This is a genomic window from Pedobacter sp. PACM 27299 (assembly GCF_001412655.1).
In the GTDB taxonomy this organism is placed as follows: Bacteria; Bacteroidota; Bacteroidia; order Sphingobacteriales; family Sphingobacteriaceae; genus Pedobacter.
In genome coordinates, this window is the sequence record NZ_CP012996.1 from 3863990 (window position 1) to 3979332 (window position 115343).

At 40.4% G+C, this 115343-nt stretch carries 102 protein-coding genes (2 of these 102 running past the window's edge); 53 read left to right on the top strand and 49 right to left on the bottom strand.

Translation table 11 applies throughout. The features are described from left to right. Positions 1-335 carry the 5' portion of an RNA polymerase sigma factor gene (locus AQ505_RS16135; RefSeq protein WP_082461582.1) on the bottom strand. The gene continues 259 nt to the left of window position 1, outside the view, so the window shows 335 of its 594 coding nt (coding positions 1-335); the start codon lies at positions 333-335; its stop codon lies off the left edge, out of view. A gap of 229 nt (positions 336-564) precedes the next feature. On the opposite strand from AQ505_RS16135, the gene AQ505_RS16140 reads away from it, so the two are divergent. The 3 genes from AQ505_RS16140 (at position 565) to brnQ (ending at position 4928) form a co-directional block, all read left to right on the top strand. After that, entirely contained in the window at positions 565-1962 is a 1398-nt protein-coding gene (locus AQ505_RS16140; protein WP_062549123.1) for a PAS domain-containing sensor histidine kinase, read from the top strand. 364 nt (positions 1963-2326) lie between these two features. Then, positions 2327-3532: an FAD-dependent monooxygenase gene (locus tag AQ505_RS16145; RefSeq protein WP_062549124.1), complete on the top strand. Its 1206-nt coding sequence runs from the start codon at positions 2327-2329 to the stop codon at positions 3530-3532. Positions 3533-3626: 94 nt separating this feature from the next. Then, complete coding sequence (gene brnQ, locus AQ505_RS16150) at positions 3627-4928, top strand: branched-chain amino acid transport system II carrier protein (RefSeq protein WP_082461584.1); 1302 nt, start codon at positions 3627-3629, stop codon at positions 4926-4928. A gap of 88 nt (positions 4929-5016) precedes the next feature. Here brnQ and AQ505_RS16155 read toward each other — a convergent pair whose 3' ends face one another. Beyond that, positions 5017-5952 (bottom strand): transporter, encoded by a 936-nt coding sequence (locus AQ505_RS16155; RefSeq protein WP_231634901.1) that lies wholly within the window; start codon positions 5950-5952, stop codon positions 5017-5019. A gap of 268 nt (positions 5953-6220) precedes the next feature. Here AQ505_RS16155 and AQ505_RS16160 point away from each other — a divergent pair, with 268 nt between their 5' ends. Together AQ505_RS16160 and AQ505_RS16165 are read left to right on the top strand one after the other, a co-directional pair. Further along, positions 6221-6808 (top strand): YciE/YciF ferroxidase family protein, encoded by a 588-nt coding sequence (locus AQ505_RS16160; RefSeq protein WP_062549126.1) that lies wholly within the window; start codon positions 6221-6223, stop codon positions 6806-6808. 88 nt (positions 6809-6896) lie between these two features. Beyond that, positions 6897-7289 carry a response regulator transcription factor gene (locus AQ505_RS16165; protein ID WP_062549127.1) on the top strand — a complete coding sequence of 131 codons (393 nt, stop codon included), beginning with the start codon at positions 6897-6899 and terminating at the stop codon, positions 7287-7289. A gap of 5 nt (positions 7290-7294) precedes the next feature. Here the strand turns inward: AQ505_RS16165 and AQ505_RS16170 are convergent, their stop codons facing one another. The 7 genes from AQ505_RS16170 to AQ505_RS16200 all read right to left on the bottom strand — a co-directional run bounded on the left by AQ505_RS16170 (position 7295) and on the right by AQ505_RS16200 (position 21301). Then, the gene (locus tag AQ505_RS16170) at positions 7295-9259 is read right to left on the bottom strand and encodes an ATP-binding protein (RefSeq protein ID WP_062549128.1); all 1965 of its coding nucleotides are present in this window, start codon (positions 9257-9259) and stop codon (positions 7295-7297) included. A gap of 360 nt (positions 9260-9619) precedes the next feature. Beyond that, complete coding sequence (gene galB / locus AQ505_RS16175) at positions 9620-12106, bottom strand: beta-galactosidase GalB (protein ID WP_062549129.1); 2487 nt, start codon at positions 12104-12106, stop codon at positions 9620-9622. A 17-nt stretch (positions 12107-12123) separates the two neighbouring features. After that, positions 12124-14343: a membrane or secreted protein gene (locus tag AQ505_RS16180; protein ID WP_157262421.1), complete on the bottom strand. Its 2220-nt coding sequence runs from the start codon at positions 14341-14343 to the stop codon at positions 12124-12126. Positions 14344-14463: 120 nt separating this feature from the next. Next, entirely contained in the window at positions 14464-15504 is a 1041-nt protein-coding gene (locus AQ505_RS16185; RefSeq protein ID WP_062549131.1) for a glycoside hydrolase family 53 protein, read from the bottom strand. A 23-nt stretch (positions 15505-15527) separates the two neighbouring features. Further along, the gene (locus tag AQ505_RS16190; RefSeq protein WP_062549132.1) at positions 15528-16646 is read right to left on the bottom strand and encodes a SusE domain-containing protein; all 1119 of its coding nucleotides are present in this window, start codon (positions 16644-16646) and stop codon (positions 15528-15530) included. 43 nt (positions 16647-16689) lie between these two features. Then, a complete protein-coding gene (locus AQ505_RS16195; protein WP_062549133.1) occupies positions 16690-18318 on the bottom strand; it encodes a RagB/SusD family nutrient uptake outer membrane protein in 1629 nt (542 codons plus the stop codon). 4 nt (positions 18319-18322) lie between these two features. Next, positions 18323-21301, bottom strand: coding sequence for a SusC/RagA family TonB-linked outer membrane protein (locus AQ505_RS16200; protein WP_062549134.1), 2979 nt, complete (start codon positions 21299-21301; stop codon positions 18323-18325). Positions 21302-21537: 236 nt separating this feature from the next. On the opposite strand from AQ505_RS16200, the gene AQ505_RS16205 reads away from it, so the two are divergent. Further along, complete coding sequence (locus AQ505_RS16205; RefSeq protein ID WP_231634902.1) at positions 21538-25560, top strand: hybrid sensor histidine kinase/response regulator transcription factor; 4023 nt, start codon at positions 21538-21540, stop codon at positions 25558-25560. Position 25561: 1 nt separating this feature from the next. On the opposite strand, the gene AQ505_RS16210 is transcribed toward AQ505_RS16205, so the two are convergent. Further along, positions 25562-26086: a cupin domain-containing protein gene (locus AQ505_RS16210; RefSeq protein ID WP_062549136.1), complete on the bottom strand. Its 525-nt coding sequence runs from the start codon at positions 26084-26086 to the stop codon at positions 25562-25564. A gap of 143 nt (positions 26087-26229) precedes the next feature. On the opposite strand from AQ505_RS16210, the gene AQ505_RS16215 reads away from it, so the two are divergent. Next, positions 26230-26409: a hypothetical protein gene (locus AQ505_RS16215; protein ID WP_062549137.1), complete on the top strand. Its 180-nt coding sequence runs from the start codon at positions 26230-26232 to the stop codon at positions 26407-26409. Between the two features lie 34 nt (positions 26410-26443). On the opposite strand, the gene AQ505_RS16220 is transcribed toward AQ505_RS16215, so the two are convergent. After that, entirely contained in the window at positions 26444-26755 is a 312-nt protein-coding gene (locus AQ505_RS16220) for a hypothetical protein (RefSeq protein ID WP_062549138.1), read from the bottom strand. Between the two features lie 210 nt (positions 26756-26965). On the opposite strand from AQ505_RS16220, the gene AQ505_RS16225 reads away from it, so the two are divergent. Next, positions 26966-27556 carry a TetR/AcrR family transcriptional regulator gene (locus AQ505_RS16225; RefSeq protein WP_062549139.1) on the top strand — a complete coding sequence of 197 codons (591 nt, stop codon included), beginning with the start codon at positions 26966-26968 and terminating at the stop codon, positions 27554-27556. 147 nt (positions 27557-27703) lie between these two features. Next, on the top strand, positions 27704-28342 hold the full coding sequence (locus tag AQ505_RS16230; RefSeq protein WP_231635105.1) for an SDR family NAD(P)-dependent oxidoreductase: 639 nt from the start codon (positions 27704-27706) through the stop codon (positions 28340-28342). 153 nt (positions 28343-28495) lie between these two features. On the opposite strand, the gene AQ505_RS16235 is transcribed toward AQ505_RS16230, so the two are convergent. Beyond that, positions 28496-28897: a hypothetical protein gene (locus AQ505_RS16235; protein ID WP_062549141.1), complete on the bottom strand. Its 402-nt coding sequence runs from the start codon at positions 28895-28897 to the stop codon at positions 28496-28498. 332 nt (positions 28898-29229) lie between these two features. Here AQ505_RS16235 and AQ505_RS16240 point away from each other — a divergent pair, with 332 nt between their 5' ends. The 4 genes from AQ505_RS16240 (at position 29230) to AQ505_RS16250 (ending at position 31513) form a co-directional block, all read left to right on the top strand. Next, positions 29230-29577, top strand: coding sequence for a DUF3883 domain-containing protein (locus AQ505_RS16240; RefSeq protein WP_062549142.1), 348 nt, complete (start codon positions 29230-29232; stop codon positions 29575-29577). Between the two features lie 105 nt (positions 29578-29682). Continuing rightward, on the top strand, positions 29683-30354 hold the full coding sequence (locus AQ505_RS16245; protein WP_157262423.1) for a hypothetical protein: 672 nt from the start codon (positions 29683-29685) through the stop codon (positions 30352-30354). A 486-nt stretch (positions 30355-30840) separates the two neighbouring features. Further along, complete coding sequence (locus AQ505_RS27150; RefSeq protein WP_257720568.1) at positions 30841-30969, top strand: hypothetical protein; 129 nt, start codon at positions 30841-30843, stop codon at positions 30967-30969. A 22-nt stretch (positions 30970-30991) separates the two neighbouring features. After that, on the top strand, positions 30992-31513 hold the full coding sequence (locus AQ505_RS16250) for a PRC-barrel domain-containing protein (RefSeq protein ID WP_062549144.1): 522 nt from the start codon (positions 30992-30994) through the stop codon (positions 31511-31513). Positions 31514-31555: 42 nt separating this feature from the next. Here AQ505_RS16250 and AQ505_RS16255 read toward each other — a convergent pair whose 3' ends face one another. Next, positions 31556-32215 (bottom strand): PAS domain-containing protein, encoded by a 660-nt coding sequence (locus AQ505_RS16255; protein ID WP_197286199.1) that lies wholly within the window; start codon positions 32213-32215, stop codon positions 31556-31558. A 206-nt stretch (positions 32216-32421) separates the two neighbouring features. Between AQ505_RS16255 and AQ505_RS16260 the strand changes: the two genes are divergently transcribed. Together AQ505_RS16260 and AQ505_RS16265 are read left to right on the top strand one after the other, a co-directional pair. Further along, positions 32422-32670, top strand: coding sequence for a hypothetical protein (locus AQ505_RS16260; protein ID WP_062549146.1), 249 nt, complete (start codon positions 32422-32424; stop codon positions 32668-32670). 112 nt (positions 32671-32782) lie between these two features. Next, the gene (locus AQ505_RS16265; RefSeq protein ID WP_062549147.1) at positions 32783-34669 is read left to right on the top strand and encodes a PAS domain-containing sensor histidine kinase; all 1887 of its coding nucleotides are present in this window, start codon (positions 32783-32785) and stop codon (positions 34667-34669) included. 5 nt (positions 34670-34674) lie between these two features. Here the strand turns inward: AQ505_RS16265 and AQ505_RS16270 are convergent, their stop codons facing one another. Beyond that, positions 34675-35778, bottom strand: coding sequence for a sensor histidine kinase (locus AQ505_RS16270; RefSeq protein WP_062549148.1), 1104 nt, complete (start codon positions 35776-35778; stop codon positions 34675-34677). 215 nt (positions 35779-35993) lie between these two features. Next, entirely contained in the window at positions 35994-38312 is a 2319-nt protein-coding gene (locus tag AQ505_RS16275; RefSeq protein ID WP_062549149.1) for a PAS domain-containing protein, read from the bottom strand. A gap of 135 nt (positions 38313-38447) precedes the next feature. Between AQ505_RS16275 and AQ505_RS16280 the strand changes: the two genes are divergently transcribed. From AQ505_RS16280 to AQ505_RS16300, 5 genes are all read left to right on the top strand, one after another. Further along, a complete protein-coding gene (locus AQ505_RS16280) occupies positions 38448-38909 on the top strand; it encodes a ferritin-like domain-containing protein (protein ID WP_062549150.1) in 462 nt (153 codons plus the stop codon). Between the two features lie 187 nt (positions 38910-39096). After that, on the top strand, positions 39097-39732 hold the full coding sequence (locus tag AQ505_RS16285) for an MgtC/SapB family protein (RefSeq protein WP_062549151.1): 636 nt from the start codon (positions 39097-39099) through the stop codon (positions 39730-39732). 101 nt (positions 39733-39833) lie between these two features. Continuing rightward, the gene (locus AQ505_RS16290; protein WP_062549152.1) at positions 39834-41075 is read left to right on the top strand and encodes a BamA/TamA family outer membrane protein; all 1242 of its coding nucleotides are present in this window, start codon (positions 39834-39836) and stop codon (positions 41073-41075) included. A 115-nt stretch (positions 41076-41190) separates the two neighbouring features. Beyond that, on the top strand, positions 41191-42162 hold the full coding sequence (locus tag AQ505_RS16295) for an aldo/keto reductase (protein ID WP_062549153.1): 972 nt from the start codon (positions 41191-41193) through the stop codon (positions 42160-42162). Positions 42163-42210: 48 nt separating this feature from the next. Further along, the gene (locus AQ505_RS16300; RefSeq protein WP_062549154.1) at positions 42211-43020 is read left to right on the top strand and encodes a helix-turn-helix domain-containing protein; all 810 of its coding nucleotides are present in this window, start codon (positions 42211-42213) and stop codon (positions 43018-43020) included. Between the two features lie 49 nt (positions 43021-43069). Here AQ505_RS16300 and AQ505_RS26425 read toward each other — a convergent pair whose 3' ends face one another. From AQ505_RS26425 to AQ505_RS16315, 4 genes are read right to left on the bottom strand one after another with little or no spacing between them, the layout of a single operon-like run. Continuing rightward, positions 43070-43234 (bottom strand): hypothetical protein, encoded by a 165-nt coding sequence (locus AQ505_RS26425; protein ID WP_157262425.1) that lies wholly within the window; start codon positions 43232-43234, stop codon positions 43070-43072. 15 nt (positions 43235-43249) lie between these two features. Continuing rightward, complete coding sequence (locus AQ505_RS16305) at positions 43250-43510, bottom strand: hypothetical protein (RefSeq protein ID WP_062549155.1); 261 nt, start codon at positions 43508-43510, stop codon at positions 43250-43252. Between the two features lie 22 nt (positions 43511-43532). After that, a complete protein-coding gene (locus AQ505_RS16310) occupies positions 43533-46892 on the bottom strand; it encodes a tetratricopeptide repeat protein (RefSeq protein WP_062549156.1) in 3360 nt (1119 codons plus the stop codon). A gap of 51 nt (positions 46893-46943) precedes the next feature. Continuing rightward, on the bottom strand, positions 46944-48272 hold the full coding sequence (locus AQ505_RS16315; RefSeq protein ID WP_062549157.1) for a sugar porter family MFS transporter: 1329 nt from the start codon (positions 48270-48272) through the stop codon (positions 46944-46946). 123 nt (positions 48273-48395) lie between these two features. Between AQ505_RS16315 and AQ505_RS16320 the strand changes: the two genes are divergently transcribed. The 5 genes from AQ505_RS16320 (at position 48396) to AQ505_RS16340 (ending at position 53924) form a co-directional block, all read left to right on the top strand. Continuing rightward, on the top strand, positions 48396-49319 hold the full coding sequence (locus AQ505_RS16320; RefSeq protein WP_082461585.1) for an AraC family transcriptional regulator: 924 nt from the start codon (positions 48396-48398) through the stop codon (positions 49317-49319). A gap of 67 nt (positions 49320-49386) precedes the next feature. After that, a complete protein-coding gene (locus AQ505_RS16325) occupies positions 49387-49803 on the top strand; it encodes a MauE/DoxX family redox-associated membrane protein (protein ID WP_062549158.1) in 417 nt (138 codons plus the stop codon). An 89-nt stretch (positions 49804-49892) separates the two neighbouring features. Beyond that, complete coding sequence (locus tag AQ505_RS16330; protein ID WP_157262427.1) at positions 49893-50276, top strand: hypothetical protein; 384 nt, start codon at positions 49893-49895, stop codon at positions 50274-50276. A 175-nt stretch (positions 50277-50451) separates the two neighbouring features. Beyond that, positions 50452-52824 carry a TonB-dependent receptor gene (locus AQ505_RS16335; protein WP_062549160.1) on the top strand — a complete coding sequence of 791 codons (2373 nt, stop codon included), beginning with the start codon at positions 50452-50454 and terminating at the stop codon, positions 52822-52824. Further along, positions 52821-53924: a PepSY-associated TM helix domain-containing protein gene (locus AQ505_RS16340; RefSeq protein WP_062549161.1), complete on the top strand. Its 1104-nt coding sequence runs from the start codon at positions 52821-52823 to the stop codon at positions 53922-53924. The genes AQ505_RS16335 and AQ505_RS16340 overlap by 4 nt, the downstream gene beginning before the upstream one ends. A gap of 759 nt (positions 53925-54683) precedes the next feature. Here the strand turns inward: AQ505_RS16340 and AQ505_RS16345 are convergent. Next, entirely contained in the window at positions 54684-54971 is a 288-nt protein-coding gene (locus tag AQ505_RS16345; RefSeq protein ID WP_062549162.1) for a hypothetical protein, read from the bottom strand. Between the two features lie 80 nt (positions 54972-55051). Here AQ505_RS16345 and AQ505_RS16350 point away from each other — a divergent pair, with 80 nt between their 5' ends. From AQ505_RS16350 to AQ505_RS16360, 3 genes are all read left to right on the top strand, one after another. Further along, positions 55052-55621 (top strand): Crp/Fnr family transcriptional regulator, encoded by a 570-nt coding sequence (locus tag AQ505_RS16350; protein WP_062549163.1) that lies wholly within the window; start codon positions 55052-55054, stop codon positions 55619-55621. A 177-nt stretch (positions 55622-55798) separates the two neighbouring features. Beyond that, positions 55799-56212 carry a hydroxyisourate hydrolase gene (gene uraH / locus AQ505_RS16355; RefSeq protein WP_062549164.1) on the top strand — a complete coding sequence of 138 codons (414 nt, stop codon included), beginning with the start codon at positions 55799-55801 and terminating at the stop codon, positions 56210-56212. A 214-nt stretch (positions 56213-56426) separates the two neighbouring features. Further along, a complete protein-coding gene (locus tag AQ505_RS16360) occupies positions 56427-58367 on the top strand; it encodes an oleate hydratase (protein WP_062549165.1) in 1941 nt (646 codons plus the stop codon). A 64-nt stretch (positions 58368-58431) separates the two neighbouring features. On the opposite strand, the gene AQ505_RS26430 is transcribed toward AQ505_RS16360, so the two are convergent. From AQ505_RS26430 to AQ505_RS16370, 3 genes are read right to left on the bottom strand one after another with little or no spacing between them, the layout of a single operon-like run. Further along, positions 58432-58572: a hypothetical protein gene (locus AQ505_RS26430; RefSeq protein WP_157262429.1), complete on the bottom strand. Its 141-nt coding sequence runs from the start codon at positions 58570-58572 to the stop codon at positions 58432-58434. Beyond that, complete coding sequence (locus AQ505_RS16365) at positions 58573-58854, bottom strand: SDR family NAD(P)-dependent oxidoreductase (RefSeq protein ID WP_082461587.1); 282 nt, start codon at positions 58852-58854, stop codon at positions 58573-58575. It abuts the gene before it with no gap. 11 nt (positions 58855-58865) lie between these two features. Next, positions 58866-59372 carry a pyridoxamine 5'-phosphate oxidase family protein gene (locus AQ505_RS16370; protein ID WP_062549167.1) on the bottom strand — a complete coding sequence of 169 codons (507 nt, stop codon included), beginning with the start codon at positions 59370-59372 and terminating at the stop codon, positions 58866-58868. 233 nt (positions 59373-59605) lie between these two features. Between AQ505_RS16370 and AQ505_RS16375 the strand changes: the two genes are divergently transcribed. Both AQ505_RS16375 and AQ505_RS16380 read left to right on the top strand, forming a co-directional pair. Beyond that, complete coding sequence (locus AQ505_RS16375; protein ID WP_062549168.1) at positions 59606-60865, top strand: ATP-binding protein; 1260 nt, start codon at positions 59606-59608, stop codon at positions 60863-60865. A gap of 289 nt (positions 60866-61154) precedes the next feature. After that, complete coding sequence (locus AQ505_RS16380) at positions 61155-62042, top strand: heparin lyase I family protein (RefSeq protein WP_062549169.1); 888 nt, start codon at positions 61155-61157, stop codon at positions 62040-62042. A gap of 87 nt (positions 62043-62129) precedes the next feature. Here the strand turns inward: AQ505_RS16380 and AQ505_RS16385 are convergent, their stop codons facing one another. From AQ505_RS16385 to AQ505_RS16405, 5 genes are read right to left on the bottom strand one after another with little or no spacing between them, the layout of a single operon-like run. Continuing rightward, positions 62130-63872, bottom strand: a complete 1743-nt coding sequence (locus AQ505_RS16385; protein ID WP_062549170.1) for an NRDE family protein — start codon at positions 63870-63872, stop codon at positions 62130-62132. Beyond that, positions 63860-64360 (bottom strand): hypothetical protein, encoded by a 501-nt coding sequence (locus tag AQ505_RS16390; RefSeq protein WP_062549171.1) that lies wholly within the window; start codon positions 64358-64360, stop codon positions 63860-63862. Before AQ505_RS16390 ends, AQ505_RS16385 begins: the two co-directional genes overlap by 13 nt. Positions 64361-64365: 5 nt before the next feature. Then, the gene (locus AQ505_RS16395; protein ID WP_062549172.1) at positions 64366-64758 is read right to left on the bottom strand and encodes a DoxX family protein; all 393 of its coding nucleotides are present in this window, start codon (positions 64756-64758) and stop codon (positions 64366-64368) included. An 11-nt stretch (positions 64759-64769) separates the two neighbouring features. Then, the gene (locus tag AQ505_RS16400) at positions 64770-65213 is read right to left on the bottom strand and encodes a YHS domain-containing (seleno)protein (RefSeq protein ID WP_062549173.1); all 444 of its coding nucleotides are present in this window, start codon (positions 65211-65213) and stop codon (positions 64770-64772) included. A 15-nt stretch (positions 65214-65228) separates the two neighbouring features. After that, positions 65229-65690 carry a YHS domain-containing (seleno)protein gene (locus tag AQ505_RS16405; protein ID WP_062549174.1) on the bottom strand — a complete coding sequence of 154 codons (462 nt, stop codon included), beginning with the start codon at positions 65688-65690 and terminating at the stop codon, positions 65229-65231. Between the two features lie 207 nt (positions 65691-65897). Here AQ505_RS16405 and AQ505_RS16410 point away from each other — a divergent pair, with 207 nt between their 5' ends. The 12 genes from AQ505_RS16410 to AQ505_RS16465 all read left to right on the top strand — a co-directional run bounded on the left by AQ505_RS16410 (position 65898) and on the right by AQ505_RS16465 (position 74627). Beyond that, the gene (locus AQ505_RS16410) at positions 65898-66497 is read left to right on the top strand and encodes a sigma-70 family RNA polymerase sigma factor (RefSeq protein WP_062549175.1); all 600 of its coding nucleotides are present in this window, start codon (positions 65898-65900) and stop codon (positions 66495-66497) included. A 12-nt stretch (positions 66498-66509) separates the two neighbouring features. Next, positions 66510-66785: a hypothetical protein gene (locus AQ505_RS16415; RefSeq protein WP_062549176.1), complete on the top strand. Its 276-nt coding sequence runs from the start codon at positions 66510-66512 to the stop codon at positions 66783-66785. An 88-nt stretch (positions 66786-66873) separates the two neighbouring features. Then, positions 66874-67854: a GTP 3',8-cyclase MoaA gene (gene moaA / locus AQ505_RS16420; protein WP_062549177.1), complete on the top strand. Its 981-nt coding sequence runs from the start codon at positions 66874-66876 to the stop codon at positions 67852-67854. Between the two features lie 13 nt (positions 67855-67867). Continuing rightward, on the top strand, positions 67868-69049 hold the full coding sequence (locus AQ505_RS16425) for a molybdopterin molybdotransferase MoeA (protein WP_062549178.1): 1182 nt from the start codon (positions 67868-67870) through the stop codon (positions 69047-69049). 2 nt (positions 69050-69051) lie between these two features. Beyond that, entirely contained in the window at positions 69052-69792 is a 741-nt protein-coding gene (locus tag AQ505_RS16430; protein ID WP_062549179.1) for a sulfite exporter TauE/SafE family protein, read from the top strand. Between the two features lies 1 nt (position 69793). Then, positions 69794-70294: a hypothetical protein gene (locus tag AQ505_RS16435; protein WP_062551070.1), complete on the top strand. Its 501-nt coding sequence runs from the start codon at positions 69794-69796 to the stop codon at positions 70292-70294. Further along, entirely contained in the window at positions 70287-70529 is a 243-nt protein-coding gene (locus AQ505_RS16440) for a MoaD/ThiS family protein (protein WP_231634903.1), read from the top strand. The genes AQ505_RS16435 and AQ505_RS16440 overlap by 8 nt, the downstream gene beginning before the upstream one ends. Before the next feature lies 1 nt (position 70530). Continuing rightward, positions 70531-71646, top strand: coding sequence for a ThiF family adenylyltransferase (locus tag AQ505_RS16445; RefSeq protein ID WP_231634904.1), 1116 nt, complete (start codon positions 70531-70533; stop codon positions 71644-71646). Further along, positions 71643-72086: a molybdenum cofactor biosynthesis protein MoaE gene (locus AQ505_RS16450; RefSeq protein WP_082461588.1), complete on the top strand. Its 444-nt coding sequence runs from the start codon at positions 71643-71645 to the stop codon at positions 72084-72086. Before AQ505_RS16445 ends, AQ505_RS16450 begins: the two co-directional genes overlap by 4 nt. Positions 72087-72176: 90 nt before the next feature. Next, on the top strand, positions 72177-72995 hold the full coding sequence (gene moaCB / locus AQ505_RS16455) for a bifunctional molybdenum cofactor biosynthesis protein MoaC/MoaB (RefSeq protein ID WP_231634905.1): 819 nt from the start codon (positions 72177-72179) through the stop codon (positions 72993-72995). Positions 72996-73135: 140 nt separating this feature from the next. Next, on the top strand, positions 73136-73852 hold the full coding sequence (locus AQ505_RS16460) for a cytochrome b/b6 domain-containing protein (protein ID WP_062549181.1): 717 nt from the start codon (positions 73136-73138) through the stop codon (positions 73850-73852). Beyond that, on the top strand, positions 73836-74627 hold the full coding sequence (locus tag AQ505_RS16465; protein WP_062549182.1) for a molybdopterin-dependent oxidoreductase: 792 nt from the start codon (positions 73836-73838) through the stop codon (positions 74625-74627). Before AQ505_RS16460 ends, AQ505_RS16465 begins: the two co-directional genes overlap by 17 nt. Positions 74628-74629: 2 nt before the next feature. Here the strand turns inward: AQ505_RS16465 and msrA are convergent, their stop codons facing one another. Together msrA and msrB are read right to left on the bottom strand one after the other, a co-directional pair. Continuing rightward, a complete protein-coding gene (msrA, locus tag AQ505_RS16470) occupies positions 74630-75289 on the bottom strand; it encodes a peptide-methionine (S)-S-oxide reductase MsrA (RefSeq protein ID WP_062549183.1) in 660 nt (219 codons plus the stop codon). A gap of 9 nt (positions 75290-75298) precedes the next feature. After that, positions 75299-75811, bottom strand: a complete 513-nt coding sequence (msrB, locus tag AQ505_RS16475) for a peptide-methionine (R)-S-oxide reductase MsrB (protein ID WP_082461589.1) — start codon at positions 75809-75811, stop codon at positions 75299-75301. A 259-nt stretch (positions 75812-76070) separates the two neighbouring features. Here msrB and AQ505_RS16480 point away from each other — a divergent pair, with 259 nt between their 5' ends. Continuing rightward, the gene (locus AQ505_RS16480) at positions 76071-76649 is read left to right on the top strand and encodes a fasciclin domain-containing protein (RefSeq protein ID WP_062549184.1); all 579 of its coding nucleotides are present in this window, start codon (positions 76071-76073) and stop codon (positions 76647-76649) included. A 132-nt stretch (positions 76650-76781) separates the two neighbouring features. Here AQ505_RS16480 and AQ505_RS16485 read toward each other — a convergent pair whose 3' ends face one another. The 13 genes from AQ505_RS16485 to AQ505_RS16545 all read right to left on the bottom strand — a co-directional run bounded on the left by AQ505_RS16485 (position 76782) and on the right by AQ505_RS16545 (position 98553). Beyond that, entirely contained in the window at positions 76782-77378 is a 597-nt protein-coding gene (locus AQ505_RS16485; RefSeq protein WP_062549185.1) for an RNA polymerase sigma factor, read from the bottom strand. Between the two features lie 210 nt (positions 77379-77588). Beyond that, entirely contained in the window at positions 77589-78371 is a 783-nt protein-coding gene (locus AQ505_RS16490) for a ThuA domain-containing protein (RefSeq protein WP_082461590.1), read from the bottom strand. A gap of 46 nt (positions 78372-78417) precedes the next feature. Continuing rightward, a complete protein-coding gene (locus AQ505_RS16495; RefSeq protein ID WP_197286200.1) occupies positions 78418-80451 on the bottom strand; it encodes a hypothetical protein in 2034 nt (677 codons plus the stop codon). 52 nt (positions 80452-80503) lie between these two features. After that, positions 80504-81523 (bottom strand): glycoside hydrolase family 18 protein, encoded by a 1020-nt coding sequence (locus tag AQ505_RS16500; protein ID WP_062549187.1) that lies wholly within the window; start codon positions 81521-81523, stop codon positions 80504-80506. 61 nt (positions 81524-81584) lie between these two features. Then, positions 81585-83468 (bottom strand): glycoside hydrolase family 9 protein, encoded by a 1884-nt coding sequence (locus AQ505_RS16505; RefSeq protein WP_082461858.1) that lies wholly within the window; start codon positions 83466-83468, stop codon positions 81585-81587. A 57-nt stretch (positions 83469-83525) separates the two neighbouring features. Then, a complete protein-coding gene (locus tag AQ505_RS16510; RefSeq protein ID WP_062549188.1) occupies positions 83526-84500 on the bottom strand; it encodes a hypothetical protein in 975 nt (324 codons plus the stop codon). A gap of 37 nt (positions 84501-84537) precedes the next feature. Further along, a complete protein-coding gene (locus AQ505_RS16515) occupies positions 84538-86232 on the bottom strand; it encodes a RagB/SusD family nutrient uptake outer membrane protein (protein WP_062549189.1) in 1695 nt (564 codons plus the stop codon). A gap of 18 nt (positions 86233-86250) precedes the next feature. Next, the gene (locus tag AQ505_RS16520; RefSeq protein ID WP_062549190.1) at positions 86251-89091 is read right to left on the bottom strand and encodes a SusC/RagA family TonB-linked outer membrane protein; all 2841 of its coding nucleotides are present in this window, start codon (positions 89089-89091) and stop codon (positions 86251-86253) included. A gap of 26 nt (positions 89092-89117) precedes the next feature. After that, entirely contained in the window at positions 89118-90890 is a 1773-nt protein-coding gene (locus tag AQ505_RS16525) for a RagB/SusD family nutrient uptake outer membrane protein (RefSeq protein WP_231634906.1), read from the bottom strand. Between the two features lie 67 nt (positions 90891-90957). Next, positions 90958-94452 (bottom strand): TonB-dependent receptor, encoded by a 3495-nt coding sequence (locus AQ505_RS16530; RefSeq protein WP_231634907.1) that lies wholly within the window; start codon positions 94450-94452, stop codon positions 90958-90960. Between the two features lie 195 nt (positions 94453-94647). Next, positions 94648-95880: a FecR family protein gene (locus AQ505_RS16535; RefSeq protein WP_197286201.1), complete on the bottom strand. Its 1233-nt coding sequence runs from the start codon at positions 95878-95880 to the stop codon at positions 94648-94650. Positions 95881-95984: 104 nt separating this feature from the next. Further along, on the bottom strand, positions 95985-96587 hold the full coding sequence (locus AQ505_RS16540) for an RNA polymerase sigma factor (RefSeq protein WP_062549194.1): 603 nt from the start codon (positions 96585-96587) through the stop codon (positions 95985-95987). 508 nt (positions 96588-97095) lie between these two features. Further along, positions 97096-98553 carry a glycoside hydrolase family 30 protein gene (locus AQ505_RS16545; protein WP_062549195.1) on the bottom strand — a complete coding sequence of 486 codons (1458 nt, stop codon included), beginning with the start codon at positions 98551-98553 and terminating at the stop codon, positions 97096-97098. Positions 98554-98950: 397 nt separating this feature from the next. On the opposite strand from AQ505_RS16545, the gene AQ505_RS16550 reads away from it, so the two are divergent. The 3 genes from AQ505_RS16550 (at position 98951) to AQ505_RS16560 (ending at position 103685) form a co-directional block, all read left to right on the top strand. Then, the gene (locus AQ505_RS16550) at positions 98951-99721 is read left to right on the top strand and encodes a ThuA domain-containing protein (protein WP_231634908.1); all 771 of its coding nucleotides are present in this window, start codon (positions 98951-98953) and stop codon (positions 99719-99721) included. Positions 99722-100045: 324 nt separating this feature from the next. Then, on the top strand, positions 100046-101752 hold the full coding sequence (locus AQ505_RS16555; protein WP_062549197.1) for an FAD/NAD(P)-binding protein: 1707 nt from the start codon (positions 100046-100048) through the stop codon (positions 101750-101752). A 730-nt stretch (positions 101753-102482) separates the two neighbouring features. Further along, positions 102483-103685: a dicarboxylate/amino acid:cation symporter gene (locus AQ505_RS16560; protein ID WP_197286202.1), complete on the top strand. Its 1203-nt coding sequence runs from the start codon at positions 102483-102485 to the stop codon at positions 103683-103685. 1112 nt (positions 103686-104797) lie between these two features. On the opposite strand, the gene AQ505_RS16565 is transcribed toward AQ505_RS16560, so the two are convergent. Both AQ505_RS16565 and AQ505_RS16570 read right to left on the bottom strand, forming a co-directional pair. Then, complete coding sequence (locus AQ505_RS16565; protein ID WP_062549198.1) at positions 104798-105205, bottom strand: hypothetical protein; 408 nt, start codon at positions 105203-105205, stop codon at positions 104798-104800. Positions 105206-105232: 27 nt separating this feature from the next. Continuing rightward, on the bottom strand, positions 105233-105511 hold the full coding sequence (locus tag AQ505_RS16570) for a hypothetical protein (protein WP_157262431.1): 279 nt from the start codon (positions 105509-105511) through the stop codon (positions 105233-105235). A gap of 219 nt (positions 105512-105730) precedes the next feature. Between AQ505_RS16570 and AQ505_RS16575 the strand changes: the two genes are divergently transcribed. After that, positions 105731-106297: a hypothetical protein gene (locus tag AQ505_RS16575; protein WP_062549200.1), complete on the top strand. Its 567-nt coding sequence runs from the start codon at positions 105731-105733 to the stop codon at positions 106295-106297. 21 nt (positions 106298-106318) lie between these two features. Further along, on the top strand, positions 106319-107293 hold the full coding sequence (locus AQ505_RS16580) for a nucleotidyl transferase AbiEii/AbiGii toxin family protein (protein ID WP_062549201.1): 975 nt from the start codon (positions 106319-106321) through the stop codon (positions 107291-107293). Between the two features lie 132 nt (positions 107294-107425). Here AQ505_RS16580 and AQ505_RS16585 read toward each other — a convergent pair whose 3' ends face one another. Further along, positions 107426-107764: a hypothetical protein gene (locus AQ505_RS16585; RefSeq protein WP_062549202.1), complete on the bottom strand. Its 339-nt coding sequence runs from the start codon at positions 107762-107764 to the stop codon at positions 107426-107428. 368 nt (positions 107765-108132) lie between these two features. On the opposite strand from AQ505_RS16585, the gene AQ505_RS16590 reads away from it, so the two are divergent. From AQ505_RS16590 to AQ505_RS16610, 5 genes are all read left to right on the top strand, one after another. Next, positions 108133-108675 (top strand): cysteine hydrolase family protein, encoded by a 543-nt coding sequence (locus tag AQ505_RS16590; RefSeq protein ID WP_062549203.1) that lies wholly within the window; start codon positions 108133-108135, stop codon positions 108673-108675. A 121-nt stretch (positions 108676-108796) separates the two neighbouring features. Continuing rightward, positions 108797-109669, top strand: a complete 873-nt coding sequence (locus tag AQ505_RS16595; protein ID WP_062549204.1) for an AraC family transcriptional regulator — start codon at positions 108797-108799, stop codon at positions 109667-109669. Between the two features lie 98 nt (positions 109670-109767). Further along, positions 109768-110622, top strand: coding sequence for an MBL fold metallo-hydrolase (locus AQ505_RS16600; RefSeq protein WP_197286203.1), 855 nt, complete (start codon positions 109768-109770; stop codon positions 110620-110622). A gap of 21 nt (positions 110623-110643) precedes the next feature. Next, complete coding sequence (locus AQ505_RS16605) at positions 110644-111051, top strand: ester cyclase (protein ID WP_062549205.1); 408 nt, start codon at positions 110644-110646, stop codon at positions 111049-111051. Positions 111052-111433: 382 nt separating this feature from the next. After that, positions 111434-112063: a carbonic anhydrase family protein gene (locus tag AQ505_RS16610; protein ID WP_062549206.1), complete on the top strand. Its 630-nt coding sequence runs from the start codon at positions 111434-111436 to the stop codon at positions 112061-112063. 158 nt (positions 112064-112221) lie between these two features. Here the strand turns inward: AQ505_RS16610 and AQ505_RS16615 are convergent, their stop codons facing one another. The 3 genes from AQ505_RS16615 to AQ505_RS16620 all read right to left on the bottom strand — a co-directional run. Further along, positions 112222-114561, bottom strand: a complete 2340-nt coding sequence (locus tag AQ505_RS16615; RefSeq protein ID WP_157262433.1) for a TonB-dependent receptor — start codon at positions 114559-114561, stop codon at positions 112222-112224. A 151-nt stretch (positions 114562-114712) separates the two neighbouring features. After that, the gene (locus AQ505_RS27380; RefSeq protein WP_082461593.1) at positions 114713-114862 is read right to left on the bottom strand and encodes a DUF2256 domain-containing protein; all 150 of its coding nucleotides are present in this window, start codon (positions 114860-114862) and stop codon (positions 114713-114715) included. Beyond that, a protein-coding gene (locus AQ505_RS16620) for a cryptochrome/photolyase family protein (RefSeq protein ID WP_062549207.1) crosses the window boundary here: on the bottom strand, positions 114862-115343 show its final stretch. Its footprint extends 1012 nt past the window's final position; 482 of the gene's 1494 nt are visible here — the last part of the coding sequence; the start codon falls outside the window, past its right edge — the gene reads right to left on this strand; it ends in the stop codon at positions 114862-114864. Before AQ505_RS16620 ends, AQ505_RS27380 begins: the two co-directional genes overlap by 1 nt.

Here is a 115343-nt window from a genome sequence, read left to right on the forward strand (position 1 = left end):
TCCTGTTCCAGATCAGGCAATAACGTATGGTATGCTGTTGCTTTTTTTTGCTCCCGCTGGATCTTTCTAATGCAGTTTAAGGTGTAATTTTTACTCAAAACAAAGAGGTAGGCATCAAATTTCTGTATTTCCAACAGCTCTCCCCTTTTTTGCCAGACCTTAATAAAAATATCCTGTACGATCTCCTGAGTGAGTTCCTTAGCGCCTATTATAGAAAATACAAATCCCGAAACCTGCTGCTGGTAATCATCAAATAACTTCGAGAAAGCATCTTCATCTCCAGCAGCCACTCTACGGAGTAAAAAGATTTCATTAGGAATAGAATTTAGTGACAATGCTTTTTTTTAAGCCCTAAACTTATGAAATTCTTTTGGATGGCGCATAAAACATTCCAATTTAAGAAGGCTTATAAAATCTGAAGTAGAACAGATATAGGATGCCGCTTGTTATGCTAAGAACCTTGGCATACGGAGCATAGGTCTCATTTTTTTTACCATCTTTTTAAGTCAGGAACAATTAGGCTACAAAAAAATACGTCATATTTATAAAAAAAGTTCCCAGTACATGACATTATCATCAAAAATTTTAGACCTTATTCCTGTTGCCTGTTTCCATCTTGATGAAAAGGGTCTGATTGATTATGTCAACGTTCCTACAGAAACGCTTTGTGCAAAAAAAAGGACTGAATTATTGGGATTCAATTTCTGGGAAGTGTTTCCTGAATGGAAGTCCGGGCCAATGTTTCAGAAATTCGAAAAGACTATAACCGAACAACAGGCAACCACTTATGAGTTCTTTTCATACCTAACGCAGGGCTGGATCAGACTAACGGCAAGCCCGGAAGAAGATGGCGTTATCCTCGTATTTAATCCTTTCCTTTTAACAGAGGAATTGGATTCCATGAGTATGGAATTAAAGAAATCGGAAGAACGATTTAGGATGTTTGTTAATGCCAGTTCAGACATGGTCTATGAGATGAGCGCAGACTGGTCTCAGATGTATCAGCTAAAAGGCAAAGAATTTCTGGCCGATACTGAAGAAGTAACCGAAGACTGGATTCAGCTGTATATACCTAAAAACGAACAGCCCAGGGTGTTGAAGGCGATAAAAGAAGCCATCAACAATAAGGCTACTTTTGAGCTTGAACATGAAGTTTTAGCGGCAGATGGCAGTATTGGATGGACATGTTCGCGCGCCATACCTTTTTTGAACGATCAAGGTGAAATCATAGAATGGTTCGGAACGGCAAAGGACATGACTAAAATCAGGGAAGCAGAACGTAAAATCCGTTACCTGGAAGTCCGTCAGCAGCAGGAGATCCTTCGGGTCACTTTAAATACCCAGGAAGAAGAACGACGCCGGGTTTCAGAAAGCCTTCACAATGGACTGGGACAATTGCTATATGCGGTTAAAATGTCTATAAATTATCTAAGCCTTACCATGGCTACAGATACTCCTGAAGAATTTAACACTGCCCAAAACTATACCTATACTTTGCTAAACGACGCTATAAAGGCCTGTAGAACGCTTTCACACGAGTTGATGCCGACTGAACTGGCAGAATTTGGCCTCGATGTAGCTTTATCCGATTTATGCAGTCAGATGAACGAGGATATTACCTATGATTGCCATATTGAATTGAATGGGATCACTTTGGATAAGTTTATGGAAATCGCTGTCTTCCGAATAATTCAGGAATTGGTATTTAATGTAATTAAACATGCGCATGCAACAATATTATCTGTAGAAGTTGTGATTGAAAACGATCATATTGTCATGAGAGTAAAGGATAATGGCCAAGGTTTTCCAATTGAAAAAGTACAGCATTCAGGCATCGGCTTGTCGTCAATACGTGTAAAGACCGCACTTTTAAACGGAAACTTTCAACTCTCCTCCTTGCCCGGAGAAGGATCAAGCATAGAAGTTAAGATTCCCTTAAACCTGACCAATGATCTGGATTAATTAGGAGCCAGATTTTCCGTCGTGTTCCTGCTAGCCCGCTGTTATCCATTTGCTATGTTGCTGTTATTCTTTTGAGATTTTGTTGGCTATGTGAACGCAAACCAACCACTTCTTTGTCGTTTCTATTGCGGAAGCTGGATCAGTACCACAATGAGATTTTTTTAAACCATCGAAATTTAAGTCTGGAAGAGCTCAGCAACAGGCTGGATTCCAAATAAGAAGCATATTTCTGCTGCAGACTGCTTTCGATAAACCAGGATTCAGAAACACATTACAGCCCAATTGGTTAATTACATCGGTTATTGTATGTGTTAATCGTATTGATCAATTGCATTGGTTAAATAATAAATAATTATATATATATATGAAAATCGCTAATCAAAACATCTTGATTTCCGGAGCCAGCATTGCCGGTCCAACGCTGGCTTTCTGGCTGGCAAAATACGGGTTCAATGTGACCGTAGTGGAACGTTCAAAAGCATTGAGGCTGGGTGGACAAAACCTGGATGTTAGAGATGCTGGCAGGGCGATTGCTCAGATGATGGGCATCGAAAAAGAAATTCTGGCAGCGAATACGGGAGAAATCGGACTTCAATTTGTCAATAAGGACAATGAGGTGGAAGCTGCCTTTCCCAGAGAGGGAACAAACAGCTTTACCAGTGAGGCAGAGATCCTTAGAGGCGATTTGGTTAATATACTTTACAAACACACAAAAGATAACGTAAAATATGTGTTTGGAAAATACATCACTGGCATAAATCAGCAAGAAGACAGCGTAAATGTCACTTTTAGCGATGGCGAAACTCAGGTTTTTGACCTGCTGATTGCTGCCGATGGTGTACGATCAACCACCAGGCAAATCCTTTTTGGTGATGAGCCAAAAGTAAAGTTTACCGGCTTGTACAATGCCTGGTACACCATTCCAAAGGCAACAACCGACACGAAATGGGCGCGCTGGTATACTGCAGTCGGCTCCAGAGTGATGTTGATCCGACCAGATAATCATGGGACTACCAGAGCATCATTCAGCTTTCTTTCCGAAGATAAAGGTTATCAAAACTTATCCAGCAGCGAACAGAAGGCTATTCTCAAGGGAAAACTATTAGGAGCGGGATGGGAAGTAGACCGTTTAATGGAAGAAATTGATAAAAATGAGGATGTATATTTCGACGGCATCAGCCAGATCCATGCGCCAAAATGGTTCAATGGCAGAGCTGGTATAATCGGAGATGCAGCCTACTGTCCTACTCCGCTTACTGGCATGGGCACCACGCTGGCGATAGTTGGTGCTTACCTGCTTGCAGGCGAACTCTCCAGACACGACAAACATGAAGATGCGTTTAAAGCTTATGAAGAACGCATGCGTCCATTTGTAGAAAAGGTTCAGCAGCTTCCTCCAGGAGTACCTTGGCTAGCGCATCCGAAAACAAAGCTTGGGGTATCCCTGGTGAATACGGTAGCAGGAATTGTAGCCAGCAATTTTGTCAAGAAAATCAGCAAGCTTTTCAGTGGTAAAGAAAAGGAATCCACAGCTCATGGGATTGAATTGCCTGACTTTAAAAACAGCTAGCTGTTTTTAAAGGAAATGAAGGTTGATCTAAATGGCAATAAAAATTTAGCTACATTACACGCTTTTTAGATCAACCTTCCAATAAAAACCAGAATTGAATAAAAAGACAAGAGACATCCTCACCATAGGCTTTGCCCTTTTCGCCATGTTCTTCGGAGCTGGCAATTTATTACTTCCTCCCTATATTGGCATACAAATAGGAGACCATGTTTGGGTCACCATCCTGGCATTCGGACTGACCGGTATTTTACTACCCTTCCTCGGAATCCTTTCCGTTGTTCATGCAGGAGACAAATTCGAAGACCTGTCAGCCAGGATTCATCCGCTATTGTCACCCATTTTAGGAACTGTAATCATGCTCTGCATCGGTCCGCTGATTGCCATTCCACGTACAGCAGCTACGACTTATGAGGTGGGTATTTTACCTTCCTTTCCGTCATCTGGTCCAATCCTGACTTCCATCATCTTTTTTATTGTGACCTGGCTTTTAACCATTCGACCTTCCAGGGTCATCGATATTATCGGCAACATACTCACCCCTTTGCTCTTACTTTTACTCATTGTATTGATACTGACAGGTATATTTTCACCAACGGCCAGCTTTAATGAAGCTACAGTCAGCAGCGGAGAATCTTTTAGATTAGGTTTTATTGAAGGATATCAAACCTTAGATGTCCTGGCCTCCGTGATCTTCGCCGGAATTATTATTACAGCCTCCAAGGCAAAAGGCTATCAACATAGCCGCTCGAAAATGCAGGTGGTGATCACCGCTGGTGCACTTTCCTCCGCTTTCCTGTTTATTGTGTATGGAGGACTCATTTACCTGGGTGCTACTTCGGGTATTTCAGACACTGCGATCAAGCGTTCCGAGTTGTTACTGCTCATTTCCCATTCCATTTTAGGGCCGTACGCAAACATTGCCATTGCGATCTCCATTGCACTGGCCTGTCTGACCACTTCGATTGCACTGGTTGCGGCTTTTGGAACCTTCTTTTCTTCTCTGAGCAAAGGAAAATTAAGCTATAAACTATTGGTGACCATTTGCTGTGCAGCTTCTTGTGTACTTTCAATTACCGGTGTAGACAATATCATTAGTTTCGCCTATCCGATTTTGAGTTTCGTTTACCCTATTACAATCACACTGGTGCTTTATTCAGTTTTCTTTGGCTCCATTGTCAAAAACCGGAAACCATATATTTATGCCTTACTGGCTTCAACGGTCGTTGCTGTTTTATATTTACTCAAACACTTCTCACTGCTGAGCGAAAGTAGTATTGAAGCATTCAACTACATTCCTCTTTTTCAATATGAATTAGGTTGGGTGATTCCTTCTGCCATTTGCTTCTTTGCAACCTGGGTAATTGGTGGTTCAGGAAAGCAACAGCCAATGGGATAGCCGCTTGGGTAAAGTATATTAAAAAGCTTAAATAGTCGAAGGGAAAACCGGTGCTGACAGCGCATTGAGACCTGATTGTTTATTGTTTTTAAAACCTGCATGAGGCGCCTATAAAGTACTGTTTGGCTGCAGTGTACTGAATTCCATAATTCAAACCTGCATCCAATTTGAAGTCTTTGGCAAGATCGAGCTGAACAGCCGCGTTTATGAAATTTGACCATTTATGCGCTTTAAAATCGTAAGTATAATAGGTTTCGGCAATGCCATCTAATCCTTTCGATAGCTCATGACTAATGGTTAAAGATTGTAAAAGCTCCGTATGCATGGCCTGCTGATCAATATCTTTAAGTCTGTCGGCTTCTACCTGTAATCCCAGTTTCCAATCACCCGGTAATTTGAATTGCATAGGAAGGATTAAACCACCCTCTAATCGGCTTTGATCATCATATTTAGAAGTAGGAACCTTGATATAAGGCAAGATTGCAAGCGCAAAATTCCCTGCATCATTGCCTGTCAAATTTTGCTTGACCCTGAAAGTTAAATCTCCGATTCCGGAACTGACTTTCCGTGCTCCTGTAACCTGGTCCTTCTCCACTTGTCGCCCGAAACTTTGAAAGCCAATCTGAATTGCGGTAGATCCGGTTATCCCAACCTTGAGGTTTCCCTGGTTAATCAGCATCGTATGAATTTTCTTATCATCTGATTGTTCATGACTAAACCTCAGCAGATCTGTTTCATACTGAAAGTGACCAGCATCCACGGTGAAAGGAGATTCGGTTACGTCTGGACGATCTGTTTCCATCTCACGCATCTGATCTTTTGGTGTAGGATGAAATAACCAATATTTGTCAGAATTCTGCTGCTTATCAGAGGTGTTTTTAGGCTTGGAACTGCGCTGCTGCGCTGAATTTCTCAGTTCCTCTGGATGTCCCTGTCCTACTGAATTTCGCTGCTGCGCAAAACATTGGATCGAGCATTGAACTCCAAAAAACAACATGATCAGTATTTTATTTCTTTTACTCATGGTTAAGATCTTTAATAATATTCCGAATAAATGGGCATTCAACCCCCGCTTAGCAGCAACGCATTAACCAGCCGCATTAGGGAAATGTTTTAGCTCTCATCAAAAAAAAGAAATTAAAAAATAATTGGAGTCCAGTGAAACAAAGCCATCTGGCCGGCGGTTCTTCCGAGCGTATTAAAGAATTTAATGACACTGGTTCTGAATGGATTCTATCCTTATACGTTCTTAAAACAATACAAATTACATACTCCTATAAAAAACAATAATTATGGCAACTACAGCAAAAAAAGCGGTAAAACCCGCACAAAAAACAAGCGCTAAAAAGACAGGTTCAAAGCCAAGTGCTAAAACCGGAAAAATGGAAAACTCTGAGTTTCATGAATTCTTTGTAGATGAACTCAAAGACATTTACTGGGCAGAGAAACACCTGGAAAAGGCCTTACCAAAAATGAAAAAAGCAGCAACCAGTCCTGAGCTGGCCAGCGCATTTGAGAAACACACTGAAGAAACAAATACGCACATTGCAACTCTGGAACAGGTGTTCGCCTTGCTGGAAGAAAAACCACAGGCCAAAAAATGTGATGCAATGGAAGGGCTGTTAAAAGAAGCTGACAGTATCATTGAAGATACCGATGCAGGAACCATGATTCGCGATGCAGGATTAATTCTTGCTGCGCAAAAGGTGGAACATTATGAGATTGCCACTTACGGAACACTAGTGGTGTTTGCGCAAAATATGGGGCATACCGCAGTTGCCGATTTACTGCAAAGTACGTTAGACAATGAAAAGGCAACAGATGTTGCTTTAACCGAAGTAGCCGAAAGCTTTATTAATGAGCAGGCGGTATCAGAATAATAAAAAACAGCAAGGCTCAGTGTAACTGGACCTTGCTGTTAAACAATTCGCTATCTAAATGGTTATTTGTTATATAAATGCTTGAGATATGAACTTAAACAGCAGCAGCACATCGCAACACAGGCCCGAGATTTACGTCCTAGAGGACAACCATGACATCGGTTTTATTCTAGAATATGTGCTTACAGAAGAAGGATTTAAAGTGAAACTGCTCAGTTCCGCAGCAGAATTTACGGAGGCTTTTAACCTTGCATTGCCTGATATCTTTTTATTGGACGTGATGCTGCCGGATGGAAATGGAATAGCGCTTTGTGACCAGATCAAAAAAGACCTGCGCTCCAAACAACTTCCGGTATTGATCATGTCTGCGAATGCCGACATCACCGCCAGTCAGACTTGCCATGCCGACGAATTCATCCCTAAGCCCTTTGATTTATCGGATTTAATAAATAAAATCAAACACCATTTGCCAGCAGCATAAATGGATTAAGCTTCTGGTAAAGTGAACCAGAAACTACTTCCTTTACCATACTCACTAGTTACACCTATTTCGCCATCATGGCGTTTAATGATCTCCGAACAGATATATAACCCAAGTCCTAAGCCTGAGTATTGACTTCCTGAACTGTCTACTCTATAATAGCGGTCAAATAGATTGGCCAGCTTATCTTTCGCGATTCCAGGGCCTTGATCATTTACCGAGACCTCCACTTTACCATCTTTTTTGGCGATGTGAATCGTGATTTCCTTCGATTCTGGGGCATACTTGATCGCATTGGTAATGAAATTAGTAATCACCTGACCCACCCTATCCTCGTCTGCATAAACCTTCAAATTCAGGTCGCCGGTCGTTCTTATGGTAAACTCTTTTTCATGCCTGATTAAAGCACAGCAGTCATCAATGACTTTGGAAACTGGAAACCGGGTGTTATTTAAATGAAGCTGTCCCTGGTTGTACTTGCTGGTATTCAGCAGGTCTTCAATTAGGGTACCCACTTTATCCATACTTCTATTCGCGCGATCTACCAAACTGGCCATCAATTGAGGCGATGGATTGTCTACCATCTTTTTCATCAATTGTAAGGAAGCTTTTAAGGTCGTAATTGGCGTTTTCAACTCATGACTCGCAATGCTGATAAAATCATCCTTCTGATCCTGCAATAATTTCTGGTCATGAATATCAGTACAGGTCCCAAACCATTTGATAATTTCACCTTCTGAATTATAGAATGGAGCAGCTCTGCCCAAGACCCAAACATATTCATTGGTATGTTTTTTCAACCTATATTCAATTTCATAATGTTCACCCGTTTTCAAACAATGTGACCATTTTGCCCATGCCATCTCCCGATCATCGGGATGAAACATGAGGTTCCAGCCTTCTCCTTTAGCCTCTTCAAATGTGGTACCTGTGAAATCATACCACCTTTTGTTGTAATATTCATGCATTCCCAGCGCATCGGTTACCCATACCATCTGTATAATGGAATCAGCCATTTGCTGGAATTGCAGTGAATTCTCTTCAATGATTTTTCTGGCTTTAACCTGCTGCGTTAAATCGGTAGCAACCACCAGAATACTGTCTATCTTGCCAGACTTAGAATGAATCGGCTGGTAAAGCAGGTCAAAGTAATATTTTGTGAGTACGCCATCGTTTTCCAACATTACAGACACCTCATCATTGGAATAGGCTATGCCAGTAGTATAAACATGATCTAGTATTTCTAAAAAAGGTTGCCCCTGCAATTCAGGTAAAGCAGTCGCTAGTGGTACGCCTATTACACTTTCACCTTTTCCCCAAAATTGCAGGATTTTATCATTTGCCCGATCAATCAACAGTGCTCTTGTTTTAAGCACGCCCATAGCTACAGGCGCCTGCATGATCAGGTTATTTAATCTGGACTCACTTTCAGCGAGCTCCACAATGGTATTTTCAATTTTATGCTTTGTTTTCACCTTATTGGTCGTTTCTTGACAAGTTACCAGAACACCACCAATTTCCCCATTCACATCCATCACCCGGCTGTAACAAAAAGTCCAGTACACATCCTCTAACGTATCATTTCTATAAATAGGGATCAGCTGATCTTCATTCCAAACGGCTTCACCACCATTCATCACCTGATCTATTAAAGGCTTTATAATCGGCCATATTTCCGGCCAGCATTCTTCTCCCCTTTGGCCTAATGCTGTAGGGTGTTTTCCATTATTCCCCAGACTAGGCCGATAAGCATCATTATAAAATTGGATTAAATCAGGTCCCCACCATAAAAACATTGGAACCTTGGAGTTGAGGATGATACTCAAAGTGACCAGTAAATTAGATGACCATGTGTAAGGATCACCTAAAACAGTTTTAGACCAATCAAACGAACGGGTTAAGGATCCCATTTCACCACCTTCTTGTAGATACAAAGAATAAGACGCTGGTGGACTATCTTTTAAATGCATAATGTGTTAGTTCAGAGCAAGAATAAATTAAACAGAATATGGTTAATTTTTGCCAGTGTAAAGATGATCAATAAAACGGAATACTATCGGATTTTTATGTGCTGATCGCCATAAAGTTTAAATTATTTAACGGATTTATAAATATGTAATAGGAGAATTAATCTTATATAGAGCTACAGTATTTAAAATATATAGAGATCCACCAGGTTGAAAAGAAAATGAGCGTTCCTGAAAAGAATGTTTCTGGTATAGTTGGCGTGACGGCAATTGGAGCATTGTAGAAAATCGTCAGCAATTCCTGAACAACAAAAAAGGGTTGCTCTTTAAGAACAACCCTTTTTTCATCAAACCATAAACCTGTTATTTTCCAGTTTCTAAAGGAAAATTAAGGGTTGAGAGCGGAGTAGCGTTAGACTGCAATTTGAGCTTTCCTCCTTTAACTGAGCTGCCGCTTACGCTTAATTCCATCGTTCCCGCCTTTTTGGTAGACTGAACCAGGACCACAAGTTTCCCACTAAAAAGCTTCATCGTTGGCAATTCAAAACTTTCCAGGGAAGTGGCATCGCCATTACATGCCGCTTTAAATAAACCTTCGCCAGTCACACTAAATTTAAGTGGCAGCGTTGCCGTCGGACATCGGTTGCCATCTTTATCCACTACAGACACGGTCACATAAGAAATGTCCTTTCCATCCGCAGTGATTTCGGTTCTGTCGGCCTCCAAAACGATCCTATCCGGTTTACCAGCCGTGACCACTTTTTCTTCCGCCACAGCTTTTCCGGAGTCATCAAAGGCTACCACTTTTAACGTTCCTGGCGCATATTTCACCTCATTCCACATCAATCTATAGCGATCTTGAGGAGTAGCTTTGTTTTTTTTCCTTATTCCCAGACTTTTGCCATTCAGGAACAGTTCTGCACTATCATAACTCGTGTACACAAATACTGGTGTGATCTCTCCTTCCCTGCCTTCCCAATTCCAGTGCGGCAATAGATGCAGGGTAGGTTTTTCCTTATTCCAGCGACTTCTATATAAATAAAAACGATCTTTCGGCAATCCGGCAAGGTCACTAATTCCAAAATAAGAACTTCTTGATGGCCAGTGTTCATCATAAGGCGTAGGTTCTCCCAAATAGTCAAAACCTGTCCACACAAACTCTCCAATCACCCATGGCTTATCATCCTGCAACACAAAATCATCATCAGGAAGGTTAGACCAGGAACAGCATTCCATATCATAAGACGAACTTTGTAAGTCCGGGTATTGCTTGTCTTTGGCCATCACCACTGGAAACTTGTAAATCCCCCTTGAACTCACCGTGGACGCTGTTTCGGAACCTAAAATAAAGCCTTGTGGAAAAGCCTTATAGGCATCTTCATACAGGTGAACCCTATAATTTAAACCCGGAACATCCAGCAGTGCGCCAAATCCGGATTCCATAGTCGCCTTTACCTGATCCATACCTACGGTAACCGGCCTTGTTGGGTCTTCCCGGTGAAAAATATCTTGCAGCCATTTAGCCCGTTTTACCCCCTCTGCACCCCATTGGTCAGGAACTTCATTACCAGAACTCCACATCACAATACTTGGATGGTTGCGGTTGGCCCTCACTAAATTTACGACATCTTTCTCCGCATCGGTATCAAAATAAAGGTGGTAGCCATTTTCAACTTTCGGCTTTGCCCATTCGTCAAAACTTTCAGCGAGGAACATAAAGCCCATCTCGTCGCAAAGCTCCAGCTGTTCCGGCGAAGGCATATTGTGTGAACTTCTGATGGCATCGCAGCCCAGGTCTTTTAGTATAGTGAGCTGTCTGCGGAGTGCTGCCGTATTAATTGCGGCACCTAAAGGGCCAAGATCATGGTGCAGGCATACGCCCTTAAATTTACGTACCTCACCGTTCAGGCTAAACCCTTTATTGGCTTCATAACGAATTTCCCGGATGCCAAAACGGGTTTTAACCTCGTCTTTTAACACCTCTCCCTGGTATATTTTGGAAATCGCGGTATATAAATATGGGCTTTCAGGGCTCCATAATTTCGGGTTAGCCACTTCAATATTCTGATCGAACTCATTGCCGAATTGCTGATCCGTACTTTCTGAGGCGACTACCTTACCCGCTTTGTCTATGATTTGTGTTTGGATGCGCAGCTGAGTTCCATTGAGTTTAGTTTTGATGTTTACTTTCGCAAATTTCTCTGTAATCACCGGTGTGGTAATAGAAACACCCCATTGTTCTATGCTTTTTTTGTCTTTTACGATCAGGTGCACATTGCGGTATAAACCTGCTCCAGGATACCAGCGGGATGATTTCGGCCGATTCGACAAATGTACCGCCAGCTGATTGATTTGACCCGGCAAAGCCTGATCCGTCACATCGAGATAAAAACTATTGTAACCATAATTCCATTGTCCGACTAACTTTCCGTTCAAGAATACTCTTGGTTCGCTCATCGCGCCATCGAATACCAGCAAGGTGCGCTGCCCTTTAGATATTTCCGGAACCTTAAAGCTGTTGCGGTACCAGCCTTCTCCGGTGTAAGGCAAGGCGCCTGTCCTCCCTGTTTTTTCTGTAGCCTTTGTTTCTCCATTCTGGGTAATGGCCGTGGTTTGTTTGTCGATATCTTTATCGAAAGGCCCTGAAATTGCCCAATCGTGCGGCACTGTTACCGTTTTCCAACCTTTATCGTTGTAATCTTTTGCAAAGGCCTGGTTATTTTTGCCTCGGTAAAACTTCCAGTTGTCCGTTAATTCAATTTCTACTCTGTTCTGGCCGTAAGCAGATAAGGTTAGAAAAAAAGATGCGGCCAGCAGCTTAAACCAGGTAATATTTTTGGGGATGATCATAGAATGAATAGATGGATTTACTTAAAATAAATAGCAGAAATTTCCAGCCCTTGTTCAAAGGTGATTTCCACTTTCTCGGTCTGCTGAAGATTGAAAATTGCCGAAGGCGAAGGTTGAGCATAGAGTGGTCCAAAGCCTGGATAAGGTCTTGGCAATAGCAATTGTGCAGCCTGTTTCAAACTGTTCAAGGGTATTTTTATCGCTTTAGAATCAGGACCAAGTTCTATTTTAGCAGCGAAAAACTGACCGTTTACATCAATCAGACCAATCTGGATTTTGTTAGCACCTGGCTGAGTCGATCTTGCTTTAATCACCAAGGTATCGAGTCCTGCTAGCTTTGTTGAACCTGCAGACTTCATGCGGTCGCCGAAATAGACTTGGAATCCCAGCATTGGAATTTCTTTTTTCACTGGGGTATTGGTCTCTTTATTTGCAGGGACAATGGTATCTTTATTTACAGGCCATTTCCTCTTTTTATTCGCAGACTTGGTAAGTCCTTTATCTAAAGATATGTTGATATCTTTATTAGCAGTCATAGTGCTTTCTTTCTGCTCAGGCATCATAAATTTCACAAAACGATCTCCTGCCGCAGCGTTCTGGATCGGACGATGTTTCCAATCTGGATTATAAAGCATGATCCGATCACGGTCTTTATCAGCATTGAACAACTCTACAACAGGGCTCTCCGTAGCTTTAGGCGCTACAAATTCACCCAATTGTATGTTTTGCCAGTTGCTATTGGCATTCAAAGTACTGCTTAGGTTTTCGCGGGTTAACAGATATACTCCAGGACTGATTTTAAATGCTCCTGCTACTGATTTTCCGGTGGCTTGATTGCCTTTGTTTAAAGCTTTGATCGCAAAACCAGCTCCAAGATCCGGTACTTGTAACCTCATATCGTGTTTTGACCAGCTGATGCCGGTCACCATTTTATCAGGAGCAGTCTTTTCAAAAGGGTCGCTTAAATAAGCCGCATCCGGCATCACTTCTAATCTCCATACGCCATCCGCAATGCGGTCTGCAAAATAGGCTCCTGTTCCGCTATACTGGATCACAGGAGAACTGCCCACTCCAGCGATGTGCTGCAGATCATTTATATTAACAGGTTTAGAACTGGTGGTATTGGAATAATAAAACTCCCGATCTGTATTCATTTCACTTCTTGAAGCGGCATAACTTAAACGGAATGGCCCAAACACGCTATCAATAGCTTGTGGTTTAGACCTTGGCAAATCATGGAAAGCTTTGGACGCGATCAACAAACTGATTGCTTTCGAAGGCGTGTAAGCCATATTCAGGTAATGCGTCTGGTATTCCGTATTTCCATGTGCTGTAGCCATCGGATCGTAAGCAAATTGCGTGGCCCATTGAAAGCCTGCCACCCTGAAACTTTTGGCCATCGCTGGATACATATAAGAATCCAACACATCTCCGGCATCAAACTCATAAACGATTTTAGCAGCGTTTTTGAAGGCTGGAATCGTATCAAAAGGAATATGGTACCTGGAAACATGGGGCAGGTAATTTCCTTTCAAAGTATGTCCGGAAACCAATCCTGTAGGATACCACTGAAAAGTATAGCCTTGCACATCCTTTGCTTTTACGATCGCATCTGCGTATTTCGGAGATTCGCTGATGTTATAAAATATAGGTTTAGACCATCCGGTTGAGCGGATTGCTTTTACCATTCGGTTCACATATTGCGTGGTCAATTCCTTGGCACCGCTATGCTGTGGTTCATTGTTGACCTCAGTTGCAATCACGTCCGGATCATTCTGATAAGTAAGTCCGGTATATGGGTTTTTATGCTGAAAAAACTGTTTCAGGTAGCGTTCCTGAGCTAAGCATGCAGCTTCCTCCAGCAATGCGCGTTGCTTTCCATATTTACTGGAGAAACTGCCGGTGTTCTCATCCTTTTCAGGATAGCCATTTCCCCAGAAAGCGATTGGCGTGATCAGTGTTTTAATCTTTCTTTTTTTCAGCTCTGCGATCAGAAAATCAAACAGTCTGAGGTGCTCGTTATTGATCAGATTCCCCAGGCTGTCGGAAATTTCTACATCCCAGACATGGACGCGGAACCCATCCAATCCCAAACGCGAGAAATGGTACACATCATCTTTGATGGCCTGTTCCACAGAAACACCGGTTCTCTGAATGGAACGGTAACCGTAAGCAAAGGGTGCCGTATAATTGACACCGAAAAAACTGGCTTCAGCACCATCTTTCTCCCACCGCATCACTCCGGTTTTGTCGACAAATATCCCAGACTTGTTATTTTTACTTTGGGCATCGCTAGATATACTAACCGCCGAGATCAAAAGAAAAATTAAAAAAGCTCTAAAAAACATCATAAGTCATTAAGGTAAAAAGGCATCCATCGCTATAGTTGGCTTGCCGCTATCGTCAAAAGCGCCAAGTTTGTAGCCATTCCAACTGTTGTAAGACTGGGGCTCCCAGTAAAATACACCTAAACCTTTGTTGTTAGGCAAGGACTTGTTTTTGGCAATCAGATCGCTGATAAAAGCTTTCGAAGCTGCTGCTTCTGCTGCCGGCATTCCAATCTCGCAAATCATCACTTCAGAACCGTAGCGGCTTACCATATCGTTCATATTGGCCAGACATTGGGTGTTTTTAGTTTGCCAATCGGAAACGGTAGGATATAAAGACATCCCAATTACGTCCCATTTGGCACCATTACTTTTTAAGCCGTCGAACATCCACCTGAATAGTCCGTTATCATAGCCATTGGAAATATGTACGATTACTTTAGAGCTCGGGTTCACGGATTTTACGGCATTGTATCCTGCAAGCACCAGGTCTGCAAAGTTTTTCATGTTGACAGATGCTTTTCCTTCTTCCCATAACATGCCGTTATTGGTTTCATTACCTACTTGTACCCATTCCGGAACGATCTTGTTGTTTTTCAACAGGCTGAGTACTTCTACAGTATGGTTGGTTACAGAGGTTTTTAAGGCTTCTATATTCTGTGCTTTCCAGGCTTCAGGCTTGGTTTGTTTGCCTGGATCGGCCCAGCTGTCGCTATAATGAAAATCAATCATCAACCTCATATTGGCGGCCTTTACGCGTTTCGCTTTAGCCAGTACATCTGCCATGCCCGACCAGTCTCCTGCTGGGTTCACCCATACCCTTAACCTCACCGCATTGACACCCTTATCGCCTAGAATTTTAAGCAAATCCTGAGCGACACCGGCATTGTTGTAAAACTTCTTTCCTGAAGCTTCCATTTCTGTCAGCCAGCTCACATCTGCCCCTCTGGCATAACTTCCTGGTGGTTCAGGTTCAGGATAAATCTGTGTCGCACCGACAGTGCTTTCTTTACAGGCCACACCGATCACGATCATGGTAAATATCAGGGCTAACCATTTATTTGTTTTCATTGCTTCATCTTTTTAAGGTCTTACTATTTAACTGAATAAGTATAATTTCCATCACCTGCACTTAAATCCAGGGTTACGGTGTACACGCCGGTCTTGACCACCGGAATATTTACTCCGCCCCATGTTGGCGCACCAGAGAAGGTCAATACGCCATTCTCGGCTTTATTCAGCTTGTAACTAATGTCGTAGCTGCCGTTACAGGTAAATGAAAAGCCTTTTCCTTCGGTCAGCGTCACATTGCTGGCTGTCCATACTTTGGTGCTTGCATTGTAAACCATTGGTGTAGCGGAAGTGCTCCAGCCATTGTCGTCACCAGAGATAAAGAACCGAACCGGTGTGTAATTGATGGTCATCGCATCCAGGTCTACATTTACTTTCATCTGGTTTGGCGCAGGGGTTAGCCATAGTCCGCCGCCACCAACACTCAGCGTGGTTGCACTGGTTCCCCAGCCGTAAGACTTCCCATCTTTGGTCGATATTAAATTAAAGGCATCACCGCCCCATCCATCAGCATTTGGAAGGTCAAGATAACCTTCATACTTCTCATTAAATTTCGCGGAAGTCAGCAGATATCCGTTCGTTCTTTCTGCTGGTGTTTTCCAGGAATTACCTCCTTTAACCAGTAAAGCAGGATATTCTATAAAAGAACGATAAGGTTTCACCACCATGGTTAAGCTGGCATAAACAGGCTTTACAGTTGAGGCAAGGCCGCTATTCTGCTTCACATCTGATTTTAAACGCACTGCAATCGTACTGCTCACATCAACTGGCAATAACAATTGCACCGCAAGTAAGGCATTAAAATCTGCCCCTTTAAAAGTTTTCCTGAGGCTATCCGCAGCGATTTTAACTTCAATTGACTTTCCCCAGGCGTTTTCGCCAGAAGTATCTGCGGGGAGATCAAATTGCAAGGTATAAGATGGGATCACTTTTACGCCGTAATCCGGAGCGTTAAAGCTAAAAGTCAGCACATTTTTGTCTGCATTGGCTTCAGATAGGCTGAGGTTCGTGCTGGAAGCGGTGAAGCCTTTTAAACCTGTCGCAGGTAAGGTGAGCACATTGCTGCTTTTCTCCTTTTTACAAGCGGATAGCACGACTGTGAACAGCAGCAGATAAAAAAACTGTTTCAATAACGTCTTCATAATTTCTATATTTTATCGGTAGGCCAAAAGGTCCTTACCTGGATCAATAACCGGTATTTTGAATTAGATTTGGATTCGCTGAAAGGTCTGTTGGCGGCAATGGGAAAATGTTGTACTTATCTGAGACCGCAGTTCCAGCTTTTACCCCACCTTTCCAGGCCCATAAATAAGCAGCTGTTGTGAATTTATTGAAGCGGATCAGGTCAGTTCTCCTCGCTGCTTCATAATACAGCTCTCTACCACGCTCGTCCAGTATAAAATCAAGGTTCATCGCGCTTAAGCTAATGTTTCCTGTGTTACTACCATTGTAAGCACGGGTTCTTAACGCATTGATATAGCTTAATGCGGTTCCAGTATCACCTCCGGTACCCCCGCGTAAAACTGCTTCTGCGTAAGTCAGGTAAACTTCTCCCAGGCGGAATAAAGGAAAATCGATATCCGAGAAATCCTTCGCTGCATCCTGATGCGGAGCAGGCGCGCCAGTCCTGGTTTTATTGCGGTATTTGGTAGTTGAATACCCATCTGTTTCTACATACAATTCATTCATTTCGAGATTCTGACCGACCATATAAAACTGCGCCCGGCTATCGGTATTTCCCGTTTTATCGGCAAACAAGTTCACAAACTGCTGTGTACATCTTAAACCACCCCAATCTCCGTTAGATCCGGAAACATCGGCAGGCACATTTGCTGGTCCATGCATCAGATAGGTTGTTCCTCCAAAATTCTGAGTGCTCGTACCATCATAATTGATCGTCAGGATAAACTCATCTGTGTTCAAGTGATTGTCGGCAATGGTCAGGTCTCTGTATTTATTATGCAGCGCATAACCAGCGCTGATGATCTTGTTGCTGTAAGTGATCGCTTCTGTATATTTTGTAGTCCCTGTATATACCCCGGCATTCAGGTAAAGGCGCGACAATAACGCCCATGCTGCAGCGCGATCTGCCCTGCCATATTCATTGGTTTTTGGTGCGGCAAGGTCGTTTTCAATCGCCAAAAGTTCAGATTCTATGTATTTGAAAAGGTCCGCCCTTACTATGCGTTTCGGAAATTCTTTACCGGCAATTTTCGTGTCTTCGTTAGCGAAGGCAGGGTTTCCGTATAAGTCCATCAACACCCAATATTGATACGCTCTGATGAATCTTGCTTCTGCTCTGAACTTGCGAATGTTCTCTGCCTCTGTTCCGGTGATGCCTCTTTGCGAAACATTCTCATCCGTAGACTGTCTGATAAAATCATTACACAGGGTGATTTGGAAATACGAACGATAATAAAGGCCGTTAATGATCGAATTGATCGAAGACCAGCTCAGCTCATGCAGTCCCTGAATACCGGCATCATTTTGCCATGACCAGGCCGCTTCATCTGTAGTCAGCTCCTGCAAGTTCCAGTACAGCCTCAAAAAGTCGGAGTTTCCTTCATCTTTGATGATTTCTGCGGGGATGTCCTGCTGGCCTGTAGTCGCGTTTCCGGTCAGTGCAAATGCACCGTATACTTTAGCTAAGGCCTGTTTATATCCCAATGGTGTGGAATATACCTTTTCCGCGGTTAGGTCGTTGGTTGGTGTCAGGTCTAGTTTATTACAAGCGGAAAGCAGGGTCAACAGCACAACCGCAGCTGCCTTACCGGTAATATGTTGGGGATCGAATTTCTTTATGTTCCAGTTCATCGTTTTAATAATTAAGGTTTAAGCCCAATGAAAATACACGTGGTCTTGGGTACAGGTTATTGTCCACACCTGAGGGAACTTCTGGGTCGAGACCTTTATATTTAGTGATCACAAACACGTTTTGCACGGTTGCATTGAGCTGCAGACTGGCTTTATTTTTCAGGATCGTGCCGAATTTATAGCCCAGGTTGATGTTGTCCATCCTTAGGAAGGAAGCATTTTCCACGTAGTAATCGCTCAACAGCTGCTGGCCTTTGAAATTGGTGACCAGGTAATTTGGAGAAGCGTTGTTGATAATTGCAGTTCCCAATATTTGCGTCAGGTTACCCCGCTGACTAAAGGAATTGTTATATACGTAATTGCCAAGATTAGCACGCAGCGTAAAGCCCAGGCTCCATTTTTTATAAGTCATGTTGTTGTTGAAACCCAGGAAGAATTTCGGATCGGCAGATTTACCTTTGGTAAAGTCGCTTTCGGTGATGATGCCATCGCCATTCTGATCCACATAAACGCCTTCAATTGGGTTTCCTGCCGGATCATAGACTTGTTGGAACAGGTAGAAAGTGCTTTTAGGACCACCTACTGCATTGATGAAAGCGTTTTGTCCGCCTACCCCGCCCGCAATCGTTCCTGTAGGAAATCCTTTGTAATTCGGATCGTTTGGGATCACCGTCAGGTTGGTAATCGTGTTTTTATTGTAAGTCGCATTTAAGCCAATGTTCCATTCGAAATCAGGACGCTGGATCGGTACGAAGTTTAAAGTTAGTTCTACTCCTTTATTCACCATATCGCCTACATTGATGATTGCTGTGGCGCTGAAATTGGTACCTGCCGGCTGAGGAACCTTGTTCAGCAAATCGCTGGTTTTTCTGTGGTATAATTCCAGGGAACCTGTAATTCTGTTGTTCAGGATTCCGGCGTCTATCCCAATATTAGTGGTTGCCGTTTGTTCCCATTTGATATCCGGGATATAGGCCGTAGGTCTGTACATCTGGTAAAAAGTATCACCAAACTGGTAAGAAGCATTCGGCGTACTCAGGCCGTAGGTAGAAAGATAGCCGTAATTACCAATTCCTTCCTGCTGACCAGTGATTCCATAACTCGCACGCAATTTAAGCGCAGAAACCAGTTTGCTGTCTTTTAAGAAAGATTCGTTTTTTAGCGTCCAGGCCAAGGCTACTGCAGGGAAATATCCATATTTATAGCTCGGTCCGAAGCGTGAAGAGCCGTCTCTTCTGATGGTGGCCGTCAATAAGAAACGTTCATCATAATTGTAATTTACTCTGGCGAAGTAAGAAATCAGCCTGTTTTGCGGCGTGTTGAAAGGAAAATCAGGGTCGCTGTTCAGGATTTTGTTTCCATTGGCATCAAAGTCCGCGTAATTGAAGAATTTAGTCTGGTAGTCATTGTAAGAATAACCAGCGGTGGCATCTACCCTACTTTTTATGGCATCAAACTGTTTTACGTAATTCAGGTAAAAATCTACCAGTGTATTTGCCCGGTTTTGTTTATATACGTTGTTGATCCCCATTCTGTTGATCTGCTCCGCAGCATTCTGATCTACGAATACTGTTCCTTTTCCACTGGCTACATCATAACCCATATTCAGGTTGGCCCGCAATTCCGGCAGGAAATGAAATTTATAATCCAGTTGCATATTTCCGATGCTACGGAGTGGTTTCGAACGGTCTTCGCGCTGATTCAATAGCCCCACCGGGTTTCTACCGACCAGATTTACCAATCCACTTGGAGTGCTCGGGTCCAGCCATTCCCAATAGCCGTTATAATCTGGTCTGTTGGTATACACTGCCTGGCTAGGATCAAAACTCACTGCCCCACCGATAGCCGCCTGATTCGCAAATCTGGTTTGCTGTGCAGACCCTTTCAGGTTGATGTCCAGTTTAAGGTGATCGTCAAAGAAGGTAGGGTTTAATACGATAGCCGCAGAAGTCTTTTCCAGCTTATCAGTTTTGAGTACGCCGGTTTGATTTTGGTAGCCCAGCGATAGTCGGTAAGGAAGTTTTTTGATCCCTCCGCTAATGCTCAGGTTGTTGTCTGTGGAAAGACCATCCTGATAAATCAGGTCCTGCCAGTTGGTATTGAACTGCCCCAGCTGTTCTTTTTGAACCTGAGTACCGTGCTGGTTTACAATTTCCCTCAGCTGATCTGCAGTCAGCACATCTACTTGTTTGCCTAGCTTAGCGATAGAATTGACGGTACTGAAACCGACTTTTAGTCCGCCAGAAAGGCCTTTTTTCGTGGTAATGATCAACACCCCGTTTGAAGCCCTGGCCCCATAAATCGCGGCCGCAGAAGCATCTTTTAACACGGTAAAGGATTCGATATCGTTTGGATTGATAAAACTTAAAGCATTGGAAGCTCCGCCAACGGTACTGTTTTCCAGCGGTACTCCATCAATCACAATCAAAGGATCGTTACTCGCGCTCAGAGAAGATCCTCCCCTAATGCGGATGGTGCTTCCACTCCCCGGCTGACCCCCGTTTGAAGTAATGGCCACACCCGATACTTTACCCGCAAGCATTTGTTCCGGTGTAGTGATGCTGCCCTTCTGGAAATCCTTTGCGGAAACTACCGCTACAGATCCCGTCAGGTCTTGCTTTCTCGTAGTTCCATAGCCCACTACGACTACTTCATTCAGTTTAGATTCATCCTCTGAAAGTAATATATTTAAAACGCGGGATGCAGGAATACTCGCTTCCTCGGTCTTATAGCCAATAAATTTGAATGTCAGTGTACCTGTTCCTCCAGGGACTTTAATGGCAAAACTTCCATCTGTTCCGGTGACCGCACCTATAGTACTTCCTTTTAGCATCACACTTACACCGGGGATTCCCAGCTTATCGGAAGCAGCCTTCACAGTACCTGTCACGGTAACCGTTTGCTGTGCATACAGTGTTGCAGTGGTGGAGAAAAAAAGCAGCAACAATAAGTTGAGCTTTACAATAAAAGTAAAAATTCGCATACAGTATTTGGTTAGTATTTACTGATACAAATGAATCAATTTTTCGCAATATCGGGTTGTGCTATCGTGTTTACTTTTAGTTCTATTAAACAAATTTGTACTGGGCAACGCTGAAAAAGCGGTTTAAATGGGCATTTATTCCTAATTTCTATTACCTTTAAAAAAATATAAACCAAATACCTCCAGCTAAACCGATGCGTTCATTCTTCAAAAATGTACTGTTCATTTTATTATTTATGAGCGGCCAAATCAGCCTTGCTCAGAATTTAAAATTTAAACACATCGGTCTTGATGAGGGGCTTTCTAACAGTACCATTGAATGTATCCTACAAGACCACCGGGGTTTTCTTTGGTTTGGTACACGTGATGGATTAAACAAGTACGACGGGGAGCAGATCACCGTTTTTAAGAGCAGCAAAGATCCTGCAAGCTTGTCTGACAATTTTATCCGCCACATTTATGAAGACAAGCATAAGAAACTTTGGATCGGGACTTCTAATGGCTTAAACCGGTTTGATCCGGAAACGAACAGCTTTAAACGTTACAAAACTGGTAATGCCACAGGTACTGCTGGGCATCGTAACATTACCGCCATTGAAGAACATGAAACGGGTCTTTGGATCGCCACTTCTGGTGGCCTTCTGGAGCTACTGAATGAAAAAACAAATACCTTTCGACATTTCCAGCAGCCTACCAACGACATTCATACGGATAAAAAAGGAAACCTTTGGATTGCCACAGATAGCGGACTTTACCAATTCGACAAGAAAAAGAATTCCTTTTCGAGGATCAAAGGCCTTGCTAATTATACGTTAAGGGTGATTGCTGAATCTGCTGATGGCGTGCTTTGGCTAGGGACAGAAGAACAGGGCATGATTGCCTACCAACCTTCGGATAATACCATCAAGGTTTACAAACATGAGTATACGAACAGCAATAGCCTGGGCAGCGACCTGGTGCGGGCAATTATTATAGATCAAAAAAACAACCTCTGGATCGGCGGTATTAACGGCGGACTGGATCATTTCAATCCGCAAACCAAGAGCTTTAGAAATTATCAAAATGAACCGGGCAATGCTTCCAGCCTTTCCCAAAGGACGGTTTCCGCCTTATTTCTGGACAGACAGGATAACTTATGGGTAGGCACGCATCGTGGTGGCATCAACTTGTATACCCCTGGTTCGGAAAGGTTCAGACTGGTGCAGCAGGAATTGAATAAAAACAGTCTGAGCTATAATGACGTGAAAGCCTTCTATGAAGATCCCGATGAAAATCTATGGATCGGAACAGATGGTGGTGGTCTGAATTTTTATGATAAAGCTACCGGGCGGTTTAAAACCTACAAATTTGATCCTTTTCGCGCAGAGAGTCTGGGTTCCAATGCGGTTTTAAACATTGCTGAAGATCGTTCCAAACAACTTTGGATTGGCACCTGGGCTGGTGGGTTAAATCTGATGGACCGATCATCAGGTACTTTTCGACGTTTTCTGAACAATCCCTCTGATCCTGCTTCCATCTCTTCTAATTATGTGCAGAAGACCTTTGAAGACAGCAAAGGGAATTTATGGCTGGGCACCTATTATGGCGGACTCAACCTGATGGATCGGTCCAGTAAAAGATTTAGTCGGCTGATCAATGGAGCTGGCAACACCAAAATTAGCGGCAAGAATATCATTTCCATCAATGAGGATCAGCAACAGAACCTTTGGATTGGCACCGATGATGGCGGATTGAACGCCTACAACCTGAACACGAAGCGCTTTAAGCATTACTTTTTAAATGAAGAGAAAAGACCGGACCTGCGGGTCATCTTCATCGACAGTAAAAGAAGGTTATGGATCGGGCAGTCGGGCTTGTATCTGTTTAACCCTGCCAAAGACAGCTTTTCCATTTATACGACAAAAGCAGGTTTAGCCAGTGATTTTATTAAAGGAATTACAGAAGATGCGCAGGGCAATTTCTGGATTTCGACTTCCAGAGGATTGACCAAATTTAATCCGGAGACTTTAAAATCGAGCTCCTATAATAAAGCAGATGGTTTGCAAGGGCTGGAATTTGAAGCCAATGCCTTTTTGAAAACTAAAAAAGGAGAAATGTATTTCGGTGGTGTCAATGGTTTCAATTCCTTTTATCCAGAAGAGATCAAGACCAACAGCTTTATCCCTCCTGTTTACATTACCGAATTTCAAATTTTTAACAATAAAATGCTGCCTGGTGCTAAAGATTCTCCACTGGACAAAGACATTAGTTTCAGTAAAGAAATCGCGCTTTCCCATAAGCAAAACACCTTTTCCTTTAGTTTTGCAGGGTTAAATTATACGGCTCCGGAAAACAACAAATACGCCTACAAACTGGAAGGATTTGATAAAGACTGGAACTACGCCGGAAATACAAAAAGGGCGTTTTATACGAATCTGGATCCTGGAGATTATGTGTTCCGGGTGAAAGCCTCAAATAATGACAACAACTGGAATGCAGCGGGCACCGTGCTGAGCATCCACATCTCCCCTCCTTTCTGGGCTACCTGGTGGTTTAGGCTACTAATGGCGGTGATCGTTATCGGGATTGCTTATGCCTTGCTAAGTTTCAAAAGGCGTATGGAATTACGGGCACTGGAAGAGCAGCAGCGCGAAGAAATGCACCAGATCCAATTGCAGTTCTTCACCAATATTTCTCATGAATTCAGAACGCCGTTGTCGCTGATCCTCGGACCAATAGACAGACTGTTGAAAGAAGATTCGAAAGCAGCTTTTCTGAGTTACTATAAAACCATTCATCGCAATGCAAACCGACTGCTCAGCCTGATTAATGAGTTAATGGACTTTAGAAAGATTGAATCTGGTGCTTTGCAGCTGAAAGTCATCCAAGGAAATATCAACCTGTTTATTGACGAGGTGGCGGAAGAGTTTTCGGAGATGGCCCAGGAGAAACACATCAATTTCATTGTTAAAAATACGGTTCAACCAGCTGATACCTGGTTTGATAGAAATGTGATTGAAAAGATCATTTTAAACCTGATCAACAATTCCCTGAAATACACCAAGCACGGTGGTGAGGTTGTTCTGGAAATCCTAGACAACCTGGACAATTATAAGCCTTTGTTTGAAAACCAGCTGCACATCAAGAGTAATTATCAAGGAAAGAGATACGTTTATATCCGGGTAGTTGATAATGGCATTGGCATCTCTAAGGAGTCTATTGAGCACTTGTTTGAGCGTTATTACCGGATTACTGAAACGCATCTCGGATCAGGTGTAGGCCTTGCCTTCGTTAAGAGTTTGACCATGCTGCACAAGGGGCTGATTTATGTATCCAGTGAACGCCATCAGGGTACTGAAATCATCATTGGCTTGCCTTGCAGCAAGGATGCCTTTAAACCGGAAGAGTTATGGGGACAAAGTAATGAGCAAGGTGGAACCCGACTGGAAAGCATCAGCTACAGATCTGATCAGACCTTGCCTGTATTGCCCGACTCCCCTGCTCCTGAACATCCAGCGCTCAACAAACGCATTTTGATCGTGGAAGATAATGAAGAGCTCCGCTCCTTTTTAAAAGATACACTGAGTCCAGGTTACCAGATTTCCGAAGCCGCAGATGGTTTTGAAGGATTGCAGAAAGCGAAGGAAGAGTTTCCAGACCTGATCATCAGTGATGTGATGATGCCAGGAATGACAGGTACCCAGCTTTGTAAGGCCTTGAAAAATGACCTGGAGACAAGTCACATTCCATTCATCATGCTCACTGCGAAGAACAGCATCGAAGCGGAAATAGAAGGCGCAGAATCCGGTGCTGACTTATATTTCAGCAAGCCGATCAACATCAGCTTACTGCAGATCAACATCAAGAATATCTTTGAGCAGCGACTGAAATTAAAAGAGCATTATTCCAAAGATCACCATGCTGAGCTGATAGACCTGGTACACTCTACTAAGGACAAGGAGTTTATGGAGAAACTTTTAGGGATCATCCATTTACACCTGATCAATCCTGAAATGGACATCGATTTCCTATGCTCAGAAATTGGGATGAGTAGAACTAAGCTGTATCAAAAGATCAAAACCATTACGGGACAGTCGATCGGAGATTTCGTTCGCTCGATCCGGCTCCGGAAAGCGGTCGAGATTATGACGCAGGAAGATGTGCTTTTCACAGAAGTCATGTACAGAGTAGGAATTCAAACCCAGTCTTACTTTACCAAAGCGTTTAAGAAAGAATTTGGCAAGACCCCAAGTCAGTATTTACAGGATTTGAATACCTAAATTATCGACCAGTCCGCTCGTTCCAGGATTGAACTACACCTGAAGCGTGATCAGCAAATATTGGGTCTAAATCTGGTACAGGCACTGCATCGACTGTTTCCCTTACTCCCTCTGGCCGCTGGTCATCTATTCTAATCAAGTCCGGTTCTGCAGCATTTGGGTAAGCACCTACTACCGCAAAATCACTGCTATGACTCAGTGAAATATGCCCAGTTCCAGCAGGGAGCACGATTACATCACCTATCTGAGCCTCTAGTTTTTCACCCTCTGGGCCACCAATTTGTAGTATGGCATTACCTGCATAAACCCCTAACACCTCATGTGTATTGGTATGGTAGTGGTGATAATCATACACGCGCCAGCGAAACGCATTGCTCCAGCCATTTTCAGCAAACCTATTTTCAAGGAAATCCGCTGCCTGATTACCTTCCAGACTAAACACACGATGATAAACAATCACAGGATACTTGCTGTTAGGTATTTTGCCATCATCACTAAGGTTATAAATTTCAAACGTAGCATTCATACCTAAACAACAATAGAGAATAGCTATGGTTTCTCCTTGAATATCCTCAGTCTGAAGTGTTTATTTTTTAATTATCTCCAAAAGTCAAACTAGATGAAGATCAAAATGTTATAATACTGAAGATGATTAATAAATTCAGAGTTATGGAAGTAAAACTTAATGAAAAGAAAGAGGTTAAGGCAAACCGAGGCTTTAAAAGAAGAAATTATTATTTTCATCCGGATGAAGATTTTAGAGAAGATCATACCTGGGGTAAAACCAAATCCGCAGAATTGTTAAATTCTAAGTCAGTAAAGAAAGTGGATTTAATGGGCTCCATCTAATCGCTTATACCATCAGAATGTTATTTGTGAGTTGCTATACTTGCATTTGTAGCCTAATTACATTTAATATAAAGAGTAAGATAAAGACAGCTACAATATAGCGCTGAACCTTGTTTGTCTCTTTGGCACCGGATTTCTTCAACCAAATGCGGTCAATGATCAAGATAATTATTGGTAAGGGCAACCAAAGTAAATTCACCCAGCCCTGCAATCTTTGGTTCATTCCATTTTGATTGATCATAATTACGGAAGAGATGGTTATTCCCAGCAATGCGATCAGACCTAAAACATAGAAGATAGTTAGGTTATTTAAAAACTGTTTTTTATCCTTTCTGGGTATTTCCATGATTCTTTCTATTGCTTTGATCTTGAATATAAAATGATTTTCTGGTTATTTATCAGATAGGTGCTATAAATTTATTTTGCGCAATTTCCTCTCCCCTCCTTTCTAGCTTGTAATTGAATCATAGTTTCGTCAGAATAACTAAATCAAGCATCCTATTTTTGTTTATAAAATATACTTTTTAGTATATTTGTAGACTAAATTTAAAATGCTATGCTGACAAAGGCAGAAAAAACGAAACAGTTCATTCTTGATACCGCAGCACCACTATACAACGAGAAAGGTATTTCGGGAGTGAGTATAGATGATGTCCTGATGGCTACCAAGCTTACGAAGGGTTGCCTGTATGGTCATTTTGAAAACAAAGAAGACCTTTCTGAGCAAGTCATCAGTCAATCTCTTAAGAAAATCACAGACAAAGTCAGAGTGGAAATCTCAAAAGGAAAAACTTCAAAAAGTAAGATCTTTTCATTTCTGGATTTTTATAAAAACCCTATCCAAACCTCTATTCCAGGAGGTTGTCCAATCTTCAACACTGCTGTAGAAGCGGATGACAACCATCCTTTAATCAAACAAAAAGTAGCCAAAGTATTTAGAACGGGTCAGGAAGAAATTACTGCTATCCTTCAATACGGAATTGATCAGTCTGAATTCTCAAATGACCTGGACCCAGTGGTATTTGCTTTCAAAATGGTTGCTGCAATTGAAGGTGGGATAGTCATGTGCAGGGTACTGGAAACCGCCAAGCCAATGCAAGGCCTGATTAAAAGCCTGAAATCAGAATTAGAGCAATATTGCATCTAATCTTTTTACCCAAAAATATACCAAAAGGTATATTATAAAATAGACTAAATAGTATATAAAACAACAATAAATTTAATCACAGTATACATAAAAACAACAGGAAACACCGTATTCATTAGTGGCGGAAGCGCAGGAATAGGATTAGCTATTGCTAAAAAATTAAGTGCTGCGGGGAATAAAGTCATCATCAATGGACGTAATGAAGAACGGTTACAAAATGCGTTAACACAATTGGATAATGCCCTTGCCATTCAAGGTGACTTATCAGTTGAAGCGGAAAGAGTACGTATCGCAAAGCAATTAAAGGAGAACCACCCAGATCTTAATATTATCATTAACAACGCTGGTGCAGCATTTGCCTATTTGCTGAGTGAAACTACCAATGCACACGAGAAGGCAGCTATTGAAATGAATACGAACTTTTTTAGTGTCATTCATTTCACTGAACTGCTACTTCCCCATCTTTTGCAGAAAACAGCAGCTGCTGTTGTTAACGTATCTTCAATTGCAGTCTTTGGCAGCCACAAAATGCTACCGACTTACAGCGCAACCAAAGCAGCATTACATAGTTATACCGTTGCTTTACGAAATACTTATGAAGAAGAGAAAAATGTCCAGGTGTACGAAGTGTATCCTCCACTTGTAAATACAGAGTTTTCGGCGGAAATAGGTGGTGCCAATGGAATTCCACCTGAAGAGGTTGCGGAGGAATTACTTATTGCATTAGAAAAAAATCAGTTTGACGTCCCTGTAGGTAATTCAAAGCAGTTTTTCCCTCAGCTTTGATCCTAGGAGAATGAAGATTAGCCAAGCTACCACATCTTGCTATTCCGTCTTGGAATAGCAAGATCATTTAGCAAAAGATTACATTATCCAAGTTTGGCTGAAAAAACTTCATTCTTTTCTCTCTCTAGAGCTAGCAACCTTTCCTAAAGAATATCAATCTTTTCCCTTCAGCCTAGCGATATAAATTCTAAATTCCTCAAGACTCTGCTTTAAATCAGCGATTAAGTCCAGGAGTAATTCTACATTATTCTCATCTCGATTCAATAGATTGAGGTTATCCATACCGGGTTGTTTCAACTGGGCTCTTAATACCATTGGTATTTTATAACTCTTAGCGGTCAAAGCACAGGCATATAAGGATAAACTATTTATAATACCCGATAGACTGCGATCATAGTATGAAAGCAACTTTTTATAGCTTTTACTACGTTTAAAAACCAAACGGTAGGGTTTAAATTTGCTTTGCGAAAGGATGAAATCATCTTCTAAATCTTCAGCCTCATCCATCCCAAATCTTAACATTAGCTCTAACTTAAATTCAATTAGCTTATTCATTGAAATCAGAAAATTTTCAAAACTAATGAGGTGAGTATTTTGAAGATCCAAAAACAAGTAATCACTGGCGTAATAGTGTAAGAAAGATTAGTGAAGAAAGGTTCAATCAAATTCTTGAAAATTCAGGATTAAACATCGAAAAAAACATACTAAATGAGCCAATTATAAGTGAATCAACATTTCCAGATGTTAGTGAGGTTAAAATAAGCTTTGCAAAAACATCATTAATAGCTGTATTAAAACCTCAAGATCAAAAACAGTATACTAGTAATACTTCTTTTAGAAACTCTAAAAACTCAACCAAAATTCGGAATTATGGAGAGAAATTAATCATGACTCATTTAACATCTATTTTACATGAGGATGAGATCAAAACCCTCAGTCATCATGCCATTAAAAATGAAAAATTCGGTTATGATATCTCTTACACTAACCTTAAGAAAGAGACCATCTATATAAAGGTAAAAGCTACAACCGCAGCATTGTTTAATAATTTCCTAATCACAGCAAATGAATTAAGTGCAGCTAAAGAATTCGGCAATCAGTATAAAATCTATCTAGTTAACAATGTTACTACTACTGACGTTAAAATAGAAATTATTGAGAATATCTTCGCGCGTCTTAACGAACAAAGCTATATGAGTACTCCAATGTCTTTTAAAATTGAAAAGGTAAAATAGCCAGATTCGAAGTATACTACTTCTCCGATTAAACCAGCCTTCTGACAAAATTCAATTTCATAATAATTATGCGCATATTTAATTATAAAAAAAGCAAGAATTGACATGATGAATGTAGCAAGTACATTTGGTTATAAAATAGATTGGGCACAACCAATTAATTATAAAATTGCGATCAATTCTCAGGCGATGTCCCATATAGAGTTAAATAATGAAATTGTCTCCTCTTCCAGGATTTATTTCATTTGTAAAATAAAAAAAACAGGACTGTTGAGCAGATTTCTAACCAGTTCAACCGATCACCCTGAAATTCTATATGTTGGAGAAACTTTCAATAAATCAGATCGCTACAGACGTCATGAACAGATACTTAAAGCAACAACACTAATTAATGACCATGATCAGCTTTTCATTTACTTTATAAAATCTCATTTTTTCCATATTTCACCTTCCCTATGGGCTAATAGACCTCAGAATATAATGAAAGAATTAAGAGACCTAAACAGTAAATCTTCAGTTTGGTTACTAGAACGTTTGTACATTCATTTGTTCCAACCCATTTTAAATGATAAACATAAGAGTGGTAATATCTTTAAAGATAGCCTAATTAAAAAGAAGCTTCAGGACAAAGGCATTCGTTACGTTCACCTTGATATTGGGATGAAGGGTCCAGATTTTCAGTTTTGGACTCCTAAAAGAAAGTTAAAATCAGACTGGTACTATTTAGACCTGGAAACAGAAACCATTCATGAGGGAGTTCCAAAGTTCTTTAGCTAGTATCTAGCCCGACAGATCCGTGTGCAGTTCAAATATCACCACCATATTTATAAAACACTACCATAAATATCTCATTTTTGAGATTAAAAATTGTGGACACTTCATCCAATCAGATCAACCTGAAGAATTGGACTTATGCCTAAAAACCTTTTTAAACACCCCCTAATCGGCTCATTTCAACCAATTACACCATAAAACCAAAAGTTATTTTTTTCCGACAAAAGAAATTTAAAAAAAGGCAGCTATTTGCCTGTTTGTGGTCGGATAGTGTTCGGGAAGAGAAGTGCCTTATGATAGGGTTCGGAAGGGGTTCCGATAGGGTTCGCGTAGGGTTGCCTTAGTCTCTGCTATCCGAACCCTATAGCACCCCCTTCCAGAGGCTATAAAAATTCAGGTCTCTTCCCGACCACAATTAAAGCGCTTCCTTTCTATGAAAACAAAATGCCGTTTTGAAGGTTATCTTGGGTAGACCTACAGAAAAGTATTATGGCTGAAATAGACGTACAACCTAAAAAGAAAAGCCCGATCCTCTGGATCATAGGCATCATCGTAGTGCTGATCATATTGTATTTCCTATTTGGAGGAGGCAACAACACTGCCACTTCATTCGGTTAATTATTTACCTATCACAGAGAACATGGAAACCAAGGAACCTCACAAAACTACCTATCTGGAAGAATTAAGTGCCAGTGATTTTGAAGTTGCCGACAAGCAGCCGGATATCAATGGCTGGGAAATTGTAGACCCCCTGGGCAATGAACTAGGCGAAGTAGAAGACCTGATCTTCGACAGCAATGCAAGAAAAGTACGATATATTGTGGCCAGCCTGGATCTTGAGCAACTGGAAGACGATGGAAATGATGACTATCTGGTATTGATTCCAATCGGAATAGTGGATTTGGATGAAGATGAGGAAGAAGTAATTTTACCGGAAGTTTCTGTCGGCTTTCTAGCTACACTTCCCAGATACAGTCCGGGTAAAACCATTTCTCCGGCAGAAGAACTAGCCTTGCGTTACGCTTTCCTTGGAGAAGATGCTTTGCCTGATGCAAACGCGGTGGTCTATGAAACTCACCCGGAAGACTTTTATACCCACAAACACTTTGATGATGCCCGATTTAAAACGCGAAATACTGACCCAAGAGACCAAAATAACTGATAAAACATAGTTCAAAACAGATGTCATGGATGGCATCTGTTTTCAATTTAAAACCCTGGAAGCGATTAAGCAGACGCCAGTAATCCCGCTATTCCCATCAAATAAAGGCGTATACGCATACTGAAACCCATTTTCTATAAAGCTATAGGGTACTCCATTATGGTACACATGCTGTAATACCGGAAGGTACTTGCGCTGCCAGTCCTGCCCTAACTCCAGCATCAAATTATTTACCACCTCAATCTGGAAACCAGCTCCCTTATAAATACACATGGGTACTGGCGCCGACAATACCAGCGTCCGCAAATTCCTTTCAGACTGTGCAACCATCAGCCTATTGATCTCCAGGGCAGTAACATCTGTTGCCATTACCAATATCGCTGAAGCTTTATGGTCTTTGTTAAAGATTGGGGTATAGCTATAGTCCACGTATACATTCTCCATCTGACCACCTCGATTCAGCTTAACCCTGGCACCCTCTTCCTTCCAAAGCTCTCCAGTCTTTGCCACCTGCTTCAGGATTTCAGGATATTCCTGATTCGCCAGCTCCGGCAAAACATCAAGTAATGGTAAATTAATTATCGAAGCACTCCTACCCCATAATTCCAGCATCTTTTCATTCACCATTTCCAGCTTAAACCTATCTACATCTAAGATAGCTGCAGACACTGGAGAGTGATCAAATAATTGGTAATAGGGCAAAAAGCTTTTTTGATACATAATTTTCTTAGACGCTGATTTACTGGCTTATATTTATTTCTAATCTAAAAAAGCGGATCAAGAAATACAAATTTTATAGGGACAGCGCAGGGTTTTGGAGAGGATTACGTATCGCACCTGCAAAATAAAGTATAAATACCCTAAACTCTTTACGCCTGCAAGTGTTTATACCATACATTTAAATTAACATGAAAAGTCAAGAAACAACTATTAGCCCCGATTTACAGCAGTTCATTAATATCTTTCAGCCCAATAAATTTAAACTTTTAACTCGCGGCATTGAAGTAAGGGGAATTAGTAACATGCACAGTACCATCACTCAAGCCAAGCACCTGATTGAAAGATTAGGCCTCAACCTGACCATTCAACACAATGCAGAAATGCTGAGCTATGGTGGCTTCGAAGTAAACAACTGCGAAGGAACATTTGGAAAATAAATAACAAACACACGACTTCTGAATAAAAGACAGCCGTTTTTCTGAGTCTACCTCTGCTTTCACACCATATGACACAACTTCCATTCAGTTCCTACTGCCCCGCCCCCAGATCATGAAAAACCTAACAAATACTTCCCAGGAATTTGCGTATGATCAAAAACTTCAAACACTGCAGGCACGTGTTGATGAGTTATCAGACTTCATCGAAAATGCTTCACTGCCCTTACATTGGGTAGATAAAAATGGGTATATCACTTGGGCCAATCAAGCCGAACTTGATGCCCTAGGCTTCACAAGAGAGGAATACATTGGCGCGTCGATCACCAATTTTCATCAGGACCCGGAAGTGATCAGTGATATACTGACCAGGTTATCCAACAATGAGACCCTGCACAATTATCCCGCTCGACTGAAATGCAAGGATGGCTCAATTAAACATGTATTGATCAGTTCCAACGTAGCACGAAAAAACGGCGAGTTCATCCACACCCGCTGCTTCACCAGAGATATAACCGAACTGGTTACCGAAATGGAACGCAAGGAAAGCCTGCTGCTGGAATTGAAGGAAAGTGATACCCGGATGAAAATGGCGATCAGTTCCACAAATATGGGAACATGGGAGTATAGCCCCTCGCAGTCCTACTTGTACCTTTCCGCAGAAGCGAGCAGCATTCTCGGCTTTCCTGAAGAGCAGACAGTAGATTATACCAGTTTTTTAAGAATAGTAGACCCCCAGGAAAGAATACGCGTTCACAAAGGCTTAAATGCTTCTGTTAAGGCTACAGGAAACGACACCTATAGCACCAAGTTTAAAATTATCAGACCGAGTGACGAGGCCGAACGCTGGTTACATTTACAGGGAAAGATCACCTTAAAATCCAATCAGAAAACGAGCAGATTTATCGGCACAGTGCTGGACATAACCGAAACGGTTCTTGCAGAAGAAAAAAATTCGCGCCTCCTTGCCATTATTGACTCCAGCAACGATGCGATTATCAGTTTCAACTTAGAAGGAAAAATAACCAGTTGGAACAATGCTGCAGAAGACATTTTCGGCTTCCATCAGGAAGAGGTAATCGGATCAAGTGCACATGCCCTTATTCCTGATGAAAAACATCAGGAACTTAGCGATCTCTTAGCAAAGGTTGCCCAGGGCGAACGGGTGCATCAACTTGAAACTCGGCTGCTCACTAAAGATCAGGGTGAAATAGAAGTGGCCATTACCTTAAGTCCAATTAAAGAGGCAACAGGGAAGATCATTGGCTTTTCAAAAATCGTACGCGATATCACAGAAAAAAAACATGAAGAGCAGCGAAAAAACTCGTTCATTGCCATGGTGAGTCACGAAATCAAAACCCCAATCACAGCTGTAACTGCTTACCTGCAAATGCTTTTGCAAAAGGCCCAAAAAGAACAAGACACCTTTTACATCAACCTGCTTTCCAGAGCGGATGTGAAGGTCAAAAAGATGACAGCAATGGTACAGGATTTCTTGAATGTCACGAGATTGGAAGAAGGCAAACTCCAGATCTTGAAACAGGAGTTCGAGCTTGCCCCGCTGATTAAGGAAATTGCTGAAGATGGACAGTTCTTCAGCAACCAGCATATCATTAATATTGTCAATTGTGACGAATTAAAAGTTTACGCTGATAAAGAAAAATTAGGACATGTATTGAGTAATCTGTTGAGCAATGCCATTAAATATTCCCCGAAAGGTGGCTTCATCTTCATAAAATGCGAAACAATAGCTAAAAAAGTCAGAGTCTCCATCACAGACCAAGGAATAGGCATTAAAAAATCAGACCAGAAAAGAATCTTCGAAAGGTTCTACAGAGTAGATGATGAAAATGAATATACCGCTTCTGGTTTTGGCATAGGACTATACCTGGCCTCGGAAATCCTGGCTTACCACAACAGTCAAATTCATATCAACAGTAAAGAAAATAAAGGCTCCACCTTTTTCTTTGATCTCGAAATCTCCAGTAACACCTTATCCTAAGGTGATTACTGGGTTAACTGCCTCAAATGATGATCATCTGATTTCAAGTAAACATTGAAAACGGCTCCCTTTCCAGGCTCACTATCCACCGTAACTTTGCCCCCGGCAAGTGCCACGATCGTATTTACCAAATAAAGTCCCACTCCTGATCCTTCAGCCTGTAGGTTTATGCGGTTAAATTTTTCAAATATGGATTGCTGTGCAGCTTTTGGGATTCCTATGCCATTATCAGCCACACTGATGACTATATATCCATTTTCGCGAAAGGATTTGATCACGATTTCAGGACTTCGATCTGATGGTGTATATTTAATTGCATTATTTATAAGGTTGTAAATTACACTGCGAAGTTTTCTTCTGATAAATGTAACTTCAGAACTGTGAATCTGTTGCTTGATCACTGCATCCCTTTCTAAAATCTGTGGTGCAAGTGCCAGTTTTACATCTTCAATGATATTATGTAGATCCAATAACTCAGGCTTTGCCTGGTATTTGTCTTTTTGCCAGCGGGTATCCACAAGATCTCCAACTACCTTTTTCATTTCCAGCAAGCTGTTTTCAATATTTTGCAGCAGTGCAGGGAAATTCTCCATGCCCTTTTCTGGCATTTTTTTGAGTACATGAATCGTTAATCCCAATGCGAAAATTGGGTTTTTCAGATCGTGGGCAATGGTATCTAATAAAAGTTCGTGTTCTGTAATCAGCTTCTCCTGCTCCTTGAGGTCGTTGATCCTTGGAGTGATGTCTACGAAAGTGATGATCACGCCATTGGTCTTGTTTTCTTTTCTTACCAGATATGGCAGGATATTCATCTGATACCAGCGCATGTCGGTGGTTTGAATTTCCTTTTCCAGAATTTCACCGGTATCAATTACGGTCTTAATGTTTTCCATAATAGTAGGAAACCTAAAGTTGTCCCTGATTTTTTCAAAGGGCATTCCGATGAACTCTGCTTCAAGCTTAAAATGCTTCATCGCAGGTGGAGTAAACTTTCTAAGGATAAGCTGCGCATCTACGAAAAGCTGAGGGATTATGGTATTACTGAAATAATTCTCCAAATCTTCATTAAGATCGATTAATGCGATGGTTTGTTCATTTTGAGTTGTCATGTCTGTTTAGAGTGTTCGCTTTTTATAAATTACAATGTTTAAACAAGTATTGCGAAATATAGTTTTACTGCTCCCATTAAAGAAATTTTTCTACCATCAATCTTTTTTAACTATTCATCCATGAAGGCATGCAGCACAAGGAGCGTTGATGCACCTGGAAACTCTTTCGTTTGATGATTCGTTTCATTTTTTCTTTAGAAAGTATTTTGCTAATCCTACTCTTGATGGGCTGTTAAATAGATGGAAAACACAGCGCCCTTGCCCGGTTCACTTTCCACAGCAATCCTGCCGCCATGTCTGGAAACAATATTGTGCACTAAGAACAAGCCAATGCCAAATCCACTATAATATTTCTCGTTCTGCCCTTCCACCCTGAAAAAGCGTTCAAAGATTTTTCTCTGGTCTTTCTCTTCAATTCCGATTCCATAATCTTTGATCGCTACTTGCACTTCATCACCAATTTGCAGCACTGAAATATCAACTACATCACTGGAAGGGGAATATTTGATGGCATTGGAAATTAAATTGATCAGCACCTGACTCATGCGATCTCTATCTGCAGTAACCTCTAGCCCTGTTCCCAGGTCTAGATGGAAGAAACGATGCTGATGACTCAAACGGAAATCCTCCACTACCTCCAACACTAGACCATCAACCGAAAAACGTTCCATCTTTAAATCCATCCGACCGGCATCAATCCTGCTCAAATCCAGCATATCACCAATGAGCCCGGTCAGCTGTAACAGGAGTACATCCATCCGCGATAGAGAAGAATTGAGCTTATCTAGAAACTTAGAACCTGTTTCCCGGGCAAGTAACCTCAATAGCAGCTGCACATGCCCCTTAATCGAAGTAACCGGAGTTCTTAGTTCATGACTCAGCATACTCACGAAATCACTCTTACGCTGTTCTTCTTCTTTAAGCGCCTGAATATTAGTTGTAGAGCCCACCCACATGGTAATATTTCTATGCTCATCCAAAACTGGTGAGGCTACATTAAGGTGCCAGATGTACTCACCATCGATATTTTTGAAACGCATTTCAGAAATGTGGGGAACACCTTTTTGAGAGGCTTCCGCAAGTCCGTCCTGGAAAGCAGGGATCTCCTCAGGATGCATCATCTGGTGATAACCGAAGTCTCGAAGACTTTCAAAGTCCATTCCAGCATAATCCAGCCATTGTTTATTAAAGAAAGTTACCTCTCCATTAGGGAGTGTATTGGAAATCTTGGCGGGCACCAGATCGGCGAGCCTTCTAAAATGCTGCTCGCTTTTTTCTACCAGCTTTCTCGAATTTACCTGCTCTGTAACGTCTACAGCGACCACAAGAATATCCGATACGCGACCATCCAAACCGTCGACCGGCTGATAAACCACATTAAAAAACAGCTCTTTCAGCACTCCGTTATGCTCCAGCATTGCCCCGATCTCACTCGCATTGAAAGCTACTCCTGAGGTATAAACTTCGTCAAGTATCGCTGGAAAAGGCTGCCCTTTGAGTTCAGGAAGGGCTTTATAAAGCGGAAGCCCGATGATGTCTTTTGTTTTTCCCCAAACCTGTAAAATCCGCTGATTGGCAGTTTCTACCAGCAGTTCCCTACCATGGAGTACGCCGATTGCAACCGGAGCCTCCTGGATCAGAAACTTAAAGCGCGCCTCACTTTGGGCCAGCAGATGATTTGCAATGGAAAGCTGAGCATTAGCTGAGCTGAGTTCTTCCGCATATTTCTCCAATAACCGCTTGGAAAACACCCGATCGGTGATCTCAAAAGACATCACCAATACCCCATTTCTATTCCCTTCCAGATCTAACAGCGGCTGATAAGTATAGTCTACATAAGTTTCGCGTATACTGCCATCTGACATTGTAAAAAGCACCTGACTTTCCTTCACATCAATCACCTCACCTGTTGCCATGACCTGAAGCAATTGTCCGGCAAAAGGTTGATCGGCAAGGTCTGGCAAGATCTCCAGAAAAGGTCTCCCTACTACTTCCTCCCGTGATTTTTTCCAGTAATCCAGGTTCGTATCATTGATCATTTCCACAACAAGATCCTTTCCCCGAATCACCACCACGGAAGCCGGCAGCATATTCAATATCTGTTTAAGATTGTCGGTGGCCTGATCAGAATCCAGTCTGCTTTCGCATTTCACCTGTTTATGGTTTGGTTTCTCCAGAATCCAGACACTCAGTTTACTGATCGCAGCCCCTTCATCCTGCACAGGAGCATAGATCAAGCTGACTTGAATTTCTTCGTCCTTTCCATGACGCTGCAGCTTAAGCTCAACGTCATCGGTAGTATAGGTTTCGCCAGTATTGACGATGTCAAGGAGTGCCTCTTTATATTTCCTTTGCAGCTGTGCAAAAGGTTCCAGAAAAGACTTTCCAAGGACCTCTTCTTTTCCGATCCCGGTGATTTCTACAAATTTATCATTCACCATTTCTACCAGAAGGCCGTCAACGTTTAGGACACAAATACCTATAGGAGCACTATCAACTATGGTTTTCAACAAAGGATTGTCTGTTAAGTTCATTCGTAATTAAAAAAACGCTAAGGTAAGCTAATAAACACCTAAACCAATAAATGGGATTTTGTTAAAATGAAACCTTTCCATTTGGGGGCTGTTATTCAATATAAACATCATCTATAATAAACAAAATCTATAAAAATGGAAAACACAGCAATTAACTCAGAAATCCTTAACGACCTCATTCAAATTAATAACGATCGTGTAGCAGGCTATGAAAAAGCACTTTCTGAATTATCAGATCAAGATAGCGACTTAAGGTCCCTATTTTCGGAAATGATCAGGCAGAGTAAACAGCATAAAGCCACACTGACACAAGAAGTGCAGGTATTGGGCAGCAGTGCAGAAACCGCCAGTACAACTACATCTGGAAAAATCTATAGAGCCTGGATGGATTTAAAAGCAGTTTTCACAGGCAATGACCGTGAAACGGTGTTAAACAATTGCGAATTTGGTGAAGATGCTGCTCAAAAAGCATACAAAACGGCTTTAGAAGCAGACGGACTTTCTGTACACCTGAAAAACATTATTTCTGAACAAAAAGCAGATTTATACAGCTCACACAACAAGATAAAAGAACTTAGAGATCGCGTATCTTCTTAGTTTATCTTAGAACTGAATCTATAAAGAAAGATCGTTATTCATCATAACGATCTTTCTTATGTTAACGTTTTTCAACTTCGGATAGTTCAAGCCTATTTAACTCAAGTTGATGACTAAATAGCATATTTTAAAACAAATCATCCCAATAACAGTTAGAGAATAGCAAATAATCAATCGAAATTTATTTATGGATTTTACAGTAGAATTGGAGGATATGGTGGCTATGCTAGTTTCCATTATATGTGGTGGTGCAATTGGGTTTGAGCGGGAATATAAAAACAAATCTGCAGGCTTTCGCACCATCATTCTCATTTCCCTTGGCTCTACAATCTTCACCATAGTTTCTGGACATGGAGCTGGTGCAGACGATCGGATTTCGGCAAATATCATTACAGGAATAGGATTTATCGGGGCCGGTGTAATCTTTAAAGACAAGATTTCCGTAAGGGGAATCACCACTGCCGCCGTCATCTGGACATCTGCAGCGATCGGAATGACCGCTGGTATTGGCTACCACGCCCTGGCCTTATGCCTAACGATCATCACACTGGCGGTGCTCTTAATGGTGACCAGTGTGGAGCGCATGATTGCTCAACTTCAAAAAGAGCAAATATTAAACGTCACATTTAGGAACCCAGACTTTCATCAAATTGATCATCTTGAAAATATCTTGAGCACCAAAAACCTTTCTTTGGAGCGTGTCGAAGTGTCAAAAGAAAATGATAAGCTCATGGCAGTATTCAAAGTCTCAGGTAAGAAAAAGTATTTGTTAGAAATGAATGAAACCCTTGCTACCATACCAGAAATTATAAGTTTTTCTTAAAAACAGGATTTAAGCCATAAATGGAGCGATCTTTGTCTACAGATCTTGTTTAAGAGGCTTATTGCTATTCTCCGAAATTCCAAATTCATATTTATTGCCCTATGAGCCATTTAAGACCTTGTATTAAGATTTGCTTCCTGATGATGCTGTTTCCCTTTGTGGTCAATGCGCAGAATGCAGGAGATGTACTGCCGCAAAACAATCAGGTGCTCGATACGGCAAAACAAACAGACCTGATTGATCTTGCCAAGTCTATTTTTCACATTAAACCTGGAAAAATAAAGGAACAAAGGGGAAAGCAGATTTACTTCTCCATATTACCTATAGGAGGAACAGTACCAGGGGGATCTGGCAGAGCTTTGATCACCAGCACAACTGCTGCTATGTATCTTGGACCAAAGGCCAGCACCAATCTATCCACCGCCACTTTTACGCCCTATTGGAACTTTGGCAGCCGCTTTGGCCTGCCCATTCGAAGCAACATCTGGCTTCCTGATAATACCTGGCTGATCCAGGGAGATACCCGCTTTTTAGTTTACCCGCAATATACCTGGGGCCTGGGCAATAGTCACAGTGAACAGGAGAAGGTACTGGTAGACTATAAATACATTCGCTTTTATCAGAATGCACTGAAACGCATCCGCCCCTACTTTTACGCCGGATTGGGTTACAATCTGGATTATCGATTTAACATTAAACCTGAAAGTGCGGATATAGACCTGGCCAACTATACCGGTTATAAGTATGGTACAGGCAGCAATTCAGTTTCCTCAGGGCTGAGTTTAAATCTCGTCTATGATACCCGCAGCAATGCCATAAATCCGCTGCCTGGAATGTACGCCAATCTGGTATACCGGATCAACCCTACGTATTTGGGCAGCAACAATACCTGGAGGTCTTTGTACCTGGATGTAAGGAAATACATTTCCATGAACAAGGAAAACCCGAATCAGCAGAATACCCTTGCCTTCTGGTCTTATTTCTGGGCGGCACTGGATTCCAAAACACCATACCTTGATTTACCAAGCACAGGCTGGGATCCTTACAACCGATCGGCAAGAGGCATAGACCAGAACCGCTATAGGGGAAGAAGCCTTTTTTACCTGGAAAGTGAATACAGGCGTGACATCACCAGGAACGGCTTAGTTGGATTTGTGGTGTTTGCCAATGTCAATAGTGTTAGTGTGAGCAAAACACAGGCCTTATTTTCGTCCTGGAAACCCGCCGCAGGAACCGGACTCCGTCTGAAATTCAATAAAGGATCCAATACCAATATTGGCATCGACTATGGCATGAGCAAGGGCTACAAAAGTTTATCGTTTAATCTTGGAGAGACATTTTAAACTTAGGGCATCAGCCTAATTGAGCCATACAGACAAGTAAATTGAGCCGTATGAGAAATGGCCGGCAAACAAAAACTGATGATCTTTGATTTGTTAAAATATAACAATACCAGCTATGGAACAGATCACAAAAATAAAACTTGGCAAAAACGGTCCGCTAGTATCTAAACTAGGCTTGGGCTGCATGCGCATGTCGTCGATTTATGGAGGCCCTGCCCCTGATGAAACGGAAAGCATCGCTACTATTCATGCCGCATTGGATAATGGTATAAATTTTTTGAATACTGGTGATTTTTATGCGGCAGGCCATAACGAACTGCTCGTAGGCAAAGCCATCAAAGACCGAAGGGATGATGCCTTCATCAGCGTTAAATTTGGAGCAATTTTCTACAATGGCCAATGGTTAGGTCTCGACCTGCGTCCGAATGCGATAAAGAATTTCATCAACTACTCCTTAGTACGTTTGGGGATAGATACTATTGATCTTTATCAACCTTGCAGATTAGACAACAGTGTTCCTTTAGAAGAGGTGATTGGTACTGTTGCTGATCTCATCAAAGAAGGAAAAGTGCGTCAGCTCGGTGTTTCTGAAATTACTGCAGATCAACTGCGCAAAGCGAACAGCATCCACCCGGTAAGTGCTTTAGAGATAGGTTATTCCTTGGCAGATCGCCAGATAGAAAGCGATTTACTACCTGCGGCGAAAGAGTTGGGCATAGCGGTAGTTGCTTTCGCAAATACTGCAGAAGGCTTGCTGACCGGTACAATGAAGGCGCCTCTCGCAGCTGATGCCTACCAGGGTCATTTCTCGCGTTTTCAGGGAGAAAATCTGATTAAAAATCTGGAAAAAGTTGAGGTCTTAAAGGCAATGGCAAGGGAGAAAGGATTTACGCCAACTCAACTTGCAATTGCCTGGGTAAACGCGCAAGGTGATCATATCATGCCATTGGTGAGCATGAGCCGCAGATCCCGCTTACAGGAAAACCTCAAAGCAATGGAGATCGCATTCAATGCGGAAGAGATGAATACCCTGAATCAGCATTTTGCACCAGGGGCAATAATTGGCAGCACTTATCTACAGCGATAATTATTGGGGCTTAATTATTAAGCCCCAACTGTTTTATATCTTTATATCATGACCAATCCGAATGAAATTATTCCTGGAGTACTCTTTTACTCCTATCTCTCTGCCATGAGAAAGGATAAAGTAGCCTTCCTGGAGCACAGCACCCTGGTATTGCAGGTATCAGGTCGTTTTACAATGGAAACTGCCAGCGAAAAGTTCTCCATCACACAAGGTGAAATGCTGCTGATTCGAAGGAATCAACTGGGGGAGCTCACTAAGACTCCCTTAAATGGGGAGGACTACCAAACCATTGTCATTTGTCTTAAAGAAGAGCTGCTGAGAAAGATCGCGCTGGAAGAGCAATTAGAAATAGGGAGAAAATACAGCGGCCCGAGCAATATCCTGATTCCCGGAAATGATTTTTTACAGGCCTACTTTCAATCGGTGATTCCTTATGTGCGTCATTCCGAAGAAAAGATTACCCATGCGGTGGGCATGCTGAAAGTAAAAGAAGTGGTACTTTTGCTGCTGCATACCATGCCTGAGCTTAAAGATTTTCTATTCGATTTCTCCGAACCCTATAAGATGGATCTGGAAAAGTTTATGCTGAACAATTTTCACTTTAATATCCCGGTTGAAAAGTTTGCAAGGCTCAGCGGGAGAAGCCTTGCAGGTTTTAAGCGCGACTTTCAGAAAACATTTTACACCTCACCCAGGCATTGGCTGCTGGATAAGCGGCTAATTGAAGCCCGCCATCTGATAGAAAAAAAGAACAGGAAACCCTCTTCAATTTATCTGGATCTTGGATTTGAAAGCCTATCGCATTTCTCGCACTCCTTTAAAAAAAAGTTTGGTAAAGCGCCAACCGATCAGGTATAATGTCCTGGTTTCACCCTTCTTCTGCATCAGCCTTTAAACTACCTAATCACTAGATTTCGGTTTCTAATCCTATTTTAAGAGACCAGGCTGTCAGTTCTACCTGCAGGTATAAACCCACATCAGCAGCAGTAAAAGCGGCCTCTGGCGGACACCAGCTATGAAAGCGAAGATGGCTTATGCCGTATGCTTTAACCTTTCCAAAGACCTTTTCCATTGGAGGATATCCTGTTCATGGAAATATATTGCACTCCAGCATACCTCTTAAAAATAAAGGCTTATTATTGATTAGCAATGTTACACCGTCACTGCTTAAAGTCCGAAAGGCAAAAGAAGTTGATGCGATATATAGCTGACTACCAGACTTTATCGACTCATTCAGCTGATATAAGGAAGGATTAAACTCATCCCATTCTTTGATCGGGCCATCATAAGTCAGGTACTTGACAATGCTGCTTTCTCCAGGTTTCAGTAATAATGAAAAATATGTCATTTATAACTTATATTTTCATGTTTTAGCTCAGCTCATCAACCACCAGACCGACCGATATTAAGAGCGGAAACAGGCCAAGATGAGTGCTTGCTCCCTGGTGGTTGACATCCATATCCAATACCTGTATAAACATTTCTTTCGCTGCTTCAGCAGCACCGAGGCCCAGAGCACCAAGACCAATCAAATAACAGCAATGGATGCGATTTTTTAAATTAAGATCCTGATCAAAAACCAGTAAATCCGGGAGTGATACCGCAAAGTAATCGATCTCAATCTCGTCATTCAGGTGAATTTCGCCAAATTGGATAAAGCGTTCAAAAATCTCCTTTGCTTTGTTGGCCTCCCCAAGTTTTAACCAGGCCAATCCCTGGTAGAAGATTTTATCAGGCTGAGGGTCATTGTAAAATATTGCCTGCACCAGTTCTGTTGATCCAGAGGTGGCCTGCAAGAACTTTTGAGCCGCCTGTTCTTTCAGTCCCATTTCTTCGTACACACAGCCTTCCAGAAAATGAATGTCATTCTCCTGTGCGCCATATAACTTTCCTTCCCCAAGATTGTGGGGATAATGCGTTGCCAAGGAAAGCAGCTCAAGTGCAGTTTGATAAGCGCCTTCCAGGAGCGCAGTTTTGGCGAGTTGAGTATGGCAAAGCAGGTGCTGGCCTACTACCTTTCCTTCTCCACCCTCCCAGGGATGAAACTGTCGACTGGCGAGCATGGATTGAGCTTCCCGATAACGACTCAGGTGATTACACAGGGTGATCTGCTCCAGGAATAAATCATCACGATAATTAACCAGCTCAGGATACTTTTCCAGCATCGCCAAACGCGGTTCAGGAGCATATCCCATTTTTTTATATAACTGATCCAGCTCCATAAATACCCGCGCATCATCGCTGTCCAGGCTAAAGGCTTTTACCAGGGATTTAAGTGCCTGATCTGCGTCATTCAAATGATTATGGTAGGCTAGTGACAAATTTCTATGTGCTGTAGGAAAAGTAGGATCGTTTTTTACAGCATACTCCCAATTGGCTACTGCTTCCGTAGACTGCTGCTTTCCATACCAGAAGTTCCCCAGATAATAAGGTGCTTTAGCATCTTTTGGATTTTGTGCGATCGCAGACAACAATACATTTACATCTTCTATCCTATGAGGGAAACAGAAATCTGGAGAGGCACACTGTCCTTTTGCAAAATATGCCTTGGCTGATGGCCCATTACCAGTCTTCAGCGCAAACCAGCCCAGGTAATAATAAACCATCGGATATCCCGCGGTTTGCTGCTCACTGAGATAGATGGACAAAATCCCGGTTGCCTCTTTGAACAATCCCGACTGCGCGTATTCCAATGCACATTCTATATAATTATGAACATCTTGTCGCATCAACTGTACAAGATGGCTTAAAGACGCTTCTGAAGCGCTTAAATCACCAGCTTCCAGTTGTATGCTATATCTTTCATACAGACAGCCGAAATTGAACGGATCTACCAGCAAGGACGCTTCAAGAAAAGTCATCGCCTCTTTAAGCTTGGCCAATTTATGTAGAATAGCCGTTTTAAGGTGACGTGCAGCTGGTGAATGGTAATTACGCAGCAAAGATTTATTGATCAAGTATAGTGCATCTTCATAGTCCCCCTTTCCCGCAGCAATTCGTGCCAGTTCAAAGAAACCGGCATCCTGCCAGGCAGCATTCCATGTTGATTTATAAAATGCTTCATAAGCTTCTTCCCCCTTTTCCTGCATTTTTAATGACAGCCCCAGATTGTAATAAGGCTCCCCATCGTAAGGATTAGGATTACGTGATGTTAACGTTTTTATAGCGGTACGAAAAAACTGTTCAGCAGCAGCAAATTGTCCGCGTTTCATGTTCCATAGTCCCATTGAATTGTTGCAGCGGACATCTCCAGGCTCCCTTTTCAGGGCTTCCATATAATAATCTGTAGCCAGGTAACTGGCATGACGGTATTGTTCAATATGTAAGCCGTTCAGAAATAACTCCTCAATTGACGCTATTTCTTCGGGGGCTTTTGCTGCGGTTGCAGCTGCTGGAATTTCCTTTGAATTTACCTTTTCCTGTTCATAGCTCACCAGCAGCTTATGATCGGATGTTTGCACGAGCACACGAACACTTCCCATAGAAAAATCGCTCTTGAGCAGAATGACTTTCTCAAAAACCGAAGATGGAGAAAGGTCAAAGCAGGAAGTATCCTGCAACACTTCATCTATAAATAAGCTGACCACAGCAGAAGGATAAGATGCGGTCGCATAAACTTTTATCTCCAGCGTATCTCCATGCTGTTCTACGTTGATCATCGCTTCTTTAGTGGCATTCTTAACGGCAGCCACTTTAGCATAAGGCATAAAATACTGCTCAAATGTTTTTTCTTCATTAGGCTGCAGCCAGGAGAAATCAGGCTGATTGTCGGTATAAACGCCTGTCATCAATTCTATATAGGGGCCATCTTCATCCGTCAGATTTCTATCCCAGGAGAGTCCAAAGTCACTATTCCCCCAGGTCCATTGCTTTTTGCCCGGTGCAATATGATGATTGGCCACGTGCAGCATTCCCGCCTGTGTATCATGCTCATATCCTCCAATAAAATTATAGCTGGATCGGATTGCCATGTAAGAAGTAGGCACAGGAATATTTTTATAACAGGAAATGTCTGTTCCTGGTGAATAGTCTTTTTTATAATAAGTACCGGTAGCCATCGGAAAATCCGAAACATCACGCTTACCGTGATCAAAAACAGCATATACATCCGGTGGAAAAATCGACTGGTAGTGATCATTGACTTTTACCGCAGGGTTTGCCCACCACAAAAATGTTTGTGGAAATGGTGTGGGATTGTATACTTTTCCTTTGACTTCGAGATAAGCCTTATCCGGATATAAGGTAAAACCTGCCATTCCTTTAGTACGAAACATCAGTTCCAGCTCATTTACCCAAATGGTTTTACTACCATCATCATTTGATGCTATGGTAAAATCTATCGGGTCAAATGTACTTGGACGATGGTGCTGCGGCCAGTTGAACTCTATTCCTCCTGAAATCCATGGGCCGGTTAAGCCTACCAATGCGGGTTTAATCACCTGGTTATAATAGATAAAATCACGGTTGCGCACTTTATCATAGGCTCTTTGGATCCTTCCTCCGAGTTCGGGAAGCACCATTATTTTCAAATATTCATTTTCTATAAATACTGCGGTATACTCCTTATCAATTTTTTCATCAGATATTTTCTCGATAACAGGGTTCGGGTATACTGCTCCTGTGCTGCCTTGGTATACTCTTTTTTCTAAAAAAATAGGGTTCTTTTCCGGCTTACCTGTTTCGTAAGTAGGAATAATAACTTTCTCCAGCCATGCGGTTACTTCCATCATATAATTCGTGCTTCTTGTATAATTCTTGCTTCTTGATTAGATATATATTTCTTAATGGGGACTAAAAACAGCTTCCAGTTCTTCCAATGTTTTCCCTTTGGTTTCTTTCACTCTTGACTTTACAAATAGGAAACCCATGATACAAATCCCGGAATAGAGGTAAAAGGTATTGTGCATGCCGATCCATTTGGCAAGAACAGGAAAAGTAAAGGTGAGTAAAAAGTAGGCTGCCCATAAGCAGAGGATGGCGATAGAGGATGCTGCCCCCCTCACATGGTTAGGGAAAATTTCTGAAATCAACACCCAGGTTACTGGTCCGAGGGAGATGGCATAAGTTCCTATCGCCGCTAGTAAAAACACACCGACTAAAGCAGAATGTGCGGCTAGTAATTGTGCGATCAGCAGGTACAATATAGCCAGTGTAGCTGCACCGAATAACAGGAGTGGTCTACGGCCAATTTTATCCACTAGAAACATGGCCAAGATGGTAAAAAACAGGTTTACGCCGCCTATAAATACCGCCTGCAGCAATTGATCATCTTTCGACGCACCAATACTGGCAAAGATATTTGAAGGATAATTAAAAACCACATTAATCCCGCAGAGCTGTTGAAAAACAGCAAGCACAATTCCAATGGTTACTGCTGGAAATACGGCTTTCCCGAAGACGGCTGTATAGCTAACTTTTTGATTTCCTTTTGCGGCAGTCTTTATCAGATCCATCGCTTTAATGGAAAAATCAGCACCGCCAATTTTTTCCAGCACCTTCAGTCCTTTACTTTCTTTTCCGGTCTGCAGTAACCACCTCGGACTTTCCGGTAACCAAATGACCCCGATAATGAACAATGCAGAAGGGATCGCACCGAGGCCAAACATCCATCGCCAGGCATCAGGCCCACTATTGCGCAGGGAATAATTGATAAGGTTTGTAATGAGGATGCCAAGTACAATGGTGAGTTGGTTGATGCTCACCATTCTGCCACGGTATTTTGCCGGAGAAACCTCAGCAATGTACATAGGTGACAAAAGAGAAGCCATCCCTACTCCGATTCCTGCTACAAATCTGGAGAAAATAAAGAAACTAAGTTCGGTAGCAAATGCCATTGCGAGCGCGGAAAGGCCAAAGATGAGGGCCGCCAAAAAAAGTCCTGGTCTGCGGCCATATTTATCGGCCACACGGCCTGCTAATAAGCAGCCAATGATGGCGCCAAGCGCCAATGAGCCTGTTGCAAAGCCTTCCCAATATTCATTTAGTCCAAACTGATCCCGTAAAAAAGGTAAAGCACCTGAAATTACGGCAAAGTCAAAACCAAACAGGTATCCTCCCAGAGCGGAGACAAATGAGATAGACAAAAGGTATGAAGTTTTAAATTGTTCCATTTTCGGTTTAGGTTAACAAAACCAAATTTGAACTAATAAAAGCAACCCTACAATAGAAATAATTCTGAAAGGAATGGACTATTTTATGAAATTATATATAATTTCAGCCCTGACAAAAGGCATATGGAAAGCGCAACAATTGAAATTAAAAAGAAAGAAGGCTTTAACGGTCAAAAAGCAATTGTATTGCCCCGGTCAATTCTGGTGAAAGCGGGTGGTCCTAATCCGCTTTCTGCAGGCCTCTACCTCACGGATATTGGATTCTACCCCAAAGCAAAATTTCATTACCGGGAACGCAGCCATGGGATCGATCAGTACATCCTTCTTTACTGTACAGATGGAAAAGGTGAAGTAAGAATAGAAGACAATTCCTATGCACTTAAAGCAGGGAACTTCATTGTGATACCCGCAGATAAATCTCATGCTTATGAATCCGATCAGAATAACCCATGGAGCATTTACTGGGCACACTTCAAAGGCCACCTTGTTAAATCACTGATCAAATTATTGGTTAAAAGACAAAAAGGTTATAAAGGTCTTGTACAGTTTAATGAGTCAAGGATAAAACTGTTCGACGATATTTATTCAAATCTGGAAAGAGGGTATAGTACGGATAACCTATGCTATGTAAATATTAGTTTCGGTTACTTCCTTTCGTCCATTATTTTTGATGAGAAATTTAACTATTCGGCTAAGCAATACACTATAAATCCCATTGATGTAGCCATTGAGTTTATGCAAAAAAACCTGCATACCATCTTTACACTGGACGATGTCGCTAAATCAGTTAATTTATCCACCTCTCACTTCTCCGCACTTTTCAAAGATCAAACCGGCTTTGCTCCGATCAAGTATTTTAATCACATTAAAATTCAGAAAGCCTGTCAATACCTTCAGTTCACAGACCTCCGGATCAAAGAAATTGCCTCCATCCTTGGTATAGATGATCAGTATTACTTTTCAAGGATGTTTTCAAAGATTATGGGCGTCTCTCCACAAGATTATAAGATAAAAAGAGAAACACTCCGGGAAACAAAATTTTTATAAAACCGAGCCCGGAAAAGGCATATATTTATCACTAACAGAAGGTTTTTGAGTTATTAAATTAGAAAAAATGAAAATATCAGAGGTTAAAATTGCAGAATGGTTTTTACGAATTGCATTAAGTGCAGGATTTTTATCTGCTACAGCTGACCGTTTTGGTTTATGGCCAAAAGAAATTTCGGCCTGGGGCAATTGGCAAAGTTTTGTAGATTATACAAAAAGTTTAAATCCATTATTTCCAGATAGTTTCACCCCCTTCCTCGCTTATAGTGCAACCGCTTTAGAAATTATTTTGGGCATTTTGCTGCTGACTAATTTCAAAACAAATTGGGTAGCAAAGGCAAGCAGTATATTACTTTTACTATTTGCACTATCTATGACTTTTTCTAAAAGCATTAAAGTTCCACTAGATTACTCTGTATTTTCAGATTCAGCAGCTGCATTTGCGCTGAGTATTATTGTCCAGGCAAAAAAAAAACGTCTGTAACAGTTCCATACGTAGAGGCCACATACATCGATGAATGACTGAACCTACATTCAAAAAAAAACATACCTTTGCCCAGCTAAAAACTACAGTTGAGAAGATTAGTTTGTCTTTTATTACTCCTAATGGTCATCTTTCAAACCTTTAACAGGTTAATGATCAACCTGGCTTTTAAAGCCAATCAGGATTATATTGCCGCAAATTTCTGTGAGAATAAAGATAAACCAGAGAAACACTGCAATGGGCGCTGCATACTTGTAAAAAAGCTAAAGCAGGCAGAGCAGAATGAAGAAAAACAGAGAACTGAAAATCTGGCAAAAACTGCATTACTTTATTTTTGTAAAATTCATCTCCTTGCAGTAGGTGATCCTTTATCGGATCTAGAGCAAACAGGTTACAATCCTTTCTACCTCAACTTTAAACCTTCGTTCTTCGCTAACGACATCTTCAAACCGCCCCAGCGATATACCTGCTAAAAATTATTTTATTTTTCATCATAATGCTGCATAGTATATGGGCATTACATGTCCGTTATTGACAGTAAATTATGCTGTAAAAACATTAATCATCAGAAGAAATGAGGTAAACCGTGTCCAAAAACTGCGTTGACGGGAGCCTCATAAGCATCAATTTTATAATTCAATTATTTCGATGAAAATCAACATTTTCAACATTATATGGCTATTACTGCTGATCAGCAGCAAATCCTTTGGCCAACAACCTAGTACAGGAAAATTAAAGGGTCGCATTGTTACCGTTCAGAATGAACCAGTAGCAGGTGCTACGGTTCAATTTCAAAACACTATGATCACCACAATAACAGACTCAGATGGCGCATTCAAATTTTCTGCTATTCCTGCCGGAACTTATGTGCTTCTGGTCTCTAATGTGGGATATCTGGCCCACAAGCAGAACCTGCTCATCATCACCGGAAAAAATCCCTTCCTCAATCTTCAGCTTTCAGAAAGTAAGCAGGAATTGACAGAAGTGACCATTCATACCAACAGGAATTCGTACCAAACAAAATCATCCAATACGGCAACAAGAATGGATATCCCCCTACTGGAAACGCCACAATCTGTACAAACCGTTTCTTCAAAGGTCATTCAGGACAGGCAATCTTTTACCCTCAACGAACTAGCCAGTACTTTTACAGGTATGAAAGCCAATAATGGGAATGGTTCCTTCACTATGAGGGGATTTACAGCTTATTCCCCTACTGACGCCAGCTTTCTCCTTTACAATGGCATTAGAGGGAATCTCTTTCTATGGAGTCAGCAGCCCCTATTGTACAACGTTGAATCCGTGGAATTACTTCGTGGCCCTTCAGGAGCTTTATTTAGTGAAGGTGCACCCGGGGGCGTGGTCAATTTTATTACTAAGAAACCCCTGGAATCTCCACAATACAATTTTGACTTATCACTAGGCAGCTGGAATTTCCGCAGGGCATCTGTTGACCTTACCGGACCATTAACGAAAAACAAAAAGCTCCTTTACCGGACAATTGTAGGATATGACAGGTCAGAAAGCTTCCGAAATGACCAGGATAAAGAAAACATTTTCATCGCTCCATCATTCACTTACCTATTCTCTAACAAAACAAATCTTAACCTGGAGCTCAATTATGCATATCAAAAAGCTGTTCATCAATATGACAATGGGACTTTCATCGGTACCAGAGCCGATGGCAGCTTTGATTTCAACTACTACCCGGACAACCTGACTGTTCAAAGTCCCACGGATTATGGAAAAACGGACAATACATCTGCCACACTTACCTTCAATCATAGTTTCAGGGAAAACCTTAAGTTGACAGTTGTACAACGAGCAGTAAGAAATGTACTCGATTTTACGGACCACATCCCAGTTGGGAAAATCAAAAATGACTCTATTAGTAGGGCATACCAGGACTGGGAAACAGACCGGTTTAGTCTGCAAACAACTGCTTATGCAAGCTACAATACCAACACAGGTTTATTAAAACATCAAATTATTGTGGGTGCCGACTATAACCGATATGGCTGGACAAAAAATGATTATCAATATAAACCAGCTTCAAGGATTTCCATTTTTAATCCAAATTATAGCAACGATCCTCCTTCAGCAAGTTTACCTGCAGAGGAATCCGATGACAACAAGCGTGTCACTAACTTAACAGGGTTTTACATTCAGGATCAAATCAGTTTTGGAAGACAACTAAAAGCCTTACTTTCATTAAGGTATGACAACTATGATGGCAAGGAAACCCCACTCTCTTCCAGAGACAACAAACAGGGAGACCAGCTTCAGGCTTCCGGATGGATTCCCCGTGCAGGATTAGTTTATTTACCATTAGCGCAGCTATCGATTTACGGAACATATCTTAGGTCCTTCAACCCACAAACCTCCAACAATGTCCTTTCCGGCGGACCATTTCCTACTCGAAAGGCCACTCAATATGAATTGGGAGCAAAAGCTGATTTCTTAAATCAACTACTGTCGACCACTTTGTCCATATACGAGATCAAATATGCAAACATCCTAACCGCAGCACCTACTGAAGAAAACTCCCACCGTCAGGCAGCAATTGATGGCACACGCAGTAGAGGAATCGAATTTACAGCAATGGGCAGCATTCACAATTTTAACATCATTGCAGGTTATGCTTATAATGAACACGTAATACTCAGCACTAGTGCCTTTGGAAAAAAGGGCGATCGCTTTGCTAATGCCCCCAAACACATGGCCAACCTCTGGTTAAAATACAACCTGAACTATACCTCATTTAAAGCGCTGGGAATAGCTGCAGGCGTACGTTATGTGAGCGATCAGGTAGGGTTGATCAGCAATCAGAACTTTATATTCCCAGAATACACCGTATTTGATGCCGCGATTAATTTCCAGAAAGGACGATATAATTTTCAAATCAATGCCTATAATCTAACGGATAAACACTATTTCACCGGAAGCAGATCAAGCACAGTAACAGCCGGTTTAGGCGATCCATTTAATTATAGAATTGGAATAAGCTACCAAATCCGATGAGCAAAGGGAATTATATCAGCAAACTTGCGTTTGCTATGCACAGCTGGCTTGGCCTGATCAGCGGCACATTTCTACTGCTGCTCGGGCTAAGCGGATCCGCACTAGTCTTTCTAAAAGAGATTGATCATGCCATTAATGCTGATTTACTCCAGGTAAAGCAATCGGGGAAAGCACTTTCTTTAGATACGCTGTATAGGAAAATTGGAAAAGAGCATCCTAATTTAGCAGGTATTGCCTGGTTAAATCCGGATGCCCCTGCCAATGAAGCCTATGAGTTCCGGCTTTATCAAAATGATGGAAAGCTCAGCACCTATGACCTTGCTATGGTCAGCATCAACCCATATTCTGGCGAAACCTTACGTGAAGGAAAGCTCAAAAACCTGAACCCAAGTGTGATGTACTGGATATTACAGTTTCACTGGAGCTTTCAACTGGGTATCCCTGGGTTATTATTAGCCACCCTCTTCGGGATCACGATGCTCTTGTCTTGCACAACAGGAGCAATCATTTACCGAAAACAGCTATGGAAAGTATTGACTTTCAGGGCAAGATTAAAATGGACAAATTGGCGAACCATATCCTCGAGTCTACATAGAGTGCTGGGAGTTTGGGCGCTACTTTTCAATGTAATAATTTTCTTTACAGGTTTCTGGATGAATAAATTCGCATTAGATCCTGGTTATTGGAAAAAACAAACCATTACATGCCCATTAAATAGCTTATCCAAACAATCCATAGATTATATGCTTTGGAAGGCAAAAAAGAGTATGCCAGCGTTAAAGATTAAAAGTGTTTATCTACCTACCCAACCGGGGAAAAGTTTCAAAGTTACTGGCACTATGAAGGATCAGTCTGCATTCTTCGATACTGGAAATTCTGTTTCTATTGATCCTGGTAGCGGACAGATTATTTCTATGGTACATTTGGCTGAAAAAAGTGTAGGGGAAAAGTTAGAGGCTACATTTTTCTCCATTCATGCAGGTAGTTTTGGTGGCGTACCCATCAAAATACTGTATGTGATTATAGGCCTGCTTCCAGGTTTACTTTCTATTAGCGGCGCAGTGTTGTGGTGGCGAAAAGTAAAAAAACGATATCATTAAAAATTCAACTGTCACAATTTGAAGGTTGCAGAAGTATAACTTCCGCAGCCTTCTTATTTACGCTGGAGCACTTTTAACCAGTTCAGAAGGATTAAGAATTGAGAACGATTTGTCTATTGGATTTCAAACCCAAAAAATCTAAAATAAGAGGTCGATCATCAATTCAAATTCTTGAAAGCAGGCGTTAAAAACGAAATCAGCCCTACAAGAAAAACAATGAACCCAAAAATTACAAACACGATATTAATTCCAATATTATCGACCAGGAAACCGGCACAAATCAATGCTCATATCGTTGGCAAAACATCCAAACTAAAGTACATCGAAAATACGCGACCAAGAAGAGCTAGCTTTACTGTTTCCTGAACCGCTGTAAATCCCGAATTATATAGGGATGCCGATACCCCTCCAAGTGTTGTTAACAACGCAAATAATATAAAATACTGAGGTGTTAACCAACCAGACAAAAAAAAGGAAATTCATATTAAAACATGTGCAAGACTAAAAAGATAAACCTTACGGATACCTGGCTTCCACATACTTAACAAAGCAGCTCCAAACAAAGCACCCTAACCCCAGGCTGTTTCAATAATACCCATTTCTAGCTTACCTCCTTTAAAATGTTTAATGGTAATTAAAGGCAGCAACACCGATATTGGCATGATACAAAACCCTGAAATGGCGCTATAAAGAATTAAAAGCGAAAGCCCCCTTATTGCTGATAACTTCGCGATAAGCAGTTTTCATAGCTTGCCAAACTTAAAATATACTTGACCTGTTTTTTTTCTTGTTCGAAGAAGGGATGGAAATGAAAAGCAAAGAAAAAATGGCAATCATAGCGCCCGCAATATCTAGCAACAGAACATTTCTAATCGATGATAACCCAATAGCTAAAGCACCAATCGCAGGATCGGCTAGGTTAGAAAACGATTTAATAATTTGGTTGATTCCAGCAATACGTAATAATTCTGATTTAGGTGCTAATAATGGAATTGTGGCTTGCAATGCAGGAATATGAAATGCAGAACCTATAGAGCGTAATCCCAATATGTTTTAATAGACACTTCAGTCCCTTTAAATATCATAATCACTAGATTAATACCTACCTTACTGCTTTATATGCCCCTATGTTTAAACAATTAGAGGATTACATCAAACAGTCAGGAGAAATAGATGAGAAAACCTTAGCATTTATTTTTAGTAAATTCAAGCTGATCAAAACAAGAAGAAATCAATTACTCCTTGATTACCATGAAGTATGCAAGAACCATTATTTTGTAAACCAAGGCTGTATCAGAGTTTTCACAATAAATAAAACTGGTTTGGAAACCACACGTTTTTTTGCTTTTGAGGGTTGCTTTGGAACCGCCCTGCCAAGTTTAATTGATCAGCTACCAGCATTTGAATATTTACAAACCATTGAAAAATCTGAATTATTAACCATCACAAGAGCAGATTTTTATTCTTTAGTAGATCAGATCCCACAATTTGCTAATGTATACCGCCATATATTGGAGTTGGGTTTTATTACTGCCCAAAAAAGAATTTATGGTTTTCAAGGCTTTGATGCAAAGGAAAAAGTAAACTGGGTCAACAACCATTACCCAAAATTTCTTTCAAGAATATCTAATAAAATGGCAGCTTCTTACCTTGGCCTGTCTCCCTCAACATTAAGTCGAATAAAACATAAACTTTGAAAACGTTGACCTAGGTCAACGTTTTCAAAAAGCCACTGCAATATCTTTGTATCAGCTGATACAAAGATATTGCAGCCCAGAAAATGATGATCTATTTGCGAAGGCTGCACCGCTTTTATAAGTTAACCTAATCGCAAAACAACTGATCAAATCACCAATAAATTCAATATGATGAAGATGTCCTTAAAAAAAATCATTTTAGCGCTTATTTTAGGTTTGGCAACTAGTTTCGCCCAGGCACAGCTACCAACATACCAGTTATCAAGTCATATCCTGGATGTATCTACAGGCCTTCCAGCACCCGGTGTACCTGTAAAACTTGAAAAACTTAATGAGCAAAATAAAGTTTGGACATTAATCGACCAAAAGAGTACTGATGAAAACGGAAGGATCATAGATTTTCTGAACCAAAACAAATCTGAAATAGGAATATTCAAGCTTACTTTTCTTGTTGCTGATTACTTTAAGCAAAGAAACACACCATCATTTTACCCTTTTATCGAAGTTGTATTTGAAATTAAGGACAATAAGCATTATCATGTTCCCATCACATTATCTCCTTACGGCTATTCAACCTATAGAGGCAACTAGAAGATAAGCAGATTGGCTCGTTTATAGTATTTAGTCAACTGTATTTTATGAAAATTCGCAGGTGTGATCAACATCATTATTTATCCTGATTCGCATCAAGTTAACTTGTCTTTTCTTGTAGATCTTTATATCAAAAATAAAAGCTAAAAAAACCACAACGCTTAGGGGTTGATCATTTATAGCTTTTATTTGTCATAAATTAAAATACTACCTGATGAAAAACATTACCTCGAAATTCGACAAAGTTTTAAGCGCTTCCAGTGATTATGGAAAGGTGAATCATGAACCCGATTCCAGCAAAGAGCAGCAACGCAATACTCCTGAAAAGTCCATGCCGTTTTCAGACCAGATTGGAAATTATCAGCGCAATATAGGGATCCCTACTAAATCATATAAGGACAGTAAAGTGTACATTATCGGCAGTGGTATCGCCGGTATGGCTACCGCTTATTACCTTATTCGTGACGGGCAGGTACCGGCCAAAAACATCCAGTTTTTAGAGCAATTGCTCATCGATGGAGGATCACTGGATGGTGCAGGGAATGCCAAGGATGGCTATATCATCAGAGGTGGTCGTGAAATGGACATGACCTACGAAAATCTTTGGGACATATTCCAGGACATTCCTGCCCTTGAATTGCCGGCACCATATACTGTTTTAGATGAATATCGATTGATCAACGACAACGATTCAAATTACTCTAAAGCGCGTCTGATTCACAATCAGGGAGAAATAAAAGATTTTAGTAAATTCGGTTTGAACAAAAAAGATCAGTTTGCCATCATGAAACTCTTGCTGAAGAAAAAAGAAGAGCTGGACGATCTGACCATTGAAGATTATTTCAGTGAAACTTTCTTAAGCAGTGATTTCTGGACGTACTGGCGTACCATGTTTGCCTTTGAAAACTGGCACAGCTTACTGGAATTAAAACTTTACATGCACCGTTTCTTACATGCTATTGATGGATTGCACGATTTTTCTTCTTTAGTATTCCCGAAATACAATCAATACGACACTTTCGTCACGCCCTTACGTAATTTTCTAAAGGAAAAAGGGGTGAATATTCAGCTCAATACGCTGATCAAAGACCTGGATATCCACATCAATACTGAAGGAAAAGTGGTGGAAGGAATCATTACGGAGCAAAATGGTAAAGAAGTTAAGATCCCTGTCGGCAAGGACGATTATGTGATGGTAACGACTGGTTCAATGACCGAAGATACTTTCTATGGTGATAACAAAAATGCCCCTGTTATTGGCATCGACAATAACACCAGTGGAAAGAGCGCCGGTTGGATGCTCTGGAAAAACCTAGCTGCTAAATCAGCTGTATTTGGTAAACCTGAGAAATTCTGCAGCAATATCGAAAAATCAGCATGGGAATCAGTGACATTAACCTGCAGGCCTTCTGCATTGGTTGAAAAACTAAAGCAATACTGTGTAAATGATCCTTATTCCGGAAAAACAGCTACCGGAGGAATTGTGACCATTACAGATTCCAACTGGCTAATGAGTTTCACCTGTAACAGGCAACCGCACTTCCCAGAACAGCCAGATGATATTCTGGTACTTTGGGTGTATGCCTTATTCATGGATAAAGAAGGTAATTATATCAAAAAAACAATGCCTGAATGTACTGGAGATGAAATCCTTGCAGAACTATGTTACCATACTGGCATCATTGATCAGTTGGATAATGTGGTAGAAAACACCATCGTTCGTACTGCTTTCATGCCCTATATCACCTCTATGTTTATGCCAAGAGCCAAGGGTGATCGTCCGAGAGTTGTCCCTGAAGGATGCAAAAACCTGGGGTTGATCGGACAGTTTGTGGAAACCAATAATGATGTGGTATTTACTATGGAAAGTTCAGTAAGAACTGCAAGAATCGCAGTTTATGAACTATTAAACCTGAATAAGCAAGTTCCTGATATTAATCCTTTACAATACGATATCCGCCATTTACTAAAAGCGGCAAAAACATTGAATGACAATAAACCATTTTTAGGAGAAGGTATTTTACGGAAAGTCTTGAAAGGAACTTATTATGAGCATGTTTTACCGGGAGTTCCAGAAAAAGAAGAAGAACATGAGTCTTTTATAACTGACCAGATCAGCAGATTTAAAGATTGGATAAAAGGATTAAAAGAATAAAAAAAAGCTGATAGATGAGCAGCAAAAGAAAGCCCCTCTTAATAATTTCAGAGGGGCTTTCTTTTTATAGTCCTGCAGGCGAAAAAGTTCTTTTCAGTACATTCATATAATTCTCATCAGAACCGCCATTTCGAATATCGATAAGTGGCTGAAAATCTTCTCCAATCACATAGCGCAGCTGATCTGCTTTAAAAACAGCCTCCATCTACGCCAGATAATCGGTAAGCGTATGGTCAGCAGCAAAATTCGATTTTGTAGTTTGTTCGAAATTGGTACTTATATTCCCGGGTTCGATAATTTTAACTTTGATATTTTGAGCAGCCAATTCAAAGGAAAGTGATTCACAAAATCCTTCTAAAGCAAATTTTGAAGCCGCATAAATAGAAACCAGAGGCACAGTATCCCTCCCTACCCCAGAGGTAACACTAATAATATTTCCACTTTTCTGCTTGCGGAAATAGGGCAATATAGCTCGTGTCAATTCCATTAATTTAGTGTCTATATATTTAGGTGGCCTTCACGGCCAATATCAAGCTTTTGACCGGAAACTGCGCTTGCCGCAACTTTTAAAAAGGTCACTAATTTATTTGATTTATTATCCCAGTAATGCCCTTCTGAAGGGCTTACTTTTAAAATTCTAATGCGTGGATCTTCTTTTCCTTTTTCAAACCAGCCCTCTATCATCTTATTCCAGTACTTGTCTATCCTGGATTTATCCTGAGATACTGTTGCAATTCCGTTAATACTAAGAAAATTGTAATTGCTAATATCCGAGTATAAAACACTGATATGACTGCTTTCTTGCAGGTTTTTATAAGTTTCACTTTCAGAAGAAAAGAGGAACCATAAATTCCCTTCCTCATCTACTTCCTGCCTACTCATAGGCACAGCATGAAGGTTAGCAACATCAGAAGTATTGGTGCACATCATTCCAATATCAATCTTATCAACCAGCGTTTTTAGCTTATCTATTGCCTCAGCACGATCTAAATTTTCTGTACTCATAAATGTTATTTTTAAAAATATTTTCTAAAATGCCAAGTGTCTTTTCCTGCGACACCTGGAACAATTATGATAAATAACAAATGCACGAAATATATGTTTCATAGTTGAAATCACCTAAGGTTCCCGGAAAGTTAAATAAGCTCACAGGTATGAAAACAAAATGACGCTTTGAAGGTTATCAGCAGGTAGACTTATAAAAAAGTAATTTATGAGTATACCCTAACGCATCCTCTATGAAATACCTATTGATCATCCTCTTGTTTTCTTTGTCCGCATGCGCCCAAAAGCCTCAACCGCTTTCTGCAGCTGACACGGCTCATCACCAGATCGTTGAACTCAATCGAAACGGTGCCGAACACCATGCTTCTGGTCATAAAGCGAAAGCGTTGGAATACCACAACAAGGCCCTCCAACTTGCAAAAAAACATGGCCTTCATGAAGATCAGATCCGCTCCCTGATCGGCATTGCGAACGTATTAAAAACCGACAATGCCGATGAGAGTATTGTCCATCTAAAAAGGGCGCTGGAATTAGCCAAAGCGATCAAGCATCAGCAACTTACATCGGAGATCCTTCATAGCTTATCAGAAATCTACCGTCAGCAAGCCGATTATAAGCAATCATTGGATGCGCTGGAAGAGCACCACCAGATTGCCGATAAATTGCTGCAAAATGAAAAAGATCAAAAGCTGGCCTTGGTAGAAAAAACATATCAGCGAAATGCAATTCTCATTGCTGCTATTGCCATTTTTATCATTATGGCTTTACTATTCTATTATTTAAGAAAAACACGACAACTAAATACACGCTTACGTACCGCCAACCAAATCAAGGACAAATTATTTACCATTATTGGCCATGATTTGCGCAATCCTATCGGGGGCATCACCAATGTATTGGCTATGATGGAAAACGATGACCTGACTCCAGATGAACAGCGGCACATGATCAGTCAGATGCGCCAACAAGGTGATGTCTCATTAGAGATATTGAACTCCTTGTTGAGTTGGGGCCAGGCTCAGCTCAATGGAATTACCATTAACCCCCGGGAGTTCGACCCTACCGCATTCATTGTCAACAACGTTACCGCGCTACAAGGAAAGGCAGCTGAAAAAGGATTGAACATTCAAAATCACGTTCTACCCGGTTTCAAAATCAAAGCCGATCAGGATCACTTCGATTTCATTATCCGCAACCTGCTTTCCAACGCTATAAAATTCAGCAGGGAAGGCGGCAGAATTGAGATCAATGTAAAACAAGAAAGCAATCGGACCCTCTTTTCGGTAAAAGATGAGGGGATTGGCATCAGCGATGCCCAGCAAAAAGTCTTTTTATCTCAACAAATGGACATCGCTTATGGCACCAAAGGGGAAAAAGGCACAGGCATAGGTCTTATGCTCATCAAAGAATTTCAACGGGCAGGTGCTGGAGCCATCTGGCTGGAAAGTAAAGAAAATGAAGGAACTACAGTATATTTCAGTTATCCGAAATAACCACCATCACTTACATAACAGGCTATAGTATTTTCTTAAGTTACCAGAAGAATCACCAGTCTTTATGAGGATCATTACAATTTCTTAGTCCATTTGATACTGCAGTCGAATCCTATCGCTGCAATTAAACAGGAATAATGCTGTTTACGCTGAGTAAAATACTCATAAGGTTAATTAAATAAATTTCAATATTGACCAATATTTTAAATTAAATCATAAAATTTATATTGTGCAATTGGCCGATTCACAAACTAACCATTTGTAAACCAAAATTTTAAACTTATTCCTAATGAAAGTTAAATACCTAAGCTTATTGCTGACAGGACTTATTTTTAGTTCTTGTAAAAGTGGTCTTCAAGATTCCGAAAACCCAGAATCCCTGCTCTCACCCAATAAAACCAATTCTGATATTTCCGTCTTAGCAGTTGGTGTGACTCTAAATGCTGATGGCCCGGGAAATACCTACAGTTTACTGAACAGCGTTCTGGGCGGAACCGCCTATGAAGTACCTGATTGCGGACATGCGCAGGACCACATTAGCGAAGTGTTTGATTCCGGACTCAACACTAATGTATTTGTATTTTCCGCACACGTTGAATTGGACGATGACAGATGTGAAGCCACCGATCGTCAACGCACGGAAATTAAAACTTATGGCCCCTCCTCAGCAAACCTTAAAGCCACTAACGGCGAAACCATTACTTATCGCTGGAAATTTAAGATAGATGCTGGTTTCCAGGCTTCTTCCAGCTTTACCCACCTACACCAGATCAAGGCTGGCGACGGTGATGCCGGATCTCCACTCATCACCATTACACCACGCTATGGGGCTAATAACACGGATAAAATGGAGTTGATTCACATCAACTCCTCCGGTACAACGACTAAAGTTAAGACGGTTAACCTGGCACCTTTCAAAGGCAATTGGGTGGAAGTTGTAGAAACCATTAAGTTTGGTTCATCCGGAACCTATAGCATCACCATCAATAAAGTAAGTGATGGTACAAATTTGATGTCTTATAGCAATTCCAATATGGATTTATGGAGAACAGGAACTACTTTTTGCCGGCCAAAATGGGGAATTTACCGCAGTCTGAATAATTCTTCTCAATTGAGGGATGAAGAAGTTCGTTTTGCAAATTTTTGCATAGCAGAAGGAAACGCGACTTGTCCATAGTTTTGTTATAGAAATACAAAAGCATTCAAAGAGTTCGCGCGCTCTTTGAATGCTTTTACAACCCATTTCCTGTAGCTAAAGTCTTCATCAGGCCATCATTTTTAGATGGGCCTGATGCGCTTTGATCATGCGAAAGCCCTCTACATTCCCCATCAGTACTAATTCCTTCCTTCTGGCATTCAACAGACTGATCTGATACAGCAATTTCCAATGTCTGATGATCTCCTTCCAGGCAAAAAAAACAGAATGCACCGGATCATACATGTGTGTAGGTTCGCTGGCTGCCCCATTAATTTCAATCACCATAAAATGTTTACCTGCATAAAGATCTTCCCAGCTTTTGAATTTAATATCCAGTCTTCCATAATAAAATTCCGGGATGCGCTGACAAAGCTGATCAATCACAGTCTGCAGTTTTTCATTGATCCTAAAGCTTTGGTCAACAAATTTCGCTCCTCTATTGTGACTGCCATATGGCACCAGCTCCAGGCTTACCCCATAAGGAAGCACTTGGTTCAATTCCTTTCCATACACTTTTTTTAAGGCCTCCAACTGCAAATAAGAACGATCCTCCTTCTTTAAAAGCATTTCAATAGTAGATTTCCCATCTCCCTTCACCTTAAGAAATTCCTTACTCACTATACCAGACAGCTGGCCTTTGCGTTCTCCTGGAATCCGGTAATAAAATATACCTGCCTCCAGTTTATAATCGATGTACTCCTGAAGTAAAAAGTCTACCTGATTTACCGCCAAATAACTCTTGAGCTGCTGATCATTTTCAAGCAGCTTCACCTTTACGCCTCTTTCTCCAATATCAGGCTTTGCAATTAAGGGGAAATTCATTCCTTTCCATTCCAATTTCTTTTTTAGCATCCCCATTTCATGTTCTGCCTTGAAAAGCAAGGTTTTTGGATAAAATTCCCCTGGCATCAACGCATAAATACTGCTTTTTTTCCCCATGGCAAAACCTGAGTTCAGGATCATTGGATTAGCTGCACTAAAGAAAAAAAACGACCGTGCTTTCAGGCTCAACCAACACCAATACCACATCACCGGAGCATATACCAGCTGAAATGGCCAGTACTCCCAGTTAAATGTCCGTATACTGGCTTTTCGAAACCAGGTCATCAACTTCCCATCTGCTGCTTTCCCTGAGGGCTGCAAGTCGAGATGAATCATCTTTGCTTTTCCTTTAATGATGGCAATATTGGTTATACTCCTGGTCATCATTTGGCCATTACGATTCATGACCAGATCCTGTTCTGGATTTCCTGTTCCAGCAAAGCGATGGAAGTCCAGAATATCTTTCAGGCGATATCTCCGTTGATTCGCCTGCCAATCGGAAAACCATTGTGCTCGCTGCAACACTGTATCTTCTTCATAAAGAGTTGCTGAAGACCAGATGTGTGCAGTGGAGCTGGACAATTCCTGCTGATATTTCTGCGTTCCAGTCCAGCGGCACTCATAAAGCCGCCCCGCTACATACAGGATCAGGGTAAAAGGCTCAATTTCCTGAAAATCACATCCTTGAAAATAGAGGACAGGAAATTCCTGACTCAGTATTTCCAGCAAGGTGATCCCCCGGCTTTGCCGATAAGAAGGTCTGGGGAAATGTTTTACAAAAGCCCCATTGAGCAGTACCGCTGCATCAGCATTGCTTTTAAATGCCATCCAGGTTCCACCTTTCTCCCGATCTTTAGGAAATGTCAATACGGTTCCATTTACGGTATATGATTTTGGAGCTAAAGCCTCGGCCCGCGTCATCTTTTCATCCCTGTTGGAAGTCAAATAAGCTCCGTTTTTAACCGGCAAAAAAGTTACTGTGCACATGATTGTTTGTATTTTATGGTGGAAACAGCCAGTCCGAAATATTCGGGCAATTGTATCAGGGATATCTTTGCGACAGCAATGCGCATTAAAGCCATATGATGTATGGTATGCTCCAGGTTATAAATCAATTCTCTATGGTAACTGCTGGGGACGGTAAAACTAGTTTCAGCAACTAAAGCATAGCTACCCGAGAGCTCCAGCTGCCGATCTGGCTTGTCTAATGAAAGCATAATTTCCTCCAGTTTGAGCAACGCAAAATCTTTATTAGACTCGATGACATTGTCTCTCTTACGCAGGTCATAATTCACATTTCCACTGGAATAGCCCCGGTTTAGCTCCAGGTAAAATTCTATCACATGGCGTATATGATCTCCTATCGAGGAATTAGACATCATCCCGATCTTTTCAGTATACTGCTGATCGGTTAGGAGCTCCAGCATATTTTTCATTTGAATAAATAAGCTGGAGATAGGTTTTCTTAAATACATGGCTTTTATTTTTTAATTAAACTGAGGAGTTGTCTGCGATTGCCTACCGTCAGGATCAGACAGCAGGCAAACACCAATAGTGCCATTCCAAACAGCTTTCCTTGGTCGTTCTGCACTACAATGCCTAAATTGGTCAGGTGAAAAAATATTGCGCCAGCCATAAGTCCCAGCCCCATTAATGCACCAAAAACCTTGGTTTTGGGCAGGAGTATCAGCACTGAAGCGATGAATTCCAGGACACCGGTACCAATTCTGCCCCAGGGTTCCATGCCGAGTCGGGAAAAAATATAAATAGATTCTGCTGCTCCACTAAACTTAAAAAATAACGTTTGCAGCATAATTACTGCCGCGATTCCACGCAGGATCCAACCTCCAATATGTTTTTGTTGATCAGTCATGGGTTTCAGGATTAAGGTTTGTTTTTAATTTCGATCCAATTGATATCGGCTTTTTCAATGAAGTTTTTTTGGTCCTTAGCCCACAACTCCTTTACTTTTCCATTATAATTGAAGTAAAGCTTGTCGGCGACAATTGTCCAGGTTTCTGCCTGAGTAGGCGCTTTGTGCCCATCAGCTGTACCATAGGCACAATAACCTCCATATTGCGGGGCATAGTGTTCCGGATCTGCGATAAAATCTTTCTTGTTTTCCGGATTAGCAAACAACCAACGGGCTTCTTTCCAGGTATAAGAAAGGCTATCCAATCCTTTTACCGGTGTTGAAGTTTTAAAAAATGCAACCGGATCATAGCCTTTAATCGCTTTTCCTCCTGGTGCAAATATTTCTGATTTTTGTGCGTAAGTACTGCCTGTGGTAAACCATACCAACATCAAGGCACTGATTAGTAATTTCATAATTAATTGCTTTTTTTAGTTGAATTTGGACCAGTTCTGATCCGCTTTTTTCTTTAAACTTTGCTCTGATTTATTCCAGTCTTTCAGCGTATTGTTAAAAAACCTATTGTAGAACAAGTACAGCTGGCCATTCATAATTTTAAAAGTTTCAGGATCAATGGACACCTGCTCACCGTTTTCGCCCATGGCATACGCACACCATCCTCCATATTGAGGCTGGTATTTAGCAGGATTGGCTTTAAAGAGCTCCCTATTCGCCGAACTCGTGAATCGGTAAGAAGCGCCATCCTCGACTGCTGTCCATTGCTTTTTCCCTTCCATTGCCTTACCGGAATTGAAATAAGCTACAGGATCATATCCTTCAATAGCCAGTCCGGATTTATCCAGGTTAAATTGTTTTTTTGAATGGCCTGATTGTGCAAATCCAGCGTTGATCAACAAGGCAGACAGGAATAAATAAACTAATAATCGTTTCATAATTTCAAGTTCTTTCTCCCCTTTGTCGCAGTCAACCCAGGATCCTTACAAAAAAAGAATCTTTTTTTTATCTCTTTTAAATCGCTCAGAAATCCGGATTTAACCTGCTCATACCGCTGAATTTTATTTTGAAATTTCTTGTAAGGTTTACGACCAGCGATCGACTAAGCAGATATAATGTTATATTTATTTACCTAAGCCTGATATATGCAATCCAACGAGTTGGTATCGATGCCTGCCCCCAGCGAGGTCCTCAATCCCCGGAAATGGGCCAGTAATTACGCAGATTACCTTTATAGTTATGCCATTACCAGAATAAACGATCAGGAGCAGGCACGGGACCTGGTTCAGGAAACCTTTCTTGCGGCACTGGAAAGCCTATCGAGATTTGAGGGAAAGAGTACAGAAAAAACCTGGCTGACCGCCATACTAAAGAATAAAATCATAGACCTTTACCGAAAAAAATCAACTGGACTATCCTCGAAAACCGAAGTTTTAGAAGAAGAACAGGAGCAAAAAGACTTTTTTGACGAGAAAGATGGGCATTGGAACCAGGCACACCGACCGCAGGAATTCGCCTCCCCTATAGAAACCGATTTGCAGCATAAGGAATTTGAGCACATCCTCCAGGCCTGTATGAAAAAACTGCCCAATCTTTGGTATGCCGTATTCTCTATGAAACATTTAGAGGAAGAAAGTACAGAAATGATCTGCAGCTCCTTAAAAGTTACACCAGCCAATTTCTGGGTCATTATACATCGCTCCAAGCTCAATCTAAGAGCATGTCTGCAAAAACACTGGATCTAAACCCTATTCACCATGAACAGATTAACAAAAGTACTTTACAATTGTAGGCAAGCCACCTTTCTCATTGAAAAGAAGCAGCTCAGCGTACTCAGTGCCAAAGAAAAGGTAGAACTTAATTTACACCTGACGGGCTGCAGCATCTGCAGGATATTTCAGCGACAAAGCATATTCATCAATAGCATGATCAAAAAGAGCATCCATTTGGAGACAGAAAATCAGGCAGGGCTAGATGATGACTTTAAAACCGCTTTACAAGAGAAAATTGACCATCAGCTCAACCAGAATTAAATCCTGTTTTTTGGTGAACAGCCAGCGCTAAATAATTAATAAATATTGCGGGTATTATGAGTAAATTACAGATACTAACCTATTATATATGATCACAGATTCATTTGGAAGGACGCATGATTACTTACGCATATCATTAACAGACAATTGCAATTTCCGTTGTTTCTATTGTATGCCCAATGAAAACTACGATTTTAGCCCTGCTGCTCAATTAATGCAAACAGAGGAAGTCCTCCAGCTGGCCAGGCTATTTGTAGCGGAAGGGGTAAGAAAAATCAGACTTACAGGAGGCGAACCATTGGTGCGTAAAGATGTTGCTGAAATTATCTCTGAATTGGGAAAATTACCTATCGAACTTACCATCACAACCAATGGCACCCGGATTCAGGAATTGCTCCCGGTGATCCTGTCTGCAAACATTAGCCACATCAACATTAGCCTGGATACTTTACAACCTGAAAAATTCAAGACCATCACCCGTCGGGATGCTTTTCATCAGGTGAAAAGCAATATTGAACTCTTACTTAGACACCAAATTAGCGTAAAAATCAATATGGTGGTGATGAAAGGGTTGAACGATAATGAGATTCTTGACTTTATTGAATGGACAAAACACAGCCCTATCCAGGTTCGGTTTATCGAGTTTATGCCCTTTAGTGGCAATCAATGGACGAGCAATAAAATGTGTTCACTTCAGGAGATTCTGGACACGATCGCTCAAAAATACAGCTATAAGCATGTGGAAACCAGTCCACATGATACCGCAAAAAATTACACCATTCCAGCACATCAAGGCTCATTTGCCATCATCAGCACAATGACCGCTCCTTTTTGCAGTACCTGCAACCGGATGCGTTTAACAGCCGATGGGAAGTTGAAAAACTGCTTGTTTTCTAAAACTGAAACAGATCTTTTATCTGCTTTACGAGCTGGGGAAGACATTTTACCTTTAATAAAAGCCACTATTCAGGCAAAAGAAAAAGAACTTGGCGGACAGCTTCCTAAAAATTTCGAGACCCTGGATGCCGAAAGCATCATCAATAGAAGTATGATAAGTATTGGCGGATGATTAAAACCTGAATATGATTAACGTAACTGAAGCTCAAAATCTGATTGCCCTCAACATTGTAGCGCTCAATCCTTTAAAACTACCCATTCAGGACTGCTGCGGACTGGTGCTGGCAGAGGATATATTTGCCTCCTGCAGCATTCCTGCTTTCCGTCAATCTGCTATGGATGGCTATGCGATACGTTTTGAAGACCGGTCAATCCTATTACAGCTCATTGGGGAAATGGCTGCCGGTACAGCCCTGCCGCTGAAAATCAGCACAGGTCAGGCCACAAGAATATTTACAGGAGCTCCCCTTCCAGAGGGCGCAGATACGGTACTGATGCAGGAAAAAGCACTAATCAAGGGTGGAGGGATCGCTGTGCTTGATGATCAGCTGAAATCAGGAATTTATGTCCGCGAAATTGGCTCAGAAATAAAGGCAAATGCTTTAGCCATGAAAAAAGGGAATATAATTAGCCCTGCTGCTATTGGTTTTTTGGCAGCAATCGGTATAACCGAAGCTGCGGTTTACCCCATGCCTAAAGTTTCAGTAGTGATTACTGGACAAGAATTTGGTGTCCCTGGTAAAGCCCTCGAATTTGGTCAGGTTTATGAAGCTAATTCCTATACTTTAAAAGCAGCTTTAGCGCAGGCAGGTATTTTCAATGTACAAATTCTGCAGGCAGAAGATGATTTACAAGTTTTACAGGAAACGCTATCGAAAGCGCTTCAACATAGCGATGTCATCTTATTAACCGGAGGGGTAAGCGTTGGCGATTATGATTTCGTTAGCGAGGCTGCTGAAAAATGCGGGGTAAAACAGATTTTTCATAAAGTAAAGCAAAAACCAGGCAAGCCATTGTATTTCGGACAGCAGGCTGAAAAAAGTGTTTTTGGCCTTCCAGGCAACCCTTCCTCTGTACTCAGCTGTTTCTATAACTATGTGTTTTCTGCTTTGTTTAAAATGGCCAGAAAAGAAAGTCCGCTAAAAATGATCCAGGCAAAACTTTCGGAAGCCTACCATAAGCCCATCGGATTAACCCATTTCCTGAAAGGGTTTTATCAGGATGGCGTGGCAAAACCCTTAAATGCACAGGAATCTTTTCGCCTCAGCTCTTTTGCTCAGGCAAACTGCCTGATTTGCTTAAATGAAGCTCAGGAGGATTTCCAAAAGAATGAAATAGTTGATGTTTTACTATTACCCGAATCATAGCTATGCAGGCAGAAGTTTTATTGTTTTTTGGATTATTATTTATTGTTGCTTTTCTGTATTCATCTGTCGGCCATGGAGGAGCAAGTGGTTATCTGGCATTGATGGCCATCTTTGCCATCTCCCCAATCGTCATGAAACCAACGGCCTTACTACTCAATCTCTTCGTCTCCTCAGTTTCTTTCTTTCAATTCTACAGAGGCGGACATTTCAGGTGGAGGATCTTCTGGCCTTTTGCCGTCACTTCTATCCCACTCTCCTTTCTTGGTGGAACGATGAGCATAGACAATGTCCCGTATAAGAAAATCCTTGGCGTATTGTTGCTTTTTCCTATCATCCGTTTTTTCTTTTTTAAAAATACAGATCCCAAAGATTTAAAGGAGCGAAACTTCGCATTGTCTTTTCTCATTGGCGGGATCATCGGCTTACTTTCAGGGATGATTGGCATCGGTGGAGGCATCATTTTATCACCAATACTCCTACTATTAAAGTGGACAGACCAAAAGCAAACCGCAGCCATTAGTGCCGCTTTTATATTCGTTAATTCTGTTGCAGGTCTAGGCGGACAACTGATTAAAGGCATCACTTTTAACAGCGATATGATTGCTTATGTAGTTGTTGCCTTCATCGCTGGCTTACTTGGTGCTTATTTTGGCGCCTTAAAATTTCATCAAAATATCTTAAAAAACGTATTGGCATGTGTTCTTGCACTAGCCGCCTATAAATTACTTTTCAGCCATGCATAATATGAAATATTTACTCTGTATCATCCTTTTCCTGAACCTGACCGCAGCAGCACAGGTTCCGCTGCAATTTACCATTGCCGGTAAAGTGTCCAAGCCCGTAATTGTCAATATGGAATCGCTGAAAGCCTACAAAAGCATCTCGCTGGATAGCATGGTCATTTACAGCCATCTGCAGCAACGCAAAGGAAGCCTTAAAAACATTAAAGGAGTACTCCTGAAAGACCTCCTTTCTAAAGTCGACATTATAGCTGAATCGCCTAAAAAGCTCAGCGAATATTACATCGTGTGTACGGCCAGCGACAACTATAAAGTGGTTTATTCCTGGAATGAAATATTTAATTCAGAGACTGGAAACCACATCCTGGTACTGTCGGCATTTGAGACCAACCCTGCAAAAACCGAGAAAGGCGATATTGCGTTAATTACAACAAGCGATTTTGCCACCGGCAGAAGGTTTGTTAAGGGATTAACTAAAATCAGTATTCTTCAGATTAATGAATAACATGGAAATTGAGTTGATCACATTTGGAAAGATTGTCGATTTTTTACCGGCACAAAAAATAATGCTGGAAGATATTCCGGATACCGACGGGCTAAAGCTTTACCTGGAAAAAAGCTATCCGCAATTGAAGACGATGAAGTACAAACTGGCACTGGATCAGCAGATGGTACAAAGCAATGCCCAACTTAAAAATAACGCAAGGATCGCAATTATGCCTCCCTTTTCAGGCGGATAAAATGATGAACGAGGAACGATACCATAGACAACTGATTCTTAAAGGTTTTAAAAGAGAATCCCAGCAAAAGCTTTTACAGGCTAAGGTACTTGTTATTGGTGCCGGTGGTCTCGGCTGTGCTTCCCTAACTTATCTAGTCTCTGCTGGATTAGGCCGTATTGGTCTCGTGGATGGCGACACAGTGTCTTTAAGTAACCTGCACAGACAGCCTCTTTTTAGCACTGATGATATCGGCCTGCTGAAAGTTCAGGTAGCCCTGAGGCGCTTAAAGCAGATCAATCCGGAGATTACCATTGAGGCTTATCCTTTCTATATTTCACAAAGCAACATTTTAGCGCTGTTTGAGGAATATGATTTCATTCTGGATGGAACAGACAATTTTGAAAGTCGTTACCTGATTAATGATGCTGCTGCGATGCTGAATAAACCCTTGATTTTTGCAGCTGTTTCTGGGTATGAAGGACAACTGTCGATCTTTAATGTGGAGACTGAAGCAGGAAAGAAAACAAATTATCGTGACCTATTTCCAATTCAGCCTGGAGCTGGAGAAATTCCAGATTGTGCAGAAAACGGGGTATTAGGGGTTTTGCCTGGTATCATTGGAACGATGCAGGCAGCAGAAACGATCAAATTAATTACCGGAATAGGCATGCCCCTGATCAATAAAATATTACATTATAATTTGTTAAGTCAACAGTTCTATGAAATTTCGATCAGTCCTGGTAATCCTGCGGAATATGAAATTCCTGCCTATGCATCCGATTTTTTGGCAAGAGTCTATAATCAAGCGGAGAAAAAACAACATCAGGTCATAGAGATCGACCTACAACAGTTGAAAACCCTCAGTAAGCTACCTTCCACGATGCGCATTGATCTGAGAGAAAAAGAAGAATTGCCGACACTCGATCCTAATGACTATCTGCAGATTCCGGCATCTATTTTTGAAAAATTCATGAAGGAAGAAATCATGGAGAAAAACATTATCTTACTTTGCCAGCATGGAAAAAGAAGCTTTGCAATTGCCGGACAGCTCCTTGAAAAATATGGCTCATCAAAAAACATATACAGTCTGAAAGGCGGAATCCTCCGCTGGGAAAGCTTTTTTAGTCATGGATGATGGAAAGAAAAATCAAAAACATATTTGTTAAGGGTGCAATATCACCTGCATTTATTGCGGACAGCATCGCAAAGCACAGTACAAAAAAAGAAATAGGTGGACATAGTCTGTTTTTAGGTCAGGTAAGAAATGATGAGCTGGATGGGAAATTAGTTTCCGCCATCGAGTATACTGCTTATGAGGAACTCGCTTTGACACAAATGGAGGAAATAAGGTCGCAGATTTTTATAAAACACCCTTTGATTTGTATGCATGTTTACCAGTCTTTAGGCTTGGTGAAAACCGGGGAACTGTGCCTCTATGTCTTTACTTCATCAGCCCATAGAAAAGCTGCAATCGAGGCCTGTGAAGAAATCGTGGAACGCCTGAAACAGGAATTACCCATTTGGGGAAGAGAAATCTTTGAAGACGGAACTCAGCAATGGAAAGAAAATAAATAACATGGTCAACATTACAGGCAAATCCAATACCCTACGCATCGCAATCGCTACGGCGATAATCAGCGTATCAAAAAAGAAACCATTGAGGCTGTGCAACAGCGAAAAGTACCCAAAGGGGATGTATTTGAGTTTGCTAGAGCTGCTGGTTTATTGGGTGTCAAGAAAACCAGCGATGTCATTCCTGATTGCCACCCCCTCCCTATTGAATTCTGCGCCATCACGTATGAGATTCTAGGTTTAGCCATTATCATCAAGGTTGAGGTACACACCATTTACAAAACTGGTGTAGAAGTGGAGGCTATGCATGGAGCTTCTGTAGTTGCCTTAACCATATATGATATGTTGAAACCAATAGATGAAGTGATCGAAATTGAATCGATCAGGTTACTCAAAAAATCGGGCGGAAAAGCGGATATACAAGCACCGGAAAAGACCATTCAGGCTGCAGTTATCGTCTGCTCAGACACCATTTCAAGCGGGCTTGGGGTCGACAAATCGGGTAAAGCAATTGTCAGCAAACTAGCGTCTTTCGGTATTGAAACTACACATTATGAAGTCATTTCAGATGATTTTGAACGCATTCAGGAAAGCACAAAATTATTGGTAGAAAAAGTACAGTTACTCATTTTTACCGGAGGAACGGGTGTATCTCCAAGGGATATCACACCTGATGCAATATTACCACTGATCGAAAAAAGAATGAATGGAATTATGGAAACTGCGAGGCATTACGGCCAGGAACGTATGCCCTACGCAATGCTTTCCAGAGGGATTGCAGGAACCATCGGAAAGACACTCATTTTAACTTTACCAGGTTCTGAAAAAGGGGCTATAGAAACTATGGATGCCATTTTTCCAAACGTATTACACCTGTTCAAAGTAATGGAAGGAAATGCTCAGCATCCATAAATAATCACTCAAATACTGCTGGTGTTTTCCGGAATTTTAGGTATATTGTATATCAATAGTTTTACTAAACCTACTAAAAATCAATCTCTTAAATCCGAACCAAAGAAATTCACGTTAATAACTAGTATAAATATCTAGGGATGAAAGTTATCAAAGAAAAGCACGCCTTCCTGATGCGTTGGACACACTGGATAAATTTCCCGGTACTGATGATCATGATTTGGAGCGGATTATTTATTTATTGGGCAAATGATGCTTACGGCGTCTCTATTTTCGGTTTTACGCTGATCAAATTCTTTCCGGAGTGGTTTTACGACTACTTCCATATTCCCCAGCGTCTAGCTGAAGGCATGGCCTTTCATTTTTTGTTCATGTGGTTTTTTTTTATCAATGGATTGCTGTACCTCCTCTATACCATTTTTAGCGGTGCCTGGCGGGCGCTGCTTCCCAATAAACACTCCTTTAAGGAGGCCTGGCAAGTACTGCTTCACGATCTCCACATCAGGAAGATGATGCCACCACAAAAGAAATACAATGCGGCACAGCGAATTGCCTACTCCGCGATTATTTTGATGGGATTTGGTTCCGTCTTTACTGGCCTAGCGATCTATAAACCCGTTCAGTTTTACTGGATATGCTGGTTGTGCGGGGGCTATCATTTTGCTAGAATCTTACATTTCGCATTAACGATTGGTTATGTGCTTTTTTTTATGATTCATATTGTTCAGGTGATGATGGCGGGCTGGAATAATTTCCGTTCCGTCATTTCTGGATTTGAAGTTATTGAAGAAGCCAGTCAAGACCAAGCTGAACCAATTACACTTAAAAAATCAGAAAGCGATGAAAGCACCAAATAAAAAGAAAAGCAAATTACCGCTTACTGTAGATCAAAAAATAAAACGCAGGAACTTCATTTCTTTCGGCACCTTCATTGTATTAGGAGCTGGTGCCTTTACAGGTTGGAACTGGCTACTCAATGCCCCAGAGGAAACCCCAGGAATCACTGGAGGCGCCCGGGCGCCACTAAGAAGGGCATTAAACAAAACTGAACTTTTCTTTCGAAACTTCTTCAGCAACAACCATCTGGTAAAAACCTATCCAAAATCAAAGGCAGCAAGCCAGGTTAGAGTCAATAGCCTGATAGGAATTGAAGACGATACAAATTTTGACATCAAAAACTGGCAACTTTCCGTAAAAAGGAAAAATCAGGCCGATTTAAAGATTAGTCTTGATGAGATCAAAGCCTTACCTAAGACAGAGCTCATTTTTGATTTTAAATGCGTGGAGGGCTGGGATCAGATACAGCATTGGGCAGGGGTAAAACTAAGTGATTTCCTACTGCATTTTAAGCTGGATGAACAGGCAAAAAGTCAATATATGGGTTTAGAAACACCTAATGGAGCATATTATGTGGGTTTGGAGATGGATAGTGTATTACATCCTCAAACTTTACTCGCCTATGAAATGAATGATCTACCGCTAACGGCAGATCATGGAGCTCCACTACGACTACTGGTTCCGGTGAAATATGGAATTAAAAATCTCAAAAGAATAGGCACCATGTCTTTCAGCGATAGCAGACCTCGCGACTATTGGGCAGAACAAGGCTATGACTATTATTCTGGTCTTTAATATCAGTTGTTCTTAAATTCCGGCTTGAGGTAGGCGGTTCTATTCTCCCTTAACTTCATCACTTTTGGCATAGATACATTTTGAATGTAAGCTTCTTCAGGGTGCAATCTGAAATAGTCCTGATGGTATTTTTCTGCAGGATACAACACTTTAAAAGGAAGTACCTGAGTAACAATCGGTTTTGCATAATGGTGACTGGCATTTACTTTCGCAATCACAGTTTTCAATATCTTTTGCTCCTCAGGAGTTCTGTAAAAGGCCACAGAGCGATAGTCTTCTCCCTCATCCGGTCCCTGGCGATTTAATGTGGTTGGATCATGCGCATAAAAAAAAGATTCTGCCAAATCTGTATAGCTCACCACTTTAGGGTCATAATACACCTCTACTGATTCCGCATGTCCGGTATTATCTGAACAAACCTGTTCATAGGTCGGCCACTTGACATGACCACCAGAATATCCCGCAACAACACGGTTTACTCCTTTTAATTCACTAAGTCCTTCTGCCAAGCTCCAGAAGCAACCACCTGCAAAAGTAGCTAGCTGTTCATTTGATTTTGGAACAGGCAAGCTTGCAAATCCATTATCCTGTCCATTACTTTGTCCTTTGACACAAGCGCTCAAAAAGATAAGCCCAAGTATACATACCTTATATTTTTTCATGATGTAATACTATTTAACTGGAACAAACTTAAAAGCATAAGAATCCATGCAGTATCTTTTACCGGTTGGCTGTGGACCATCATCGAAAACATGTCCTAAATGTAAGCCTGTACTCGCCTCCACGACCTCATCTCTAACCATACCATCAGAGGAATCACTTACAATCCTAATCAATTTCTCATCAATAGGTTTAAAAAAACTTGGCCAACCGGTTCCAGATTCAAACTTAGTGTCTGAACTAAACAGTGGCTTGCCAGTTGCGGCACTCACATAAACTCCTTTTTGATGATTGTTCCAATATGGGTTTTTAAAAGGAGTTTCAGTTCCTTTATTGACCATGATCTCATAGGCTTCAGGCGATAAGATCTTTTTCCAATACTTAGCTGGCTTCGCGTCAGGGTAGATGCTTGTGTTTTCGGAAGGAAGCTCAGTTCCTTTTTTGTTTTGCGATGATGGGTTCTGACTGCAAGCATTCAATGCAAGCATCAAAAGCGGGATCATCAAAAGATTTAGCTTTTTCATGGGGCTATAGTCTCGCTGTGAATTAAATTTTTACCACTTTAATTAAGCTATAACAATTTTATAATGAGACAATTACAACACATACGCAGTAAACACAAAAATAGTTTTCAAAAAACACCTAATATGCGAAAATAGCTGGAATACAATTTCGATAGGAAGTATCACAAATGCATAAAATACTAAGCCCAAATAATTTATTTAACAAATAAAAAACCAAACCGCTATCTTCTAGCGTAAATGCTATCAAATAAACATAAACATGAAAAAAGTTTTCTTTACTGCAATTGTCTTAGTAGCTATCACATTTGCATCCAATACTTCAGTTCAGGCACAATCAAAAATGAGCATGTCTGGAAAAACTAAAATGGTTGGTGGCGCAGCGATGTACCCCACAAAAGATATCATTGATAATGCAGTGAACTCAAAAGATCATACCACTTTGGTTGCAGCAGTAAAAGCGGCAGGTTTAGTTGAAACACTGAAAGGTACAGGACCATTTACTGTGTTTGCGCCTACAAACGAAGCTTTCAATAAATTGCCTAAAGGAACAGTAACGACACTCCTTAAACCAGAAAATAAAGCAACATTGACCAAAATATTAACGTACCATGTAGTTTCAGGAAAAATGGATAGTAAAGCAATAGCTGCAGCCATCAAAAAGGGAAATGGAAAAGCAGAGCTTACTACTGTGGAAGGTGGAAAACTTTGGGCATCGATGAAAGGAAACAAACTTGTTTTGAAAGATGAAAAAGGTGGGATGAGTACAGTTACCATCGCAGATGTTGATCAAAAAAATGGGGTGATTCATGTGGTAGATACCGTATTAATGCCAAAATAATTTTTTCAATCCGGTTATTCGAATATGATCTTTGAAAGGTCAGTTCGAATTTACCTGGGAAAGCCTAACTATCGATTCTTCGAGGGTTAGGCTTTCTTGCAATTATAGCATTCCATAATGATCATTCCATTGTTATACTACAGCAAAGGATCTTCTCAAATTGATGATGGCTAGCCGAAGTCGGGTTTTGACAGTTCCTATTGGCAGCGACAATGTTTCCGCTGCTTCTGAATGTGTGAAGCCTTTGTAATAAATTAAGTCAATCACATCACGTTGCTTAGGCTGCAAGCTCATAATTAGTGTTTTCAAATCCATAACATCTGGGTTAATGCACCACTGATAATTTCGGTTGATTTGAATCGACCAATTCTCTAAAGCTTCTGAACCTCTAATTACACGCTCTCCGTTGTTTCTAAGCTGATCTATGGCCGTATTTCTTGCTGTTTTTGCAAGCCAGGTAAATAATCGTCCTTTTTCAGGATCATATTGCCTGATATTCCTGGTGATTTTTAAAAATGTTTCCTGTAAAACATCTTCAGATGGCTCTTGATATTTTACAATTCGAATAATGATTTCGAATAATGAGACGGCATAATGTTCATACAGTTTATTAAATGCAAACCTGTCACCAGATTTTAGTCCATCAACAAGTATGGTTTGATCCTTTCTTATAAGCTGAGCTTTAACTGGATCATTCAACAACAAAAGCGAAATTGTGGGAGGATTCATATAGGAATAGCTGATTAGGCAGTCGATTAATTTCTTTATCGTTTCAATATGTCAATATTTTTGTAGCGTGACCATATAACATTCTCCTCCAAAAAATGTTTTACACCACCTTCTTTTTTAATAAAGATAAAAAACTAATAAACAATAAGTTAACACACAAAAAGGATATATCAATCCAATCCATCCGTAAAGCACTTAATGGTCAAATGCCTACGGTTTCCCTTCAGTTGCTGCCCATAAAATTGCGTTTCCAAACATCAGCTTAAACTCTTTTGAGTTTAATAAATTGGCATGATGCCCAATTAAAAAATAAACATTGCGGGCCTTCATTTTTTGATTGATCCATATGACGGGATGATCTCCCATCTTGATGGTAGAAACGGGACTATAACTGCCTTCATCTACATTCGCCAAGACCTTTACCTGAGGTCTTGGATTTTTATCAAAAGTATACCATTCGTCGTCAGGTATACTGAAAAATGCTGGAAGTCCCTTCATCACAGGATGTTTCCGGTCTTCCACATGTACGATTCCTGAAGCACGTTCTGCAATATAATTTTTGAAGCGGATTCCGCCCATGAAATTTGAAAACCAGTTCCACATGGGATAGCCGTCAAATTCACCAAGCAACGTAGCGTGGTGAAAACCTACCCATCCTCCTCTTCCTTCCTCAATATACTTTTCAAATGCAGCCTTCGCCTCATCTGTCCAGGCATAGGGAGGATAATTTAGCTGAAGAAAAACCTTGTAATTAGATAAATAGACTTCGTTAATTTCATTAGTTTGATGAATTACGGTGACTTCCAAGTTTTGTTTTTCCGCAAAATTATGGAGCCAGTTCAATGCGGCAGCCACAAAACCTTCATGTCCACCACCACGTTCAGTTAAAACCAATATCTTAAATTTAGGAGGCTTAGAAATTGCGGCAGCATCTGGTGCAAAAATGACTAGGCTGAATAAGATCAATAATTGAATTGTTTTAAATTTCATCATTTGCTTTATATTAAAAATTCTTAAAAGGCAATTTGCAAACCTCCTATTACTTTTCTTTTTTTGGAACAGCAGGCTCAGTTCCTACAAATTTGACCACAAATGCACGGTGGTCTCTAAAGGTGTTATAGGTGCTTTTTTGAACCTCGTTCACTACAAAATTAAAACCTTTATTTGGCGGACTGGATAAGCTATTATTGCAAATGTGCTGAAGGTAAATCCCTTGTTTGTTTGGGACTTCAACAGAACTTTCGATCTTGATTTCATTATTTAGAACATCATAAATACCGAATGCGTAAGCTTGGTGATGGTTCACCTCCTCTGCAACTTTATATGCTGCATAACCAGCACGTGTATGCTTTTCGCTCATATAGGCTTCCTGATTTGGCGCATCGTACGGGCTTTCGCTTTGGAAGAAATAAGTGCTACCATATTCCCCTTTCCAATAGGTTTGATATTCCTGGAAATGTTCATTAAAAAGCGCATACATCGTCACATGATCTCCATTCACAACCAAACCATTTTTTGTCGTATTAATGCCCCAGCCTACACTACCTTTTACGCCATGATCCGCCCTCCAGATCCAAAAATGATCTCCGATCACATCATTACTGTTAACAATTACCGTTTGATCCACATGTACTTTTTCAGGGCGGAAGCCCCCAACTCTGAAAAACAAATCGGCCAAAACGGTAGGGTTCTTTTCATGTCTTGTTCTGTTGTGCTCCAATCCTACCTGTATTAAGCTGTGGGAGCTATAATGTGCATCAAACATGATGGATGCGACTGAAACACCATCTATGTCAGCAATCACAATGGCAGAAGTAGCATTATCTTTACCTGGTATTAAGGTAGCCAAACCAATGCCCAGGATAATGGTACTGGGCTTACTTACATAAAGCGGTTCTGAGAGTTCGTACATACCAGGAGTAATCAGCAAGTGCTTCCCTGCGTTTAGCTGTTTGTTCATCTCCTTTGCAGTAGTTCCTGGTTTAACAGTGAAGAAATCCTCCAAGACATCGATGACATCTCCATCACCCATATCAGTCCTTGAGTAGGAAATGCCTTTATGATCTCTTTTTAATGCCGGACGGAATACCTTATATCGCTGATCTTCGTCTACAAATAAAAAGGGTTTTTCTCGAATAATGGGTGTATTTGGGATAACGGTTACATTTCCTCCCTTATCCCAATTGTTCTGATAAGTACTTAAGTCTACACTTGGTCCAAAATCAACCCCTTGAAAACAATAGTTGTATTTGACTTCTTCAAACTCCCCGCGTCCTTTATTTAAAATTGAATTGCGGGTATACCATTGCTGCTGATTTTTTGATCCGGCAGCACTTTCAAAATGGCAGTCGGCGGTATATCCACCACTCACCCAGCCGTCTCCCCATTGATGGCGCAGCACGCGGGTAGAATAAATTCTGCGTAATGGAGCTGCCTGAGAAACCGCCCATTTAAAGGTCTCCTCTTCCTCATAGGTTTCCGGGCCAATGACTGACAGATTTTCTGCAGATCGCCAAAAAGTACAAGTGCCATTTCCTGCTGACAAATGCGGCGGCGTATGGAGGTTAGAGATTTCTACCTCGTAAGGTGTCCTTCCTAACCCAGCTATCTGTACATAGAATGGTATTTTGAGCAAACCTGCCGCTTTATAATCGCCAGGCTTAAAAAACATCGCGTAGCGATTTGGACTAAACTCCTGACCAAACATTTCATCATGAATGCCATTCACCTCAAGACCAACAGCTGCTAAATTATCTGATGGACTATAGATATAAGTATTTGCACCAAACAATTCAATAGCTAAACCCAATAGCGCAATCAGTCCCTTATCGTCAAATACCTGGTAATAATAATCATATGGATTTCCTTTAACCGTTTTATCGATGAAAGAAGTCTGCGCGGTGCTCCCTATATTTTTATAGGTTCCCAACCGGCCTTTTGCTCGTTTGATGGTATAAATTCTTTTTGTTTTTTTATCAAGGACTTTATCACTAAAATCCAATACCACTTGCCCATTCTTAACAACAGCTTCTTTTGTCTGAGCCTGCCCTTCTGAAGAGAAAACAAGTAGCATTATTAATAATATTAAACTGTATCTCATGATGTCAATTGCTTTAATGCTACATTTATTTGTTTACACCTGTATGCACTGTTTTTCTAAGTACACCATCATCGGTATCGCCACTATAATCCCAATACATCGCCCCAAGCATCCCGCGATCCAGCAAATATTTACATTTGATGGCAATTGATTTCGGGTCCTCATAGGTACAAACAAAATCACCAACTGCATTGGTCAGAAACGGAGCCTGCGCTGCTTCATCCCATTCCTGCTTAAAACCAACTAACTTTAGCACTTCTTTGTAATCGATAAAATTTGGAATGCCATCTTTACCATGGCCATAAAACGGAATACCCAATACCAGCTTATTGATCGGCATACCCGCAGCTACATGTGCCGTTACCGCTTCATCTACACTAATACCACTGGTATATTTGGAGCGATATAAACCGGCATGGTGGCCAGGGGGATTTCCCATATCGTAAGTCATGATGTTCACAAAGTCAACCACAGGTGCTATCGACTTAAAATCAATATACTTGGCGTTTGCTGCGGTGGCCAATGTCAATAGTTTTTTAGCACCAATCTTTTCACGGATCACCTTCATCAATAGGGTATAATTTTCTGTGTCTTCGGCTGCAGCCGATATTTTAGCCATATTGCTCGTTGGATACTCCCAATCAATATCAATACCATCCAGTTTAAATTCCCTGATCACACGTAAACAATCCTCTGCAAACTTTGTTCGATTCGCTTTCAAAGCAGCCATTTCACTAAAACGTCCACTTCCCCATCCTCCGACAGAGAGTAAGACCTTCAGTGAAGGATGCTTTTTCTTCAGTGCAACTAAACTTCGTAATCGGTTTTCATTGTCAATTCTGATCCCGTTAAAATCTTCATTGACATGTCCAAAAGCATAATTCACATGGGTCACATACTGAGGATCGGGCAACACAGTTGTCCATGAAGTCAAGTAAGCCACTATGATTTTCTTTGAATTGGAATGATGTTCTTTAGTGGCTTGTGCAAAGCAAGCAGTGCAGAACACCAACATGCCTATCATAGATTTCGTAATTTTTTTCATTTCATGATTTATTTTGAAGTTTGATAATTTAGGAAGCAGTATTAATTCCTGTGATTCCTATTTACTGGATTGACATCGCGGTTAAGGCCTGTAAAAACCAGCCAGTATGTGGAATCCATTGTTCGGACCAGCGCCATTCATTGCCATTATCTTCCATCTTGAAATCGATTCCTGAACCATCCGGACGGCCATCCTTTCCGGTGATTCCATTAGAAATCCCTCCTCTTCCAGAACCATGTCCATACATAGAATTCATGTGAGGGACATTATTCTGACCATACCCATACATCATGCAGATGTTATAAGGATTTGTTCCAAGCACCCAGGACACCAGATTTGAAGCATAAGCTGCCAATTCAGGTTTAACACCCAATGCTCCTTTTGAGGGATAAACCAGGCGGCCACCTACCAATGCTGCTGAAGCCAAGGAACCTAATCTGGCATCCTCGCCCTGCCACCACCAGCCACTCTCATTTTCATGGGGAATAAAAAAACCGGATTTCAGGGTCCCTTTATGGAGGAAATTTTGTCTGGCATATCCAAAAGGGTTAACGACTTCATTCGTTACCTTCAGGTTATAGTCTAATGCTATTTTTATAGTCTTCAAGGCTGTACCACGGGCAGATTTTTCGGTTTCCACATCAAGGTATCTGGCCAGAGCAATCACGGGAAGTCCTGCATCTGCAGCATGCCAGAAAGGCCTGCCCTCTTCATTTGCCATAAAATAGCCTTTCGGAGAAAGGCGTTTGTTTAAGTTTAGTGCCCTTTTACGTGCCTCTTGTTTGTATGCCTCTTTTCCAGTGGCTATCCAGAGTTCTGAAGAAGCCATGAGTGCACAATAATCGTCAATGATATTATCTTTACCATCATCCGCATAGGTAGTACTAAATTGCTGTAAGTGTGCAAATGCCCTTTCTGCAGCCGAAAGGTACTGTGCTGAGCTAAATTCTCCATTAATTTTCCATTTCGAAATTCTTGCTAAAGCGGCAACGGCCATCCCCCCGCCTTCACGATAAGCACATTGATAGTCGCTGGTCGTTTTGCTATCTGCAAGTAAACCCACCACACGGCGTGCATTTGGATCTTTATCAAAATAACTGAATACCGTCATATAAAAATAGCCTTCCGGTGATAGGGACCGCATGATGTAATCTGCCCCATATAAAGCTTCTTTAGTTAAAGATGTTTTGGCATTTACCTGTCTCAACAAGTCAGGAATCCTTTCTACAGTATTGATCATTGACCAATCTACCATTGGAATCTGCTGTGGAAGCATATAATTGGTATAGGCCAAGTGTGAAAAATATTTGCTGATATCACCTGAAGCATCACACCATCCTCCACGAAGGTCTACCGTTTTATTGCTACCAAAAAGTTTGATGTGCTGGTCAGCCTCCAATTCCTGGGGAGAGTTAGCCCGCTGGTGATAAAAGAAATCTACAATCGCAGGAATTCCTATTTTCCCTAAAGCATTGTTTTCAATTTTAAAGGCAAAAGAATCAAAATACTGCCCATTTAGCAATACCCGGACTTTATACTGTCCGGGCTTTTGATATGCTGAAAAATCTGCTCGGCTATACCAGCTATCCAGATTCCAATCGGTCACCTGTTCCGCTGATCCTAATTTACCAGTAAAAACAGGTTTCAGGCTAAGGGCATCTAATAATTTAAATTCATGATTCAAAGGCATAGGTGTTTTACTACTTACCACTGCCACCTTTGGCCCCAGTAGGTTATAGGCAACCTGATTCACCAGGACGTTTACAGTTGTAACCAAGGAAGACTCGGGGAATCTTTGTTCCTGGCGACTGAACGATTCACCCCTGAAGTTACTCGTTTCGAAGGAATTGAAGCGTTCTGGAGATGCAGAACGAACAGGCTGTGCAAAAATATTAAGACTAAACACGGCAAACAGAAGGAGGGTAATTCCTCCTCTGTTTTTCATTAAATCTGGGGTTAAAAATATCATGTACTTAATAATTTTATAAGTTTGATTGGTTCATTACAAATTCTGAATGACTGTAAAGTCATCCATATCACACCAGGGTTCCCAGACACTAAAATTACCTGTTGCTCCTATTGCTTTAAATCCAAATTCAGCCTTTTTTTCTGCGACCTGAAAATCCAGCGAAATTGGGGTCCATGTGGTCGTTGCGGATAATAGCTTAGATTTTCCATTGGCATAAATAAACATATTTGTCCCGGCAGATTTATACCATGCGCTAACGGTATAATTGCCATTTGGCAAATTATTAATGGTTTGCAATACATGCCCGCTGGTCACTTTGCCAGTCCAGAAATTTAGGTCTTTTCCAGTTCTACCATTTGCATTCTTTAACTCAGCTTCTCCGGCAGAAGTTACCCATCCTTCATATCCATTTTCAAAGCCTGCATTGATCACTTTCAGGGGAATCGTTAGATAGTCTCTCTTCAGCACATCCACATCCAGATAAACTACTACGGTGTTCTGTTCCTCGTTTAGTTTATATTTTGAGGGATTGGTCATCTGAACACCTAAAGCAATTGTCTTTCCTGCGTATTTATCTAAACGATCCAATTTCAGTACCGGAACTGCGGCTCCTTTCATGATCATATCTTTAGAAGATACAGAAACTTTAGGATCCAAAGTATAATCGGCTCCATCTAATGGCACCGTATTTACAGGCAATGCTCCTGAACTAATCAAACTAGTAATCTGCCTGTTATCTACTGCTATATCCACAGTAAATGTCTCCTGCTCCAGAAATCCACCCCGATAAATCGGAATCGTTAAGCCTACAGTTCTCGCAATCGGGTCTATTGAAAGCGAACCCTTAGAAAGTATTGGAAACAAGCCATTTGGATTTTGTGCGGCGGGAAAATAGACGGCTACCACCTCATTGGATTTTACTCCTATGATCGTTTGCTTTTTACAGGAAAGCACTGCCGACATCGCGAGCAGGACAAATCCATAGCTTATGTTTTTATGAATTTTCATCAGAATTATCAGTTTTAATGGTGTTCAAATTATTTCGTTACCACATAGGATTTTGCATCCATTTTGTCTTAAACATTTCGTTTTGTGGGATAGGATACCAGTTCATTTTCTGCTGAAACACCCTTTGTTCCAGAATTTTCACGGAATAGGTAAAAGCAGTAGCAGTCTTGGTGATATCAATTCTTCTCAATGGAACATTGAAATAAGTTGTTCCTTTTTTCCAACGGCGAACATCCCATTGGCGATGTGTTTCAAAACCAAGCTCAGCATTGCGTTCTTTTTCAATCCGTTCCTGCGTCAGTTCTTCAGCTCTGAGCACTGGCATTCCTGATCGGCTACGAACTTGATTAATAGCAGCAAGTGCAGTTAAACCATAATTTTCCGGATCGGCAGTTGCGCCATAAGCATGAAACATGGCTTCCCCATAATTTAGTAAGGTTTCTCCATATCGGAAATAACACCAGGCATGGTTAGAAGAAGTATTGTTCAGCAGGTCAATATTTTGATTGATCCATTTAGACAGGTAATAACCTGTTTTACTGGCATTTTGCCTAGGCAAACCACTGCTTCCTCCAAAGAACGTTTCCACAGGAATGGATTTAAATAAGGAGCCATTTACTACTACAGTAGCAGCTAAACGCGGATCTCGATTCGCATAAGGGTTTGCTGCATGAACCGGATTGTCCCAGCTGAAAGCCTCAGCACCAATGACCTGCCCAAGGGCATCTTTTTTAAGCACGTCAAAATTATCGACAAAGTTCTGACTTGGGCTAAGGCTATTCCCATTACTTCGATCAAAGGCGATTGGAAAATTGTCAAATTCCAAACTGTTGAGGTTTCCATAACGACGTTCAAAGATGTATTCGGGAGATGTAGTATTACTCGATCCAAAAAGACTGGAATAGTTCCCTGCCAGACTATACTTGCGAAGTTTAATCACTTCATTTGCAGCAGCTGCTGCTGCTGACCAGGTACCGGTTGCACCAGCATCCTGATATAAAGGACTTGCAGCATAGAGCAAGGCCCGGGATTTTAAAGCGGCAATTGCTCCATAGGTCACACGTCCTTTTTCATACCATCCAAAGGGAGTCAAATCCTTAGGGATAATCGTTTCTGCCTGATCGCAAAGCTCAACGATATACTTCATGCACTGATCCAGAGAACCTCTCGGTACATTTTTCCAGGAATCTTCCTCTTCAAAAGCAAATACCACAGGCAGAATTGGCACACCGCCATAGCGTTTTACCAATTCAAAATAGAAAAATGCCTTTAAAAACAAGATTTCTCCTTCCATGAATTTGAGGTTATTTTGTGCATTGATATAGGCTGTAAAATCGGTACCTATAGCACCATTCTTCAGGTATTCCAGATCAATCTTACCTTTATTCTGAAGGTATAAATTAGCCTGTCGGATTCCTCTGAAATTATTTGCCCAGACATTATCAGGATTGCTGAATGCATTCCAACCACCATAATTGAACATTTGTAGGCTTGAACTCTCATTCGTCATTTCTGCATTATCCGTTGCAGATTCCAGGTTAAGTTTATTGAATCCATCAGGTAAAAACCCATAAGTATTCCAAACCGCACCTTGTACTTTATCATAAGTACCATAAAGTCTTGCTACAGAAATATCAGCTTCTATATTTTTCACATCCAGAAAGTCATCCTTACAGGAATAAAGTGTGCTTGCCAGCATACTCAACAGGATTATATAATGTGTTATTTTCATCGTTACAATTTTTTTTGTTTAAAATTTAACTTTTAGTCCCAGGCTGAAGGAACGCATCAAAGGATAGCCCATAGAGAGGTTCTCTGCTTCCAAATGATCGATCTTATCCCAAGTGAATATATTGGTGCCATTCAGGAAAAGTCTAACCATCTCCATGTTTCTAATGATGCTACGCTTTGGAAAAGTATAGCCCAATTCCAGACTACGTAGTTTTAGGAAACTACCATCACGCATCCAGAAATCTGAACTTTGTGTATTGTTCAAACTATTCAGACTGGAAAGACGAGGACTTGTTGCCCCATTGGCGTTCTGTGGCGTCCAGCTATTTTCTGAAAATATAGTAATGTTATTGTTGTTAACGAAAGGCGTAGTATACGCCTGTGGTAAGATCACGGTACGATTGGTGACGGCCTGAAAAAATGCATCCAGATCAAAGCCTTTGTACCTAAAGCCAAAATTGAAACCCAATGTCAGTTCTGGAATATTACTGAAATTGATTGGCTTCTTATCATAATCATTGATGATGCCATTCCCATCCTGGTCTATATATTTCAGGTCTCCAGGTTTCACATTTGAATAACCCGATTGAACGACCGTAGTTAATAACTTTCCATCAGCATCAAAGTCTGAAGTTTCATAATAACCATTTGAAACTAGTCCGCGATACTGACTGATGGCATAACCTTTGCGATATAAGTAATCTTGTGGCTGCGTCGTTTCTGATATGCTGATGATTTTATTTCGGGCGAAGGACAACATTCCTTTTACATAATATTCAAATGTTGGTGTCTGATTATTATAGGCTAAAACCGCTTCAAAGCCGCTGTTTTTCACCTCACCACTGTTCATATAGGGAAGGGAGAATCCAGTATAATCCGGAACATCGGCCTGATCAATCTGGATAATTCCGGTACGTTTCTCACTAAATAAATCCAGGTTCAAGCTGAACTTTTTGAACATTTGTAAGTCCACACCGATGTTGAAAATTTTCTTTACTTCCCAACTTGCCTTAGGATTGGCGAAGGGTCCTTCTGCAAAACCTTCGTACCACTTATTCTCATCCCCAAATAGGAATCCACTCGAACTATTTACCCATTGTTGGTATAGGAAGCGGTAGTTTTCGTTAGTATTACCCGTTTTTCCATAAGAAACACGCAATTTCAAAAAATCTATGTCCTTGCTTTCTTTCAGAAAGTTTTCTTGAGAGGCGATCCAGCCCAAACCAAGTGCAGGGAATAAACCATAACGCTGACCCTCCGCAAAGTCGGCAGATCCTGTATAACCTGCGGATAAGTCTACAATATATTTTGCGTCATAATCATAGGTCATATTTCCGGATATCCCTTGGTTACGTAAAGGGTAAACCATACCGTTATGAGAGTAATTTTGCTTTTTAGCCAGCAGTTTACCAGTGAATGTATGTTTACCGAAAGTACGGTTATAGTCGAACCAGGCCTGCAGTATAGTACGATACCAGTGACTGGTCTCCCCATCGCTGATACTCTCTCCGATCACCCCTCTCTGCGAATAGGTAATCTTCCCACTTGCATCAAGTATAGGGTTATCGTTTGCATCCTTTCTGATTTCGTAAGAAGGTACCGTAAATGTTTTGGCATAATAACCTACATACTGATTACTGTAAGATACCGCACCGTTAAATCTTAGTCCTGGAGTGATGGCATCTAGCTTTTCTGCAAAACTAAAATTGGTTTGAATATTTCGGGTATGCGAACTCCAGATTCCATTCTGCTTGAGCAGTTGTACCGGGTTAAAATCATAGGCTGAGCCATTTCCCCAGGAGTTATTTGGGTTCTTTACCGGGAAGGCTGCAGCTGGAATCCTCATCATGTTATTGAAAAGACTAGTAGCCGTGAAACCTGCAGGGGTGTATTTATCTTCCGTAATTCCAGATATCGAAGCCTGCACAGATAAATTTTTACTCATCTGAAGGTCTAGATTTGCCCGAATATTCTCTCTTCTATATTGAGCATTTGTTCCAAAATCTTTATCAAGTTCCTTCGCATTTTTATACAGACCGGAAAAATCAGTGTGGTCCATAAACACAAAATACTTCGCTTTACTATTGCCACCTTTAAAAGAAAGGTTGTAATTCTGGATGACTGAATTTTGTTTCAGCACCTCATCATACCAGTTTACATTAGGATGCAGAGGGTCATTGCCTGCTTTATACAATTCCGGATTTGGATATCTTACTGCGAGCCCATCATTGGTTAATGCCTGATTATAATAGCGTGTATAATCATAAGCATTCATCACCTTTGGAAGCTGAATTGCACGTTGTATCCCATAGCGGCCATTCACAATAATTTTATTTGGTCCTTCTTGTCCTCTTTTTGTTTTGAACATAATGACACCTGAGCCGCCTTCCATTCCATACATCGCCAATGCGACCGCATCTTTCAACAAAGTAACAGATTCAATTTCATAGGCTGAAAGAGAGGTAATTGCACCCATGTCTACCTGAAACCCATCCAGATAAATGAGTACACTCCCTCCTCCCAGGTTCCAGCTGCTTTGTCCGCGGACATAAAAAGTAGGATTATCATAGCCCGGCTCTCCTGATCCTGTAATGATGGTTAGACCTGGAATTCTCCCTTGAAGTGTATTCAGTAAATTCCCGGAAGTCATTCTGGTCAACTCTTCTCCCGAAATCGTAAACACCGAAGCGGTATTGCGCCAAGCCTTTTCTGTTCTTAATCCCAATTCAACAATGCCTTTGTTTAAGCCATCAGCAATAGAAGACGTTGTATCTGTAACGGTCTTTTTCTGTGCCTTTGCAAAAAACACCAGACAAGAAAATAGTATCCCCAGAAACAAGGTTATATATGGTTTTTTCATTTTTCGTTATAGTTTATGTTTAAAGCCTACCATCCTGGATTCTGTCCAGCCCAGCCTGTACCCACTCCTCCAAGGTAATTTTTACTGACCTCCGTGTTGGAGAAAGGCAAATAATAATACCTTTTAGGGAATACCCTTGGTATAAAAACACCTTGTTCCCAGGAACGAAGTAACGTTCCGTTGTTGCCTTTTTTTGCTGTAGTGACAATGCCATGAAGGGTTTGATTGAGTACTTCATTCGCTTTCAGCCATCGTAAAAGATCGTTATACCGGTGGTTCTCATAAGCAAGCTCAATTGTTCTTTCATTCTGAATGAATGCCCTAAACAACTCTGGGTTGCTTTCATGATTGTTAGGCATACCTGCTCTTGAACGTAGTACATTTACCGCTTCAAATGCTTTAGAATTTGGACCTTCGTATTCACTGATGGCCTCCGCATAGTTTAACTGAAATTCCGCCAAACGAAATACCGGCCAGGTAAAATGATTTATGGACATATTATCTACACGGGGAACAAATTTGTAGGTTTCCAGCGCATATCCATTCGGGATATTATCTGTTCCAGAAATTCTTCCTTCCAGAAAACCGTCGCCAGCCTTATAGTAATCTAAAAAACCAGATCTAGCGCTGTACCACATTCCATCATATGCAATAGTCTGATAAAATCTGGGATCCAGATTAAGCGCTTTGATGTCTTCAGGTAGGTTATCTCCTTTTGCAGGCAGCTTCCATTTTGTGCCATCCCGTTTTTCATACAGCTGCATAAATTCAATCGGCACATTCTGTTTGATTCCCCAGGACAGGTTCAAGAGCTTGGAGAACATCCATTGCGTCCACCAATCCATCTCTAGCAGACTGCGTGGATTCACTAAAATCAATTCCTTATTTCCAGCTACATTCCAGACCGATTCATAATCACCAAGTGTAGCATAGGTTTCTCCGGTAGTTAATGGTTTTCCGGTATTAAGTAGCTCTACTCCTGCTGCTGGTGCATTGTTAATCACCTCCAATGCTGCATCTGCAGCTCTCTTCCAACGCTCTTTGCTATAGGATGGGTAGGCAAGAACCGAATCACGTGCATCTCCGAAACGGGCGCCAATAACTTCAGTCCTCATGTATTCCGGGGTATTGTACAGCGGACTCGCCGCATATAACAATACGCGAGATTTTAAGGCTAAAGCAGCTAAACGTGTTGCTTTTCCATAATCCACTGCCGAACGCGACAATGGCAATACTGCTGCAGCTTCATCACACCATTGTACAATCGTATTGACTACTCTTTCTACAGAATTTCGTGGTAGCAGCAGGTTTTCTTCTCCCAGGGCGTGATCCAGAATTGGAATTCCACCGTAATAGCGAAACAGTTCAAAATGTTGTAATGCGCGGCAGAATATAGCCTGAGCTTTAACATCTTTTTTCCAGTTGTCATCGGCATCCACCACCATATCTATGTTTTTCAATACAAGGTTAGCTTGTCTGATTCCTTTGTAATGGGAACCAAAACCACCCCAATCGGCATTTCCTGAAGGAGACATGTTACCTGTAATATAGGTGGACGTATTAATTGCTGTTCCTGCCCAGGTATCATTTATTCCGTGAATAATGTACAGTTGATCTGTGATAGATTCGGGGCGGGAACCACTACTATTGCTGGGTGCATACGCTGTAATACATCTGTTGTACATTTGCGCTACAGCGTATTGTGCCTGATTTTTAGTGTGAAAAACTGTATCTACAGTTGCCACTCCCCCCTTTGGTTTTTCAAGAAAATCTTTGGTACAGCCAGGTGTAAGCATCATAAAGCAAATGCTTACAAAAAGGACTGACACTATTATTAGTCTTTTCATATATCTCTGTCTTGATTCATTAAAAATTAAAGCTTATCCCGAAATTATAAGTACGGGTAATTGGATATCCTACATACCCCAGATTCTCAGGATCTCCCCATATCAGGCTTGGTGCCCAGGTGTATAGGTTATTACCATTTGCATAAATTCTGGCGGATCTGATCCCCACCTTTTTAAGGAATTTTGGCTGCAGACTATAACCGATCTCCATATTTTTCAATCTTAGATACGAAGCATCTTTCAATAAAAATGTATTGTAAGAGGAAGCATGGGAATAGGCAGCTATTGGAAAGTCGATCTGATCGCCATTATTATACCGCTCTAATGTAAAGCGGTTTAGGTCAACTTCAGACATAGATTCTTTATTGTTAAAGTGCCGGTTATTGTTTACGTACTTCGCTACACCTGAAACACCTTGAAAAAGGATAGAGAAGTCAAACCCTTTATAATTAAAGCCCATAGCTACCCCATAACTAAACTCCGGAATTGCTGTTTTTCCTGAACGCATATAGTCTTTGTCGTCGATTACTCCATCTTCATTGACATCAATCAAACGAACCTCTCCAGGTTGAAGCACCACTCCAGCATAGCCCAGGTCTTTTTGATATACTGGATTTCCCGCAGCATTAGTATATTCCTGACCACTTTTGTTCTTTGCTCTTATAGGTTTTCCAAGTACTGGATTTCCATTTCGGTCGATCTCATAAAGTGTGGCCCAGGAAGTGTAAAGTCCATCGGCTTGCAAATAGGAAGGCTGACCAACTGGTCTTCCTGTGGCCGATTGATATTCAAGGCCCTCCATAATCGCCTCATCCATAAATACAATCTTATTCTTATTGGTAGAGGCATTCGCCTTTACCCAGTAATTAACGTTGCGGAGATTGGATCTAAAATTGGCTTCAAGCTCATGTCCCCAGTTTTTAACTTCCCCTAAATTATATGGAGGTAAAGATGCCTGGACAATGTCTGGCACGGTCTGTTTATAAGAAAGAATGTCTTTACGATGTTCATTATAATAATCGTAGGTAATAGATAACTTATCCTTAAAAAATCTGGTTTCTAAACCAATGTTCATTTTTGTAGAGGTTTCCCAGGTGACATGCTGATTTCCAATACGGCCTTCTTCGGCGCCAGGTACCCAATTGCGGTCGTTGAGTGTTCCGAAAGTATAACCTCCGGTATAATTCCAGGTATCAGGAAGGTATAGATAGCGGGCACCCCCGATATTATCATTACCTACCTTACCCAATGACCCCCGAAACTTCAAATAAGTCAGGTAGTCATTTTTAGGAAAAAAGCTTTCATTAGAAGCTACCCATCCCAAAGAATAAGCTGGTAAGAGTCCGAAGCGCATTCCTTCTGGAAAGTTCTCCGATCCGTTGTAACCTACATTGACCTCTCCCAAGTACCTGCTTTTATAGGCATAAGTGGCACGTCCAACAGCCCCAAGGTAACCGTGTGGCAACTTATTAGCCAAGTTAGGATCAAACTTCTTCTCTATGTTATAAAGTGCTAGCGCAGAAACCGCATGATCTCCGAAAGTGCGACTATAATTCAGGGAGAACTCTCCGTAAATCTTCCTCCATTTTCCATTGTACCAGTCAGAATAACGTTGCGGCGCCTGATCTTCCGCCGCCATCACCAATTTGGGATTCGAAATATCACCATTTTCTCCTGGCTTGATGATGTAATATCCAGGAGTATATCTACCACCGGTCATCGTAGAGAAGTAGCTATCGTAAGCCACCCTTGCATTTGCACTTAAGCCCTCGGTGATAAAGCCAAGTTTATGATTTAAACGAATGAGGGAATTCAGTGTACTTGAATTTGTTACCCGAAAATCTCTGGTGGAAATCTGATAGAGGGGATTATCGCCTATTTTAGGATTTGTATAAGGCATTACAAATTTCCCATCAATCATTCCAGGTGTAGTAAGAGGTGTGGTCCACATGACCCTTTGATTCCAGATCCAGTCTTCATCAACCAATCCAGTCTGCGTTTGAAACTGTGTACCAATATCTACTGAAACTCTGAAATCTTTATTCACATCAAAGTCCAGATTGGCACGAAGATTAGAACGTCTATTGTTGTACTGGCTCTCCTCTGAGAAAGGCATGTAATCTGTTTTAAATAGACCACCCTGGTTAAGATGCCCTAAGGAGACAAAATATTTAACCCGCTCTGTACCGCCTCCAACATTCACATTGAACTGGCTTTGCATCGCCGATTTCTTAAAAAGCTGTTCCCTCCAATCTACATCCGGATGAAAATAGGGATCATAGTACGGATTTTTCTCTCCGTTGGCAAGCTTCGGGATTTTGGAGTTTTTATAATACAATAGCTCCTCTTCCGAATAATAGTTTGGTGCTTCTTTAATCCAATTGGCATCACGTTTCTTCATAAAATCGTCCCAGGTACTGATATCGGCATCTTTGGCATGATTAATCCAATACTGCTGGAAGCTTTTTTCATTCATCAAACTAGCGTACTCAAAGGAATTGACAAACTTGGGAAAGCGGTTCATTTGTACAACTGCCGTCTGTGCAGAAGCGTGGATCATGGGCTCCCCTTCTTTACCACGTTTAGTAACAATCAAGATTACACCATTGGCACCGCGTACACCATAAACGGCAGTGGCAGAGGCATCTTTCAACACGCTAATGGACTCAACTTCATTAGGATCAATATTGTCCCAACTATCACGAGCCACACCGTCGACCATTACCAAGGGGCTATTATTTCCTGTATAGGTTCCAATACCCCGGATAAATAAAGCGGATCCGTCTGCACCAGGCTTACCATTTCCCTGAATGGTAGTTAACCCGGATAAACGCCCTGCTAATGCATTACTCAGGTTTGCTACAGGAGACTGCACCAGGTCTTTTCCAGAAACAGTGGAGATTGCACCTGTAACGGACTGTTTCTTTTGTTGTCCGTAACCAACAATGACTACTTCATCGGCATTATAAGCCTGATCTTCCATCACCACATTCAGTTCAGTACGGCTATTGATGACCACTTCCTTTTTGGTCTTTCCAACAAATGAAAAAATTAGGATCCCATCAGCGGGAACATTGATAAGGGAAAAGTTTCCGTTGACATCGGTAAAACGGCTTATCGTCATTCCTTTCACAGAAATGGAGACTCCAGACAGGGGCTCTCCTTTCTCGTCAGTTACCTTTCCTTTGATGTTAATCAGTCGAGAGGGTGAAAGCGGAGCTCTGCTTTTAATGACAATGGTTTCATTTTCGTTGAATATGAACTCAAACTTTCTTTGGTCAAAGCATCTTTTCAGCACTTCTTCCATAGACTCATTTTTCACATTCAATGTCACAGGTTTCAGCTGTTCTAATAGAGCCGCATCCACAATAAAATTAAAACCCGTTTGTCGGGTCAATTTATAAAGCACACTTTTTATAGGAGTATCCCTGGTGGAGATGCTCACTTTTTGCGCAAAAGTAGCTGCAGAACTCTGTAGAATGGCAACTGTTAACAAAATAACAGTAAGTTTCATAGCGAGGATATATTTGTTCGGGCAGAGGTTATGCCTCCGGCATAACCATACCGAATATTTTTTATACATTTGAACTGGATTAATAATTAGCTGTGTTAGGTTAAATTGTTATCCTTTGCAATTATCTGATAGTTGCTCGATTCAGGGGTGCTTCAACACTCCTGAATTTTTTAAAAGAAAGGCTTATAGAAAATTTTAGTAATTAGCTTTTACCATAATCCTCCTTTCTTTTCCATTACTGTCGAATTCTACCTTGAAGACCACCTTTCCTGTTAATTCAATATTTTTCAATAGATTCTTTAAGTTTTTATTGCGCGAATAGCTCCCTACAAAACGGATATTATCCATATTTCCAGCATACACGACCTCAACATCATACCAACGAGCTACCCTTTTCATAATTTCTTTGATGGGTTCATCGTTGAACAGAAACAGCCCTTCTTTCCAATCCATTACTTCTGTTACATCAACTTCACGTACTCTTATTCCGGAACGGTTCAAGTTCCATTCTGATTGCTGTCCAGGCTTCAAAACTATATTCTCCCCCGCTCCTTCTTTCCCTATGCTCCTACTCAACTTTACACTACCATTCAGCAGTGTGGTTTTTACTGCTTCATTATCATCATAAGAGGAAATATTAAATTCTGTTCCCAATACTTTTACCTCCTGGCCCCTGGATCTGACAATAAATGGGTGTTCTTTTGATTTAGAGACTTCAAAATATCCCTCACCTTCCAACTCCACAATTCTGGATTTTGGGCTAAACTGTACTGGATACCTCAATTTACTGTTGGCATTGAGGAGCACTTTTGTACCATCAGAAAGTATGATTTCATATTTGCCACCAATTGGCGTTCTGAACTCTGCATACCCAGTCACCTGAGCAAGTTGATTCTGAATGCCAAGCCCTTTTTTGTGCTGACCGTTAATAACTGTACTGCCATCTGCATAAATCAATTGGTCCCCTTTAACCCGAAGCCCTTCCTGATCACTACTTAAATTGATCACCTCTCCACCAGGCAAAGTAAGCAGGGCTTTGTTCCCACCTGGTGCTGCGTCTGGAAAGCTGAGCACTGCGGATTTAGCAGAATGATTGATTTCCGGATTAGACTCGAAGTAAAAAAACAAGGCGGTGCTTAAAGTGATTAATAAAACTGCCGCAGCAGCCATGGTTTTCCAAATCGGTAGATTGATTTTATTTTTCTGCGGCTGGCTGACGATGTTTTCAAAAAGTGCTTTAGCCCTTTCTTTACTCAGGTCTGCTTGTTCTTTCTGTTTCATGTCATCCCAGATCCTATCCAAAGAATCGTTCAAATCAGCTTCGTTATCAGGATTCATTAATCCTAATTTCAGCTCATCCAGCTCTGCAGACGTACAACTTCCATCCAGATATAGATGGAATAAATGTTCAATTCGGTCTTTATTCATTTGGTTAGTCAAAGATTTATGTGTTTGTTCTGGGGTGTTCCACATGCCTCCTTATTTTAAAGACCCATAGAAAAGAGAGATGGAGTAATGGAAATGAAAATAAATTATCCAGGCATTAGCAATTGTAAAAGAATCGCCCACATCATCACATCTGTATGCCGGAGGAGGTAGGCCCTTAGAAAACGAAGCGCATGCTGCATATGTGTTTTAACAGTTAGGCGGGAGATGGACATACGTTCAGCAACTTCTTCATATTTCATCCCTTCCTCACGGCAAAATTGGAACACCGCTTTTTGCTGTGGCGGCAAATTACGGACACCTTGTTCCAGAAGCTTGCGGGTATCGTTGCATAAAATACCCTGTTCGGTAGCATTGCAGCTTTCTTCCCATTCTATCGCTTTTTCATCAGACACTTTTCTTTCTAACTTTTGCCGGCGTAAGCGTTTCAAGATTGTATTTCTTGCGGCAACTTGAAGGTAGGCCTCCAGGTTTTCAATATCCTCCAGATGGTGATGTTTCCAAATATTAATGAACACCTCATGAACAATATCTTCAGCGCCATCTTCTGCTTTCAGAATAGTTAAAGCATAGGCATATATCCTTTTACGGTAACGATGATAAATCACAGCAAAAGCCCGCTCATCTCCCAATGAAATTCGGCTTAGCAGCACTTGCTCTTCCAATACGTATGGCTCTGATTGAAACATTAGTTAAGGCTTATAACAATTTGTTTCCTATCCAATTTAAAGCAGAAATATTTCATTTAGTCAAGCTTATCGCCCAAAAAAATCAACTCTTTTATCGAAAAACATAGAGATTTCATGTGAATAAAAGCACATAGCTTCGCTACTACTGCCAATGGCAATTTCATTACTTTAATAAGAAATTTTGATGTATTCGGTCGTTTATTTGGTTTGGTTTAGTTTAATTCAATGTTTCTTTAAGGGAAAACGTCAAATTTCAGGCTGACATTCATGATGTCATTACTCAAATCTAATTAATCAATCGAAATTTACAAATATTCCATAAATTAATTTGATCAATAATTATAAAAATAATACTATGAGACTTTAACAGTCCCATTATTCTATGGAATGGGACTGTTAAAATATAATTTGACAGGAAATGATCTGATCAAAACGTTTCAGGCATTTAATTTCCAAGTTTTATAATACTGGAAAAAAAATCTTTGTTATCTGCTGTCTTACCTAAAGCTTATTGGATAATGATGGTTGAAATGGAATGTGGAAGACTAACTGTTTCCGCAGCTGTGCCTGCCATCCATAAATAATATGGAATTTTATCGTTTGATTTATTCATGACTACAACGGCAAGCTTAACATCTGTATTCATAAATGCCGTAGTCATTAATTTATCGCGGTTCGAGGAACTCGCGACGCGCCTTGCTCCTGGACGAACAAATTTCGAAAAATGCCCGAGGTAATAATAAGAGTTTGTATAAATAAGTTTACCTGTCTTTGTATCCGCATGGATTGGTGCAAAACAGAAATTCCCTACATGATTTGGCCCACCCTTATCGTCTAAAAGCATATTCCAATCTGTCCATGCGGTAACACCACTATTGAAATCATTGATTAGGGAATATCCATATCTTTCTCCAAGGTCCCATCTTGATGTGCTATCTGCATTAAATTTTTCGACACAACCTTCAGTCAGCATGAGCTGTTTATCAGGGAAAGCTTCATGAACTAACTTTACATTGTTAAAAAGCATGTCGCTGCCTGTCCAGGTTTCGTACCAGTGGTATCCGATTCCCCATATATATTTTGAAGCTTCAGGATCTTTCAAAAGCACACTGGCGCGCTGATAAATCTGGTCACGATTATGGTCCCAGGCAATTAATTTCTTATCTGACAAACCACTTTTTTGCAAAGTTGGGCCTAAATATTGTTTAATAAAATCTCGTTCTTCTTCTGCTGAAAAAATGCAGGATTCCCACTTTTGTGTAGCCATAGGCTCATTCTGGGTAGTTAGGCCCCAAATAGGAATCCCCAATTGTTCGTAGGTTTTTATAAATTTCACGAAATAATTTGCCCAGGCTTGCCTGAATTCAGGCAATAGCTTACCTCCCTGCAACATGCTTTTGTTGGTTTTCATAAAAGCAGGTGGACTCCAAGGGCTTACAAAAAAAGGTAGTTTACCTCCTGCCGCTGCAATTGCCTTTTTGATTAGCGGTATACGGTATTTTTGGTCATGATCTACATTAAAAGTTTTTAAGGCCGCATCATTTTCTTCAATATAAGTATAGCTACCACTGGAGAAATCACTGCTATGAATTGTAGTTCGTGCCAATGTATACCCAATACCATTTGTTGGGTCATAATAGGCTTTCAAGAATTCCTGCTGCTGGCCTTTAGGTAAAATTGCATACGTTTCAGCCGTGGCATCAGTAATAGTTCCACCAATTCCAATCACCGATTGGAATTTTCTATCCGGATCAACGAAAATACAAACTTGGGTTTCTAATGGTTGTTTAAGGTCTTTAAACACCAATGAGCCCGAATTTGTCAGCCTCAAATCTGTATGGTTTGCTGTGGTATAAACCCTGCTTACCTTGTTTTGAGCAATTAACACCGGTTCCACTGCTATTATAAATAGAGGTAGGAGCAACAGGTGTTTTAAAAATGGATTTGTAATTTTAATTCTCGACATAATTTATAAAAGACTTATTCATTGCAGTAAAGCTATCTGATTTATTTGACAACAAAAAGCAAAAAAAATCACAATAAACTGACAAACAAATAGTTGTAACAAAAGGCAATACGTTTTAAATACAACTATATCCTCTCAATAACTTTAATTCTAAGGTTTTCTCAAGCTTTTAAATGATCTGAGTGATACGCTTAAAATGCATTAAATTTTATACTAAAAAAGCATATTTATATTAAAAAGAAGTCCTAACTACCTCTGTCATTATCTCATCTGCAGATTTGAACTATTTTTTATACTTAAAGCTTTTATATTTATTAAAAACTATATCAAAATCATGAATTTCATAATAAAAAGCCATCTTATTTTATTCTTCATCTTATCATTAAGCTGCAGCTTAATGGCACAAAAACCATCAAAAAAAGGTTTTAAGGTGATCGCCTTTTATACAGCAAAAAATGATCAGGCGCATATCAGTTATGTACATGAAGCTAATCAATGGCTACCCAAAGCTGCAAAGAAGTATCATTTTAGTTATGACTCAACTGCTAACTGGAATAATATGAATCCAGAATTTCTTGCCAAATACCAGGTGGTAATATTCCTCGATACCCGACCGGAAACTCCAGCACAGCGGCTGGCATTCGAAAATTACATGAAACATGGGGGTTCCTGGATAGGTTTTCACTTCTCTGCTTTTGCTCTGGCAAATTCTAGTTATCCAGATAACTGGGATTGGTATCATAATGATTTCCTAGCATCGGGTGCTTATGGCAGTAATACCTGGAGGCCAACATCTGCCATTTTAAAGGTTGAAAACGATAAACATCCGGTTACTTTCCAACTGCCAAAAATCTTTAAATCGTCTCCCAATGAATGGTACCGCTGGCAGAATGACCTTCGCAAAAATCCAGATATTGATATCTTACTGGCGATAGACAGCAGCAGCTTTCCACTCGGCACAGGGCCTAAATCACATGAAATCTGGCATAATGGGTATTATCCCGTGGTTTGGAGTAATAAAAAGTATAAAATGGTCTATGTAAATATGGGGCACAATGACATAGATTATGATCACAAAACTAATAAGGATCTTTCTCAGACTTTTGAAAACGAAATTCAGAATAAAATGATCATTAATGCCCTTCTATGGCTTGGGGAGCGGAGGTAAAATTAGGTAGTTTACTTAAAGCTATAGCTCTTTCTATTTGCGGGCGATTATTTTTTTGAAGAAAAATTGGATACAGATTTAATATGAGTAACCACAAAGATTTGAGTATTCCAAATTTGAATTCAACAAAAACATTAAATCCTTCACTGTTAAACATAAATTTTAAAAGAATCAATGAATTGATTTTATTTCATCTATAGCATGGCGATATCATGTCAATTCCATAACTGAATAAAAGCGGTTAGAAAATACAAACTAAAAAATTGAATTTGAAACAAAGTGCTTTTATGGGGTGTTATGCTGTGTAAAAATTAATTTAACACATTGGAAAATACAAAACACATCGGAATTCTAGGTGGAGGGCCTAGTGGCCTGTTTATGTTCAAACGCTTTGTTGAATCAGGTAAAACCGATTTCGAAATTATAATATTTGAGCGTAAAAAGAAGCTGGGTGAAGGTATGCCTTACAGCCATGAGGGTGCAAATGATGAACACATCACCAATGTGTCCAGCAATGAAATACCAAATTTGGTTACGTCGCTACCAGATTGGATAAAAACAGTTTCAAAAGATACCCTGGATAAATATCATATCGATGTTGAACGCTTCAATGAATACAAAGTTTTACCGAGACTATTGTTTGGCCAGTATCTAACTGATCAGTTTGACCTATTACAAAAGCAGGCACGTGAAAAGGGCCTAAAATATCAGGTTCATTACAATAGTGAGGTGACAGACATTATAGACCTTACGGACCGTGAATTGGTGGCAGTAGAGATTAATGGTCAAGATAAATTTGAATTCGACCATATCTTTATCTGTACTGGACACCAATGGCCACATAAGCATGAAGGTAAGGTTCCTGGCTATTTTGACTCGCCATATCCTCCGGTTAAATTAGCCATGAAACTGGATCATCCTGTAGCTATTAAAGGATCGTCTTTAACCGCAGTTGATGCGATACGAACACTTGCCCGACATAATGGAACATTTGCTAGGGATGGGCAAGGAAAACTTTTTTATAGGTTATTAGACCACAGCCCTGCCTTCAAATTGGTCTTACATACACGAAATGGTTTTTTGCCTGCGGTGAGGTTCCACTTAGAGGATTCACATCTTTCTAATGATTCATTATTAGATAAGGAACAGATCTCCAATCATATCGCAAGCAATGAAGGATTTTTATCACTAGACTACATTTTCGAACATGATTTTAAACGTCCTATAAAAGAGAAGGAGCCGGAGTTTTATGATCAGATAAAAGAAATGAAACTGGAAGCATTCGTAGCTGCTATGATGGAGTTGCGAGAAAGACTTGATCCTTTTGAGTTGCTGAAAGCTGAATATGCCGAAGCAGAGCGATCTATCCGCCGTAAACGATCTATTTATTGGAAGGAAATGCTTGGGGTACTCAGTTTTGCATTGAATTATCCAGCTAAATATTTATCAGCTGAAGATATGCAACGCCTGCAAAAGACGCTAAGCCCATTAATTTCTATCGTGATTGCTTATATTCCACAAAGTTCAGGCGAAGAGCTACTGGCCTTACGTCAGGCTGGGGTACTGGATTTAATTCCTGTAGGGGACCATAGTCTGGTAGAGGCAGTAAACGATGGCGGAGCTATTTACCACTATACCGATGAAAGTGGTGAGGCCATATCCGCCCACTTCAACACCTATATAAATTGCGTCGGCCAGCCTCATTTGGCCTTTGAAGACTTTCCCTTCAAAGGCTTGTTAGAAAATCGAACCATTAGTCCTGCTAAACTTAAATTCCAATCCGTAGTAGAAGGTAAACAGGCTTTGGCAGAAGGTAAAAATGTGATAAAAGACCCAAATGGGGATTATTTCCTGAAAGTTTCCGGTATCACCATTAATGATCACTTCCAGGTAGTTGATGCTTATGGTGCTTTTAATGATCGTATTTATATCATGGCTGTACCTTATATTGGTGGTTATAATCCCGACTATTCAGGTTTAGACTTCAGTGAGGCGGCCTCAGCAGCAATTATTAAACGTTTATTGGCATGATGGTATTCCAAAAAAAGATAAAGAATTAGTTTATATCAAAAATGCTTCTTATAACGTACCAACAGAAGCTCCAGAAAAATTATATAAGTCATTAACAACTTTTTTAAGAAATATAATTAGACAAAATCTAAAGTTAATAAATTAGATGGCATGTAAAATAAGCTTTGTCAAGGCGGTGAATCATTAGAATTGCCGCCTTGCTCATTATTTATCTGGAGTGAAACGGAGAAAGGAATTTCTAAAGTCTGATGCTTCTAATTTTGTAATTCCATCTATTTTACCAGTTAAAAATTCTTCCCAATGAGCTAAACGGCACAAATCCGATTCCTAATGCTTCCAGTAAAAGATTAATTTCTTGTTTTGGCACTATTGTCCATGCATATACCTCGGCAGTCTCACAAAATATAACACTCCGTGTAACTCCGTGACGCAACAATTGTATCATTACCTTTTTGTTGGAAGTACGCCGTATGACAAGCCGATTCATAATTGACCTCAGCGCTAGCAGCTTGAAAAGCTACAAGTGTAATTATAGCAGATTTATAATTGACACTTAAAAGTTTAGCAAAAAAAATGGAGTGCTCCAGGTGTGGATATTGATTTAGAATAAGATTAACATAGTTGTATTTTCAACTAAAAGTCACTTCAAGACCTTAGGATGGCTTTTTTGACGTATATTGCAGCAATAATCTTTAATAAGACTTTCATAGTCTTTTACTATTCAGCATATATGATGAAGCGTTTATTTTCGAACTTACTGTTTAAAGTATTTCTTGCCATAGTTCTAGGTATTGTCTTCGGACTATATTTACCAGAATCTGTAAACAGGATATTTACAACCTTCAATGATTTTTTTGGACAGTTTTTAAACTTTGCAATTCCGCTAATTATAATGGGCTTAATAATGCCCGCTATATCTGATTTAGGCAAAAGTGCTGGCAAATTATTATTGCTTACTGTTGCTATTGCTTATGGTTCGACTTTATTTTCGGGCTTTAGTACTTATTTTGCCGCTTCGAGTATATTTCCACAGCTTTTGGCAACTCACGTAAATGATCTGGTTCAGATTGGGGGTTCTAGTCCTGAGCTAAAACCTTATTTTAGTATCAGTATCCCCCCCGCTTTAGATGTTATGACCTCTTTATTTCTAGCATTTATTATTGGTTTAGGTATTTCATATCAAGAAAAGTCAACCTTAAAATTAGTGGTTAAAGACTTCCAGACGATTATAACGCAACTCATAGAAAATGTAATTGTTCCACTATTACCATTGTTTATCTTGGGTATTTTCGCAAGTATGTCTTTTAGTGGAAAGGTATTCTCAATCCTTTCGGTATTTATTAGCATAATCGGAGTAATTTTTGCCTTACACATTTTACTATTACTTATTCAATTCACCATTGCAGCTGTCATCACAAAGAAGAATCCTTTTAAACTATTGCTAACGATGACACCAGCATATTTCACGGCATTAGGTACACAGTCTTCAGCAGCTACTATTCCTGTTACCTTGGAGCAGACTTTAAAAAACGGGGTTTCTGAGAGAATTGCTGGTTTTGTAATCCCATTATGTGCTACGATACACCTATCTGGAAGTATCATGAAAATTACGGCTTGTGCTATGGCATTAATGATTTTAAGGGGAATGCCTTTTGATTTTACGCTTTTCACAGGTTTTATATTTATGTTAGGAATTGCAATGGTTGCAGCCCCTGGTGTTCCTGGAGGAGCAATTATGGCAGCTGTGGGAATCTTACAATCTATGCTAGGTTTTAACGAAGAGATGATTGGGTTAATGATCGCACTATACATCGCAATGGATAGCTTTGGAACTGCTTGCAATGTAACAGGTGATGGAGCTATCGCTTTGGTTGTTGACAAAATAACGAGCGCTAGCGAAACGAGATCACCTGTAAGCTATAGCAAAGAATAATTAGGTTTCCTCCAAACCCAAAGGTTAATCTGGATGGCACTCGTTTCTTCGGTTATCCCCTTGGTAATAATCATATAGGTATAGTCCTTTTCCTCAAAGTTGATGCGCCAACAAAAAAAGCAGGCTTCTAGTCCATTATATCCATTATTAAGTGAAATTGGATATAATAATACTCAAAAAAATAACTCCAGTAATTCTCGCTTATTCAAATTCCCAGTTTATCCGGTAACTAACTTAAATGCAGGAGAGATCATTTGTCTCACCGATACAGGTGTCCCGTTATGCTCCGATATATGCATTTCTTGCTCTGACCTTGAAATTCCCAATTTCGATGCTAAGAATCGGCAGTCCCTAACTATAGATACCTCCTGAATGATTTGATCCATCTGGTCGTCCTTCAGCTGGAAAAATTGACCAACACTTATAGCCAGCTCAAAATCCAATGCTTACTTTCCGATACACCTAGTATAAGTTATTGAAAGACAGAATATTAGATGGAAATAACGACAATCCAAGAACTGAATTTATCATCCGTTGTAATTTACCCGGTAATGTTGACAACTAGTGTAAATATACTGTAATCAAATCAGTTATCTATATAAAATTCCGAAATATTTCTAATCAGTTGTCATCATCAAAAAAAACCTCACAAACTGCTCCATAAAAGACAATTTTACAAAAAAAACATAAAATGCTGACTATATGACTTTTAAGCACATTAATATAAAGTATCATTTTTCGAGTAAAATTCCGTTTATACATAAAAAACGCTAACTTCTGGTTTAACTACGTTTTATGAGTGAATTAGATTTTGACCTGGAACAGTAATATTAGGGATATTATTTTGGTGTGGTTTATCCAAGCAGACCATCAAACTTATTGAAGAGATAGAGGAATTAGATCCAGCAGTCAGGGAAAAACTTTTGTTCCTGGCTAATGCCATTATCAGGGCTGCCAAAACAGGTAAGGCATATTCGCATTAAAAAAACAAAGCCCTTAAGTAAGGACATTGTCGTTGATCTAATTTTGATCAACCAATAATCATTTTTCTAATAATTTATATTGGTGCGATGACTTTAGAATATAAAGTCTAACCCGCTGATCTGCAGAAATCAATAACCTCTTATCTTTTGCCTCAGCCATAAAACAGAAATAAAGAGCAATATCGAACCAATAAAATAAAGAATAATAATCCAACCTCTGCTGATTTTTTGCTTCTTTGTTTCTTTTGAATACTCCTCAAAGATCAAATCATGAAGACCAGATCGCTTTAGACGATGATAGAATAATGCAAATAATGGCACAATAAACACTAAAGGCAAAAACCACCTTACCCCATTTCCTACCGGATGATTTAATCTAATATTTAGCCCTACAGAAAAAATTAATGTAATCAAAGCTAAAAGATTAAAATATACAAAAACAAACATAATAGCGAATGTCCTGAAGAGCGGGATTGAACTACCGTCAGAAAAATAACTAAATATTCTAAAGTAATAATATTTTAAAAAACGTATCATGATCTCATTTTGTTGTAAAGTAATAATCTACTTCTTAACCCTATCATAGACAAGATCTATAGGATTATAGCCCGTCATATCTGCTACTCCATAGGCTAAACCTAAACCAATTGTCCAAGGGTTACTTTTTAATGCGAGCTGCCCCACCGAAACTCCAAGTTTGCTCCAATCCGCTACGGTAGCATTTGACATACCTTTATTATAAATCTCATTTGCATCGTTTAAGGCGGATACAACCCCTAAAACCGTACCAGCTCCCTCCAGAACCTTAGTTACATTACTTAGTCCACGAGCTTCGCTAGACATAGTCATAGTTATTCCCTATCTGACATATGGAGATAATTAAAGAGAATAAGATGTCTTCAATTAAAATCTCAAAATGATGTGCACGACATATTTTCACTCAACAGATAGATAAGTTGCTGTCTACTGATTTTTTTGCAAGTATTGTTGCATGAATTTTAGTCAAAAATCATGCAAAATTTAGCTATAAATTCGTAACTTTGTGTTTGAAAGGAAAATATTATGTCAAAATTAGATGAGTTAAAAAGTCATTTGAGGAAAGGAAATATCTATAAGAGGGATGAACTACAAAAGTGGTCAAGCTCTATTGATAGACATCTTTCTGAGCTTACTGGCGATGGTGTTTTAAAAAAGGTTGGCCCTGGGCTATATCACTTTCCGAAGAAAAACGCTTTCGGTTTTGAACCGCCTGCGGATCAGTTGCTGATCAAGAAATTTTTGGACAACGACAATTTTCTGATTACCTCCTTCAATTCCTATAACGCATTGGGAGTTGGAACTACACAGTTGTATAATAAGCAGATCGTTTATAACCATCTGCGTAGTGGAGATATAACACTAGGCAACAAATTGTTCACTTTCAAAAAAAAATCGGCTTTTCCACCGAAGCCTACAAGGGAGTTTCTGGTAATTGACCTAATCAATAACCTGGAATACTTAGCAGAAGATCAACCGAAAATACTTGAGAAGACCTTAGAAAAAGCGATGAGCTTAGATAAGCATTCCCTAAGGCATGCTATTGAGAAATACGGTACACCAAGAACAAGAAAACTATTGGCTACGGCCTAACCCGCTTCTGACACAGAATATATGAGTATAGCATTCCTCCATCAACGAAAGGACTTTAAAAGCCTTATCAGTACATTAGCTGCAGAGAAAGGCATAATTGAAGCCCTTGTCGAAAAAGATTACTGGATCATGCATGTGCTTTATGGCATGAAAAACCTGGGACTAGAATTTGAGCTCAAAGGAGGAACCTCACTTTCGAAGGGGTTTAAGATCATAGACAGATTTTCAGAGGACCTTGATTTACATATTACTCCGCCGAAAGCATTTATTGACGAGACTGGTATAAAGGTAAATGAAAACCCAAAATCCAGTGGCAAAAGTATCATTGAAAATCGAATGAAGTTCTTCGATTGGCTGACAGATTACATCCGTATCGATGGCATCATCGCGGAGCGTGACACTGAGTTCGATGACAAGAACGGAAGAAACGGAGGGATCAGGCTTAAGTATGATGGCTTTTTTGGATCTGTTCCCGGAATCAAAGATGGGATATTACTAGAGGTTGGCTTCGCCAAGGTTGCCCCAAATGAAAACGTTCATATCAGTTCATGGATGTATGATAAGGCAATGGAGGTTCAGCTTAAGATGACTGATAACCGAGCCATAGACATTGCCTGTTATCATCCCGGTTATACCCTTGTCGAAAAACTCCAGACTATTGTTACCAAGTTCCGTGTGGAACAGGGAGCGGATAGCGGTGGACCAAAGGTCAACTTTATGAGGCAATACTACGATGTCTACCGGCTTTTTCAGCGAGATGATATTCAGAAGTTTATTACAACACAAGCTTATTTGGATCATAAACTCGATTGGTTTCCACTAGTAGATCTCGATGTACCATTATCCGAGAAGGAGGCATTCCTGCTTACCGATGATAAAATTAGGGAGGATTTTAAGAATCGTTATATCGGAACTTCCGGACTTTATTATCAAGGCCAGCCAGATTTTAACGAGATATTGGGATATATACAAGCTAACTTAAAAAAGTTAGGCTAAATTGAGTACATACACATCTTAGACTGTTAAAACGCACTTAAAGCGGCTACAAAAAAGCTTATTTCATCGCTGGATTAGGCCTCAATATCGTAAAATCATGATTTAATCATTGATCTGCATTAAACCTACAGCTCAACCCGGTGGTTTTATTTTGCGTTTATAAGCTCCCTCCGCGGAATGAATGTAGACGTTCACCATAGCAATAACTTCCTGCACTGTTAAGTCAGTTTGCCCTTCCGCATTCTTGAAATAACTGGTCGGATCGGGTAAACCAATATCAGTTTTCAAAAATTGAAATTCCGGGTAACCTGCTGCCGGATTCGGGAAAAGTAATTGAATGATCACCCCGTCATATTCGGCAACTGCGATTTCAAACAAATCAATTTCCTCGGTCATTTCTTCAAACTGCACCAAGGTCTGCAAATTGATTTGCATTAAGGCTATTTTAGCCAGTTCTGTTCTAAAACTCATGATCTATATTTTTTATAATTCGCTCTATGAATCGCCCTCGGTTCTAGGATTTAAATTAATCCCAATAATTTTTCTACTGCTTTGATCGATCAAGAGGCACTGCCTTCCCAACATAAAAAAACAACAGAACGGGCGAGACTACATGAATAAGACAGCAACTAGAACATTAAATTTGTAACGGATTGAAACTGTTAACAGACAGAACCTGCATTTGCTGAGTTTATGAAAACATTGAAAGGAAAAAACTAGTAGCAGTAAATACCGCAAAAAGCATGCTTATCAAAATGGTATTTTTGAATACTTTATTGGTAGTCCTTAGCAATAGATTGATGGTTAAATTTGTTATATTTATTTAGATAAAAAGGATTATGAGTAAGGCATTAATTATTATAGACGTACAAAATGATTATTTTGAAAATGGAGCATTGGAATTGGTGAACCCTATTCCAGCAAGTGAAAATGCAAAAAAGTTGCTTGATCACTTTAGAAAAGAGAACCTTCCAGTTGTACATGTTCAGCATGCTTCGCCAGAAGGGGTACCTTTCTTTGTACCGGGCTCAAAAGGTGTTGAAATACATGACAATGTAAAACCAGCGGAGGGTGAAAAAGTAATCACCAAGCACTACCCAAATAGTTTCCGTGATACAGATCTTTTGGAATACCTACAGTCAAAAGGTGTAACCGAAGTTGTGTTGACAGGTATGATGACCCATATGTGTGTAGACGCAGGAACCAGGGCCGCATTTGATTACGGTTTTGATTGTACGGTGATTGGTGATGCCTGTGCAACCAAAGATCTTGAAATCAAAGGAGCTCAGGTAAAAGCAGCAGATGTGCAAACCGCATTCTTAGCAGCTCTCGAGTTTTTCTATGCCAAGATTCAGACTACAGATGAATATCTGACTGCATAAGATATTTTCTGTTTGAAAAAATGGAACGGTTCGGAAATTGTATTTCTCTGTTCCTTTTTTTGTTATTTAGCAGATGTACTAAAAGATAGCGCAAGTATAGCGCACATGTAATAAAAATAATATGAAGACCATCAAATTTCATAAATCGGATTGTGGAGTAGATGTACTACTCAATGTGCTGATTGGTCAGGACGTAAAAGAAAGTTATTTGAATACAGATATCTATAATACTGATTTTTTTGAGATCGTGATCTTTAAAAAAGTTGAAGGTACATTGATATTAAATCAACAGAAGATTAGTTTGACAGATAATAGCATTGTCTTTATTTCTCCATTTCAGAAAAGAAAATGGAAGTTGGAAGCTGATAACCTCGATTTCACAGTACTCGTTTTTCAGGAAGACTTTTTGAATGATTTTTTTGCAGATAAATTGTTTACCTACCGCCTCCTATACTTTTATCAATTAGATTTTCCACTGAGCATACCTATTAACAACGAGGATATCCTTAAGATCTGCAGCATACTTACGGAAATAAAAACAGAACTAGTTATTCCAAAACCAGATAGTTCACATATTATCAGATCACTAGTCTATTACCTTTTGCAAAAATTCAACCGTGAATATGCCTTAGCTAACAATCTTTCCTTAAATAAGGCAGAAAATAATTATGCCTATCAATTCAAACAGTTATTGGAAATCCACATTACTGATAAACAAAGAATCGATGATTACGTAAAACTGCTAGGTGTTAGCAGAATAAGTATAAACGCTGCTGTAAAGAAACAGTTCAATGTAACTGCGACCCATCTGCTAAAGCAACGACTGCTTTTCGAGATCAAAAATCAACTAATACATTCTGGAAAAACTGTAGCAGAAATAGCCTACGAGCTTCATTTTTCAGAACCGAACCATATGATGCGTTTCTTCAAAACGCAGACAGGCATCACAACAAGACAGTTACTAGCCGATTATCAAAATGGTATATTTTCATAGTTATAAGGTAGCCTAAGCAAATCCCACCCTATCTATCTTTGCATTAGAATTTTATCCCAATTTCAAGACAACGTGGATAAAATTATTTTAAAATAGATATGAAAAAAATGATTTTAGGTATTGCATTGGTTTTAATCGCAATATCATCTTATGGACAATCAAAGAATGAAAAAAAGTCAAGTGTTCAATTAATAAGGAATGCAACTGTAGTGTACACCTATGGCGGTAAAGAATTTCTCATTGATCCAATGTTGGCAAAAAAGGGAGCTTATCCTGGCTTTGAAGGTACTGCTAATGCTCATTTACGCAACCCAATGGTTGAATTGCCTGTTTCGGCAGAAAGCCTTCTTAATCCCGATGCAATAATAGTGACGCACACACATCCGGACCATTGGGATGAGGCTGCTATAAAAATGCTTCCAAAAGAGAAAACGCTCTATGCCCAAAACCAACAAGATGCAGAAACAATCAGATCCCAAGGATTTAAAGATGTTCGCATTTTATCTAATAACTCCAATTATGAAAATATCACGCTACAAAAAACCTTTGCTCAGCATGGATCGGATGCAGCCTATGCAAACCCTCAGATAGCGGAAATATTAGGGCATGCTTCGGGTGTTTTCTTCAGCCAACCTGGACAGAAATCAGTATATTTTGCTGGAGATGCTATTTGGACAAAAGATTTTGAATCCCATCTGAAAAAGTTAAATCCTTCGGTTGTAGTTCTTAATACAGGCTATGCGCAAGTGAATGGTTTCGGAGCCATTATCATGGGAAAAGAAGATGTAAACAGAGTTCACCAAATATTACCTAATGCTACAATAATTGCAGTGCACATGGAGGCTATTAATCATTGTGTCCTTACACGTAAGGAACTTATGGATTATGTTAAAGAAATGGGGATATCTGACAAAGTAATTATTCCAGCAGATGGACAGGTCATCAACTTTTAAGGATAGATATAATATACACCAATGAGTATAGAGAATAATAAAGAGCTGGTACGTAATTTTTATGACCTGTTGGAAGAAGAGAATTACAATGCTGTTGCGGAACTGTGTCATCCTGAATTTCTTTTTTACTTTCAGGTTGATAATCCAATCCAAGGTGCAGTAGGATTTGTAGCCTCAGAAAAAGCGAATTTTGATGCTTTTAAAGGATTTACCATGCGTATCCATGAAATTATTGCAGAAAATGATAAAGTAGTAGCTTATATGATATTTGAAGGTGTTCATAACAGTAAAACAATCTTCGGGATAGAACCAAGTGGTAATAGAGTCAGATTTTCATTATTGATGTTCCTCACCATCAAAGATGGAAAGATATATGAAAAACGTGCACATTTCGATCTAGACGATATAAAGAGACAACTTATGAGATAAGTTGCGTATAAATAGCATTATCAGAAATAGATATGTTAAACACAGAAAGGTCAGTCAAGTTAAATTCTTGACTGCCCCCTTTTTAATATGTGATGAAGTATAATCACACATCACAAACAGGAAAAACTTGATATTTTGGTCTTGCATTATTACTTTTTCCACTCAGATTTCGGAATTTTATTCTAACTAAAATAAAAAACTGGAAGAACAATTCCCTTGCAATCTCCTAGTTTCAAAGCATCTTTAGATTTTGATCACTCACTCACTTACTCACTTACTCACTTACTGGTAAGACTAAAGTGGACATGCTAAATCAAAAAACAAAACGCTGAACTTTTAATTTTTTTAACTTTTTTATAGATTGCACAAAAAATAGGTAGAAATGAAAACTTTAACAAAAGAAGATCAGGAAGCTATAACGCCGATAATGGCTCTAAATTTATTGGAAGAGGGAAATAAACGTTTTGTTAATAACCTAAAAATTAACAGAAACCTTTTACAGCAAGCAAATGAAACCTCTGATAGCCAACATCCTTTTGCGGTAGTTTTAAGCTGTATAGACAGTCGTACATCTGCAGAATTAATTTTTGACCAAGGATTGGGTGATATTTTCAGTATCCGAATTGCTGGTAATATTATCAATGAAGATGTTTTAGGAAGCATGGAATTTGGCTGCAAGGTGGCAGGTGCAAAAATTATTGTTGTACTAGGTCACACGAAATGCGGAGCAATTAAAGGTGCATGCGACCATGTTGAGATGGGTAACCTAACAGCCTTACTCAGCAAAATCAGGCCCGCTGTTGATGATGAGCAAACCATAAAAGAGAACCGCAATTCCAGTAATAGTGAATTTGTTGAAAAAGTAGCTGCCATAAATGTTAGCCGGTCAGTTAAATCGATAGTAGAGCGTAGCCCGATTCTCAAAGAAATGGTAGACGGTGGCCAGATCCGAATAGTAGGAGGCAATCATGATATTGCGACGGGATTAGTAACATTCCTCCATGGAGGATAAGTGTTAATACCAGCACTAAGCAATGCAGCTGCATATTTCAACTCGATACTTTCGGGATCGTAATAACCTACATCGATATTGTTATCCATAGGTGCGGAAATGAGTTCTATCCCGTCTAATCAATAATAATTAGAAAAATGAGGACCTAAATAGCTGTCCTAGAACTCAAATATACAGCCAAATGAAGGGATCAGGTTCCCTGATTTGGTATTCAAGATAAATGGAATTCCGTTGGAACCATTGGTTTGTATTGGCTGCCCGTCAGTAGTTAAAAAACCGCTATTATCTTCTGTTCTTTTAAACGTATATTTTGGAAAATTGTCATTTTCATTTTTAAGAATATTTTGTATGTCTATATAAAAATTCAAAGCTGTCTTTCTAAAATTCAAGCGCTTATCAATACGAAAATCCAGTTGACTGAATGATGATAACCTTTCGGCATTTAACTGGCTGTAATCTGCTATTCCTGTGCCCAGCGTTGAATAGTTTTGCTGGGATGCCTGCAAATCAAATGGTGTGTAGGGCGATCCTCCAGCATAGCGATATTTCAACCCTAAATCCCAATTGCGTTTTAATTTATAACCCAATGTAAGTGACAATAAATGTCTGTTATCCCATGATGATGAGATCAGCTGCTGATTCAATCCAGAAAATTTACTGACCACATAAGAATAACTTGCCACATAAAAAAAATTACGAACCAGTTTTTGCTGTACAAATAGTTCCACACCATAGGTTTCCCCCTTCCCTATACTGAGCACCTGCTCACTGCCAACAGAAGCATATTCTGCGCCCTGATTGGCAAGCGAAGTCCCGTTCGCTACAGAGACCGGGTAATTGCTGTACTGCTTGTAAAAAGTCTCCAAAGTAAATCTCAAATCATTTCTAGGCAAAAACTGGGTGCCAAGCACATAATGTGTCGATTGGATATAATCCATATTTTTATTCAAGGCTGCGCCATTATTATCCAGATAACCCAGCATAGTATAAGTGGGAATTTTGAAATAAGTCCCCACTGACGCACTTACATCCCATTTAGAACTGAGGTGATAAGCCAAAGATAATCTGGGAGAAAGCGTTTTCAACGGATCATTTCCACTATCTGTATAACTATTCAGGTCAGTACGAATACCCGCGGAAAGCAATAATTTTTCATTAAAAATATTTTTTGAAGCCTGAAAAAATGCACCATATTTCCAAAATTCCATGTCATTATTGAACCTGATTACCTTTTGCGGCACCACTACTTCCCCCTGGGCATTGGTGATTTCATTAGACACTTTATTAAACAAATCTGCTTTATAGCCAACCAGTTGAGCCATTAGCCCCGCAGACAGCTTCCAGCCATTTAGGAATTTATTGATGTCGAATCTAAACTTATTTTCAGTTTCCCGAGATTGAACTTTCAGACTCCTTTTACTTTGCTGCTTTAGTTCATCCTCGAATTTATCCAGATTATTATCAAATACATTTCGGCTAAGCGTAAAGTTCAAATAGCCATTTTCAATCTGATGGTTCAAGTTAAAACCGGCAGTATAATTCCACTGATTGATATAAGGTGTAGAACGCAGCACATAAGTATTTTCCAAGGTCGACTTTTTAGTTGCTGCAAAACTAAAACGATCGATCGCACCTAGACCTATAGCGGTAAGCTTGGTTTTAGCATTAAATTTATGAGTGACCTTATATTGAAAATCATCAAAATCGGGTCTGATGGGTAAATCAATTAGTTTAAATAAAAAACTGAGATAAGATTTTCGAGCTGAGGCTAGAAATGTAGTATTTTTCGACAGCGGTCCTTCTAAAGTCAGTGCCGTTTCGGTAAAACTAACCCTGGCATTACCGGACAATCTTTCCGAATTGCCTTCTCTTTGCCTGATCACAAAAGTCGAAGCCAAAGGATTGTCGTATCTGGAATCAAAAGCTGAAGAGCTCAGTTTTAAACTCTCAATAAAAGAAACATTGAGTATACCCTGAGCACCTCCCGAACTGCCCTGGGTTTGAAAATGATTCAGTACCGGAATCTCTATCCCATCCAGGTAATAGACATTTTCATTTGGAGCTCCACCCCTTATAATGATATCGTTCCGCTCACCAACACCGTTACTGATGCCCACACCCGGAAGTGTCTGAACCACTTTAGACACATCAAAATTGCCCCCCGGACTACTTTTTATTTCTTCTGCTGTTAATTGCTGCACAGATAAAGGGGTAACCATATCAGTAGCAACCGCTGACTTTCCTCTACTAAAATTGATGTTAACCTCATTTAAATTATTCAATTGAGACTGAAGCTCGAAATTGACCACTTGCGGATTCCCACTACCCACCACTATGTTGTATTTCATCTGAGCTATATATCCGACAAGACTGGCAGAAACTTTATAGGTCCCTACCGGAACACTCATACGGAAACGGCCTGAGGTATCGCTCAGTGTTGAAATTGATAAACCATCAACCGTAAGTGTAGCTCCGGAAAGGGATTTACCAGTGTTCATATCTTGTACAACTCCTGTTAACAATCCTCTTTGCTGGGAAAACACGGGATTAAAAATAAACAACGCGGCTATAATTATGAAGTATCTAATTGTCAATTTCAAAGTTTTAAAGGGTTACTAAAATAGCTATCAAATATATAAATTACAGGGTTTAATTAGCCCTAATGATTGTTTTTCCAACACTTATCAAACAGTGTTGAACATCATCCCAATTCTTCTCCCACTTTTTGTGCCAGGTAAAACACCTATTACAAACCTTGCAAATCTTAGCTGGTAAGTTTTGTTTTTTCACATTCTTCATTAGGTTGCTTTACTATCCAATTGTTCTAAAAAATTTTCAGCATGCATCAGATGAAGTTCCTGTTTTTCGCTCGGCATCTTATCATACATATTTACCAGCATACCTAACCGCGGGTTCTTCAAAAAGAAGCTACGATTTACGTGCATAAACCGCCAAAATAATCCATCCCATACTGACTGCCATTCCCCCTTTTGATAATCACTCATTTTCATCAAGTAATTACTGCCGCTGATGTAAGGTTTTGTGACCATCATGCCGCCATCGGCAAACTGTGTCATGCCATAAACATTAGGTACCATTACCCAGTCGTAAGCATCTATAAACATTTCCATAAACCACCGGTATACTTCATCAGGATCAAATTCACATAATTGCATAAAATTGCCTAAAACCATCAGCCTTTCTATATGGTGACAATACCCAGTTTGCAAAATCTTTTTAATAGTGATATCGACAGGAGCAATTCCAGTGTCACCGGTCC

Bases quoted from the DNA above. Each gene is read 5' to 3' on its own strand.
- AQ505_RS16140 (WP_062549123.1), top strand. From the start codon at position 565: ATGACATTATCATCAAAAATTTTAGACCTTATTCCTGTTGCCTGTTTC.
- AQ505_RS16145 (WP_062549124.1), top strand. From the start codon at position 2,327: ATGAAAATCGCTAATCAAAACATCTTGATTTCCGGAGCCAGCATTGCC.
- AQ505_RS16155 (WP_231634901.1), bottom strand. From the start codon at position 5,952: ATGAGTAAAAGAAATAAAATACTGATCATGTTGTTTTTTGGAGTTCAA.
- AQ505_RS16160 (WP_062549126.1), top strand. From the start codon at position 6,221: ATGGCAACTACAGCAAAAAAAGCGGTAAAACCCGCACAAAAAACAAGC.
- AQ505_RS16165 (WP_062549127.1), top strand. From the start codon at position 6,897: ATGAACTTAAACAGCAGCAGCACATCGCAACACAGGCCCGAGATTTAC.
- AQ505_RS16170 (WP_062549128.1), bottom strand. From the start codon at position 9,259: ATGCATTTAAAAGATAGTCCACCAGCGTCTTATTCTTTGTATCTACAA.
- galB (WP_062549129.1), bottom strand. From the start codon at position 12,106: ATGATCATCCCCAAAAATATTACCTGGTTTAAGCTGCTGGCCGCATCT.
- AQ505_RS16180 (WP_157262421.1), bottom strand. From the start codon at position 14,343: ATGCGGTGGGAGAAAGATGGTGCTGAAGCCAGTTTTTTCGGTGTCAAT.
- AQ505_RS16185 (WP_062549131.1), bottom strand. From the start codon at position 15,504: ATGAAAACAAATAAATGGTTAGCCCTGATATTTACCATGATCGTGATC.
- AQ505_RS16190 (WP_062549132.1), bottom strand. From the start codon at position 16,646: ATGAAGACGTTATTGAAACAGTTTTTTTATCTGCTGCTGTTCACAGTC.
- AQ505_RS16195 (WP_062549133.1), bottom strand. From the start codon at position 18,318: ATGAACTGGAACATAAAGAAATTCGATCCCCAACATATTACCGGTAAG.
- AQ505_RS16200 (WP_062549134.1), bottom strand. From the start codon at position 21,301: ATGCGAATTTTTACTTTTATTGTAAAGCTCAACTTATTGTTGCTGCTT.
- AQ505_RS16205 (WP_231634902.1), top strand. From the start codon at position 21,538: ATGAGCGGCCAAATCAGCCTTGCTCAGAATTTAAAATTTAAACACATC.
- AQ505_RS16210 (WP_062549136.1), bottom strand. From the start codon at position 26,086: ATGAATGCTACGTTTGAAATTTATAACCTTAGTGATGATGGCAAAATA.
- AQ505_RS16215 (WP_062549137.1), top strand. From the start codon at position 26,230: ATGGAAGTAAAACTTAATGAAAAGAAAGAGGTTAAGGCAAACCGAGGC.
- AQ505_RS16220 (WP_062549138.1), bottom strand. From the start codon at position 26,755: ATGGAAATACCCAGAAAGGATAAAAAACAGTTTTTAAATAACCTAACT.
- AQ505_RS16225 (WP_062549139.1), top strand. From the start codon at position 26,966: ATGCTGACAAAGGCAGAAAAAACGAAACAGTTCATTCTTGATACCGCA.
- AQ505_RS16235 (WP_062549141.1), bottom strand. From the start codon at position 28,897: ATGAATAAGCTAATTGAATTTAAGTTAGAGCTAATGTTAAGATTTGGG.
- AQ505_RS16240 (WP_062549142.1), top strand. From the start codon at position 29,230: ATGACTCATTTAACATCTATTTTACATGAGGATGAGATCAAAACCCTC.
- AQ505_RS16245 (WP_157262423.1), top strand. From the start codon at position 29,683: ATGATGAATGTAGCAAGTACATTTGGTTATAAAATAGATTGGGCACAA.
- AQ505_RS27150 (WP_257720568.1), top strand. From the start codon at position 30,841: ATGGCTGAAATAGACGTACAACCTAAAAAGAAAAGCCCGATCCTCTGG.
- AQ505_RS16250 (WP_062549144.1), top strand. From the start codon at position 30,992: ATGGAAACCAAGGAACCTCACAAAACTACCTATCTGGAAGAATTAAGT.
- AQ505_RS16260 (WP_062549146.1), top strand. From the start codon at position 32,422: ATGAAAAGTCAAGAAACAACTATTAGCCCCGATTTACAGCAGTTCATT.
- AQ505_RS16265 (WP_062549147.1), top strand. From the start codon at position 32,783: ATGAAAAACCTAACAAATACTTCCCAGGAATTTGCGTATGATCAAAAA.
- AQ505_RS16270 (WP_062549148.1), bottom strand. From the start codon at position 35,778: ATGACAACTCAAAATGAACAAACCATCGCATTAATCGATCTTAATGAA.
- AQ505_RS16275 (WP_062549149.1), bottom strand. From the start codon at position 38,312: ATGAACTTAACAGACAATCCTTTGTTGAAAACCATAGTTGATAGTGCT.
- AQ505_RS16280 (WP_062549150.1), top strand. From the start codon at position 38,448: ATGGAAAACACAGCAATTAACTCAGAAATCCTTAACGACCTCATTCAA.
- AQ505_RS16285 (WP_062549151.1), top strand. From the start codon at position 39,097: ATGGATTTTACAGTAGAATTGGAGGATATGGTGGCTATGCTAGTTTCC.
- AQ505_RS16290 (WP_062549152.1), top strand. From the start codon at position 39,834: ATGAGCCATTTAAGACCTTGTATTAAGATTTGCTTCCTGATGATGCTG.
- AQ505_RS16295 (WP_062549153.1), top strand. From the start codon at position 41,191: ATGGAACAGATCACAAAAATAAAACTTGGCAAAAACGGTCCGCTAGTA.
- AQ505_RS16300 (WP_062549154.1), top strand. From the start codon at position 42,211: ATGACCAATCCGAATGAAATTATTCCTGGAGTACTCTTTTACTCCTAT.
- AQ505_RS26425 (WP_157262425.1), bottom strand. From the start codon at position 43,234: ATGGAAAAGGTCTTTGGAAAGGTTAAAGCATACGGCATAAGCCATCTT.
- AQ505_RS16305 (WP_062549155.1), bottom strand. From the start codon at position 43,510: ATGACATATTTTTCATTATTACTGAAACCTGGAGAAAGCAGCATTGTC.
- AQ505_RS16310 (WP_062549156.1), bottom strand. From the start codon at position 46,892: ATGATGGAAGTAACCGCATGGCTGGAGAAAGTTATTATTCCTACTTAC.
- AQ505_RS16315 (WP_062549157.1), bottom strand. From the start codon at position 48,272: ATGGAACAATTTAAAACTTCATACCTTTTGTCTATCTCATTTGTCTCC.
- AQ505_RS16320 (WP_082461585.1), top strand. From the start codon at position 48,396: ATGGAAAGCGCAACAATTGAAATTAAAAAGAAAGAAGGCTTTAACGGT.
- AQ505_RS16325 (WP_062549158.1), top strand. From the start codon at position 49,387: ATGAAAATATCAGAGGTTAAAATTGCAGAATGGTTTTTACGAATTGCA.
- AQ505_RS16335 (WP_062549160.1), top strand. From the start codon at position 50,452: ATGAAAATCAACATTTTCAACATTATATGGCTATTACTGCTGATCAGC.
- AQ505_RS16340 (WP_062549161.1), top strand. From the start codon at position 52,821: ATGAGCAAAGGGAATTATATCAGCAAACTTGCGTTTGCTATGCACAGC.
- AQ505_RS16350 (WP_062549163.1), top strand. From the start codon at position 55,052: ATGTTTAAACAATTAGAGGATTACATCAAACAGTCAGGAGAAATAGAT.
- uraH (WP_062549164.1), top strand. From the start codon at position 55,799: ATGTCCTTAAAAAAAATCATTTTAGCGCTTATTTTAGGTTTGGCAACT.
- AQ505_RS16360 (WP_062549165.1), top strand. From the start codon at position 56,427: ATGAAAAACATTACCTCGAAATTCGACAAAGTTTTAAGCGCTTCCAGT.
- AQ505_RS26430 (WP_157262429.1), bottom strand. From the start codon at position 58,572: ATGGAGGCTGTTTTTAAAGCAGATCAGCTGCGCTATGTGATTGGAGAA.
- AQ505_RS16365 (WP_082461587.1), bottom strand. From the start codon at position 58,854: ATGGAATTGACACGAGCTATATTGCCCTATTTCCGCAAGCAGAAAAGT.
- AQ505_RS16370 (WP_062549167.1), bottom strand. From the start codon at position 59,372: ATGAGTACAGAAAATTTAGATCGTGCTGAGGCAATAGATAAGCTAAAA.
- AQ505_RS16375 (WP_062549168.1), top strand. From the start codon at position 59,606: ATGAAATACCTATTGATCATCCTCTTGTTTTCTTTGTCCGCATGCGCC.
- AQ505_RS16380 (WP_062549169.1), top strand. From the start codon at position 61,155: ATGAAAGTTAAATACCTAAGCTTATTGCTGACAGGACTTATTTTTAGT.
- AQ505_RS16385 (WP_062549170.1), bottom strand. From the start codon at position 63,872: ATGTGCACAGTAACTTTTTTGCCGGTTAAAAACGGAGCTTATTTGACT.
- AQ505_RS16390 (WP_062549171.1), bottom strand. From the start codon at position 64,360: ATGTATTTAAGAAAACCTATCTCCAGCTTATTTATTCAAATGAAAAAT.
- AQ505_RS16395 (WP_062549172.1), bottom strand. From the start codon at position 64,758: ATGACTGATCAACAAAAACATATTGGAGGTTGGATCCTGCGTGGAATC.
- AQ505_RS16400 (WP_062549173.1), bottom strand. From the start codon at position 65,213: ATGAAATTACTAATCAGTGCCTTGATGTTGGTATGGTTTACCACAGGC.
- AQ505_RS16405 (WP_062549174.1), bottom strand. From the start codon at position 65,690: ATGAAACGATTATTAGTTTATTTATTCCTGTCTGCCTTGTTGATCAAC.
- AQ505_RS16410 (WP_062549175.1), top strand. From the start codon at position 65,898: ATGCAATCCAACGAGTTGGTATCGATGCCTGCCCCCAGCGAGGTCCTC.
- AQ505_RS16415 (WP_062549176.1), top strand. From the start codon at position 66,510: ATGAACAGATTAACAAAAGTACTTTACAATTGTAGGCAAGCCACCTTT.
- moaA (WP_062549177.1), top strand. From the start codon at position 66,874: ATGATCACAGATTCATTTGGAAGGACGCATGATTACTTACGCATATCA.
- AQ505_RS16425 (WP_062549178.1), top strand. From the start codon at position 67,868: ATGATTAACGTAACTGAAGCTCAAAATCTGATTGCCCTCAACATTGTA.
- AQ505_RS16430 (WP_062549179.1), top strand. From the start codon at position 69,052: ATGCAGGCAGAAGTTTTATTGTTTTTTGGATTATTATTTATTGTTGCT.
- AQ505_RS16435 (WP_062551070.1), top strand. From the start codon at position 69,794: ATGAAATATTTACTCTGTATCATCCTTTTCCTGAACCTGACCGCAGCA.
- AQ505_RS16440 (WP_231634903.1), top strand. From the start codon at position 70,287: ATGAATAACATGGAAATTGAGTTGATCACATTTGGAAAGATTGTCGAT.
- AQ505_RS16445 (WP_231634904.1), top strand. From the start codon at position 70,531: ATGATGAACGAGGAACGATACCATAGACAACTGATTCTTAAAGGTTTT.
- AQ505_RS16450 (WP_082461588.1), top strand. From the start codon at position 71,643: ATGATGGAAAGAAAAATCAAAAACATATTTGTTAAGGGTGCAATATCA.
- AQ505_RS16460 (WP_062549181.1), top strand. From the start codon at position 73,136: ATGAAAGTTATCAAAGAAAAGCACGCCTTCCTGATGCGTTGGACACAC.
- AQ505_RS16465 (WP_062549182.1), top strand. From the start codon at position 73,836: ATGAAAGCACCAAATAAAAAGAAAAGCAAATTACCGCTTACTGTAGAT.
- msrA (WP_062549183.1), bottom strand. From the start codon at position 75,289: ATGAAAAAATATAAGGTATGTATACTTGGGCTTATCTTTTTGAGCGCT.
- msrB (WP_082461589.1), bottom strand. From the start codon at position 75,811: ATGAAAAAGCTAAATCTTTTGATGATCCCGCTTTTGATGCTTGCATTG.
- AQ505_RS16480 (WP_062549184.1), top strand. From the start codon at position 76,071: ATGAAAAAAGTTTTCTTTACTGCAATTGTCTTAGTAGCTATCACATTT.
- AQ505_RS16485 (WP_062549185.1), bottom strand. From the start codon at position 77,378: ATGAATCCTCCCACAATTTCGCTTTTGTTGTTGAATGATCCAGTTAAA.
- AQ505_RS16490 (WP_082461590.1), bottom strand. From the start codon at position 78,371: ATGATGAAATTTAAAACAATTCAATTATTGATCTTATTCAGCCTAGTC.
- AQ505_RS16495 (WP_197286200.1), bottom strand. From the start codon at position 80,451: ATGCTACTTGTTTTCTCTTCAGAAGGGCAGGCTCAGACAAAAGAAGCT.
- AQ505_RS16500 (WP_062549187.1), bottom strand. From the start codon at position 81,523: ATGAAAAAAATTACGAAATCTATGATAGGCATGTTGGTGTTCTGCACT.
- AQ505_RS16505 (WP_082461858.1), bottom strand. From the start codon at position 83,468: ATGAAAAACAGAGGAGGAATTACCCTCCTTCTGTTTGCCGTGTTTAGT.
- AQ505_RS16510 (WP_062549188.1), bottom strand. From the start codon at position 84,500: ATGAAAATTCATAAAAACATAAGCTATGGATTTGTCCTGCTCGCGATG.
- AQ505_RS16515 (WP_062549189.1), bottom strand. From the start codon at position 86,232: ATGAAAATAACACATTATATAATCCTGTTGAGTATGCTGGCAAGCACA.
- AQ505_RS16520 (WP_062549190.1), bottom strand. From the start codon at position 89,091: ATGAAAAAACCATATATAACCTTGTTTCTGGGGATACTATTTTCTTGT.
- AQ505_RS16525 (WP_231634906.1), bottom strand. From the start codon at position 90,890: ATGATGCTTACACCTGGCTGTACCAAAGATTTTCTTGAAAAACCAAAG.
- AQ505_RS16530 (WP_231634907.1), bottom strand. From the start codon at position 94,452: ATGAAACTTACTGTTATTTTGTTAACAGTTGCCATTCTACAGAGTTCT.
- AQ505_RS16535 (WP_197286201.1), bottom strand. From the start codon at position 95,880: ATGAATAAAGACCGAATTGAACATTTATTCCATCTATATCTGGATGGA.
- AQ505_RS16540 (WP_062549194.1), bottom strand. From the start codon at position 96,587: ATGTTTCAATCAGAGCCATACGTATTGGAAGAGCAAGTGCTGCTAAGC.
- AQ505_RS16545 (WP_062549195.1), bottom strand. From the start codon at position 98,553: ATGTCGAGAATTAAAATTACAAATCCATTTTTAAAACACCTGTTGCTC.
- AQ505_RS16550 (WP_231634908.1), top strand. From the start codon at position 98,951: ATGGCACAAAAACCATCAAAAAAAGGTTTTAAGGTGATCGCCTTTTAT.
- AQ505_RS16560 (WP_197286202.1), top strand. From the start codon at position 102,483: ATGATGAAGCGTTTATTTTCGAACTTACTGTTTAAAGTATTTCTTGCC.
- AQ505_RS16565 (WP_062549198.1), bottom strand. From the start codon at position 105,205: ATGATACGTTTTTTAAAATATTATTACTTTAGAATATTTAGTTATTTT.
- AQ505_RS16570 (WP_157262431.1), bottom strand. From the start codon at position 105,511: ATGTCTAGCGAAGCTCGTGGACTAAGTAATGTAACTAAGGTTCTGGAG.
- AQ505_RS16575 (WP_062549200.1), top strand. From the start codon at position 105,731: ATGTCAAAATTAGATGAGTTAAAAAGTCATTTGAGGAAAGGAAATATC.
- AQ505_RS16580 (WP_062549201.1), top strand. From the start codon at position 106,319: ATGAGTATAGCATTCCTCCATCAACGAAAGGACTTTAAAAGCCTTATC.
- AQ505_RS16585 (WP_062549202.1), bottom strand. From the start codon at position 107,764: ATGAGTTTTAGAACAGAACTGGCTAAAATAGCCTTAATGCAAATCAAT.
- AQ505_RS16590 (WP_062549203.1), top strand. From the start codon at position 108,133: ATGAGTAAGGCATTAATTATTATAGACGTACAAAATGATTATTTTGAA.
- AQ505_RS16595 (WP_062549204.1), top strand. From the start codon at position 108,797: ATGAAGACCATCAAATTTCATAAATCGGATTGTGGAGTAGATGTACTA.
- AQ505_RS16600 (WP_197286203.1), top strand. From the start codon at position 109,768: ATGAAAAAAATGATTTTAGGTATTGCATTGGTTTTAATCGCAATATCA.
- AQ505_RS16605 (WP_062549205.1), top strand. From the start codon at position 110,644: ATGAGTATAGAGAATAATAAAGAGCTGGTACGTAATTTTTATGACCTG.
- AQ505_RS16610 (WP_062549206.1), top strand. From the start codon at position 111,434: ATGAAAACTTTAACAAAAGAAGATCAGGAAGCTATAACGCCGATAATG.
- AQ505_RS16615 (WP_157262433.1), bottom strand. From the start codon at position 114,561: ATGAACACTGGTAAATCCCTTTCCGGAGCTACACTTACGGTTGATGGT.
- AQ505_RS27380 (WP_082461593.1), bottom strand. From the start codon at position 114,862: ATGAAGAATGTGAAAAAACAAAACTTACCAGCTAAGATTTGCAAGGTT.